Raw genomic sequence first — 115,343 nt, 5'->3', positions numbered from 1 at the left:
CTGCTTCTTTCATCGCGCCAGCCAAAATTTCCGAAGCAGACGCGCTACCTTTGTCAATTAACACGACGATCGGGTACGGCTTTTTCACGGTCAAATCGGAATAAAAACGCTGCTTATCGCCATCGCGCTCTTCAATTTGCACGTACGGTTTATCTTTCGGAATGAATTGTTTTAAAATTTCTTCCACGCTTTGCAAATAGCCACCCGGATTGCCGCGCACGTCAATAATTAAGCCATCGATATGATCTTCCTCCAGTTTCGCCAATTTCTTTTTAAAATCTTGCGCTGTGTTCTCGGAAAATGACGTCACTTCCAAATAGCCGACTTTTTTCCCGTTATACGTTTTTACGGAATCATACACCGTTTCAATCGGAATTTCATCGCGGACGACTTTTACTTTAATCACGTCTTTGACGCCGGGGCGAAGAATATCCAATTGCACCGTCGTCCCTTTTTTTCCGCGAATTTTCAACACAGCTTCATATAAATCAAGCCCCTCGAGACTTTCGCCATTTACCCGCAAAATTTGATCATTTGGCTTTAATCCCGCTTTTTCCGCCGGCGAGTTTTTAATCGGTGCGACAATCGTCACTTTTCCGTCAATCATACTGACTTCGGCACCGATTCCTTCAAATGAAGAATCGAGCGACTCGTTAAATTGTTCGGTCGTTTCTTCGTCCATATAAACAGAATACGGATCGTTCAGCGTGCTGATCATTCCTTGGATCGCGCCTTGAATTAATTTGTCGTCATCGACTTTTTCTACATAGCGGTTTTTAATCAGTTCGTAAGCTTGTTCAACTTTTTTCAGTTCTTTCTCATCGTTGTTCGTTAACGTTTTATCCGGCGCAACAAACGCTACATCATGATTGTCATCAGGCGCCGCAAGCTGCATGCCTGCATACGTGCCACCGGCGCCAACTAACATCGATAAAGCCATAAGCATTGCTGTTGTTTTTTTATTCACAATTTCTCCTCCTCACCCTATACCATACAGGAAAGGCACCACACAACGTGTCGTGCGATGCCTTCTATTTTCATCATATGACCAGCTTGTACACTGTATGATCGCATTCTGTCTCTCTGCATTACTAGTTTACACATTTCCCGATGTTTTCTCAACCCAAATAGGTCTTGAAAAAAATGAAGGTGTCCCAAAAATGATGGGACACCATTCTGTGTCACTGTATATTACGCACCGAACAATATAGGTATTCTGTTTGTGGCCAAACAACATTTTGAGTCAGTCTCCGCGTTCATTACGGTAAATCAATTAGCATAAAACGCGCGCCATTTTCTGATGCGATATGAAGCGTCGGCGTTTCCGTAATCCGCGCCGAATCGCGCTTGCGCAGCGCCGTTTCCCCGTTTAATGTAACATCGCCTTCAATCACAAAGAAAAAGATTCTTCGTCCTTCTTGCTGCGAAAATGTGAGTCCGCGCCCCGCTTCTAAATCGGAAAGATAAATCGTCAAGTCTTGATGGATATGGGCAATTTCCGAAGAAGAAGGATTTTTCGTCACAACCGGAAGCAACGCGTTTTTCATTTTCTCCACATTAAACGTCGTCCGCTCATATGATGGGGTTAACCCGCGGACTTCAGGAAAAAACCATAGCTGCAAAAAATTCACTTCTTCGGTTGGCGATGGGTTCGTTTCCGAATGCACGATCCCTGTCCCTGCCGACATCCGCTGCACGCCGCCAAACGTTGTCGTCGCGGTATGCCCCGCGCTGTCCTCATGTTTTAAATATCCTTTTAGCACAATCGAAACAATTTCCATTTCTTGATGAGGGTGGGCGCCAAATCCTCTCAGCGGAGCGACAAAATCATCGTTTAATACACGCATCGGACCAAAATGGATATTATTAGGATCATAATAGTCGCCAAAAGAAAAGCTATGGTATGTCTTTAACCATCCATAATCCGCATGATAGCGGGATTGCGCGGGATATACTTGAATCATATACACACTCTCTCCTTATTTTATTTATCGATAAGTTTATTCAAAAATAATCGCATCGAGCGCATACTGCCCCGGACCGATGAGCGCCACCCCAATGGCAACCACGATAATTGCCAGATTGTACTCATATCCGTTTTGCGTCGCCCAATATCCGTTTGGCCCATGCACTTTTGCGATTGCCACGATCATCGGCACAACCATTAATAAAGCAGCAAGCGGAGTCAATAAACCAATGGCGAATAAAATACCGCCGACTAGTTCGCTTGCCCCTGCCGCAAACGCCATCGCCTTTCCTGGTTTTAACCCGATCGACTCCATCCAGCCGGCCGTTCCCTTAAGTCCGTGCCCGCCAAACCAGCCGAACAACTTTTGGGCTCCATGCCCCGCGAATGTAAGTCCAAAAACTAAACGGATTAATAACAATCCGATGCTTGCCATCACCAAAACACTCCTTTCGATATTATCTTTGTTTCATAAATCTTGAATTCAAGATAAATAATAAAACAGCCATTTGGGCCTGTCAACAAAAATGATTGCCTTCCGCTCAAAAATGGCTTTGTTTTTCAGCGGTCCAAGTTCACCGAACTGAAAGCGAAATTTTATCATGGCCATGCGCTTTGCGATACGTCCAACCGTTATTCCCTTCGAAAATAGACACCTTGATATAGATAAAAAACCGAGCAGTGGGACACTGCTCGGCTTAACGTTTAAAAATTAATATAATCAAGCGGATTTACCGCATTGGATTTCGCCGGGTTCCATTGGCCGCGATGCAGTTCGAAGTGAAGATGAGGCCCTGTGGAACGGCCAGTATTGCCCATATAACCGATGACTTGCCCTTTGCGAACAGCTTGTCCCTCGCCGACGAGACGAGCTTCAAGATGCGCGTATACGGTCGTGTATACTTGCCCATTAATCACATGAGTAATGAAAATGACGTTTCCATAGCTGCTAGACAAATACGACCGGAACACATATCCGTCAGCCGCCGCAACAACAGGAACAACGGCACCGCGTTTGCCAATATCGATTCCTGGATGGAACTCGCCGCCGCCAAAGCTGCGATAGCCAAATCCAGACGTAATCGGACCGTTCGCCGGTCTCATAAACGCACCGCTTGTAACAGGCGGAACGTTCGACGCGCCTCGAGAACTAGATGAACCACCGCTATAAGTGTCATTACTTCCGCTTCCGGATGAGGATGAAGATGAATATGTATGGTCAGCAACCACTCTACGTTTTGCTGCTTCTTCCGCCCGTTTTTTCTCCATCAGCTGTTGAAGCTGATATTTCACAGCTGCTTCCTGCTTTCTCAACAGTTCTTGTTCTTCCGCGAGCGCCATTTTCATTTCATGATGTTCTTGCTCTTTTTGTTTCAAATTCGCCATTAATTGATTCTTTTGGTTGATTTGCTCATTTAATTTTTGCTTAAGCTGCTCTAGTTCTTTCAAATCAGCTTGAAGGCTATTTAGTTTATCGGTAAGTTCCTTTTCTTTTTTCTCTTTCAGCGCTTTATCGGCCTGTTGTTCGCGAATGATTTGTTTGTCCGCCTCAAAAATGGTTGTCACTGCGCTGATGCGGTCAATGAAATCGCTGAAGCTTTGCGACCCAAGCAATACTTCAAGATAGCTGATCACTCCGCCGCTTTCCTGCAGCGAGCGAACGCGTTCTTTTAAAATCTCGTTCCGCTTTTCGATACGCTCTTGTATTTCAGCGATTTCTCGCTTCAACGTTTCCACATCTTGTTTTGTTTTTTGAATGTCCGCCGACAAGCTGCGGATTTTTCCGCTCGTCTCTTCCACCGCTAAATCGAGCTTGTCAATTTCCGAAGAGAGCGTTTTTTGCTGTGTCTGCAATTTTTGAATTTGTTGATCAGCATTGTTTATTTTATTTTGAACCGCAGACTGTTTGGAACGAATGGCGTTAATCGCATCCCGTTTTTCTTGAATTTCCCGGTCGCTTACCGCGTTTGCAAAATGTGGAAAAATTCCGATGCTCAACGCCGTCGCCGCAGCAAGCGCCATCACTTTCCTTCTTTTCATAAATCCATTCTCCTCTCCCTTTTATTTTCTATTTTCTATTAAACTTTCAAAAATCTGCGGACAGACATCATGCTTCCCCAAACGCCAATGCACGCCCCAAAAATAAGTAAAATCAAGCTGATTTGCCACATAAACGGATAAAACGGCAGAAGCTCGATAAACGGAACCGTAATTTTCGGCTCTAAAAATTTGTAAATGTTATAATAAACGACCAAGATCGAAACAATTGGAAAAATCGCGCCAATGACACCAAGCCACAATCCTTCCAAAAAGAACGGCCAACGAATAAACCCGTTCGTCGCTCCTACTAATCTCATAATCTCAATTTCGCGCCGCCGCGCAAAAATCGTAATTTTAATCGTATTCGAGATTAAAAACATTGCAGTGAACAACAGGCCGATAATCAGCACAATCCCGATGTTTCGCGCCACTTTCAACGTGCTGAACAATTTTTCGACTTGACCTTGGCCGTAATTCACTTTGTGCACAAATTGGAACTTTTCAATCCGTTTGGCCACTTTGATCGTGTCTGTCGGTTTTTCCGTCTTGACAACATAAACATCGCTTAGCGGATTATCTTGTTCAAACAAACGGAACGAAGAACCTTCTTCTCCGAAACTTTTAATTAAGTTTTTCAATTCTTGTTCTTTCGAAGAATAGCGTATGTCCTTCACTTCAGGAATCGCTTCAATCTGCGCGCGAAGCGCTTGTTTATCTTGATCGTTCGCCGCCACGTCAATATGGACGCGAATTTCAACATCGTTTTCAATCTTTTTCGCAAAATGGTTCATATTAAACATGACGACTAAAAAAACGCCGACTAATAGCAACGTAACGGTCACCGCACTGATGGAAGCGAACGTCATCCATCCGTTTCTGCCAAGACTTTTCGCGCTTTCCCGCATGTGGCGTTTTAGAGTGTTAAGCCTCATAGCCGTATTCTCCCTTCGCCTCATCACGGACGATTTTCCCGTTTTCCATTGCGATGACGCGGCGTCTAATCGTATTGACAATTTCGCGATTATGTGTCGCCATCACAATTGTTGTACCGCGATTATTAATTTTTTCAAATAATTCCATAATTCCCCATGATGTTTCCGGGTCTAAATTTCCTGTCGGTTCATCAGCAATGACAATTTTCGGAGAGTTCACAATCGAGCGAGCGATCGAAACACGCTGCTGCTCCCCCCCGGAAAGCTCATCTGGATATGAGCGCACTTTATGCTTTAGACCGACTAATTCGAGCACTTCCATCACTTTGTTGCGAATCACTTTCGGCGATTCTTCAATTACTTCCAAAGCAAACGCTACATTTTCATATACCGTTAGCTTAGGAAGCAATTTGAAGTCTTGAAAGACGACCCCGATATGCCGGCGCAATAATGGAACTTTGCTGTCTCTTAATTTTGCAAGATTTACGCCGTTGACCATAATGGTGCCACTTGTCGGTTTTTCTTCACGGTATATCATTTTCACAAGCGTCGATTTTCCCGCGCCGCTTGGTCCAACGACATACACAAATTCCCCTTGCTTAATGCGGACGTTCACCCCGTTCAGCGCTACTACGCCGTTCGGATACGTCTTGTATACATCTTGCATCTCAATCATGCTTGATCACCTAATCTCGTTTTCTTTGATGTTACCACTCGAGCTGTTTCGCCTTATTTCGAATCGATCATACAAAATTCCGCAAAGTTTATTATAGCATTATCTTTTAAACTTTAATTTTACATTTATATTTCAAAAACATTACACAAAAAAATCCGGCCCTTGTAAGGTGCCGGATCGGCAATCACTATTATTTTTTGGACGCAAGCCATTCCGCCACTTTGTTGGCGTCTTCTCCTTTGATAACGCCAGCCGGCATGCTGCCGCGTCCGTTTTCAATAATTTTTTTAATTTCATCTTTCGAGTATTTGCTTCCAACTTTTTGCAAGTTTGGACCTGCACCGCCTGATAAATCTTTCCCGTGACACGAAGAACAGTTTTGTTGGAAAATCTCTTCTGCCGCCGATGCCGTCGCGCCGCCACCGTTATCGTTGTTGTTATTGGACGCGTCATTTCCACCGCCACAGGCAGCGAGCAAAAGCGAAGCGCCAATAAACAGACTGGCAAGTTTCCACTTCATAAAACAAACTCCTCCTAGTCCAATAATTGCGTTCATTGTTTATTATAACCGATTTTACAAAAATTACGTGCGCTTAAATCCTTCCCCGAGCACTTCGGCGGCGTTCATCACAATGACAAACGCTGATGGATCAATGGTTTTGACCAATTGTTTCAATTTTGTGAATTCCGCTTGCTGCACCACACACATCAACACCGGGCGTTCATGGTCGGTATAGCCGCCATATCCCGACAGCCTTGTGACGCCGCGGTCAATTTCATGCAAAATCGCGCGGCGCACTTTTTCTTCCTCATTGGTAATGATCATCGCCATTTTCGAGCTGCCGAGCCCGACTTGCACTAAATCGATCGTTTTGCTTGTCACATAAAGGCCGATGAGCGCATATAGCGCTTGTTCAATGTCAAAGACGAACGCGGCGGCCGATACGATGAGCCCATCGATCAACACCACGCACATGCCGAGGGATAATCCGGTGTATTTATGAATGATTTGCGCCGCCAAATCGGTTCCGCCTGTCGACGCTTTGCCGCGAAACACAATGCCGAGGCCAAGCCCGACGCCAATGCCGCCAAACAGCGAACCGAGCAGCGGGTCACGGGTGGCTGGTTCGACATCTTTCGTAAAATAGACAACAAGCGGCAAAAACAATGTGCCGACAAGCGTCTTCATCCCAAACTGCCTGCCGAGCAAAACAACTCCCGCAACGAACAAAGGAATATTGAGTGCCCATTGCACATAGGCAGGCTGCCAGCCGAACACCGCATGGGCGATCGTGCTGATTCCGCTGACGCCCCCGGAAGCAACGCGGTTTGGCAATAAAAAAAGATTAAACGCCACGGCAACAATCGCCGAACCAATCAATATGTACAAATATTCTATGACAAGCTCCATTTTCGGATGCAATGGTTGACTTTTTCTTCTCATTCATCCGCCCTCCCATGAGAGTATAGCACGCCCATTTCCGTAAGTAAATGGCAGCCAATTAAAGCAGCAGCGCGGTAAAGCCAGCTTGCGCAACAAAAACACGTCGCCCGTTAAAAACAAGGAATCGCCCCCACCAGCAAGTCAGTTCACACAAAAAAAGATTAAGTCCGGGACTTTGCGCAAAACGAAACGCCACAAATCGTCTGTATTTCCATAGATTGAAGTACGAAGTGCGCTAGACTGAAAGTGAAATTTTTATATAAGAATTAGGATTTGCAAAAAAGAAGGGCGCCCCAAAAGTGATGGGACACCCTTCTGTGCTGCTTGTATATACGAATCGAACATGTGAGGAAACCCACATATTCCGTTTGTGGTCAATTTTAAGTCAATCTCTTTTTTATTTTAGTTTGGAACGCAAGTACGCGTCGATAAATATGTCGATTTCGCCATCCATCACGGCTTGCACGTTTCCAACCTCGACGTTCGTGCGGTGGTCTTTGACAAGCGAGTAAGGATGGAAAACATACGAACGGATTTGGTTCCCCCAGCCGATTTCTTTTTGCTCGCCGCGAATTTCAGCAAGCTCGGCCTGCTGTTCTTCCAATTTCTTTTGATAAAGCTTTGCCTTTAACATGTTCATCGCTTTTTCGCGGTTTTTAATTTGCGAACGCTCCGATTGGCACGTCACCACAATGCCAGTCGGAATATGGGTGATGCGCACGGCGGAGTCCGTCGTGTTGACGTGCTGCCCTCCGGCGCCGCTGGAACGGTACGTATCAATTCTAATCTCTTCCGGGCGGATTTCAATTTCAATGTCATCGTTCATCTCTGGAATCACTTCACAAGAGACGAACGACGTATGACGGCGGCCAGACGCATCGAACGGAGAAATCCGGACAAGACGGTGCACGCCTTTTTCCGATTTTAAATAGCCGTACGCGTTATGCCCTTTAATGAGAAGCGTGACGCTTTTAATCCCCGCTTCTTCACCAGGCAAATAGTCCAGCGTCTCCACTTTAAACCCTTTTTTCTCCGCCCAGCGCGTATACATCCGCAAAAGCATTGAACCCCAGTCTTGCGACTCGGTGCCGCCCGCGCCAGGATGAAGCTCTAAAATCGCGTTGTTTTTATCGTACGGCTCATTTAAAAGAAGCTGAAGCTCAAATTCGCTAAAATCTTTCGCTAGTTTTTTCGCTTCTGTCACCAGCTCTTTTTGCAAGTCTTCATCCGGTTCCTCTCTCACCAATTCGTACGTCACTTCCAAGTTTTCGTACCGCTCCTCGAGCGATTGAAATTCGCTGACTAAGTCTTTTAACTCATTCGCCTCGGTAATGACGGTTTGCGCCGCTTTTTGATCATCCCAAAAGTCCGGCGCCGCCATTTGTTCTTCTAGCTCGCGAATGCGCGCCTGCTTCGCTTCGAGGTCAAAGAGACCCCCTTATTTCCGCTAATCGCTTAGCCATTTTTTCGAGTTCCTGCTTTATTTCGATTAAGTCGATCATAATGCCTCACCTCGTTACTCATTGTACTGGATTTTCAAAGGGAGAATCAATGAGGGCTGCGGCCTTTTCGCGCAAACAAAGCGAGGGGAAATCCCCCGCTTCGCCGCAACCGTTATGCATTTTTGCCGCAACAATGTTTATATTTCTTGCCGCTTCCGCAAATGCAAGGATCATTGCGGCCGATGCGCACCGCTTTCCGGTACGGTTTCCGCTTCGTTTCCCCTTCTCCTTCTTTCGGATGAACCGCTTCGCCTTTCGCCACTTCCTGGCGTTCGAGATTGCTATGAATTTCCGCTTTCATAATATATTTCGCCACTTCTTCTTCAATGGAAGCGATCATGTTTTCAAACATCGCGTACCCTTCCATTTGGTATTCGCGAAGCGGATCGATTTGTCCGTACGCGCGCAAATGAATGCCTTGGCGCAGCTGCTCCATCGCGTCGATATGGTCCATCCATTTCATATCGACGGCGCGCAGAACGATGACGCGTTCAAATTCGCGCATTTGTTCCGGTGGAATTTGCCGTTCTTTTTCGTCATAGCGCGCTTTCACTTTTTCCCAAATAAGCTCAATCATTTCTTCCGGCTCTTTGCCGCGCAAATCGTTAACGGTCACATCGCCTTCCGGCAACAAATTCGCGTTCAGGTAATCGACAATTCCTTTTAAATTCCATTCTTCCGGAAGCTCTTCTTTCGGCGTATAAGTGTTGACGACGCGCTCAATGACCGATTGCATCATTTTTTCAATAATATCGCGAAGGTTCTCCGCGTCGAGCACTTCATAGCGCTGGCGGTAAATGATTTCGCGCTGCTCACGCAACACGTCGTCGTATTGAAGCAGCTGCTTGCGGGCATCGAAGTTGTTGCCTTCGACCCGTTTTTGCGCCGACTCGACCGCTTTGGTGACCATTTTACTTTGGATCGGCTGCGAATCATCCATGCCCAGCCGGTCCATCATCGACATTAAACTTTCCGAACCGAACCGGCGCATCAGTTCATCTTCCAACGACAAGTAAAATTGCGAGACGCCCGGGTCGCCCTGACGACCTGCACGGCCGCGCAGCTGGTTATCAATGCGGCGGCTTTCATGGCGCTCCGTGCCGATGACCGCCAAGCCGCCAAGCTCTTTCACACCTTCGCCAAGCTTAATGTCCGTGCCGCGTCCGGCCATGTTTGTCGCGATCGTCACGGCGCCTTTTTGGCCGGCTTGGGCAATGATTTCCGCTTCTTTCGCATGGTTTTTCGCATTTAATACATTATGCGGAATGCCACGTTTTTTCAACATGTTCGAAAGCAGTTCCGACGTTTCAATCGACACCGTCCCGACAAGCACTGGCTGCCCTTTCGCATGGCGCTGTGCAATATCTTCCACTACGGCGCGGAATTTTCCTTCCATCGTCCGGAAAATCAAATCCGGGCGGTCTTCGCGGATGACCGGTTTGTTTGTTGGAATGACGACGACTTGCATATTATAGATGTTGCGGAATTCTTCTTCTTCCGTTTTCGCCGTTCCCGTCATCCCCGCCAATTTTTCATACATGCGGAAGTAGTTTTGGAACGTAATTGTCGCGAGCGTCATCGATTCGTTTTGAATTTCCAGTCCTTCTTTCGCCTCGATCGCCTGATGCAGCCCGTCGCTGTAGCGGCGTCCTCTCATCAAGCGGCCGGTGAACGGGTCGACGATGACGACTTTTCCGTCTTCCACGACGTAATCAACATCGCGGTGCATCGCCACATGCGCTTTAAGCGCCAGATTAATATGATGGTTCAGCGTTACATGCTTTAAGTCGAACAGGTTGTCGATTCCAAACGCTTTTTCCGCTTTCGTAATCCCTTCTTCGGTCAGCTGCACGCTTTTCGTTTTCTCATCGTACGTATAATCGACATCTTTTTTCAACGTGCGCACAAACGCGTTCGCCTGGATATACAACTTCGTCGATTTTTGCGCGGTGCCCGAAATGATGAGCGGCGTCCGCGCTTCGTCAATCAAAATCGAGTCCACTTCGTCAATGATCGCGTAATGGAGCGGACGCTGCACGATATGCTCCTTATAAAGCACCATGTTATCGCGCAAATAGTCAAAGCCGAACTCGTTGTTCGTTCCGTACGTAATATCGGCATTATACGCCGCCTGCTTTTCTTCGCGCGACATGCCGCTTAAATTCAAGCCGACGCTTAGTCCTAAAAACTCGTACAACTTGCCCATTTCCGTCGCGTCGCGGGTCGCCAAATATTCGTTGACCGTCACGACGTGCACGCCTCTTCCAGTTAAGGCGTTTAAATAAACAGGCATCGTCGCCGTTAACGTTTTTCCTTCCCCTGTTTTCATTTCGGCGATATTTCCTTCATGAAGGACGACGCCGCCCATAATTTGCACTTTATACGGATATAATCCAAGGACACGCTTTGCCCCTTCGCGCACGACGGCAAACGCTTCAACCAACAAATCATCAAGCGATTCGCCTTGTTGGTAACGCGTCTTAAATTCCTCGGTCTTTTGGCGCAACTCGTCATCAGAAAGCTTTGCCATCTCCGGGCCAAGCGCATCGACTTGGTCAGCGATCTTTTCTAAACGGCTAAGCTGGCGTTTGTTTGGGTCAAACACTTTTTTCAATACTCCAAGCATAGAAAACGCTCCTTATTCAATAGAATCACTAATTTACATAATATCACGTACATAGATGGGTGACAACTAAGACGCGGAGAGGCACAAAGGGGAAACGCTGGAAAGAAAGGCCTTTATAGCTGGAGTAGCTTTATTCCTGGGATTGAATTTGTTCAATAGCCCCTTCTACATGTAAAAGACGCTTGTTGAGCGCATATATTTCAAATCCTTTTTCTTCTACTTTCTTATCTATATTTTTCAACAGGGCATGTACATCGTCAGCGACTTGATTTTCCAGACGCAGTAAAGCTTCTTTCACCTCGCATAATCCCCGTTCCACCCGTTCAAGCCGCCCTTTCACATTCACCATATCATTTTCAAGACGATCAAGGCGGCCGTTTACCTCTTCCATTCCTTGCTCTAAACGTTCTAACCGTGCTTCCATTGTTGCGAAACGTTTTTCCATTTGAGCGAAGCGCTCATCAACCCGAGCAAAGCGTTTATTCATTTCAGCAAAATGTTCATCAACTTGAGCGAAACGCTTGTCGATCTGTTCAAAACGTTTGTCAATTTGCTCAAAACGACCACGGACTTCTGATTGAAATCGTCCAACATTCGTTTCGATCTTGTCCAACTTTACTAAAATCTGCCGCAAAAGCTCCTCCATCATTTTTCCGCTCCTTCTTTAACATTATAACATCCCCCGCCGGCGCTGGCAGGGGATGGATGTCAGTTTGCTTCAATTAAACCGTATTTTCCGTCTTTGCGGCGATACACGATGTTCGTGCGGTTCGTTTCCGCGTTCGTAAAGATGAAGAAATTATGGCCAAGCAAGTTCATTTGCAAAATCGCCTCTTCGCTGTCCATCGGTTTCAAGCTGAAATGTTTCGTGCGGACAATCTCAAATTCTTCTTCCTCATTTTCCTCTACCGGAGCGCTAGTTTGCACCGCAAGCACTTGCTTTGCTCCTTTATCACGATCGCGCAATTTGCGATTGACTCTCGTTTTATGTTTGCGAATTTGTCTTTCCAATTTATCTGCTACTAAATCAATGGCCGCGTACATGTCATCGTGGCGTTCTTCCGCGCGCAACAGCAACTGCGGCATTGGGATCGTCACTTCGATTTTCCCTTGCTTATCGTTGTATACTTTTAAATTGACGTGAACGTGAACATTTTCCGTGTTTTCAAAATATCTTTCTAATTTTCCGATTTTTTTCTCGACATAATCACGCAATGCTGGAGTTACTTCAATATTTTCCCCGCGAACGTTATAGATCATCGCTGACCACTCCTTTATCAAGGCTATATGTGCTATATTCTACAATATCAAACAAAATCCTCCTTGAATCGGCAAATGGTTTTTGAAAATTTTGTGATAAAAGAAAAGAGGGTGTTTGCAATGCACACCCTCTTTTGCCTTTAAAGACTATAATGTGAAAGAGACGTCTCTAATAAGGCAGTCCACTACTTTCTCTTATCGTAAAAACGACCGTCATATGTTGCAACATGAGCGAAAGTGTTCGTATAACATTGACGTAAACGTTTTTTTTCGTTCCATTTTTTCAAATCCATTTTTATATCTTCATATAAACGGCGCAAATCTTTTTGAATGTCTTGTTCCATTTCCACAATTTTTCGAGCTTTAGGATGTTGGTTTAAGTTTTCGCGTGATTCCTCTTTTAATCTGGTGATAATTTTTTCCCTTTCAGCCAACAATTGCTCCACTTTCTCCACTTGCTTGTCACGTTCATCCGCTGGATGCTGAAGAACTTTCAGCAAGCTTTCCGAACAGGAAACAAGCTGCTCGATCAAATCCATTAAACCTGATCTCCTTTAAATTGCTTTTGGCGGTTTAAACGAATGACCTCTTCCCATGTATCGCGAAACTCTGCTACAAATCCCTCTACTTCTTCAACGATGGAAATGTCGTTTTTTATGTTGGCTTCGATCAACCGCCGGTTCATATATTCATACATGGCCATCATTTGCTTGGCGATTTCGTATTTTTGGTTCAATGTCGCCATAAGTTCTTGAATAATTCTTTGCGCTTTTTGCAAATTCGTATTCCGCTCTTGTATGTTATCTTCACGCATCGCCTGTTTGGCTTTGTTTAAAAACTTCAGGCAACCGTTATAAAGCATTAATGTCAATTCGCCCGGCGAAGCGGTGCTCACGCTATTTTTTTTATAAACTTGATGAAATTGCTGAGTAGTCATGTGTTAGCATCTCCCCATCTAGTAGTTAATGACTTAGCCCGACATTCCTCCACCAAATTGCCCCATTAGGAACATTGACTGCTGGTTCGCTCTTTGGATTGCTTGCTCCATCGCCGTAAATTGCCGCCAATAACGGGATTCAATATCTTGAAGGCGCCGTTGAAAATCTGAAATTTGATTCTCAACATCCTTTAGCTGCAGACCGATGGAATATTGATTTTCCGTGTACGTCGGTTTACCTGCTTTTTTCTCAATATTGGTTATCATCCCTTTTATTGTATCACGAAGGCGCTGCACAATGCCGCGCGTGTCAGAAGTCACTTGACCAGTGGTAGAATCCTTGGTGATTGCACCGCTTTGCGTCAATGTTTTCACTACTTTATCAGGATCGCTTTCAAGCGCTTGTCGCAACTTGCCATAATCGATCACAAGCTTGCCGCCGCTAGAAATTTCACTTGTTGTGGTAATCCCCAATTCAGAAAGAGTATCAATGACATTCTCGCCGATCCCATCTACTCTACTATACAAGTCACGTCGCATTTGCGATAATCCATTCGAAATAATTGAATCCCCATGAAGCAATCCGCTCTTCGCTTTTTCTTCCCATAGCTCGATCTGCTTTTCCGTCATTTCCTTTTTTTGTTCATCAGTAAGCGGCGGGTAATCGCGATAACGCTTTTCGCGGATTTTATCATTTAATGCCCCGATTAGTTCATTGTATTTGTTGACGAATTCTTCAATTTTCGCAATCATGCCGTCAACATCAGTGGAGGAAGTGACCGTCACAGGAGTGGAAGTTACAGCTTTCAACGTGTATTCTATTCCGTTAATTGTAAATGTATTGGACTGTCTTTCCATTTCTAATCCATTTAACGTAAATTTTGCGTTTTGTCCCCCGTCAGCTAGAACTGTCACACCCGGATTACCGTTTGCATCGTTTCCTGTGGCAAAACCAAATATTGTATTAAAAATATCAACGCCAGTCGCAGATTTTACATAAACTTCCGCAGCGCTGCTATTAGCCGACGAACCCGTTCCACGCGTAGAAATGCCAAGCTTTCGCGTCCCGTCATCAAAAATCGCATTAATGTTCAAGCCTGACTGGTTGAGCTTTTGCACGACATCAGCAATCGTATCAGTTGGTTTAAACGTAATCGCTTCTTCTTTATATGTCCCATCAGCTTGAAGAGCGGCAATCGTAATCGTCGTATCTTGTGTAAACGTTGGATCCAAGCTTCCAAGCGTCGAAGTCGATGTGCCCCCTACAGTGCTTGATACACCAGTAGCAGCCGTTGCCAATTGAGAAACCGTTATCGTATTCGTTGAATCATATGATGAACTCAGCGCTTTCACGCTCACCGCCGCTTCGTTTGATGAAGTCGCCGTTTTTTTATAAAAGTTACTGGATAACACAAAATTATCAAATAAATATTGATCGAAATCAGCTAATTTTTGGTTAATTTCGCGATAGGCATCGCGCTGCCATTCAAAAATTTGCTTTTTCTGATATAATTTATCAAGCGGAATGCGTTCCGCCTTCATTAAATCATTCACAAGCTGATCGATATCCATTCCGCTCGCTAAACCGCCGATTCGCATCGGTGCCATATTACTCGCCCCTTTCTAAATTTTTTCATCAACGATCATGCCGAGAAATTTTTGCATCGTGTAAAAAGCGTCTAACAATTTCTTAGGAGGAATTTCCCGTATCACTTCGTTTGTGTCGGAATCGATGACTTGCACGTAATATTGATTCAACCCTTCATGCAGTATAAATTTAAGGGAACGGTTGTGAATCTCTAAAAACTCGTTTAATTTGTTAGTGACTTCTTCCACCTTGTTTTTCGACACTTGTACCTCTTCATTGCGCTCGCTCTGTTGCTCCATAATTTTTTGCATCAAAGCTGTACCTTCTTTGGAGGTCTGGGGAACATAAGTTTCCTGCAACGGCAATGAATTTTCAACTTTCATTATCATCTTCCTCCTGCATCACTTCTCTACTTTTTATATCGGCTTTATTTAGAATCTTTAAAGTTTCACGAAAAAAAGTCGATATATAAAATGAGCAGGACAAAAGAGAAGAGCGAGGTGAGTGTATGAGAATACAAAACCAGTCCATGATTGCTTTTTCTACCTATCGCTATCAGCGAAATGTCACTAGTCTGACCAAAACACTGGAGAAACTCTCTTCAGGTTTAAGAATTTATCGGGCGAGCGACGATGCTGCAGGATTAAGCATTTCGGAAACATTGCGAGCGCAAATACGAGGATTGGCGCAATCACAAAGAAATATGCAAGACGGCCTTTCCGTTTTAAAAGCGGCCGAAGAAGGATTAATGAACGTCAATCACCTCCTGCAGCGGATTCGGGAATTAGCCGTACAAAGCGCCAATGATACGCTAGATGCAAATGACCGCGCCGCCAGCCAAAAAGAATTGGATCAGCTGCTGCAAGCAATTGATGACACAGCGGAAAAACTGGAATTTAATACACAGAAAATTCTCGGCAAAAACAGGCCGTTAATATTGCAAGTCGGAGCAAATCCCGGCCAAACGATTGCCGTTGACATGGTTGATACAAGCACAACAAGCCTTGGGCTAAATGGAGCGACGCTATTAACGCGGACAGATGCCGAACAGCTTATCGCAAAAGTGGATAACGCGCTTAAAAAAGTAACAAGCGACTTAACAAACGTCGGCGCTGATTACGAGGCAATTGAACATCATTTAAATAATACCATGTTAAAAGAAGCGAACTTAACCGCATCCGAATCTATGTTGAGAGACGCAAACATCGCCCGCGAAATGATGAACTACATAAGCGGAAAAATTCGACAACAGGGAGATTACCTGCTTATTTCGCACATAAACCGCAATGTGGAGGAGACGTTAAAATTATTGACGTGATAAAAATATAAAGGCACTTAATCATAATAGTGCCTTTTCTTTATAAGAAGATATAAAAGTGAGGATATGAGAAATGGAAATTTTCCTAGAAAGAGCAAAAGACGGCCTTTTAACATGTAAAGTACAAAAAGAGAATAACCGAAGCTATTACTTATATTCTAAATATAAGCCTTTACGTTCGTTAGAAACGCTTCCCGAAATAAAAAAAGACAAAGACTATTTGATTTTAGGAATTGGATTGGGATATGAAATTGCCTATGTATCTGAGAATATATGGGGTAAAGTGGTTGTCATTGATTATAATCGTCAATTTTATAATTTGATAAAGGAAAATAATGAACTAAAACCTAACATTAGTAACGGAAATATTGAATTTCTTTTTGGGGATGAATATATGAATTATTTAAGCTTACGAAATGATAACTTTGAAATTATTTACAATCCACAAATTCTAGAATTACACCCTGCTTTTTTCGCAAAAGTTTTAATGTATTTACATTCAAAGAAGAAATCTTGTAAAAATAAAACAGTTGTGTTAATGGAACATAATGCGTTAATAGAAGACTGCTTAGACGCTTTTAAAAAAGAGTCTTTTCAATGTATAAAATTAGACTGGACAACTAAAGAAAAATTACTTTTAAAAATTTCTAACATTCACCCTGCCTTTATTTTTACAATCAATTATAGCGAAATAATCGCAGAAATTAGTGAAACATTGCAAATACCTTATATTTCATGGACAGTCGATACTCCTTCCTATCCTTTATACTCATTAAAAATAGACACTCCTCTATCCGCACACTTTATCTATGACGAAGCAATTGTTCATACACTTCAAAAACGAGGAGTAACGAATGTTTATTATTTACCTGTAGCTGGAAATCCAGAACGAATGATGGCCACTATTCGTAAAAATAACAATTTACAAATGCAATATGATGTTAGTTTTACAGGCAATTTAACCATTAGTGAGTACACACAAAAAATAGAACCCTATCTATCAGTAGAAACAAAGGAAATAATTAACAAACTATTAGAAGAGCAAGAGCAAAATAAAACTGAATTTATTATTCGATCAAAAGTGAACAATGAACTTGTCTACCGAATTCAAGAAGAGAGTCGTTACAATATAATTGGAAATGAACTTCTCACTCCAGAAGAGAAATTAGCTTTTCTTCTAGGTCGAGAACATTCTCAAAGAGAAAGAATTCGTGTCGTTCAACAATTAGAGAAACAACGCTTTTCTTTCGCCGTATTTGGAAACGATTCTTGGTCAATGTTCACAAAAAACTATCAAGGATATGCCGACTATTATAAAGTGTATCCATTAGTTTTACACCACTCGAAAATAAATATCAATTTAACAAGAACATTTGTTGAAACAGGGCTTCCATTAAGAGTATTTGATGTATTATCATCTAAAGGATTTTTGTTAACAAATGATAAACGAGACATCCACCGTCTATTTAAAGATGGTCGAGATCTTGTCGTTTTTCGTGATAGTCAAGATTTAGTGGAACAGATTGAGTATTACCTGAACCATGAAGAACAAAGATTACAAATAATAGAAAACGGACATGAAACATTACATAAATATCATACTTATAACCACCGAGTAAAAAAAATAATAGATTTACTTAGAACCAAAAATTGGATATAATTACTATTCTTTACTATTATAATTATCTCGCCTGAATTATTACGAACATTTTCGGTTAAAACAACAGGTCAAGTCCAAATTATTGTGTAACCTGAGGGCGACGCTAACTATGCAAACAAATCGTTCACCAGCCCTTGCCCTACAAGGGCTACAAGGGTTGGTGAACGATTAGGCATACTTTACGCATGTATCTAGGAATTAGGCTGAATGTCTAAGATGCTTAAAGGAGACCCCTACAGCCTCAAAGATTTCGCTGTTTGACCGTGAGCTCTGTGTACTGACACAAATCTTCATATATCTCCATATTTCGAAGAAAAATGACCTAAAGTCAATCGTCGCAGTTCAGCTCACACCTTTCGCCACGATTCTCCGTACGAAATGCTACGATTCGAACCAGCAGGAGAGCCAACCAGCTGACAATACATTCGAATGAATACGACCTCCTAAGTAATGATATAATAGGTCGCAATTTGATCGTCCGGAAGGCATCTTCGACATCGACCATTTGTTTATATTCAAGCGCCAACTTCTTCGGCTGATAATATATCGTCAGACGGTCCGGATAAGATATTTTCCATCATACTTCTCGGCATCGCTAATCGCTTGTTTATCGTTACGAAGCGTTCTATCTTTGAATTGTCGCAAATATTTTCATAAGAAGGTGAAAGCACGCAAACGGCATGTCGCCTTATGACGGGCTTCATTCGGCAGCTGACGAATTCCTTCTAATTCCGCCTGCACCGTCTCCATAGTTTTTTTCGCTCTTGTCGTTGACACTTGGCTTCTTTTAAGTTGTACACCGGCACATAGTGCTGACACTGTGTTTGGCAATTAAAAAAATCATATATACTTCAAACTGTCGAACTCGAGATAAAAATCGGTAGCGTTTTTCAACGCTACCGATTAATCATGTAGAGCTTCGATATAAAGTATATTTTTGATTTAACTAATCCATTAGAGCATTCACCAGTTTAGGCTCCACATGGCCTAATTTTCCATCTAAATAATGATCAACAATATCATTATTAAAAGTCCGGTAAATTAATCTTAAATGTTGTGGCGTCCAATCAGTTGCAACGAATAATTTACCGTTGGATTTTTGTGGTACATAGTTAGGTACCTTGCCATTTTTAAGCCTTTTTAATATCTCAACAAGGTCTTCTACTTTTTAACCGCTTTACATGCTACATCGTGAATTCCATCTCCATATTCAAGTTTAGGAACTGAATGGTGAACAATATCTCCTCCATCAAGTTTAGACGTTAAACGATGAATTGTCATTCCCGCCCAGTTTGGTCTTAACATGTAAAACGGCCAAAATAACGTTATATTTCCGCGATACCAAGGAGAAAGTCCACCATGTATATTCCATGCATAATCAGGCAGCATATCAATTACATGGTCATCAATTTTATTCACACCATACGTCAATACAACATCTGGTTGTTGTTCTTGTAACTATTGAATCATCCTTTCTCCATTCAACTCAGATCTGTTAATGACTAGTGTCGGAATCTCACCGAAAACTTTTTTATGCTTACCAAAAAAGGCATACTCTGCTTCTTCTCGATCACGAAAATGACGCATAAAATTTTCGCGATCAATCGGTTCTAATCCTTCTGGAGGAGTAGGTATAAAAGCTTCTCTCTATTCGATAAGGTGTCCATGTAACAAGCCATTTCTAGTAATGTATTAGCAACATAATAATGTCGAGGATGAGAGCCTGATAAAAGTACTACTTTCATACAAATAAACTCTTTTTTCATAATATGGACTTTCTAGTAATCCTTTTTCTTAAAATCATGCAAACGATAACCTGAGATTTCTGCAATATCCAATAAAGAATGTTCACCATCTGAATAATTGAATAAAGTTAATATTAAATTTTTAAATTTAATTGTTTTCGTTGATCCCTTTTAAAATTGTTCGAAGCATCTCTATTTAAAGGTGTATTCATATCAGGATAAAGTCCATGTTTGTCCAATTTTACTTCCCCAAATGGATTTACATTAATATAATAACCATTCCATTTTTGAATTTTTAAAATTTCTTCAATTTCGTTAATGCTGTCTACTATTTTTTCGATTGTCATACTTCTTTCGCGTCCAAAGAATTATGGTAACCATCGTATTGTCCATAAACCATTCTAGTAAATTGACCAATTGGCAAATTAAATCTGGGAGAACAATATTGTCTTTCGTCCGAGCCGTTAATTGGTGTAAAAGGTCATACAACAATCTCCATTTCTCCTGTTGACATTAAGTAGTCTACAATTTTACTAATTGGAGCATTTTTGTTTCTAGATCTTTATCTTTTAAAACTTAAAGGATAATTTTTTCCGCCAAGACATGTTAAAACAAAGCCCAAATAAACATTTTTACGTAAATGTTCTCCAAAGCAATGTAAATATGCAATGGAACCTATTGTTTCTGGTACAAATACAAAGCGATAAGTAAAATTCCTTTCTTTCCATTTTTTTAATCGATTGTACAAGAAAGTAGCTACTAATGGTCCATTTAATTCATTATTCGCCATCGATGGATGACAAATATATGTACTAATTAAAATTTCTTTATCCGATTTTCTAGGCAAAATGGTATGTGCATAATTCAACTCTCCATCTTTAAGTTCACTATCTATAAATACATGATAGATTCCTTGCTTTAAACTTTTGAATTGATTGTAAGACATACAAAATCCCCATCGCTCTTTTATAGTAAGTGTCACATATGGAATTGCTTCTGATAAATGAGGAATAGTGTGAATAAATGGTTTTAATTCTTCTAAGGACATTTTTTATTAACAGGAATACTATAATTCAAAACATGAAGGTTATGATTTTTCATATTTACAATCTCATTACCCTCTTCATCTTTAATCCACGCTTCCCTAATAACCCATTCCTTAGGTATTTCCCAATTAAATACTTTTGTACCAGTTTTAACAGAAAACATTTCTAATGGAATATATTTTTTAAAATACTAATTGTCTTTCTAACACCTTCACCAGTTATACTTCTAGTAATTGGAAATAGCTCATCAAATAACCGATCAATAATTCATATTCCTTATTCATTTCATTCTTCCTTTCACTATGAGCTAGTTAATTACTCATACTATGTTTCTTTTTACTGCTTTAATTACATCATTCACATCTTCATCTGTCATTTTTGGAAAAATCGGCAATGTTAATGCTTGTTCATACCACCGTTCCGCTTTTGGGCAAATTCCTTTTCTATATCCTAACTTTTGATAATAAGGATGCCAATAAACAGGAATGTAATGCACATGAACACCAATGTTTTCGGCGCGAAGGCTCTCAAAAATTTCTCTGCGGCTGCGCTTTAGCTTATCCAATTTTAATTGAAGCATATATAGATGCCAGCCGGATTGAGTTCCTTCAAGCTGCATTGGCAAAATAACAGAATCCATTGTTTTAAACGCTTCACTATACATGCTGGCAATTTCGCGGCGTCTTTCAATAAAACGATCCAATTTGTCCATTTGTGAAATGCCTAACGCCGCTTGAAGGTCAGTCATTCGATAGTTATACCCTAAATCTACCATTTCATAATACCAAGGGCCTTCATCCCGCGACAAATTATGTTTTATAATGCCATGCGAGCGAAACCGTTTTAGTTTTTCATAATACTCCTCTGAATCGGTTACGATGACTCCACCTTCTGCTGTTGTAACCGGCTTGACAGGATGGAAGCTAAACATCGTCATATGCGCTAGCGTGCCGACTTTGCGCCCTTTATACTCAGCCCCGAGAGAATGCGCCCCATCTTCAATGACAACCAAGCCATGCTCGCTGGCGATCTCCATTATTGCATCCATGTCAGCTGGTTGCCCGGTAAAATCAACCGGGATAATCGCTTTTGTATTTGGAGTAATATGCTTGCGTATTTCTTTAGGATCAATGTTGTACGTCCGTTCATCAATATCCGCAAATACAGGCTTTCCCCCGCAATAAAGAACAGCGTTGGAAGTAGCCGCGAATGTAATCGGCGTCGTTATCACTTCGTCTCCTTCACCGATACCCGCGGCAAAACAAGCGCCATGAAGAGCCGCCGTTCCATTGGAAAACGCAACGGCATACTTCGCTCCAACATAATCAGCGACTTTCCGTTCAAACTCTTGAATTTTTGGCCCTTGGGTTAAAAAGGGCGACTTTAGCACAGCTACGACTGCTTCGATATCTTCATCCGTAATCCATTGTTGTCCATAGGAAAGGAAAGATTCCCTTTTTTTCATTGTTCCACCTTCATTTATAACAATATGTCCCAACTTAATGGTGTTCCTTTTTTTACATCTTTTTTCACCGTTTTTCCAAGAACCAAATCATAATATTTTGGCGGCAATCCATATCCGGGACGAATAATTTTAATACTCTCTTTTGTAAATTTTTCTCCTGCTTCCATATCCTTTACAACATATATCGATCTTCTAAATTTCAACGATGCTTTTTCTTTCTCAGTTGGTCCATATTTTACTTCTCCTAATGCCTGCCATGCCCTTTCTGTTTCAATTACTAATGCTCTCATTTCATCAGGCTCCATTGAGAATGCAGAGTCTACCCCACCATCTGCTCTTGATAACGTGAAATGTTTTTCAATGACTGTTGCTCCTAATGCAACGCTGGCAACAGCCACACCTATTCCCATTGTATGATCTGATAATCCAACCTGACAGTCAAATAATTCTCTCATATGCGGAATGGTTAGTATATTTGTATTTTCAGGAGAGGCAGGATAGGTGCTTGTACATTTTAAAAGAACTAGATCCTTACAGCCTGCTTCTCTCGCTGCTCTTACTGTTTCATCTAATTCAGCTACAGTCGCCATTCCAGTTGAAATAATCATCGGCTTACCTGTAGAAGCTACTTTCTTAATGAGTGGAATATCGTTATTTTCAAAAGATGCAATCTTGTACATCGGTGCATCTAATTCCTCTAAAAAATCTACTGCGGTTTCATCAAATGGGGTACTAAACGGAATTATTCCTAACTCACGACATCTATCAAAAATCGGCTTATGCCATTCCCATGGAGTATAAGCTTGTTGATAAAGCTGGTATAAAGTGTTTCCATTCCACAAGCTATCCGGATCTTCAATTTTAAACTCTGGATTTTCAATATTCAATGTCATTGTATCCGCCGTATATGTTTGTATTTTTAATGCATCTACCCCTGCTTCTGCGGCCGCTTCAACAATTTCCAAAGCTCGCTCTAGAGATTGATTATGGTTACCAGACATTTCTGCAATAACAAAAGGTTTATGATTTGGTCCAATCTTTCTTCCTTCAACAATAATTTCGTTCATACTCTCATTCCTTCTATCATATATCGTATTTTACTTTTTTGTTCTTTCCATTGTTTATTAAATAATGCCATTAAGATTACATCTACATATTGATTATTTTTAAGGACATGTTCTTTCAATACACCTTCTGTTCTAAACCCCAACCGCTGATGATAACGAATACTCCTTTCATTGGAGTCTATTATCTCGGCACATAATTTACGGATGTTTAACTCGTCAAATATAAAATTTAGGGCTAAATATCCCATTAAAGTTCCTGAACCTTTTGGCGCGCTTTGATCACCAATATAAAATCCCCAAGAACATTTGCCATTTTCAAAATCTATATTAGTAAAATTCACAACCCCAACCGGAACATTTTCTAAGTAAAAAATCTTTACAATGGTTCGTTTGTCTCTTTTAACTCTGTCAAACCATTTCCTATGTTCTTCTAGCGAAATGACCCGATCATGAAACATTACCGCCCGAATATGTTCTTGATTCCGCCAGTTTAATACCATTTCTAAATGTGAGGAATTCATATCTTCTAGTCTTGCACGTTCTAATAAGTTCATTTTAGTTCCTCCATAATTGCCTTAACAACTGGATAAGTATTTACAATTTTGTGATTGACAAGTTTAGAAGCACGTTCAGATAGTAATTGAACTTTTTTAGGATGCTCGATTAAATCCTTTACAGCTTCAAATATTTGATTAGATGTGACTTCATGACTAAATCCAAGATTAACGCTCGCACCAAACTTGCTAACAGCATCGGTTAACTCTATTTGGTTATCTGCTACAATAATTGTAATGGATGGGAGCCCCAAATAACATCTTTCCCATGTTGTCGTCCCACCAGCTCCAATTGCTAAATCTGCTTCATTCATTAATTCTGCCATATTTGACACTTGGCAATGAAAAAAGAAGTTAGGATATCGATCACAATATTCTCGAATTTGATCTTTTCTTGTATTAGATGAACCTACAACAACATTTATTTTTATATTATTGTCCAATAATGCTAACGCATCTAATGCTTTGACTGTTTCGTTCGTAGGGTCCGTTCCGCCAAAAAAAACAAGGATGTTATGAATTTCATTACGAATTCGTTTCTGACGAGAAGCCTCGATAAATTCTTCCCTTAATAACACATAATTGGGTCCTAATAGTTGCTTACATTCAGGAGGAACTAAATTTTTATACCTATCTTGATAATTTAAATATAAGTTTTGATCAAGGAGAAAATCACAAACATGCTTCCGATTTGCCAAATCATCAATCACCATTAGTTTCTTTGTAAAGGGCTTAAGACTCGCTTCCCATTTTTTATCTAAACCATAGTGATCAACAATTAAAAAATCTACTGAATGAATGTGTGTTTCGAATAGATATTGAGTTTCACGAACATCTTGTTGCCAATTTTCTTTATACCATTTGAAAATAGCGTTATTGTCCGCCTCACTAATCATAGCTTTAGATAGAATATAAACAGTAAATTCATTATCTTTAATAAAATTGATTAAATCTCCCTCAAGTTCCCTACATATAAAAGAAACATTAGCATTCATCTGTTTTAGTTGTTTTGCTAATGTCAGACATCTCATCACGTGGCCTGTTCCAATAGTTACTGATGAGTCAACCCTAAATACAACATTCATTCCAAACACAACCTATAGCTTTTTTTGTTCAATATGAGCGTTTATCTGCACCCACTCAGGCTTGTCTCGTAAAATCAGAATGACGTCTTCTAAAGTAAACAATGGATTTATTGGATACAATGTTTCTACTATGTTTTTAATTAATAGAAAATCTTCCTCTGTATCTACTGTCCAACGATGCTTACTTTCATCCTTTTCATTTAGAACACTACATAATTTAAACTCGTTAGGGTGATGATAAATATAAGCTGTTACATGTTCCCGATATGTTAACTCTTTGGCTTCTTTATGAGCTCTTTTTAACGCTTCATAAGACATCACTTCTGTATCCAATCCCCGTGGATATGTACGCGTTAATGTATTCGAAACATAATCGTATCGACCCTTGTTTTCTAAATAATGTTCAACAACTTTATCAATAACATTTGGGTCAATAATCGGACAGTCAGATGTTAAACGAACAATTACATCTACATTAAACTCTGTCGCAGCTTCATAATAACGAGATAATACATCCTCTTCAGAACCACGATAGTAAGGAATGGAAAGTTGCTGACAAAGTTGAACGATTCGGTCATCACTTTTTTTCGTAGTTGTTGCAATAATAATTTCATCGATTGTTTTTGCCCTTTTTACTCTTTCAATTTGATATTCAAGTAACGTTTTATCGAGGACCTTTTTTAATATTTTACCTGGTAATCTTGTTGAACCCATCCGCGCTTGAATAATTGCAGCAACTTTCACTCTTCCACCTTCTTACTTCCTATAATAATCTATCGTTCTCTTCACTGCTTTTATCACATCATTAACATCTTCTTCACTCATTGCATGGAATATAATCTCATTTCTTTATAGAGTTTTAAGTATGTATTTGGATAAAGGCTTTTTTGCAACCAAGTTGTTGATAATAAGGTTGTAAGTAAACTGAGGAGAGAACATTGACACCAATATTTTGCTGTTATAATGCTTCTCTTGATGCTGTTAATATTATCTAATGCCAGCTTGACTCTCCATCTTCAGTTGGAAAACGGAATTATAATTTTATCCATATCTTTAAACACTTTATTTTATACATTGCAACATATTTCGACATAGTTCCACAAACTTATCAGTCTTCTTCAGCTGGTTGTACCTAAAACAGCTTGAATATCGATCTACGATAGTTGTTAACCAAGAAACTGCAATTCATAATACCAAGAGCTGTGATATTAATTCAATTTTTCTTTATCGCTTGTAATCCTATGAGTTCTGAATTGTAATAATTTTTCATAACACTCTTTATTGTTCGTTGTAATAATGCCACCTTCCCCCAATTTAATATGTTTTACCGAATGAAAAGCTAAACATGGTCATATTTAATTGAGTCGATCTTCTACCTTTATGTGTCTATATGTAGCTCCTAACACATGAACAGCATCTTCTATTATAACAATTACATTTTTACAAATTTATAAAATGCAATCTAAATAACAGGTTGACCTGTAAAACCAACTGAAATAACTGCTTTCGTTTTATTTAGTTTTTCTTAAGTTTATTCGAGTCAATATTATACGTTTTCTCATCAATATCAGTAAAAACAGAAGTTCCATTTTGATAAAGCACATAATTCGCACTCGCTCAAATGTCATCGGTGTTGTAATCGCTTCGTCGCCTTCACTAATGCCCACTGTAAAACAAGAATTATGGAGAGCTGCCGCATCATTTGAAAAAGCGACTGCATATCTAGCACCGACATATTGTCCGACATCTTTTTCGAATTCTGGGGCGTATGGACTATTCGTTAAATAATCACTCTTTTTAACTTATTTAATCATCTGCTAAAAAAGTAGAAGAAATATTCTATATTTCTTCTACTAATGCTCGCAACTGTTCGACTGTTAACCATTCCGTATTCGTATCACTTGTATATTTAAATCCTTCCGGCAAACTTCTTCCATATTTCACATATTCTTGTGGACACCACGGAAACTCAGGGGTAATGACATAATAATTATCAAATTCAACTGTATGTCTCGCATCATCTTCGGTAATCATCGTTTCATGAAGCTTTTCGCCCGGGCGGATGCCGATGATTTCAATTTCTGCATCTGGCGCGATCGCTTTTGCAAGATCCACCACTTTCATGCTAGGGATTTTCGGAACGAAAATTTCCCCGCCTTTCATTCTTGCAAGGGAATCAATGACAAACTGAACACCCTGGTCAAGCGTAATCCAGAAACGAGTCATCCGTTCGTCTGTGATTGGCAGCTTCTTCCCTTCAGCGGCCATTTTTTTAAAAAATGGAACAACGCTTCCACGGCTCCCAACCACATTTCCATAGCGCACTACGGCAAACCGAGTTTCTTTTCCTCCGACATAAGAGTTGGCCGCTACAAATAGTTTATCGGACGCTAGTTTTGTAGCACCGTATAAATTAATTGGCGCAGCCGCTTTGTCCGTACTTAATGCAATAACTCGTTTTACTCCACGGTCAATCGCTGCCTCAATCACGTTTTGCGCGCCGTAAATGTTGGTTTTTACCGCTTCAAATGGGTTGTATTCACATGCGGGCACTTGTTTCATTGCCGCTGCATGGACAACATAGTCAACGCCATCAAACGCGCGATATAGACGGTCTTTGTCCCGTACGTCACCAATAAAAAAGCGGATTCTTGGGTCCGTATATTCCTGTGCCATTTCATATTGTTTTAATTCATCGCGGCTAAATACAATAACCTTTTTTACATCATATTCTAGTATTTTTTTTACAAACTTTTTCCCAAATGATCCAGTTCCCCCTGTAACAAGGACTGTTTGATTCCGCAAAAACTCCATAGCATAAACTCCTTTGAAGTAAAGTTATAAGTTTTTAATACTGATTTATTATTCGGTTTATTTTTTCGCTAAAATTACATTCCGTGAGATGTTCCGATTCTGAAATAATTTCAGAAATATGGGCGAAAGGCACACCTTGAATAACAGCGCCTTTCTCAGCTGTATTTTTAAAAATAACATGTTTCGTTTCGGCAACCTTTCGTTCAAACCATCTTCTATAAATAGATAGAATTGTTGTTGTTTTTACCATTGTGCCATCATTCGCAAGAACAGACAGCAAGTTTTCATTCGATACTACTTCTACTCCTGATGTCGAATGTAAAGCATGGCTTCTGTTTTTGCTATAAGCCAAATCTTGGCCTAACAACACAATTTCAGAGAATCCCATTTTAATTAATATATCAAGCGCTGTTGTCGCGACAGATCCTCCGGTATCAACTAAAGGAAAATTTTTCTTACCAGCGTAACTTTCAGCTTGAGGATACCCTTTTTGGAACGCGATAATTCTTAACCCTTTATGATTCGCCACAGCGGAATGACAAGCTGTTGACAAATAAATTAAAGACTGGGCAAACCCCATTCCATCTAACTGTTTATAAACGAATTCTTGCGGGTCTGTGATAATAACAGCATCCGGAACGATGCTGTTTTCTTTAAGAACCCGAAGGGCAGAACCAACAGATAAAATAAAATATTTGTTCTTCAGCCTTTTTAAAGAATAAACCGTGTCATCTAATGAAGGGCCTGCTGACACTAATACCGCTTTTTGGCCGTTAAATTTCGCAAACAGTTTTCCTACATCCGCATCCATATATTTTAAATTCTCCGCAAAATTCTTTTCCATTAAGGATGAAAAACGTTGAAAGGACATTTCTTGTATTTTTATATCTTCTAAAAAACGTTTTAATGGATGGCTTTGCGGCATTGCTTTTAACCATGCGTTCGGTATAATCCATCTAGTTTGCTGCTTAGCCAACTCATTCAATGTACGAATCATTGCTTGTCCTTGTTCAAAGCACAAAATTTCAACATTCGGATTAAGGAAAATATTGGATAAATCTATATTTTCAGCTGCTTTTCGAATAACAGACAAATAAGGTTCCATAACGACAATTTGTTTATCCGGTTCTTTTTGCAGCAATTCTTGTACATGATAACCGAGCCCAAAGCCAAATAAGCAATAAACATGTGCGTCTCTGTCTATTTGCGAATCAATAAAACGCTCGGCATCTTTCAAAGGATCGTAACGACTATACAAGTAATGCCCATTTAATTTCATTGTTGGCGGCCCTTTTTTTGATGGATGAATATCAACGTCAATGGATTCATTTACAGGATGAAGTAACCTTTCTCGTAACTGTTTATTTTTTATTAAGGCAAGATTACGGTTTAAAACGCTCAATTTTTATCTTCCTTCATTTGATAAAATCTTTCTTTCGCTGCCTCTTCAAAAAAAGGCTTTATTTCATATTCAAACATGTCGGCGACAATAACATAATCTTGTCGTTCTAAACCATCGTTGATTTCCAGCAAAAATCCGTTAATTTGACTCGGATCAATGTTAATATGATACTTATGCTCCCGCATTAATACAATTACTTTCGTCAGCCAAGCAACGCCTTCGCTAAATTGTGCAATTAGCTGCATTGCTTCCCCAACTTTATCTTCACGCAAATAATCAGCAATCGTTTGCGTTCCCACCGCTACTCGTTCAATATATTGGTAGAAACTATCTTGTGTTTCGTAAATGAGATTCGTCATCTTTCTCCCTCTTATCCATCGAAATAATTTTATTTTTAATTTTTTCTTTTAACTGCATGAAATAAGACTTTGAATCGATTGCAGCTTCTTGCAAACGCGAATATAAATCCATGGAACGAGCGTATACTCGTTGATACGTTTCTTGTTCCGTTTCATTCTCTTTTTCCAGGTAGTTATTAAATGTATCTAAAACAATAGGTTGGGCAATTAATGACATCATTCCTTCATCAAAAATCGGCTTTAACTGTTCATCAATTTTATCTAACTTTTTTAAAATTTTTGCATCAAACGCTGTATCAGAAACATTTCTTTTCAGCAACAGCACTGCTTCCTCAGCAAGGCGCTTTACTTTATCATGCAATCTTATTTCATTTTCAATTCGAACTAAAAACTCTTTCCATTCCTGAATATCTCTGTGCGGATATGAATCGATATCGAACATTGGTACATTTTTATTCGTATCTACATATCTGTCGCAAAACTCTTGGAAAGAAAGTTGTTGATAGCCCTCCAGCTTAACTCCACCTTCTGTACAATTGTAAATTCTTTCAGGCTGTGAAAAAGTTTGAAGTAGTCTTTCAAAATTATGCTTCATTGTAAAAAACGTGTAATCTGTCAATACTTGACCACCATAATACCCCTCTGTATAGAACAGCCCTCTTTGTTTAATATATGTTTCATCAATTTTTCTGAAATTTTTATTATGTTCCGCATGTGTTTTGTTATCGGTATAGGCCAAATCTTGACCGATTAATGCAACAGGCCCCTTTGAAATCATATAAGCTATATTTAATGCGAAATTGGCGACAGAAGCGCCCCCTAATATACCATCTATTTCTTTATTTAATAATTTTTGTGCATATATTTTTAAATCATCATCTATGTTAGATATAAATACAAACGATCTTCGATTGAATCTTTCTCTAATTTTCTCATGGTTAGATAATGAATAGATTATTCTTGCTTGTTTTAGCTCTATTGTTTCAAAATGCCTATAGTTGTTGATTCCTCCGTCAATTGTAACAATAAAGTCAGGTTCAATATCATATTTAAGAAGCGAGTTAATCGTCGATCCGGAAGATATCAGCAAAATGTGCTTTCTCACTTTTTTCAACAAAGGTATTTGCTTTGTTAACGACGGACCGCCGGAAGCAACGACAACTGGCACATTATAAATATGCTCCAAACATTTTAAAGGCACATCATCATATGCATAAAATAAATTTAATGTAAAGTTCTTTTGCCATTCTTTTGAAAAATATTTAATTGTATTTATATTTACTTGCTGCATATAAATATGATCTTTGACTATTCTTAATATACTATGATAATAGCTGGAACAAACTTTATCATAATTAGGAGAGCAAACAACAGAAACCCTTTTACCAAATGTATTTCCAAAAGGTTCATAAATTTTTTCAAAAAGCTCTTGATCTTCTCCTTTAATAATGATGCATCGCTCTAATTCACTTTCTTCTTCCAGCTGTTTATCGGCTAAAAATTCGATAGGCTCGACAATAATTAAAAATTCCTCGTCAGTCATCTTTTCACTTAAAGCTTTCGCAATATATCCTGAACCCACACCAAATAAAATATGAAGATGGTTCTTTTTATAATGGCGTTCGGCAAATTTTTCAGCCTCTCGAATCGGATCATACTTGCTGTGTAGGTAATAATTGTTTACTTTATAAATACGATGTCCGCTTTTCGAAGTTTCCTCGACGATTTCGTACTCTTTCAGATCATTGTTCATCATTAGCACCTCAATTATATTATCGGCTGCTGCTATATTTTCTTAATACCTTATCTTATTTATACTCGATGTTTAATTATCTAATGAGAGTATGTTATAATTAAATAAGAACAAATGTTCTATATAAAGGAGGCCGTATGAATCATACAGACCTTCTCCTATGTAATTACGATCATAAACTTCTTGAAATGTTAACCGGGAAGTTATTAGGCGACGGTAATATCATCATTCAAAAAAATCGAAAACCGCGGTTTCGTTTCGGACATTCCATCAAAGATCGGGATTGGTGTGTGCATTGCTACCAAAAGCTTGCTTGCTTTTTGCCGCTTAATCCTCCTAAGTACCGAAGAGTTATTGATAGCCGAATAAAGAGAGGTTTTTCTGAGCTATATTATGTTCAATCCAAAACTGCCCCTATTTATGTCCATCTCAAAGAGATTTGGTACAACAATACGGTAAAAGTTATACCAAAAGAATTTGTCGAAAAACTAATGACACCGTTATCTCTTGCTTGGTGGTACCAAGATGACGGCCATCTAAAAATGAAAGGAAATATCCCACAGAAAATTATTCTTTCAACAGAATCATTTTCACAAGAGGAAATTCTGTTTTTACACAACCTGCTGCTTAATAAATTTCACTTGAATTTTTCGACCGATAACAACAAACGGCTTGTCCTATATAATCGACGTTCCATTTTAGCTTTTCTTAGTCTTGTGAGGCCTTATTTGTCGAAAGGCATGAAGAGAAAAGACATTTATCTGGAGAATTTAAAGAAGGAAGATTTACCTCTTAAGAAACGTACTACTGTTTATTTGCTTGAGCGAATAGTTTTTAATAAACCAACTGCAGAAATTAGAAAAATATGTAACAGCTTGCCCGAAGTCTTAAGCATTATCGAACCGAAATTACACCATTTTTTAAACATGGTCGAAAAGAAACGGGATCTTCCCCGCAAACCATATCAAATTGAATTAAAAAGAGAAGAGCTATTTCATTTAACAATTTTTCAACAAAAAACCGGATATACAATGGGAGAAATTATTGAACTCTGTTATGAATACTTAAATGGCCGACTCCAATAAATTATTACAATTCAGTTCAGCTTACAATAGCAGCAAAAGAGACCTTGGATATCCCCAAGGTCTCTTTTGATTGACTAAGATTATCGGAGTAATTGAAGCACTCCCTGCGGCTGTTGATTAGCTTGAGCCAGCATAGCTTGCGCCGCTTGCATTAAGATATTATTTTTAGTGAATTCCATCATTTCTTTCGCCATCGTGCGAACATTTGCTTTCGCAAATGACTAGACTATATCTTCACCCGCTAGCTTACCGCTAGTGAGGGGCCGGGCACTTCGGGGAATTCAGAACGATGGAAATTCTGCTCCCCTACGGACTTCATCACCATAGCGCATGCGCCTTAGGTGGTATGTCCTAGTCGTTGAACCTTCTCCACCCTTTCGGGACAGGAGCTTGGCTGCTGGTTGCCCAATCCTTTGACTTTTCAAGCCATCACGTCTGCCGTTTCCAGCTCCGTTGTGGCGTCAAAGGCTCTAAGGGGTTTCCAGCAATTCACCCGGTAATACTCCTAGCCGTTTCCAGCTAGGACGACTCTGCCTATCGCTGCTTACGCAGCTAAGGCATAATCAACGTCGCGAATACGTGATTCAGCAGCAGTTAAGTTTTCTGCAGTTGCGCCAAGGTTGTTGATGGTGTGTTCTAGGCGGTTTTGAACAGCACCAAGTTTAGAACGTTCTGTAGACACTTTTTCAATCGCATCGTTAATTTTAGTAATCGCATTATTTGCGCTTGCTGCATTTGTTACTGCTAAAGCAGCTATCCCAAGTGCGCTTGCGTTCATAGTCGCAATTGTTAATGTAATGGATTGACCACTGTTCGCTCCGATTTGGAATACTTTACTAGAGAAAGTGCCATCTAAAAGTTTTTGCGTGTTGAATTCAGTGTTTGCCGCAATGCGGTTAATTTCAGACACAAGCGCATTAATTTCGTCTTGGATTGCTTGACGGTCAGCTGTCACGTTCGTATCGTTCGCTGCTTGTACGGCAAGTTCGCGCATACGTTGAAGGATCGCATGAGTTTCGTTTAATGCACCTTCAGCTGTTTGGATTAAAGAGATGCCGTCTTGCGCGTTTTTCGCTGCCATTTCAAGACCACGGATTTGGCCGCGCATTTTTTCAGAGATGGCAAGGCCTGCTGCATCGTCGCCAGCGCGGTTGATGCGGTACCCTGAAGAAAGTTTTTCAAGGTTTTTCGCAGCTTGAGTGTTGTTAAATGATAATTGGCGGTACGTGTTTAACGCAGAGATGTTGTGTTGGATTCTCATTTTCAATTCCTCCTTGAATAGTTTTTTCTACATCCTTGTAGATTTTTCACAGGGACGGCCGATTGCCCTTCCCTGCCTTACACCTTTAATATCGGAAGCATTCACGGAATGTTTAACGGTTTTTTTAATTTTTTTTATTATTTTTTAGTTGTTGCAACAAGTTCGTAGAAACGTCTGCCGCTTGTTTGTTTTCTTCTTGGATGGCTGTATATATTTCTTTTCTGTAGACGTCGATATGTTTCGGCGCAATGATGCCGAGTTTTATTTGTTCTCCTTCGATGGCAAGCACTTTAATTTCAATCGAATCGCCAATCATGATCGATTCATTTTTCTTGCGGGTGAGAACAAGCATTATTCTTCCTCCTTCCCGCGCACCTCGGACAACGGAAAACGGATCGGATAGTCGCTGTCATGAAGAATAAGTTGTTTGCCTATTTTTTCTTTCACGTTAATAACGATTGGTGCTTTTAAGTTAATGGTGGAATCAGCAAACGGCTCTTTTAACGTCATAATCGTATATGTCAAGCAATCATCAGGAGAATTTAGTTTCAGCTTTTTAATATCTTCTTCTGCTAAATTGAACGCGTAATCAGGATAAAAAGAAAACGGATACGCAATGACAAAACCAACATGGCTATGACGAACAGACTGCAAAATCGCAAACGGCGATTGTTCTTCTAACGGCAAAATGACAAATTGCTTTTCTTCTTCAAATCCAGGTATCCCGGTTGGAAAATGGATAATTTGTTCTTCATTTATTTCAATTTCTCCTAAAAATTTTGATGTTATTTTCATAGCGAAAAGCTCCTTTCCCATTTTCACAAAAAAAGCGGTACACCGCAACGGCACCGCTTTTCTGTTAATATTTCACATCGATTTTGATAGATGGGTATTGGATCATATAACCGGACACATCTCCCGGTCTGTATTCATGAATCGGTTTATTCACTTTAACATCAATAATTGGTTTATTTGCATCAATTTTAATATCCAAATAACCTGGTTGGTAGCCAATATCTACACTATGAACAGAAGGGATAAATTTTATTCCAAGCTGTTTATAAGAATGGAAGCCTTTTTCAGCCGCAATCGCCGCAATTGCATTGCCTCCATTTTCAATTTTCATGAGCCGGTCTCCTTCTTGCGCGCGGCGGGCAATGCCTTCCAACAGCGCTTCACGGCCTTCCTCAGCAAATTTTCTTGTAGAATCAAACGGATCAAGCAACCCCATATCGCTCCATGCTTTTGACTGGTCAATCGTCAACCGGGCCGGTTTGGAGTCAATCGTAAGCGTTGCCGGTTTTTGTTCAATATGCAGATCTGCTTTCGGCTGCTCGATGTGCTGAATCGGCTTTTCAATATGTAAACCGAGAATCGCTCTTGTCGTGCGAATTTGTATTTGCGGGAAATTCATGTTGCTCACCTTTTCCCTTTGTTAACGGAGGAAATCAACCAATGTAGGCTGAATAATGCGCGCGCCGACGCTTAAAGCAGCGCGATGCACGCTCTCTTGTGAAATAAGGTCGGTAATCGTTTTTTCGTAATCGATATCTTCGTTGTTGGACATTAATTTTGTCGCAATCTCTTCTTGTGTGGACAAGCGGTTTTCCATCATCTCAACTCGGTTTTGCTTCGCACCAAGTTCCGAACGGGCCGATAACAAAGCGTCTTGTTGCGCTTCAACTTGGCTTAAATAACCATCAATCGTGCTCCCAGTGCTGTTCGGATCATTTAAAGCCGCCTTTAAATTATCCAACATCCCGATAATTCCGGTAAATAAAGTTTTCCCATCAATATTGACATCTAACTTAATACCATCAAACACTTCAATTTCGACATCGCCTTGATTGCCGTTTACCGCAAAACCTGTTTCTCCCGGATAGCCGATAAACAACGGATTTTTCGTATCCGCTCCGTTAAAAATATATTTACCACCGACTCTCGTGTTGGCAACATCGACAATGTGCTTTTGGATCTGGTCAATTTCATCAGCAATTTTTTTGCGGTCTTCTGGAGTAGCTGTATCAGTTGATGCTTGGACAACAAGTTCCTGTATGCGCTGCAAAGCGAGTCCAACTTTATCTAATGCGTCATCTGCGCTATCAATCCAGTTATGAACTTCTCCAATGTTGCGCTGATATTGTTTTACACGCGCTAAATCCTCCCGATAAGCTATTCCTTTCATCGCCACAACTGGATCATCGGAAGGGCGGGAAATTTTTTTCCCTGTCGCTAACTGTTCTTGATATTTTCCGAGCCGCTCATAACTATTCGATAAATTTCGCAGCATATTATTCGCCAGCATAAACTGTGTAACCCTCATGACCAATCACCTACCTTCCAACAATCCCCATATCGTTAATAATTTTATCGAGTATTTCATCGATTGCTGTAATCATGCGAGCAGCTGCGTTATAAGCATGCTGGAATTTAATCATATTCGTCATTTCTTCATCCAGTGAAACAGAACTGACAGATTGACGGTTGTTGTCAACAGAAGTTGCGAGCGTCTCCGCATTAGTTTTCATTCTCTCAGCTTGTTGTCCATCGACGCCGATTTTCCCAATAAGCCCTTGATAAAATGTTTGCACCGTTCCGCCAGTAATAGGCACGCTAACCGTCGTTCCGCTACCACTTGGCAGAGTGGCTGAACCATTAGTAATTTGAACATCTTTAATCATGGATAAATAAAGAGCATTATTGCCGTTTCCAGATTCCCCACTCTTCGAAGATGCAGCAATCTTCCCAAGATCGCTCATGATTACATCAGAAACTTTAATCGAAGCCGCTGCACCTTTTCCTGTTGTATTATCACTTACATTCATTTCAAAAAAATCTACTCCATTCGAATTGTTAAGATCATATCCCTCTCGATGTTGTGCATTAAACATAGTAGCAAACGAATACGCCATTTTATCTAAATCGGCAAGCATATCAGGATAATAGCCTTTCACATTATCTGGGTCAGAGCCGTAGCCATAAGCTTCAATTAATGATTTAATTCTGCCGCTCGCTAAACTGTCAAACTTGTTGTAACTTATTGTTGTTATGTTTCCGAGAACATCTTCGATTCGAATCTCAGAAATATATCCATCTGGGTTCGTTGGGTCTCCCGAAATGGAAGGGGATACCGAAAGCTTCGAATAGCTGTCTTTCGTCACTATTTTTACTGTGGATCCATCTTGATTAACAAGTGAAATTTCATAAATTCCTTCTGCTATATCTAGAGCGTTCCCGCCAGAAGGAACTGTTTCCACCTTTACCTGAAAATATTTTGATAGTTCATCGACAAGGGCATCACGTTTATCATAAAGGTCATTTGGCAAATAACCGTTCGGTTCAACAGCTTTAATTTGCTCATTCAGTTCACTAATTTGCTTCAAAATCGAGTTCACTTCTAATAAACCTGTTTTAATTTCTTGCCCTAAATCGTCGCGAATTTGCGATAAAGAACTGTAAAGGTAATTAAAAGATTCTGCCACTGCTACCCCGCGTTGGCGCACAACAGCGCGCGCCCCTTCATTTTCCGGATTGGTGCTTAAATCTTGCAGCGCTTCCCAAAACTGCGTCATCGCCTGACTGAGACCAAATTCACTCGGCTCATTCATAATATCTTCCATTTTTGCGATCGCTTCTGAACGTGTGCTCCAATAACCTAATTTACTAGCTTCATTGCGATATTGATAGTCTAAGAAGCTATCGCGTATTCGTTGTATAGACCCCGCTTCGACCCCCGTCCCCATTTGTCCCGGAATTTGCGGACGGTTCATCGAAGCTGGCGGAAACGGCTCCGTTTCGACAAAATTGACGCGCTGGCGCGAATAACCGGGCGTATTCGCGTTGGCAATATTATGCGCGGTCACATACAATGCCGATTGCTGAGTAAATATGCCTCGTTTGGCTACTTCTAAGCCATGAAACGTCGATAGCATCGCATTTCCCCCCCAATACGTGAAAGTTGCTTGTTCGCTAAGCTTTGGAATCAAATAGTGAACTCCCGCCTTCATATGAAGACGGCGCCATATTCGGGTTTTGATAATTCACTTCTTTTGGCTGCGGCATGAGCATATCCAGCATAACATGGACAAATTGCAATGATTGCTTGGCCAGCTGCTCGTTTAATTGATTCACACTTTTTAATTCCAATATCACCGCTGATAAATCATCCCGCAGTTTCTCAAGCATTGCCCGTTCTGTTCCTTCTGTTTGCAAAATGCACGCTGTTAACGTCGGTTCATTCGCTTCGCCTATCATCGCGTTAACAACAAGAATGCGTTCCTGCTCAACACGATCAATGGCCGCAATATATTTTTGCTCCTCTTTCACAATTCCATTCAGCGCTTCCGTATCGCCTTTTTTTAGCACTTCCGTTTTTTTGTTTGCCAACTCCAACAAACCCTTATGCAGTTTCACATGCTTTTCCAGCAGCTCTATCAATTGTTTGGCAGACAATCCAATCTCTCCCTAAAAAGTACATAAAAATTAAACCAGTATTACGCGTAATACTGATTTCCTTTTAATTGTCAAAGTAAAATTGATATACACTTTTCGCGATTTCCTTTGCGTCAATTTTATATGTCCCGTTTTGCACTTGCTCCTTTAGCTTGCGCACTTTTTCCTGATGTTCGGCCGTCCATTGGGAAAGTTGCTGCAGCTCTTTCGCCGCCTCGGAAATTTCCACTTTATCTTGGCTAATTGCAGTTTTTTTCACTTGCGTCTCTTTATCAAACTGGTGTTTGTAAGGGTTAATGCCTGTCAAGCCGAATTTGTCAATTCTCATGAAAATCCCCCCTTTTACATGCCCTATGCCGTTACCGCAACTTCTATCTATATTATCGGCAAATGCAAAAGATTGTTTACAACAATTCAAAATTTATTTTCGGCGTTCTTTTTCGTATAATAAACGCTTCTTGCCTGACGTTTTCTTTCTTCTTCTCTTTGCAGCGCTTCTAGCTGTTCATTTAAGTCTTTTAAACAATTTTCGCACAGTTTTCCTTGGCGAATCAACGCGCCGCAGCGGGCGCAAGGGTACGTTAAATTCGGAAATTGCGCGAGTTTTAGGCGGCCGCTTTGAATAAATTTAATCAGCAGCGATTCCTTCACTCCCGTTGCGTCGACAATTTGCGCCATTGTCGCCATGCGGTTTTCTCTTTTTCGCAAAAAATCGTAAACGGTTTTGAAAGCCTCTTCTTCTTCTTTATAGCAGTTCTCGCAAATATCACGAAACGAATTTCTTACAAACAAACGTCCGCAGTTTGGGCAATTTGCTAAATTCATTGCTTATCCTCCCCATATTTCCTCTCTCCTTTTATTATATAAGACTAAGGAACGCTTACGTATAAATATTGATAATTAACCCTTGGATTTCCCCGATGGTGCTTAAAAGGCCGATTCCTTGTTTTTCTTTTTGCAATACAGCATTCGTTAAATCTATTAACTTTTTATCCACTTCTTTCACCATTTTGTACAAACGCGAACGTCCGCTCCAATTGAAACCATGTTGTTCTGACAATCGCAAGCCGTTTTTTACCGCATCATCCAGCAGCTTTTTCACAAGCTTTTTATATTTTCGCAAATCTTCCACCGAACGCGATTCCGCTAATTTTTTTCCTTGTTCTTCGATTTCTTTCGCAAGCTGATGAAACCGTTCAAGCGCGAGTTCTTCGTTTTGCTTTGCCACGACTTCCGCAAACGATACAGACGAGGAAGCAGCTGCCTCTTTTTTGCTTACGTTCATCATATTCGCTTTTGTGATTTTTTGAATTTCCACATGAATCTCCCCTATTGTTGTTCGATGCTTTTAATTAATTTCAAAATTTCCCCAATAACCGCATAAAGCTGTGAAGGAACGCGATTTTCCGGGTCGACTAAATGTTTGACAAGCGATGGATCGTCTTGCATGGGAACGTGTTGCTGCTGCGCCCGCTTGATCATTTCGTTTACAGTGTTGATTTTAGGTTCCGACAGCTGATCGGCTCCGTTTTGATAACTTGCCAGCGCGGCAAAATGTTGATAACCGTTTTTCATACCTTCCAATCATACCCTTTCCCGCTATTTCTTTCGTTCGTTTTCATTGTTTCCGCCACTGTCTTTTGTTCTTCTTTATTATTCATTTTCGCAAAAGTAATTCCTTTCACATTGTAGCCGATTTCCTCCAGATTTTCTTTAGTCGTTTCTGTTAATGCTTTTAATGCTTCGGTAAGTTTCGCGCTATCCGTTTTAATGGTCACCGTCAAATCTCTTTCCAATGCCTGTAGTAAAATCCCGATTTTCCCGTATTTTTCCGTGTCGAGCAAAAAGTACAGGCTGCAATTTTGCCAATCAAGCTTTCCCCCATCATTTCGGGAATTTAAATAAATATGGACCGTTTCAATTTGATCGTGCAATAACACCGGCACTTGGTAAAACATCGTTTGCATATGATTGCTGGCGTCAAATTTGCTTAACAGCTGCTGGCCTGTCATATTCGCCAAAGCGTGCTCGGCTTGCTGCACGATCATGCTAGGTTCTCCTTTGCTTAATTTCAACAACAACGCCTTTATATTTTGCGGTTCACTGACCGGCTGTTTAGACAGTAAGGCGTGGAACACATCTTTCTCATGGTAAAACCCTAATTGCCGGAATTGTTCGAACGTATTTCTTGCCGAAATTTCCTCACCGAGCGGAAACTTTAATGTCCTTGCCAGTTGCGGCAAAAGCTGCTGCGGCACCGCTTCTGGCTCATCTTCATTTAAATGAAAAGCGGAAACAAAATGCTTCACTTTTACATCCGCTGGCTGAAAGCGAAGCCCTCCAAGCAAATTCTTTACTTCATTCACAACTTTTAAAGCATCGCTCTGCTTTCCTTCAGTAAGCAGCTGCTTCGCCTCCGCCAATTTCGCGCTTGCCTGAAGCATTTGCTTCTCCGTTTTCATATCGGTAAAAAGCATAAACTCTCCTTGCAAAATAGCGCGGTCTAACGTATGAATCACGGCTTCGACGAATTGTTTTGCCTGCTGGCGCGCCGATGTTTGCCCGTTGTTCAACAAAAACGCTGCGTTTTCCAGCTTCTTATTCATTTCGATTTGCAGTTTTTTAAAATCAAGCGCTGCTTGTGAGAGTTTTTCCGTAATCGTCTTCACGATCATATTTTTGGCTGGAGCGGGGAACGCTTGCATCCATTCCTCATTCCAATATGGCCATTCTGTTTGTTGCCCTTCTGCCGTTTCTACAGATGCAGAAATGTGGTCCTTTTGAGGGGCTCTTTGCTCTTCCATTAAGTCTGTTTCGGCTTGAGAGCGGAAAACTTTCGTGCCATTGCCGCCGAAATCGCGGCTGTTCTCCTCCAAAATTTGCAAATTGTTCTCCGCTGAAGTTTGTAAACCGTTCCCCACCGAAGCTTGTAAACTGTTCTCCATTGAAGATTGTAAGCGCGGCAAAAGAGCGAGATGGTCTGCCAGCTGCGTTAATACTTCGCCGAATGATTCGCCATGCAGCGCTTCATGGATGGCCCACAGATGCGATTCGGTCACTTCCAGCTTTTTATTCGCAAGCGCCTGTACCGTTTCCAATTTTTCATTCAGCGTCCCTTTCGCTTTTTCAAAAAAGCGCCTTAATATCGATTTTTCTTCCTTAGACAGGCGAATTCCTTGCGCAAGCAAGATTTGTTCCGCTTTCTCTAATTCACCGGCAGGGAATAAAACGGCGGCCGCGTCATTTGTTTCCGCTGTTTTCGGTACCGCTTGCACTTGTAAAACATGATCTTTTATGCCGATAATTCGCACAACAACTTTATCTTCCTTCGGTATTTCTCCTTGAAAGCGAACAAGCACATCTTGCCCTTTCACCGTTACAATCGCTTCATCGTTGCTTAACTTTTCCTTAATCGTTGCGAAAAATGTTTCTCCCTCTTTCAAAGAAAACGGTACCAGCTCGCTCATGATTAAATCGTTGCGAACTTGCATTTATTTCACGCTCCCGCACTATCCTTACTATTTTTAATATCGGCATGTTTTCTTACAATATTAACCTCTTGCCAATGTAAACGAAGAAACAGAGGCAGCGCCAGCCTTAAGCAACACTTTCGCCGCATGCCTTAATGTTGCCCCTGTCGTATAAATGTCGTCGATTAACACAATATGTTTGCCCTGCAAAGGCGCTTTTTCCGACAGGCGAAAGACGTTTTCTGTCCGCAGCCGTTCAAGGCGCGATTTTTTTGACTGTTTTTCCAGATGACGGCGACAAAGCGATTCGTGAATAGGGAGAGCAAGCAGCTCGGCAAGCGCCTTTGCTTGGTTAAATCCGCGTTCGTACAGGCGCTCAGCGCTGAGAGGAATCGGGACGATCAGAAAGGTATTGTCAAAATGGCGGTAAAATTCGCGGCAAAACTCTTCCTGAAACGCTTTGACAATCGCGTAGTCGCCGCGAAATTTCCAAAGCGCGACCACTTCCTTCATAAATTCATTGTACATGTACACCGACCGATTTTTCGTTAACACATCTTTCCATTCATCGTCCTCTTGCCAACGAACGCAATCGGCGCATAACCTCCTTTGGCGATGCGATGGTTTAAGGCCAGCGAAAGGCCGGCCGCAAATATCGCAAATTTCTCCGTTAATTTTCATCAAAGCGTTGCGGCATTTCGCACAGAGGCAGTCCGCTTTTTTTAACGTCAGAAAATGTTGCCAACTCGCGATCGGATTGTACGGCGCGTGGCAAATCAAACAATTCATTGCGTCCTCAACAGCCCCCTTTCTGCCGCCTCCTTATTCATCCTTTCAATCTGCCGCTTCGCCGCAACCATGCCCCTTGTCTTTCCGTAATGGAAAAAACGGACATCGCCGTCCGGATATTGGGCGCTGCGGCCGACGCGGCCAGCAATTTGCACGAGCGCGCTTTCCGTGAAAATATCGTCTTCGGCACCGAGCACAGCGACATCGATGTTTGGAACGGTTACGCCGCGTTCTAAAATGGTCGTAGTGACAAGAAGCGGAATACGGCCGTCGCGAAACGCCTGCACTTTCTCCGCGCGCCCCGGATCTTCCGCGTGAACGCCTTCGATCCGCTCATCCCGTTGCTTCAAGATACGCACGGCTTGCCCGAGCACATCAATATGGGGGACGAATAAAAACGCTTGTTTTTCTGTTTCGATGCGGGATTGGACCCATGCTGCCACATTGCGGGGAAGGCGCCCGCGCCTTAACTGCCTGCGCCAGTTGCCGCACCATTCGAAGGACGGCACAGGGAGGGGAAATCCGTGATAGCGGGCGGGAATGGTGACAGTTTTCTGTTTGCCGCGCCTGATTTCCCGCTGCCATTCCGGATGAGGGGTTGCAGTCAAATAAATAAGGCTGGACTCTGCTTTGCGCGCTTTTGCGGCGGCATACTCGAGCATTGGCTCAACGGAGTACGGAAAGGCATCAACTTCATCAATCACCATCACGTCAAAAGCGCGGTAAAACCGTAAAAGTTGATGGGTGGTGGAAATAACAAGTGGGGCGAATTTGCCGCGGTCTTCACTGCCGCCGTACAAGGCGACCAATGGAACGCTCGGAAACACCTGCCGCAAGCGGGGAGCAAGCTCGCGCACGACATCGGTCCTTGGCGTGGCGATGCATACGCGCTTTCCCATCTCCAGCGCCCGCGCGATTCCTTGAAACAGCACCTCAGTTTTGCCTGCTCCGCACACCGCCCAGACAAGCAATTCGCTATTCTGCGCGATCGCGTCTTCGACCGCATCGGCGGCCCTCTGTTGTCCTTTGGATAACGTTCCGTTCCAAGCAAGTGGGGAAAGATAGCGGGGCTGCGGAAAAGAAAAGCGGGAGGCAACAAGTGGCGTGCATTCGCTGACGCGTCCCATCATAATGCATTTGCGGCAATACGTACAAACTGTATGGCAGCGGTCGCAAGGAAACGAGGAGAAAAAATGGGCTTCCTCGTTTCCGCATCTCATGCAGCGCCATCCATGTTTCGTTTTCACAATTCCTTTTTCATAGAAAAGATAACCGTGTTCATAATGCATTCGAATGATATCGAGAGGAAATGGAAGTTCTTCAAGAAGAAGCTGTCTTCCTTCCAAAAATGAAAGGAGTTCCGGGGAGTAATGAAACCCGGGGGTTGGCTGGATCGAAGACGTGAAATCGATATGAGCGATCGGTTTAGCATCTTTATCGTTTTTTGCCAACGCTTCGGGGATGAGCCTTCCTTTGTCCGCGATAAAACGCATACACTCCCTCCATTTCCTATTGTTCATCCCTATACCGTATAAACGAGAGGTTCTTTATGGTTCCAATTTAATCATTAGGCAAAATCCCGCTCTTGGTCCAGCGGAAAATAAAAGCGCCGTGTGCTGCTTTTTATGCAAAGTCTAAGGCTTCAGCCTCTTTATGACTTTATTGATGGCGCGTAAAATTTGCTGGACCAAAAGAAATTTTGTCTCTAAATCCAGCGAACTCGGAACGCCGGAAACCAAAAGCGCTGCATCCTTCGTTCTGTTCCCGTTTCTCTTGCACATCGAGTAACTTTGTTAGGGGGCAAGAGCGATGGCTTCCTTCCTTTTCCCATAAAATCCATGAAAACTTCGCATCATCACCAAAAATTACGGTTGATACCACGTTAGTCCTAACGCGCCTTCGCCAAGGTGGGTGGCGATGACGGGACCGAAATAGCTAATGGTAAATTCGACGTTCGGATAAAGGCTCGATAATTGCTGCTTCCATTGTTCCGCCTCATCTGGGCGGTTGGCGTGAATGATCGCCGCTTTTAACGGCACGCCTTTTGCCGCGTCTTCTGCCAATAGCTCTTCAATTCGCTTGATCGCTTTTTTACGCGTGCGAATTTTTTCAAACGGAACGATCACTTTATTTTCAAAGTGAAGCAGCGGCTTGATTTGCAGCAGACCGCCGATAAACGCCTGCGCACCTGTCAATCTTCCGCCGCGCTGCAGATGCGCCAAATCGTCCACCATAAAGTAGGCGCGCAACGTTTTTTTCATTTCATCGATCCGTGCGATGATTTCTTCCGGCGATTTTCCGTCAAGCGCCATTTTCGCTGCTTCGATCGCGTAAAAACCTTGCGCCATGCAGCTGATTTCCGAATCGTACGCGTATACTTTCAGCCCATCGACCATATTTCCTGCCGTCAGCGCGCCTTGGTATGTCCCGCTGATGCCGCTCGAGAGATGGATGCTGATGACCGCATCGTACCCTTCGTCGCGGAGCGATGTAAATAGTTCGACAAACTCGCCAACCGCTGGCTGGGATGTCGTCGGCAGTTCTTTATGCTGCTTTACTTTTTCATAAAATTGTTCCGCGCTAATGTCGATTTCCTCGCGATACGTTTCCCCGCCAAACGCGACGCTTAGCGGAATCATACGAATTCTCAACCTATCGCGCACATCTTTTGGAATGTATGCGGTGCTATCCGTTACAATTGCTGTTTTCATCGTTCATACCTTCCTCATCCATCCGTTTTTGTTACCTATTGTAGCGGAAAATGAAACAAATTTCATTATCATCAACTCGGTAAGCGCTTGACAATCTTCGACGAAAACTAGCGGACTTCGACCCAGCCGTTTTTGATGGCGACAATTACCGCTTGTGTACGATCATTCACGTTCAGTTTTTGCAAAATATTGCTTACATGGTTTTTCACCGTTTTTTCGCTAATATACAGCGCCTCGCCGATGCCACGGTTGCTTTTTCCGTCTGCTAATAGCTGCAACACTTCACATTCGCGGCGCGTTAACAGATGAAGCGGCCAGCGGGCTTCCCGCTTTCCTTCTTCCTCCTTCTCGCTTTTTCCAGTCGAAAGCCGGCGGTATTCGCGAATTAAATTATGCGTAATCTTCGGATGCAAGTACGAGCCGCCTTCCGCGACGATTTTCACCGCCTCAATTAACGTATCTGCATCCATTTCTTTTAATAAATAGCCGGTAGCGCCCATTTGCAATGCGCGCATCACATAGTTTTCGTCATCATGAATCGAAAGAACGACAATTTTGGTGTCAGGATACGTTTCAATCAGCTGTTTCGTTGCCTCCACTCCGTTGATGTTTGGCATGTTAATATCCATGATGACGATGTCAGGACGATATTGTTCCACAATTGCAAGCGCGTCGCTTCCATCCGACCCCTCGGCGACCACCTCAAACTCCTCTTCAAATTCTAAAATCCGCTTCATCCCTTCACGAAATAATTGATGATCGTCAATAATGGCAATGCGTGTTTTCATGATGCCTCTCCTCCTTTTTTTAGTGTTATTGTGCTTATATGTTCAATGGAATACGGATGAAAATCGTCGTGCCAGCCCCAATCTTCGACCGAATAGTTAACGTTCCTTCCAACAAGTCAACCCGCTCTTTCATGCCCATTAACCCAAAGGCATTTTCTTTTTTAACAGTTGTGTCAAACCCTTTCCCGTTATCTTTCACCACCACAAGCAGCTGGTTATTATTACCCATTTCCGTTTTCACTTCAATTTTCGTCGCTTCAGCATGTTTCAGGGCATTTTGTACCGCTTCTTGAACGAGGCGAAACACCGCAACTTCCAAACGGGGCGGAAGCCTCATTTCTTCCCCAATATGTACGAACGAGATATCGATTCCTTTATTATAGTCTTCGATCGTTTGCAAGTATTTTCTTAGCGTAGGAACTAAGCCTAAATCGTCAAGCGCCATTGGTCTTAAATCATAAATAATTCTTCGTACTTCGTAAAGAGCAGAACGAACCATTTTTTTAAAATCGCGGATTTCCAAAATAGCCGCTTCAATCCCACGATCTTTTAACACTTTTTCCATTAAATCGGAACGAATAATGACGTGCGCAAGCATTTGTGCCGGACCGTCGTGAATTTCCCGCGACAGCCGTTTCCGTTCTTCTTCCTGTGCTTCAATAATTTTCAACCCAAATTCTTGCTTTTGTCTCGCTCCTTCAATAAATTCACCGACTTGGCGGAAATCGCTAGTTAGATAATTAAGAACAACCGTAACTTGCCCAACTAAATGATCGGCACGTTCGATCGTTTCTTTCAGCCCGATTAAACGCCGCTCCAGCTCATCCCGACGCAACCGCAACTGTTTTTCCCTCTCGCGGACCATCGCCAGCGCCATATGCAATTCATGCGCTTTTTCATACGCTTCGCGGATTTCATCTTCTGAATGCAGCGCGAAATTTCGGCTCACTTCTGAAAGGCGCTGGCGGGACATCCGGGTTTGTACTTCGAGCTTGTCTGCCTCCTCGATCGTCTTTTCGATCGCCGACTTCACGTCTGCCAATTCCTTAAGCATCCATTCGTATTCTTGGCGCGATTGTTCGCCAATTCGAAAAATTTCGTCTTTGCTATGTTGAACGGTGTCGATCATTTTTTCGACAATTTTATCCAATTCTTTTACGTCCAAGCTTTTATTTGTCGACATACAACATCCTCCATAAACGAGTTGCTGCGATGTTTTCCCATTTTGCGCACAAGTGCCAAAAAAATTTATTTGAAGGAAAAAAGTTGTCGATTTATAATAAAAAAAGCATCTACTAACAATCTAGCTCTTGCCTACTAAAATAGTATAACATGTTTTTTTGTAAAAACCTTGTCAATTTTTTATCTAGACTCGTTTTCGTTGCAGCGGGGTGATTTTTGTTTTGTTGCAAAAATACTATACAGTAAAAGGATACGGCGAAAATGAAATCGTCATTGAAAAATCTCGCTTTATTTGCTATATCAACAGAGCAACTACGGAAGAAGAAGCAGTTCAATTTATCCAACAAATAAAAAAAAAGCATTGGGACGCGACTCATAACTGTTCTGCCTACATTATCGGCGAACACGATCAAATCCAAAAAGCGAACGATGACGGTGAACCGAGCGGTACCGCCGGCATTCCGATGCTGGAGGTGCTGAAGAAAAAAGGGCTGAAAGATACCGTCGCTGTTGTCACCCGATATTTTGGCGGCATTAAACTTGGGGCGGGCGGCCTTGTGCGCGCATACGGAAAATCCGTGTCGGAAGGGCTGAAAGCAGCTGGCATCGTCGAACGCCGCCTTGCGCGCATCATGCATGTCACCATCGATTATACGTGGCTCGGAAAAGTGGAAAATGAATTGCGCTCTTCTGACTATACTATAAAAGACACCCATTACTCAGAAAACGTCGAACTTGAAATTTTTGTCGAGGAAGCAGAAAAGCAAACGTTCGTCGACTGGATAACTGAGCTGACAAACGGAAGGGCAAAAATCGCCGAAGGGGAAACGGAATATCTCGAAACGGACGTCTTATAATCCAAAACGATAAAAAGGAGTCATCATCATGGTAAATGAAAGAAAGATGATAAATGAGCGAAAGCGATACAAAAAGCGAAAAAAGAAAAAGCGCAGAAGACGCATTTTATTCGGGCTGTTTATTCTCAGCTTATTGCTGTTAGCCAGTTCTTTAGGATATGCTTCATTTTTAATGCATAAAGCCGAATCGGTGATGAACAAGTCGTATGAAATGCTCAGACACGATAATACAAAGTCTCTTGACCCAAAAAAGGATAATTTTGCTGTGCTGTTTATCGGCGTCGATGACAGCCGTTCACGCAATTTTAAAAAAGATACCAGGTCCGATGCGCTTATTCTTGCCACGTTTAACGCTAAAGACAAGTCGGTGAAAATGGTGAGCATTCCGCGCGACTCATATGTATATATCCCGTGCGAGGACAAATATGATAAAATTACGCACGCACATGCTTATGGAGGCGTCAAGTGCACCGTTGAATCAGTCGAAAATTTATTTGATATTCATATCAATTATTACGTTAAAATGAATTTCTACGCCTTCATGGATGTGGTCGATGCATTGGGCGGAATCGAAGTCGAAGTTCCTTATGACATTAAAGAAAAAGATTCAGAAGACCATCGCAATGCTATTGTACTGAAAAAAGGGCTTCATAAGTTAAACGGTGAAGAAGCGCTCGCCCTTGCGAGAACTCGAAAGAAAGATAACGACATCGAACGCGGAAAACGCCAGCAGGAAATTTTAAAAGCGATTTTGAAGAAAGCAAGCCAGGCGAGCTCCATCACAAAATACGACGATGTCATCGAAGCGGTCGGAAGCAACATGAAAACGAACTTCACGTTTGACCAGATAAAATCTCTCGTCTATTATGTCATAAGTAACAAAAATATCTCAATTGAATCGCTCCATCTCACCGGAACAGACCATAATGACGGAGTTTATTACTACATGTTAGACGAACAGTCTGTACAAGAAATAAGTGAAACGCTCCAAAATCATTTGCGATGATCATGCGGGCGCTGAGACGGCATCTCGTAGCACCGTTGAGAATTAAAAAACGACACCAGAAACCGATATATTATCCCCTTATAGTAGACAGAAAAAAGGATGGACTGTTTACTATGGAGGGGATATTTTTATGGGAAAAACAGAAAAACTGCAACAAAGAAATATTGGTATAAGGAATGGACTAAGCGCAAAATCATGGATCACTTTCACATCTCTTCGTCGATGTTACTAGATGGGTTACTCACTATAAAAATGTAGGGCCAGTATGTCCGGAAAAAGGGAATTGTTTAGATAATGCTTGTATGGAAAAGTTTTTTAGCCGTTTAAAGACAGAATGCATCTATATGGATCCATTGGAAACAGCTGAAGAAATGAAGCAAGCCGTTTTACAATATACAACAATGAACGGATACAAACGAAATAAAACAGCTGTAGCCCTAAAAAATATCTGGCTACAGCTGCTTAATAATAAGAGTCTGCTTAATATAGGGGTAAGCACAAACCCAAATGACCCTTTTTATTTTTTATTAATTTTGCTTTCCGCCGGCATAGCGAATGACCCGCACAATTTTTAAAATCGGGCGATAATTGCTGTCAACTAGGCCAATTTTTTCTGCCACTAATTCAAGAGCAAGCAAAACAACAGCCAGTATGATCATCGATACCCATACAGCAGCCTGCGATAAAATAATCGCTATGAGTCCAAACAAAGCGCTCATGCCATAAATAATAAGGACCGTTTGGCGATGACTATATCCAAGCCGAAGCAAACAATGATGCAAATGTGATTTGTCTGGCGCAGATAAAGGCTGCTTTTTGACTATTCGGCGAATGATTGCAAAAAAGGTGTCTGAAATCGGCACTCCTAAAATTAGCACAGGGATGACAAATGAGATGAATGTGACGTTTTTAAACCCCAACAATGCCAATACGGAAATCATATATCCCAAAAACAAAGCGCCTGTATCGCCCATAAAAATTTTCGCTGGATGGAAATTATATAATAAAAATCCCAACGTGCTTCCAAGCATAATTAACCCTACTGAGGAAACGAACCAGTCGCCCATAATGATCGCCATTCCAGAAATAGTAATTAAGGCAATCGCAGACACTCCCGCGGCTAGTCCGTCAAGCCCATCGATTAAGTTAATGGCATTGGTGATTCCCACAATCCAAATAATGGAGATCGGGATGCTCAATATCCCAAAGTGCAGCTCTCCTCCAAACGGAAGGTTGATGAAGGTGACTTGCACCCCGCCAATGACCACCACAATAAATGCGGCGATAAGCTGACCTAAAAACTTTATTTTTGCCGGAAGTTCATAAATGTCATCAAGAACACCGATAATAACAATAATCAAGCTTCCAAGCAAAATATACACCCAGTCTTCATTCCATGGACGCAAAATTGAATAACCGATCAAAAAGCTGATATATATCGCTAAACCGCCTAAACGCGGCATTACTTTCTGGTGCACCTTCCGATAGTTTGGCTTATCAGTCGCTCCAACAACAAACGCTAATTTTTTTACAATTGGAGTTAAAACAACCGAACAGGCAAAACATATAAGCAGCGTCATCCATAAATATAACATGGGAAAATTCCTCCCTTAAGTTCTAGGATAACCACTCATTCCACTTCCAACTCGAAACGGTTATTTCCATTTTTTTAAATTCATTTCCAAACGCTTGCAGCGCTTCAATCCCACAGCGTTGATTATAACATATTAACTCTATTACATAAATACAAAATTCACTTAAAATCTATTAATCTTCTCTTCATATCTATTCGAACATATGTATTTTTTCTGTACGTCAACTATCTGAACCGCGTCCTACTTATGGTGCAAAATTTCTTGGGCTCAATGGACCATCTGCGTTTTAGATAGATCACAAATAAACGGGTACCCTCCATCAAAAAAACGGCTGCCTATTTCATCATCGGCAGCCGTTGAAAAGACATTAAGCGGAATGATTTTAGCAAAAGAAAAGAAAAGAGAAAAAACGTGAGCCCGCCTATGGAAATATTCGCAATATGATTGTGAAAATCTACATATTTACGAATCATTGATGCGGCAATCGTTGCACAAATAGCATACAAGAAAAGCCGAAGCCACTGAGTTTCTTTTTTAGGTTGAAGGCGCAGCTGTACTACGCTTGCAACAATCAGCATCAGAAATTGAACAATAGCGCTAATCGTCGTTCCCCATGCCACAGCATCCGCCCCATATTTTCCAATGAACAGCTTAATAATCAAAATATTGACGCCAAACACGGAAATTATTCCGGTAGCTACTGGAACGAGCGATTTTTCCATCGCATAAAAAAATCGGGTAACAAACAGATTGGCAGCTTGGGCGAACATCCCGATGATAAAAATTTTCAGCATCATCGCCGTCATTTTTGTCGATTGCGCCGTAAATGAGCCATATTCAAAAATTAGCTTTACCATTTCTTCGGCGTAAAAATAAACAAAAATCGAAACAGGAATAATAATCATAAATAGCGATTTCAGCCCGCGGAAAAATATCGATGAAATGCCATCATAATCCTTCTCCGCTGTTTTTTTGGCAAGCATTGGGTAGATCACTGTCGTTACGCTAGTCATTAAAATCACTTGCGGTAGTTGGACAAATTTCAAAGCATAGTTTAAAGCCGCCACATAACCGGCCTCGAGCTGTGAGGCAAACATGCGCTGAATAAAAATATATAATTGCAGCGTCGCGCCGCCAAATAAGACAGGTATCGCAATTTTTAACATTCTAGCGATGTATTCCGGCTCCGTCGACACCAATTGAAACCGAAAACAGTGCAAGTTGTTTTTCCGCAGCTGAACAAACAAAATCATCAGCATCACCGCGGCACTTGCCACCGCTCCCCATCCATATGCATAAATGCCGCAAAAAGGATAAAGCAGCACGACCAGCAGCACAAACATCCCGTTATTCACCAATGTCGCAACAGCAGCGCCATAAAATTGATTTTGCGCGTTTAAAATGCCAGAAAACCACATCGAAAAAACAAGAAAGAGCGCAGACGGAGCCGTGATAACAAAAAGCTGCGACGTCATCATCAACTGCGAACCGGCGAGGCCTGAAAAAAAGAATGCGACAATTGGTTTTGAAAACAGCATTAATCCTGCCGTGAGCAATAATAAGAAAATCAACATATATGTAAATACAGTATTGTGAAAGCGCTGCTTCTCTGTATCGTTCGCCATTTTACTATAGATGCTAATGTAGGCGGTCGTAACCGCCCCGCCAAGTACTAGATACAGAAAGTTCGGAATGGTATAAGCCAAAACAACACTGTCTGCTAATGAGGACGTGCCAAAATGATATCCAATCATCACTTCACGCACAAAACCGAAAAACCGTGACAATATGTTAATAACAGTGACAACACCAATAATTTGAAACAGACGTTTTCTGTTCACATCCTCACCTGCTATACCGCCAATTTTCTCTTCGTTCAGAATTGGTATTCAAAATAATAACATACAGCACATGTTATTCCGTCTTCGCTCTACTTAAACATGATCGTAAAGCTGAAGAATCTGGTCAATGATTCTCTCCTGATCATTTTCTTGGGCACGCGCCTCTCCTTTTTGAATCAGCTGTTTCCGAAGAGTAGCATCATCAAGCATTTTTTTCATTCCCTCGAATAAGGAGTCTGGATTGCCAGGCTCCACAAGCACACCTGCCCCATCACCAAGCAAATAAGCTAATCCGCCAACACGGCTTCCGACAACAGGCGTATGGCAAGACATCGCCTCTAACGCCACCAATCCAAATCCTTCTAAATGTGAAGGCAAAACAAACATCTCTGCAGCGGCCATCCACACTGCTACATCCTTCTGATCCATCGCGTCCAATATATGTACATCGTTGATTTCCGCTTCCTTCACGCGATGAATGAGTTCATGATAAAAGGCGTTATCCTTTTTAGCGCCAATCATATAGAGCGATACAGAAGGGTATGCTTTTTTCAATTTCGAAAATGCCTCAACCAATTCGACTAGTCCTTTTTGGCGAATAATATTTCCAACAAATAAAATCGGAATCTCATGTTCGTCGATCCCGCAGCGTTTTCTCGCTTCATCTTTATCCAGCGGCTGAAATATGCGGCGGTTTACGCCCATATTAATCACAGAGATGTTTTCTTCAGGAACGCCGAATTCATTGCGAATCTGCTCGGCAAGTTTGTGCCCCACCGCAATGACATGGTCCGCCTCCCGCAAAATGGTCGTTGTCCATTGCCGAATCCTTCCGCTTTTGTTGGCCATTCGGTCAATGTCCCCGCCATGAGCAGTCACAATCAACTTCGCCTTCCACCATTTTTTATACCATAATCCCAACATTCCTGTAGGGAAAACGTAATGAGCGTGAACAACATCATAACCTCGGCCTTTTGTCACACAATGAATCAACGTCCGAAGAAACCACAAAATATATTTCGTTAGGACATTTACCTTGTCATTGCGCGGATTCGTTACAGCAATAACATCCACATGCAGCCCGCGGCCGCGAAGAGCTTCCACTTGATTTTTCACAAAAATGCCAAATGACTTTGCCGTTTCTGTTGGATACATGTTGCTTAACACTAATACCTTTTTACCGGACATGTTTCTCACCACTTAAGCGCAGCAATTCAATGCCTTCCCCTGCTTTTTCCCTCATTTGTTCAGCTATTTGCCTCGTTTCGCGCTGGATGTCCACCCATTTTTTCTCCATTTTCTCTACGATCTGCACAATCGAAGCTGGTTCCATTCCTAGCGCTTCGACAGAAACATAGCGATCTGTCTGGCTGATAAACGATAAAAAATGATAAACTTTCGGATGATAGCCAATACCAATGATTGGGGTTTTTGCGACAACCGCCAAAATCAATGAATGCAGCCGCGTTCCAATCACAAGATCATGGGAAGCACAAAGAGTGACAATATCATTTGGATGCAAATTTTCATCAATAATAGTGACACGATCGCTATGTTTCATTAATGAGGCAATATCCTTTGTAACTTGCACATCCTGGGGGTATTTCGTTGAAAAAAACGTAACAGCCACGTTCTTTTTCTCAATAAGTTGATCTAAATTTTTCGCCATTCCAGTAACGTAATTGGAGTACTTTTGTTCATTCGAAGTAGGCCAATATTTTCCATTATAATATGGCACAGCGGTAACGGCTACTTTTTGAACAAAATGCGATTCTCGTTTTTTATTCGGAGCGGCCAAATAAAGTGCTGGATCACCGATGACATGTATGTCCCTTTTCACCCCGAGCACCTGCAACAGCCGTTTCGATTGCTCATCTCGAACGGAAAGGCAGCAGGCTTTTTGGGATAATTGTTTAATGAAAAAGGCTCCTAGCTTCGTTTCAATCGGCCCCACTCCCACTCCGTAAACAATCACTTTGCATCCTGCGTAGTGTCCTAATAATCCAAGAGTAGCGTATAATGGACCGTCCCATTTATACAAATCCATGAGAATCCCGCCGCCACCCACAATGATGACGTCGAGATTTCTCATAATCAAATAATTTTCTTTTAATGTTTTCATGATAGAAAACAGGAGAGGGCCTTTGCGGTGAAAAATAGGGACTGCTTGAACCCCGTATCGTTGTTCTGTGTCCTTGGGATTGTTGCTAAAAACGATAATATCTTCGTTAGGGATGGACAACTCTTCTATCAACTGTTTTAAAATTCCTGTTAAAATTGCCTCATCTCCATTGTTATTGTGACCATAGTTTCCAATAATACCTATCTTCATAAAAAACACCTTTTTAAAAATGATTGTCGAAAAATGTTGTGCGTCTCAACTTTATTCATTATACTATTGTTTCCTTGTCCATAAAAGCACTTTTGACCATTACATTATAGCAATTTTTCGATGCAATGAAAAATGAAGGGATGCCCGATTCATTGGGCACCCTTCATCCTGTCATTGGCTGTAGTATTGGACAATGCCATTATAGATCGATTGCGCAAAAATATTTTGATAGTTATCGGAAGTTAATTTTTGGTAATCGCTGCTGTTTGTGATAAAACCGAGTTCTACCAGAACACTTGGAACGGTGTTATTGCGGATGACGTAAAAATCATAGTCTTTTACGCCGCGATCCTTCATGCCAGCGTTATTTACGATTTGCTGCTGAATGGCTTTTGCCAACAAATAGCTTTCATAGCCATTCGGATTTTTCGATGTATCATAATAAGTTTCCGTACCGCTCGCAGATGAGCTTGCCGAGTTGACATGGATGCTGACAAACAGTTCCGCATAATTATTTTTTGCAATCTGTACCCGCTCCTCGAGCGTTTTATACACATCGCTCTCTCTTGTCATAATGACTTTAGCTCCAGCGCTTGCGAGCTTCTGTTTCACTTTTTGCGCAACAGACAAAACGATATTCTTTTCGTACGTTTTTCCATTCATCGTTCCTGGATCTGTTCCACCATGACCGGCGTCAATCACAATAATGCGCCCTTGTACCGGATTGCCGTTCACATTTTTTAATTTCAAATAGGACTTATGTACATATCCCGTTTTGCCATTGTACGAAATTTTCGCCCAATATCCATTAATGTCTAAAACGTTAACCACCGTTCCATAAGAAAGCTGGCCAATCACCGAAGCGCTAGTGCTTCCAGCCGAACGGACATTTAACGTGTCCGCAGTCACTTTCCCTGTAGCAATCACAGAACTATTGACCGGGAGACGGAAATCTTTGTTCAATGCGCGAGCGACAAATGCGGAAAATTGCGCTCTTGATGTATATGATTCTGGCATAAACCGATTTTCGCTTCCGTTAGAAATTCCATGATAATACAGTTTTACGATGTACGGATAAGCCCAGTAACTTGGACTAATATCGCGGAAAATCTGCTGGTTTCCCATATTGCTAGGTTCTGACAACTTAAAAGCAAGAGCGATAATTTTGCTCATTTGCGACCGTTTCAAAGGAGCGTTTGGCTGAAACGTCCCATCTGGATATCCTTGAAAAATTCCTTTTTCCACCGCTCTTTCAATCCATCCTGCCGCCCAATGAGAAGGAGGGACATCTTTAAAACGAGCACGGGTTACAGGCTTTTCGCTTTCCCCTAACGCTTTTATAATCATTTTCGCTGCCTGTGCTCTCGTTACATTGTCGTTTGGGTGAAACCGCAATACGCCGTTTTCATTATACCCTTGAATAATCGCGCGCCCGTATAAAAATTCAATTTCCTTTTTTGCCCAATGGTCAGCCGGCACATCGGCAAAGACCGTTTTTGCGGTGGAGGAGGCTGAAAAGGAAGTGCTCGAGGCTTCCGCGTTAAACGGCGACGACTGGTGAAAATCTTGGATTTTCTGCAAATCGCCTTGGGAAGAAGCGGCAGATGAATTGGTTTCCGCATAGGCTGCCGAAGAGTAGCAAAACAGCATCAACAAACAAAATAACAACAATCGCAACGGCTGCAACAACATCTCTCCTTTCATCGCCAAAATTCTGGAATAATATGTACCCCCTTTTCTCTATCATTTAATTCTATGAAACTATGTCTAAAATCGCAACCCCAAATCCGACAAACTTTTCCAAATAAACGACATAAAGCCCACCACGTCAAGCGTGATGAGCTTTACTTTTTGTTCAGCATATATTGATATGTTCTTGCAAGCATCGCCGCAAATTGAGCGCGAGTAAGAAACTCATTTGGGCGAAAATACGGCTGCTTCGTGACAATTCCTTTATCTGCCAGCTGCTGCACCGCATAATAAGCAAAATTCCCCTCCATGTCTTTAAATGCATAAGGAGTGCCGGAAAATGAGTTTTCGCTTAATTTTAATGCTCTTGCCAGCATCACCGCCATTTGCGCCCTCGTCACAAACCGTTCCGGATAAAAATGTCCATCATCATATCCTTTCACAACACGCTGGCCATATGCAGCGTAAATCGGCACCGCCCCTGCCAATGTCAACGGCGTATCGAGGAAAGGGGATCGGATTTGCTGCGGTCGCCATTGAAACAACCGATTCATCATCATCACGGCGTGCCGCCGCGTTAACAAAGCGTTAGGACGAAATGTATGATCGGTAAAACCGTTAATCCATTTTTCACGGTACGCCGTTTGAATTTCTTCATATGCCCAAAATGATGGCGGGACATCAGAAAAGGAAGCGGACGCAGATGACGTCGAATTCACCCAGCGCTCATCAAAAGCAGCTACCTCTCCAGCATGATCCGCGCCAACAACCGTCAGCTTTTTCTCATTCCTAGCCGACGGCACATTAGGCAATGCAAAGGAAAGCAAACGATCTTCCACGTTTCTTTTTTCTACTAACTGATCGTCGATAAATACATACACATCCTTGCCAATCAATCCTTTCGAGATGCCGAGAAGCTGCTGTTCCGAAAACGAAATCGGCTGGCCGCTTTTGATCGTCAACCAGTCAACCGCTTCGCTGTACGGAAGATGAATGGCTTTCGCTGCTTGCACCACGCCATATCCCGAATGAATATCATATCCTTTTTCTTGTATATCCTCCGCTGACTCAAATAGCCGCTTGCGAATTTGTATGTCATCCAAGCGCGGGTCCGTTGCCTTTAATAACGCCGCCACGCTCGACACAAAAGGCGTGGCCATGGAAGTTCCGCTTAACGTCCGGTATTCGTTATTAATATAGGTACTGAGAATATTTTCACCAGGTGCGCTAATATCCAGCTTCCATCCGTAGTCTGAATAAGGGACAATTTGATTGTTTTCGTCTACCGCCGCAACAGCAATCACTCCTGGGTATGACGCAGGATAAACATCCTGTAGTGAACTCCCCCAATTGCCTGCAGCCGCTACGACAACAACATGATGTTGAATCGCATTTTGAACCGCTTGTTCCAAAACAAGCGTCTTTCCTTTCCCAGCCAAGCTTAAATTAATGACATCCGCCCCCATCGATACAGCGTCATTGACAGCTTTGGCAATCTCAAAATCACCTCCCGTCCCTTCACGATCAAGCACCTTGAAAGGAACAACGTCGACAGGAGCAAAACCCGCTGTTCCAACAATTCCCTCATGATTATTCGCACAAGCAGCGATAATTCCCGTCACATGCGTACCATGTCCATGGTCGTCCAACGCCAGCCTTCCCGGATGAACATAATCTTTCCCTAAACTATGAAGAACGTTTCCGCAAAAGTCTTTATGCAGCGCCGCCCCTGTATCAATGACAGCAACAAGCACATGATTCACCGCTGTCATATTAGTGATAACCGGCAGCTTTTCCCATCGATTCGCTTGAATATCGATTTGTAGCGCCTTATACGTTTTGGTTTTCGGTAACAACACATCTAGCGTGGATAAATTGCCGCTATTTTGCGCGAGCACATTTCCGTTCTCATCCATCACTTTAAGCGTCCACAGGCCCTCAACATGATCAACCGTGACCGATAAACGGGACAGTTTCATTTCTTCCTCTGACAAAATCGAAAAGCTTAGCGTATGTAATGGCTGTCCTTCATATGCCATCGCACCTTGGGAAGTTGCGATTTGTTTTCCTAGCAAAATATTGCGTTCGTGAAACTCAGGTGCCACGGACAATATATCAATTTTATTGATCCCCCATTGTTGAGAAAAAAAAGGATCATTAAAAATAATAGAAGAAGCAAGCGATTTTTGATAATTTGGTTCCACCTTTGAGACGATGGAAAGCTTTTGAATTTCGTCGATTTCCTCCTTAGTAAACAGAGCTTTTACTACCCATTGCTTCTCTTTCTCTTGATCTTTTACTCTATCTCCGTATTTTTCCATAAATAGCGAATAACCTTTTTCACTCTGGAAATAAACCAACCATTCAGATAACGACTGGCCGTGCACGTCTTTTTCAAAAAAGAATATAAAGCCAATTAATAAGCAAAGCATAAATAACAAAGGATTCCGCATAGCTTCACCTCTTCCTCCTTTCCCACATTAGTATAACAAACAACCAAAAAAAGAGCCGCCTTTTTTCACAAGGCGGCCAGGCTAGAATATATCGCTCTTCCCTCTAAATATATAAATGAAAGACTCGGTTGGCTGCTGTTTCATTTTAGCAGACATTTTCGGTACCTAGATACAAGTAAATTTTACAATTTCTTTTTTGTTTAAATCGGTCAATGATTGCGCTAAAATGATAGAAGTGTGTGATGCGATATATACAAAGTTTCATTTTGGAAAACCCATTTTGATAAAGCAATGACCGGTTCTCAAGGTCCAGCAAAATTAAAGATTTCATGAAGACAGATATTTAAGGATCGCTTCAAAATATTTCCGAATGAAAACCGGGGATACGGTAGAAAAAATGACGAATAAATGATATGCTTGTCCCTGTCCTGTGCTTCTTGCGATGTGAAAAACGGGTAGATATTTTACGGTAAAGGAGTGAACAGCATGAAGATTGCCGTGCTTATCCCTTGTTACAATGAAGAAAAAACGATTGGCAAAGTCGTTAGCGATTTTAAACGCGAATTGCCGGAAGCGGAAATTTATGTGTATGACAATAATTCGAAGGATAAAACGTCATTAATCGCCGCTGAACATGGCGCCATTGTCCGCAAAGAATTTCGCCAAGGCAAAGGAAACGTCGTTCGGTCCATGTTTCGCGAAATCGACGCTGACATTTATGTCATGGTCGATGGGGATGATACGTACCCTGCCGAATTTGTTCATCAGCTAATTGAGCCAATTAAAAGAGGAGAAGCCAACATGGTGATTGGCGACCGGTTATCCAACGGGACATATTTTCAAGAAAACAAACGCCCGTTTCATAACTTTGGAAACAATCTCGTAAAAAACTTAATCAATTTTTTATATAAAAGCGACATTAAAGATATTATGACGGGCTACCGCGCCTTTGACAAATTATTTGTAAAATCAATGCCCGTTATGAGTCCAGGATTTGAAATCGAAACAGAAATGAGCATCCACGCGCTTGATAAAAAATTTCTTATTAAAGAAGTGGCGATTGATTACCGGGACCGTCCCGAAGGAAGCGAATCGAAGCTTAACACGTTTTCCGACGGATGGAAAGTGTTAAAAATGATTTTTACCTTATTTAAAGATTATAAGCCGTTCTTGTTCTTTTCATTATGGGCGCTGCTATTTTTCATTCTTGGGCTCGCCGTCGGCATCCCCGTCGTAGTTGAATTTATTCAAACGAAGTTTATTACCCGCGTTCCTTCCGCCATTTTAGCGGTAGGATTAATGATTTTCTCGTTGCTGTCATTTGCTTGCGGACTTATTTTAGACACAGTTGCCGCTGCGCATCGAAAGCAGTATGAACTTGAACTTAACAGAATATATGAACAATTGAGAAAGAGAGAAAGCAATGACGTCTCTTAATCACTACGCAGCCAGCTTTATAGCTTGGCTGCGAGCGGTATTCGATGATTTCTATGCCCGCATATATTCACTTCCATCGAAAGAAAGGGATGCCCAATGAACGCGTTTATTCAATCCATCAAGAAAAACAAAATTGGTATCATTCTCATTTTGCTGGCATCTATGGGCACAGCAAGCGGTCAGATGTTTTGGAAATTATCAGGAGGACAGTGGAACCGCAACTTAATTCTAGGGTTTCTATTTTACGGCATTGGCGCCGTTCTCATGACTGTCGCCTTCCGCTTCGGGAGCCTGTCCGTGCTCCACCCTCTTTTAAGCATGGGGTATGTGTTCGCGCTTCTTCTTGGCGTTACTTTTCTCGATGAACACATTACTGCGATGCGGGCAATGGCAGTCGTATTGATCGTCGCCGGCGCAGTCCTAATCGGGGGTGGGGACGATTAAATCATTATTACTGCTTATCTTCATGACGTTTCTCGGCGCATTGGGAGGGTATTATTTAAAAAAAGCAGCAAGCCAGCGCATCGGACTTCACGTTCCGTTCCTTGCATTTTTTGCGGCCGGCGTACTGCTTTATGGCGTCAGCGCGATATTAAATATTATCGTATTACAGCAGCTTCCATATACAGTTGTATTTCCTCTGACATCGATCACATATGTTTGGACGTTTCTATTGTCATCCATTTTGTTGAAGGAAACGATCACGAGAAAAAAAATCGCCGGAGTGCTGTTCATCATTATCGGCTCTATTTTCCTTGTGCTGTAATTTTGGTGATCGTCCTAAACGTGAAAAGTTTTTTAAGTTCATCCCTATTCAACGCATTGGGACATGGGAACATTCCCTTACCGCTCCGGCAGTTTTTTATGACATCCTTAAAAAAACGCAATCAGATCCTCCATTTCGCAAAGCAAACTCAATGGTTGTTTTCACAAATCCCAACCTCTCGCCGACATCGCCCCTTTTTCCATAAAGCTGTAAGCGTTACCGGCTGCTTTTCATTCCATTTTTGAACGCACCGGTGAGTTGAATTTCTCCCCCGGCTCCAGCTTCTTGCTTCTCTAGTAAGAAAAAATTTCCGGTGTCCATACATGCCGCCCCATCATCGCCAAATTCGAAGGAATGATGGCTTTTCATACCTTTTTCATCATGCTCTCCTTACATCCATTCGCCATTTCGTTGCATTTTCACAAAATTTATGAAACCAACGTTTTCTATTTTGATATAATCCGATATTAAATCCCAAACATCTCTCTATCTATTTTTTAGTGTCATCGAACTATGTCAACTTGTTGGGAAAAATGATATAATTTGTATTGACTATTTTTTAAGGAGGTGTTTAAAGCGCGAATGGGAATACAGACAAGAAAATTCGCAGCTTTGCTATCGATTTTAATTTTGCTAGTTTCCTATGCCATTTCTCCGGCATATGCCGCCAGCACGTCAGAAAATGCTAGCGAAACAGCAAACACGTACGTTCAAGTATCAAGCGAATCGGCGCCAGTCAAACAAGCGGAAACGAATCAGCTAGTCGGAGAATTAACGAAAGAAACCATTTTGAAAGTTATAAAACTGGAAAACAACCACGTTTACATTCAGTGGGGAACCGAACTTGCTTATCTTGATGATGCAGATGTGCAAAATGCTGTTCTTTCCGAACCGCCAACAAGCTACACATATGAAGACAAAACGCAACCTTCATACGCGCTAGCGAAAGAAAAAGCACCCATTTACGCGCAAAACGGTAAACTAATCGGATATTTAATGCCGGAACAACAATATCCGATCTTTCAGGAACTTGATGATGCATTTGAAATCATTATTGGAAACCAACTTGGATACATAAAAAAATCCCCGTTTGTTTCTGTAATAGGCGCAAACAATAAAGCAGCGGTCGATACCGAAGAAACAAAAACCACAAACGCCGCTCCGGCAAACGTCTCAGAAACAAGCCAGGCAGAAGTGAAAACAAAACAGCCAGAAACAAATACCACAACGATTACTAAAAGCGAAGACGCTAATCAAACAGCGGCGCGGGCTTCCATTGCATCAACTGTATCAACAGCGGAAACGACATCCTCCCAATTTACGGCGAGCACGAAATATTTTCGCGTTACTGACGAGCAAGTAAGCATCTATGACAATAGCACAGGAAAACTCGTGCAAGTCGGCACACTAGAAAAAGGACAAGAGTTTCCAAGAATAAAAGATTACGGGAATTGGCATCAAATTCAATTTGGCACAAAATATGGTTACGTTTGGAAAGGGGCAACAGTTCCTTCGAACGGAAACAGCCCGATGAAAACAGGCAGCAACGCGGGAGGAAGCATGGTATTTACCGCTACGATCGATTTGCCTGTATATGACAATTCAACTGGTTCGCTTATTCACATCGCTACGATTAAAAAAGGACAAACTTATCCCGTTATTCGCAAGTTCGGAGAAAATTGGTACGAAGTTTTAATCTCTGGAAGAATCGGTTACGTCTATAAGGGCGGTGTACAAATCACCCCTAAAGAATTCAAACCTACTGACCGTTACTTCCGCGTCACCGTCGATCAACTAGCTGTCTATGACAATAGCACAGGAAAACTCGTACAAGTCGGCACACTGGAGAAAGGACAAGAATTTCCAAGAATAAAAGATTACGGAAACTGGCATCAAATTAAGTTCGGAAAAGGAGTCGCGTATGTTTGGAAAGGTTCAACAGAGCCTTCCAGCGGTTCTTCCATCCGAAACGCCAATTCGGCTGCGCCAACGGGCATAACTTTTACAACGTTGGTTGATGTTTCAGTATACGATAATTCATCTGGAGCGCTAGTTCCATTCGCTTCCATTAAAAAAGGAGTCAGCTATCCGGTCGTAAAAGAATTGGGGAATTGGTATGGTGTCGACGTATCGGGACGGATTGGTTATGTCCATAAAAGTGCCGTAAAGATTCCATTCAAAAGCACAGACCGGTATTTTGAAGTGCTTGAAGACCGTCTTCCTGTCTATGACAACAGCACAGGAAAATTAATTGTCGTAGCTTACTTGGAAAAAGGGCAAATATTCCCTCGCCTGCGCGACTACGGAAACTGGCATGAAATCAAATATGGAAAAGGGGTCGCATATGTTTGGAAAGCATCGACAAGACCTCCATTTTCCGTTCAACTAAAAAATGAAAATAAAGGACTCCAGCCAATAGACAAATACTTTCTGGCAAAATCCGATACGCCTGTTTACGAAGATCCAAATAACACAAAAACACAGTTCGCAATCATCAAACAAGGGGAAAGCTATCCAATCATCCGCGAGGAAAATAATTCCGTCGTCATCGACATCGGCGGACGAATCGGTTATGTGTGGAAAGAAGCCATCCAAATTGGTCCGATTATTCGTTACACAACCTATAATTTAACACTAGATGATATGCTAAACATTCAAATGCAAAAAAATCCACAAACCGACTTATACCGAAACAGTCCGTCTTACGTACATTCCAATTATGTAAAAGTTGATAAACCGGGGACGTTTCCAACAGTCGGAACGGTCACAGCCACTACGTTAAACGTCCGGGAAGGACCAAGCACATCCTACTGGATCGTAGGGACGTTAAAAGCCGGGGACGTCGTGCAAGTGATCAGAAAAGTGGGAGACTGGTATGAAATTAAGTTTGGACCTTGGAAAAACGCAAAACCGGAAGATGTCAAAGCCTATCTCGATCCTAGCCGATTCAGCCGCGACAGCAAAGAATATTTTCAGTTTCTTGTCCTATCAGAAAGCGCTGGTGTACCATTAAACGAGTTAAATGACAAAATTTTGGCAGGCAAAGGTATCCTCGCTGGAAAAGGACAAGCATTTATCGAAGCAGGGCAAAAATATCACATTAATGAAATTTACCTTATTTCACACGCTCTCCTTGAAACAGGAAACGGCACTTCCCAATTAGCAAATGGCGTGTTAGTGAGCGAGGTCGATGGGAAGCCAGTCACGCCAAAAGTGGTATATAACATGTACGGATTGAATGCTTATGACAGCTGCCCAGTCCGTTGCGGAGCCGAGTACGCTTATAAGAAAGGCTGGTTCACTCCGGAAGCAGCGATTATCGGCGGGGCTGAGGACATCGCCAACCGATATATTAACAATCCAACGTATAAGCAGGATACGCTATACAAAATGAGATGGAATCCAGCCAACCCAGGTGTACATCAATACGCAACCGACATTGGCTGGGCGGTTAAACAAGTGTCCAATATTAGTTCACTGTATGCTTTGTTAGACCGATACACGCTTATTTTTGATGTGCCGGTTTATAAATGAAATAAAACACTCCAAAGCAATTCGCTTTGGAGTGTTTTGTTTTTTTCCTTTTGCAGCAACCAATTGTTTTGTTAAAAAGCGTGAATAGTTGCAATACTGTATGTCAACCGCCAGCAAACCGGAAATACTTTATAATGATAATATGGGAATATATTACTCCATAAGAAACAATTACTTATCGACAGATTTTGTCGAATTTTGTAGAATAAAACCGCGGTAAGATTTTTGTGTTTGGTAAGCCAGTCGCTCTCCAAGCGTCTGGCTTCTTTTTTATTTATTTCCCTGCAAAAAAACGCTTATATCTTTTAAAAGGTAATTTAGATATTAACGCTTCATTTTTTTCCGGTTTTTGTGCGGGCAACCTTCAAGCCTGTGTTTGCCGCTTCTGGCAAAAACGAGAAACGCGGCAAACAATAAAAACAGTCTTTGCTCAAAATTCGTTTCTCTTCTTTTTTCCGGCTTCTTCCCACTTCTTTATTATTATGTTATGCTTGTCTATAGAATTTTTTCCTCCATTGCACGTATTTATATGATATTGCATCGACAACGCTTTTTACTGAAAAGTTGACAGATGATCGCGCTTTTCATCAATTACAATATGTCGTGCTTCTGAAAAAGGAGAGTGCAATGCCATGTTGAAAAATTGGATTTCCAGCGCCATCGCGGCATTGGCGAGCGCCATATGTACTATATGTACTATTTTATTTTTTTCTCCCATTCATTGGAGCATCCTAGCAGAAGGGGGAGTCCTATTTTTCCTTCTATTTGCCGCTTACTATATGGTGCTTCAAAACAAAGCGCGCCTTGTTGCGTCTCTTTCCCGAGCCAAACGATGGGTAGCGGGGCTGTTTATGCTATTGTTTCCACTTTTCGCTGTCATCAGCATGAAAGGGGAACAAACGCATTTGCAGCACTCCTCGCTGTTTATAAAGTTCCTAATTTATATCGGAACTTATGTTAGTATATTTATGCTTGCTTTATTTATTGCTTCATTGATTCTGTCCGTAACCCCTAGCCGTCCTAATCCGAACAAAAAATGGGGGTACATCTTTGTCTATGCTTTCCCTTCGCTTATCGTTTGGACGTTTTATTTAATCGCCTTTTTCCCCGGCGCGATGACAGCGGATTCGATATTTCAGTGGGAACAAGCCCATACTGGAAAATTCAATGACTGGCATCCGGTCATGTACACGCTTTTTATCATGCTGGTAACATCCATATGGGACTCCCCGGCCGCGATCGGAATCGCGCAAATCATCATTATTTCGCTTGTTATTGGCTATTGCCTATTCGAATTAGAAAAAGCAGGGGCGCCGAAATGGGCAGTTTGGACTGTTTCCATTTTATTTGCCGTCAGCCCGATCAACGGCATTTATTCCATCACAGTCTGGAAAGATATTTTATACAGCACGTTTATTTTGCTGTTTACCACGCTAATATGCAAGCTTATTATGACAAATGGAAACTGGCTGAAGCGATTTCCATCTTTGATCTTTTTTACAGTCACAGCATTAGGAGTTGTTTTCTTCCGCCATAACGGATTCGTTGTCTGTTTAGCATCGTTGATAATATTGTTCGCGGTGTTTCGCCATCTATGGAAACAGTGGCTCCTTGTCCTTTCACTGGTGGTAGCCATTCATTATGCCGTAACAGGTCCTTTATTTACCTATTTGAAAGTGACGCCGTCTGATCCGAACGAAGCATTAAGCATTCCAACCCAGCAAATCGCCCGCGTTATCACGTATAATGGAAAAATGACCGAACAACAAGCCGAATATATCAATAAAATTATGCCATTAGACTTATGGAAAAAATTATACAATCCTTACGTGACCGATCCGATTAAATTTTCCGGCTACTATAATAAGCAAGCGATTTTCCCAGATCATCTTTCCACTTACTTGCGGACATGGTGGGAAATTTGCCGGCAAAATCCTAGACTCGTTATCGAGGCGATGGCCAAGCAAACTTCACTCGTCTGGCAAATGAACGAACCGAAGGACGGATACACGTCCATGTTCGTTACCAACGTTTTTTACGGAAACAAATTTGGCTTAAAAAACGAAATAATTTCTCAGCCAATAACCAAAATAGTAGGTGCATACTTAAAATTGTCAGAAACGGCAGGCAAACCGTTTATTTGGCGTCCGGCAGTATATATGTTCTTCATCATATTATTCACATTTATCGCCTTTTTGCGGAACGATCGAAAAGCTTGGCTTCTTCCGATTGCCGTGCTCCTCAACGCTGGGACAGTATTTATCGCCTTGCCGGCGCAAGATTTCCGTTACTTATATTCCAATTCACTCGTATTCTTTATCGCGTTTTTATTTGCATTTATTTCGTACCGCAACGATGTAAATAAGCTTTCACAGAAATGATAAAATCCAAAAATATGTCTCAGCTGTTTTATTCCTTAAAATCGCTAACGCGAGGATCATGGCGAAGATCTTTTCATATACTTGGCAACACCTCAAACAGGATAAAAAACACGCGAATCGTAGTAACAAAAAAGGAGAGTTCCGACTAAACGGCACTCTCCTTTTCTACTATACTTCCAATCCGCCTTCTGACAAACTTCGGCTACCAGCAGTACGCCAGCCTGCAGCTAGAAAAAGCTGAGCTTCTTTGCGCAAATAAAGAAGGAACCACTCGGGGAATGACAGATTCTGCACCTTTGTATTACAATATGTTTATGCCTATATTGATACATAATGGGGGACTTGTTTATGATGTATAAAAGCAATCCGCTAAAGGAAATTGTTCGTCCGAAAGCCGCGTTTGCCCAGCTCAAAGAGGCGGAACGGGTGAAAAACGTGACGATCGTCGTTCTGATTCTACTATTTTCCAGCGTTGTTCTGTCATTGCTGCGGGCTTATTTCGGCATCGGCACGGAAGAGCTGACAAAGCATCTCGACCGATACACAAGCGAGCAATTTGCTTTCTCGCAGCTTTTGTTCGCGCTCGGGCACGCTCTGGGCGGTCTATTCGTTCCGATATTATTTTTGTTCATCTCTTCTGTCATCTATTATTTGCTTTTGGAGATTGATTTCGCAAAGCTATTAACGATTCAGCTGCCGGCTTTGCTCATCTTCTTACTCGAAGATATTGTTCTTTTTCCGTTGCAGCTATTTTTCGGAGTAAAGGACCTCTTTTCCCCATTTTCCCTTAGTGTGTGGGGACCTTACATAACGAAACACACCATTATATGGTCGCTGCTGCGAACCGTTTCCGTCTTTTCGATCTGGGCGATATCACTGCAAATCATCGCTCTTCGCTCTTTGACGGAAAAACCGGTTCAACGTGTCGCGATGATCGTCATCACCGTCTACCTCTTTTTCGCTTTACTAATCACGGCGTGCACAGAATTTCCATTCAGCGGATCGTAATGAAAGGCAGGAATAGCGATGAAACGATGGAAGCGATATATATTCCTTGTCATAGTACTATTTATATGCGCGAACTTTTATATGTTGTTCAATGAACATAGTAAAATTCCAAAATCGGTTTATGTAAATGAACGGATAAAACCGGAGAAAACGACGATCAAAGAAACCGTCCGCACCGACGGCTTCACCGCGCCGGCAGAGCGAAAATTCGTTTACTACGATCCTCAGCTCGGCGCCATCGATGAAATTCTTGTCACAAAAGGACAAGAAGTGCAAGCCGGCACACCGCTGATACGCTACGCAGATGCAGACGTCGATCGGGAGATTCAGCGAATTGCCCTGAAAAAAGAACAATTAAACGCGCAAATCGAACAGCTTGCCAAAGATATCGATCATTATACAACGCTGTCTTCTTCGGCCGAAGAAGACAGTATGAAAATGCAGTGGGAAGAAAAAGCGAGAGAAGCGGAGCGGGAAAAAACGCTGCTCGAATGGCAAATGAAAGAATGCGAGGAACAACAAAATGAATTAACAGAGAAAAAAGACGAACTTGTCGTGAAAAGCAAAACGGCAGGTATCGTCGAAGAAATCAGCTATAACAAGTCCAAACCGTTGATCACCATCGCTTCTCCTTCCGCCATCGTTCGCGGAAAAGCGAAAGAAGGAACAATCGAAAAACTCGCCGTCGGGCAGGCGGCGGTTGTCCGCGTTCCGAGCGGAAAAGAATCCTTTGCCGGCACAATTGCCGACATCGGCAAATTTCCGCTCAAAGAAGCAAGTTTCCAAGCAAAAAGCGAATATCCGTTTACTGTGCAGCTGAACGAACAGCCAAAACAACTTCCTTTCGGATATCATGTAAACGTCACGGTAGTGACAAAAGAAAAGAACGGGGCGATCACCGTTCCTGCTAAAGCGGTGCGGCGGGAAAAAACGAAATCGTTCGTCTATGTCATTCATAACGGAAAACTCGAAAAACGGAACGTGACGCTAGGAATCGCGCGTGGAGGAAAACAAGAAATCGAACAAGGCCTCCACGAAAACGAATATATCGTATCCCATCCGACAAAACAGATGAAACGCGGAATGGACGTCATCGTTCCGCTGGAGATGGAAAAGCCAAAAAAAGAAACGGTCAAGCAATTATCGAAATGGGACATCGTCAAACACTTTCTCGATGGGTTTTTCCGTTCGTTCCATGGCTGAACATCTCCCCAGAAAAAATCGGCCTTTTCCGCGTGTGCGGAAAAAAGGCCGATTTTTCGTTTCTGCCGCCAAGGCGCAAGAGAGAGGCGCGCTTTTATGGTATTGCTGGCAGCGACTTCGCCGATATAAAAAATTCCAGCAACTCAATTGTCCATATCCCGGGCACGCCAAGCAAATTCGCAACGCAACGAGGTAGCGATTATTTTATACGAAAATCTCTTCTCCTAAAATTTCTGGAAGTTGAAGAATTTCGAAAACGTTCATGACATCTTGTTGAACGTTCGATATCGTAACCTTTATCCCTTTTTCTTTTAGGCTTTGGACCATATTCATTAATAAGCCCATTCCCGTTGAATCCACAAACTGGACACCTTCAAAGTCGATATTGACCATTTGGTATTTTTCCATATTTGGAATCAGTTCTTCTTCGATTACCTCTGTTCCGTCTATATCTAGATCTCCGACTAATTTTACATCTAAATATTCGTCGTTTTCATGCAAAGAATATTTAATCATACCAACCTCTCCTTCTTTTACTCGAACACAATCCGATCATCCTTATCTATGCGCGCGACCACGTGATGTCTAGTTTCTTTTAATGTATGTTTGGCGTTTCCGATTTTAAGGACTGTCCCTTCCATCGCCTTATTAATTCTAATTTTTTGGTCATGCGGAACAGCAATTACCGTGGATATTCCCCGTTCCGATCCTGTTTCGTTAATTTCAACTCCCAATCTTCCGTACACTTCTCCGCCACGTACTACGCCATTGATTCTTAATGCACCGCCTGCATGAATCTTAGTATTAATGCATCCCTTGCCAGTGACAAACACATCGCCGCTGCAATAAATTCGGCTATTGAGGGCACTCGGAATCGAGATATAAGAATCCGGTTGGACGGGAGACGTACTGACTTCATGAAGTTCTTTCATTTTTTGCGATAATTGCATAATCCATTCTAGAGAGATGACTTCATTTGTTAAAGATAAGAAAAGTTTTGTCAAAGAAACCGCTATTTCTTTCCATACGTCATCATCTAAATAATTCTCTCCTTTTCTTACAACCTCCACGTATTTTTTGACTAACGGAGGAAAGCCTTGAAACTTTTTCTCCAGCAATATTCGAATTAACGGCTGCAGACCTCCTCTGGAAAAGTCGCTCGATTTAAAAGCAGGAGATTGGACGAGCTGCCGGATGACGCCGATCATTTTTTCCATGTTTTGCTGTATGATTCCAAGCAAATGCCCCAATTCCGCCACTAACATATTATGTTTTCCCGCTGAAATTTCCGAACTGATAATATTACTATAAGTAATAATCGCCCCAGAAGCAACAAGAGAAGCCATATTGACGGTCTTATGAACAATGATGTCTCCTTTTGCTTCGACAACCATGTTTTTTTCCACTTCGCCGAATATCTCGACATCTCCTATAAAATGGATATTGCCGGACGATAAATCGACATTCCCGGTATGAGTAAGTTTTGGCATAATGGAAACCTTTACAAGACGTCCTCTTTGTTCTACTTGCGGGCGTCCGGATTCCGTCGCGACGATCTTGTCGCCGACCGTTATGATTCCTTTTCCTGTCCGAAGAACTACAGGATAAGTTTGTTTGGGTGGAATAGATTCATTTGTTACCGTTACTCCCGGTTGGCCAGGCACAGGCGGATGAATGGTCGCGATCACTTGACCTCTGTCAACAGCTGGAATTGTCCGGATTTCCCGATAATCGACTTTTCCATCCTCATTGACTACCGGACCGTTGCGGGATTGTAAATCGACGTTCAGTTCAACCCAACCATTTTTGCCCTCTTTGGCGCTTACGCCAGTCGCAATTTCGTAAGTGCCCGGTTCTTTCGCTTCAAGGGCTTTCACAATTTGTTCTTGATGAATAAATCTATGTTTTACTTGGAGTGATTCTAACTTTTGCATCACGTCAGAATAGCTTAGCGTGTTATAAGCTTCTTTATATTCTTCGACAACCAGTTCAATGTGTTGACTTGGTTCGATATCCGGTAATTTGCGGATAGTTTTATAACCAGGTTCAATATATAAAAAAACTTTTAATTTTTTCTCGTCCATCCAAATTTTCCATTTTGTATCTTTTTTTTCGTTTTCCACTTTTATTTCGTATACATCATTTTCGGTGACAATTGTCGTTTTTTCTTTCACCAGTTCATTATTTCGGTATAATTTTACTCCCTCGCCAATCGTCACTGTTGGAAAATGTGTTGGGGACGCTTTGCAAAACAACGCTCCATCTTTTACCCATGCTTTGCCGACTAGAGCGTCCGATTCCTTTGTGTCCATATGATTGGCGTTTGCGTGTTCCCGCTCCGATAATTCAAAATCAGATTGTTCGGCGGCTTCTTCGATATTCATTTCAGAAACCGTTTGCTCTATGGAATCATTTTTGTCAGGTGCTTGCAGCGCATCAGCCGATTCCAGCTTCGTAAGCTTTACAATCGCTGGCTTCGAGCCGATGCCCAAAAAACCTTTCGTTCCGGTCTGGATGATTTCAATGTTAACATTTTCTTTTTCCGTTCCTAATAACGCTAAACCTAGTTCAATTGCCTCTTTAATATCTTTCCCCTTTGAAACGACACTGTGCATGGCTCACCCCTCCCTTTCACTGATTACAGGGGAATTTAAGCTGCTAATATCAGGTTTTTGTTTGCTCACTTTTAAAATGACCATCGTTATATCATCTTTTTGCGGAACGCCCTGCGTAAATTGGCGGATCGAGTCCATCACGCTTTTTTCAATTTCGCTGACGCTTTTTTCGTGGTTTTCCAATAATGTTTGTATCAGCCGTTCTAATTTATATTGTTCTCCATCTTTATTTTGCGCTTCCACAATCCCGTCTGTATAAAAGAATACAATATCTTGCTCATTTAGCTGTATCGAAATCTCTTTATACACTTGGTTAGGAAGCCCGCCTATCATAATTCCGTTTACTTTTGGAAGCTCTTCTACCATTTTATCTCTACCATTAATATAAAGAGGAAGATGATGTCCCGCATTCGCGTATGTAAAAATGCCTGTTTTCGGATCGTAATCCGCACAAATCAGCGTCACAAACGATTTTAATGTTCTCAAATCTTCGTACAGCGCCTGGTTCATAGCCGTTAAGGTCTCCGCCGGACCGTTCGTGCTTTCAGCCGCGCTCCGAAAAGCGCCGCGAGTTAAAATCATAAGCATCGCCGCGGGTATTCCTTTTCCCATGACATCCCCAACCACAATTCGTATCTTTCCATTCACTAAAGGGTAAAAATCGTAATAATCCCCCCCAATTAATCTTGCGGGAAGGGAGGAACCGGTTACTTCTCCTCCCTCGAACGTAGGAGTTTTTCCGTTTAACAGCTGCGTTTGTATGTTCCGAGCCAAGTTAATTTCCCGTTGCAAAGTTTTATCCATGATCTGTTGGTTATCTGCGGTTGTTTCTCGATGAGTAAAAGTTAGGCGGTACTTATGCATCAGCCAACCTCTCCTTGCATAGCTTCTAAAATTTGATACAAACCAACTGTTTCAAAAACATTATCGGTTAATTCGTCCATACCTTGAAGCTTAAGTTTGAAATTTTTTTCTTGCGATAAATAAATCGCGTTCATAATCGAACCAATCCCCGTTGAATCAATAAATTCCAGACCAGAAAAATCAAAAACTAGTGTTTCGATATGATCAATCTCTTCTAAATAAGGATCAATGGCATGTGCCGTTGAAATATCTAAAACTCCTTTAACTTTAAGAACCAACGTTTTTCCTTGTACTTCTTTTTCCACTGTCAGCGACATAGGCATCTCCTCTCATGAAAGTTTAAATTTGGCCATATAATCAAGCAACAGGTTGGATATTTCCGATAATTCTCTTGCCTGTTCGTGCAATGATTGAAGCAAGTCCGATAAAGCGATCGTCATCTCTGTGGTCGCCGCTGTCTGCTCATTCGCCATTTTCCTCATTACTTCTACTCTTTCGATGACGTTCCCGATATTTTCATCTTGCTTATATGGTTGCAAAGCGGCGATCATTTCATCGAAAAACTCGGTGATTTCATACAATTGTTCCCTTGATTTCATGGTCGCTTCCGTTGACAGCTCGTACATTTTTTCAACCGATTGGGAAGCCACCGCTTCTAGCAGCACCGATAACCGTTGAGTATGGGCCGCCTGTTCTTGTATATCTGTTACAAGTTGATTTAATTTATCTACCATTCGATTTGTGCTTTCCGATAATTTTTCCAATTCGCTTCCGTCATTGACTTCGCTTTTGGCAGTGAGATTGCCTTCTTCCAATAATTTGATTTGTCTTTGAATTTTTCGTATATTTTCATAGATGTGATGAAAGAAGCGAGCGGTTAATAAGAACAGGATCAACAAGGAAACTAATCCAGAAACAATTAAAATAATGGAATGGCGATAAAGCGGGGCGCTCATTTTTCCATAGTCTAACGCCAAATAAATGACTCGATCGTCACCTAACGGAAGAAACATTTTATATACTTTTTTGCCATCAATCTTGTCGATATAAGATACCTTTTTCATATCACGCTTCGTTAAAAAATCCCGGTCTTTGCCAGTTTGCAAACGGAAACTCCCCGCCTCGATTTTCTTTAACGGCGGATACAGCTGTTTTTCCAGCGACGGATTAGCAAAAACTTTAGGATGTAAAACGGCAATTTCTAGTAAAACATCGTTTTCTTTCATTAGTTTGTTGATCGTTTTATTTGGTCCCACCACTTCTGTGTAGTGGTAAACTTCATTTGCCTCTATATAAGGATTAATAATGTAATCTGTATTAGGGGCATGATAATATGCATATTTAAAAAATGCAGGTTCTGTTTTATGCGAACCAGACTGAGCAATAGGCAAAACTAATACGTTTTTATCGGAAAATGTTGCTCCTGGAATGAAAGGCTTTCCTCCGCTTAAAAGCATTTTTCCAACTTCGTAATAGCCGAATTTCTTGAAACTAAAACCGATTTCTTCCTTTTCTGTTGCAACGACTCCTACAATATCATCTTTTGACTTCGCCTCTTGAAATATGGTAATCCCCGCTAAACCTAGATCATCGCGGATTTTTAATAACTCTTCTTGGGTAATTTGCTCGGCAGGCCTCCCCTGCAATAAGGTGGCGATATGTTTCGCATAAGATATTAGTTTTAAATCAATTTGATGTTCAATAGATTGCGTAGCTAATTCTGTTTGTTCAACGGTTCTTAATACATCTCTCGCCAATACTTCCGCTTCTTGATTGGTCTGGCGTATAATTTGCTCTTTCATCAAATAAATTTGAATGGCTCCGGAACATAAAGCGATAATGAATAAAGCGGAAACGATCCTAATAAGAAATTGCCTGCGCAATGTGATATTTTTAACTTTCATCATATACCAATCCTTCCTCAAAATCATACTTTCCGGAAAACCACAGCAAAGATAATTGGCGAATTTCATCAAGCCTGTTATTACAAACATGCCCCTCATCTGGGAATTCAATTAGTTTTTTCTCTACAGGCAATGTTTTGAATAAATCATACATTTTATCATTTGGAACCATCATATCTTTATTTCCGTGAAACATAAGAACAGGCGATCGATAGTTTATCTCGTTAAATTTTGGAATCGCTCTTTCTTCTTTTTCATCTACAACGCATGAGCAATTCATGCGCCCCATAAAATAGGCCGGCAAATTCATTTTTTCTAATTCCAATGCAGGACTTACGGCAACTGCCTTTGCTACTTTTGGATGGGAACTTCCATATAAAGCCCAAGAAGCACCAAGACTAGTCCCAAATAAATAGATAGGCAATTCGGAAAAAGATTCACTTATGTCATCAATCAATTGATTGATGAATTTTTCCCATCTTATTCGTGTGCCAATTACCCCGTTTAAAGTAAACGTTTCCCCTTGCCCTGGTCCGTCAAAACTTACTGTGGCAAACCCTGCTTCAATAAAATCCATTTCATATTTGAACAATTCTTCTTTTGATGAATCTATCGGGTTAATAATCAAAATACATCCTTTGGCGTTAGAAGGAATCCGTATTCTTCCCGAAGCCGCAAAGTCATCAATGGAAATTGTTCGATATAATGTTTTTACTTCCGATAAAGAGTCTGCTTTGGCGGTAAATTGCAAACATTTTTTATACCAGTATTGTTTTTCCTCTGAACGCTGTGGATTGATCCAGTAGTTGAGATTGTAATATAAGGCTGTTTGTCGGTACGCATATTCCGCTTCTTTATATTTCTCCTTCATTTCCAGTTCTTTCGCTTTTTTCTCTTTCTCTTTCGCTAACCGTTCCCAAGATTGAAACCAAAGTTCCAGCGTTTTTAAATCAGGGCGGACTTTCTCCAAATCCTCTTTCTCAAGCCCATGGGCCAACCATCTTTCCCAAAACGCGTCGATAAGGCTAGCCGTTCTTAACGTTCTGCTAATCGTCTTGGAGACGGAATCATGCATTGGTGTTTCCAATTTTTTATCCCCTTTCTATAATGAAAAAATATTAAAAAAGTCTGCCTCCCCAGCAGCAAAATCACGTTAAACTTTATCCGGCATTGCCCAACTCATCCCTATTTTCTTTATGGATATCAAAACTTAGAATTAAGGTGGAACCTTTTGGAGAGGTAAACAATAGCACGCGTTTCGCCATTTTCATCATCAGCGTGAAGCCTTGTCCCAAAGATTTTTTTGTGGAATATCCGGCTAAAAGCGTTTTTTTCGGCAAATCTTTTAAAGCAAATCCGGGCCCCTTATCCTCGATCACAAATCGTATTTCATTGTTCTTTTCATCTTTGAGAATCGTCATTTTTCCTTCTTCTGCGTGTTTAATGACATTCGTAATAGCCTCCGATAACACTAATAGCCAGCTCATTATCGTGGATTGGCTCAATCCTTCTGATTCCAGCTTCTCTTTAGCCAGATTGCGGCAAATTGGTATATCGGAACGATCTTTTACCCTTCCTTCGCATAACACGATTCCTTCTTTATATTTGCTTACTTCTTCTTCGGTAATAAGCAAAAACTTTCCCTGTGTCGCAGCAAACATCACATCTCGGTAAACTTCCCATTGCTCTCCGCAATGGGAAGCAACAAGCGGTCGTTCTTCGGCCGCATCAGGTGAGGAAAACAGATCGTTCTTGTACATATCATAGGCCTTTAACATGGCGTTTTGTATATCCGGTCTAACGTCTAAATTTTTAATTTGGTGAGGTATATCTAGTTTTTGTTCACCCCACTTTAACATTAGTTCACTCAAATAAAGAATAAATTCGCCTTTGTTTTCTCTATCCGGATTTGTAAAAAATGGTTTTGATAGTGAAAGATAAAATAAAAAATCCCCTTCATCTTTACTTAAGCCGAGATACTGGCTTAATTTCTTCCCGAGAAAACCTCTTTTCGTCATAAAGTTAAGTTCTGAATAAGATAAGTCGGCCGGGAGAGATGGGGCAAAAAAATTAGGTCTTTTATCAGCATCTTTAAAAATTTTATCGATTAGCCTCCTCAATGGAAGAACCCCCTACAAGATTCCTAGAGGGGGCATGATGGTAATCTCATCGACAAACGCCCCCGGTGGTTGAGTAATTAAGTAAAGCAAGTGTTTGGCTACTGTCTCTGTCGGAATCATATTGGATACATCCGGTTTAGGCTCAATCGTTTCCCAAAAGCTGCTATTTACTGCGCCGGGGAGAACGGCCGTGACTTGCACTCCCTTTTGGCGAAGCTCTGCTTGCAGCACTTTCGTTAACCCCAATACCCCGAACTTTGACGCCGAATAGCCGCCGCATCCCGGCAACGCGGTAGTGCCGGCGATGGACACTAAATTGATGATTTGTCCTTTTCCTCTCTCAGCCATATGTTTGCCGAAATATTTGCATGTCAGATAAGTTCCTCGCAAATTCACCAAAATCATTTGGTCAAAGTGATCTGTAGAAGAATCGATAATTGGCTCGAACATTCCGACACCCGCGCTGTTAATCAATACATCAACAGTGCCAAACTGTTGAACGGCCCGTTCATAAAAGTTTTTTACAGATTGTTCGTCCGTTACGTCTAAATGCAGCGACAAAACGTTTTCTGAAAGCTGATCGTTATTGCTGCGACTGCCTAAGACTAGGTTTGCCCCTAAATTTTGAAGCAATAATGCCGTTTCTTTTCCAATCCCCTTGCTTGAGCCTGTAATGGCTATCGTTTTTCCCGCTAGTTGCAAATGTTTTTCCATGCTTCTACTCCTTTTCCGGACCGTAATATTCAAAGTAATTTTTTTCCGTCTCGTATAGCCCTATTTTGTAAAGATTCGGGAGTTTTGGAGATAACAAATCCCAAATAACAATCGCAACATTTTCCGACGTTGGGTTTAAATGTTTAAATTCTTCCGTGTCGAGATTTAAATGTTTATGATCAAATTTTTGTATCACTTCTTGGTGAACAATTCTATCCACGTCTGCGATATTTGCGATCATTCCTGTAACAGGGTCAGGATTTCCGCTGACTGTGACTTCCAAATAATAGTTATGGCCGTGGCCGTAAGGGTTGTTGCACTTTCCAAATATCGAAAGATTTTCTTCATCGCTTAGTTGTTCACTATGTAAACGATGGGCAGCGGAAAAATGGTATTTTCTTGTTAGCCGAACCATCGAATTTTCCTCCTTCTCTGAATATAAGAAATCATTTTCGTGCAAACGGATTTTATGGAGTTTGCAGTTAGCGAATTTTCCATCCAGCGATTCCCATAAATACGTCACAATATTTTCCGTTGTAGGAATCTTTTCTTTAAAATAAGGATTTTCTTTATTTAAAAACTTGCCGTCTAATTCTTTCTCGACAAACGATTGAACGACTTTATCGACATCGGTAATATTGACGACAATTCCTGATTTTTTGTCTATTTTTCCTTTCACCATGACTTCTAACGTATAATTATGCCCATGCCCGCTCGGGTTGCTGCATGGCCCAAACACTTTTTTGTTTTCTTCTTCACTCCATTGATCAATGCGATAAAAGTGCGCGGCCGAAAAATGCGTTTTTCGTGCGAGATATAACATAAAAAGTTCCTCCCTTTAATCTCTTAACAGAGCGCGTTCAAATTCTTGCACCAACGCATCATTTTCTTTAAAAACACCTTTTTTCACTGTAGTCACTGTGGAGCTGCCAGGTTTTTTCACACCTCTTGCGCACATACAAAGATGTTGACCTTCCACGCTGACAATAACTCCTTCCGGTTTAAGAACATTCATGATCGCATCGGCAATTTGTTGCGTCATTCTTTCTTGCACTTGCGGCCTTTTCGATACAAGTTCTACTAAACGGGCAAATTTGCTCAAACCAACAACTCGCCCATTTGGAATATAGCCAATATGCGCTTTCCCAAAGAAAGGAATCAAATGGTGTTCGCAAAATGTGTAATAATTAATATCCTTGACGATGACAAGACCTTCATACTCTTCTTCAAAAGTAGTGGTTAAAGCCGTTTCGGGATTTACTCCAACCCCGGCAAATACTTCTTCATACATTTTGGCCACACGTTTCGGTGTATCTAAAAGCCCTTCTCGTTTCGGGTCTTCGCCTATCAGCTCCAAAATCGCGCGAATATGTTCCTCCAATAATCCTTTTTTCAATTCAACAGCCATCTGTAATCCCTCCAAAAAATTCATCTTATAGAAATTAAAGAAAAATAATATTGGTAAAAAAAGCAAAAAAGCTTAAAAGTTTGTTTAATATACCATCTTTTTCAACATTAGACAATCATTAATGGTGTTATTAGGTCTTTTTTCATATCGCATTTTAATCAATTTGTCCTTATTAACCGCCTCTCTTTCTATTTCTTATATCGACAAACTATAGGATTTTTTTATTATAAATACAAAATTTATAGGATTTTTTTATTATAAACACACCATTTTTTTAAATAAAAAGACATAGGTTAATATATCTAGACTGATCTGGAAAAAATTAATAGAAAATAATATATAAAATTTTTGTATAAAGTTTTTTATTATGTAAAAAAAAGTAAAGGCGCCTTTGAATTGAATGCACCAAACAACATCGAAAACGGAGAGACATGTCTATATCTCAAATGGAATGGCATTTTGCTAAGGAGGGAATCAACAAGGGTTCCACTGTTTTTATGTAGTGTGACCGAATAAGGTGAAAACCATCAGAGATGCTGTGCAAAATCTGAATAATTCGCAAAGACCTGAGCGCTATTTCCGATTTTGCACGAAATAATTGGCAATAGGTCCGAAATAATGTGCTAATTTACACGGAGATATTGTAGTGCCCCCAAAACGGTTGAAGAGTATCAGCCGTTTCCAAGAAAAACGGAACGGCCTTTCCCCGATTGAGTATCGGGAAAAGGCCGCATTTATTGCCTGTTTGGCAAAGTTATGTGCATATTTCGCACTATGCGGTATTCTCCTTTCCTATTTATCCAATCAGTCTTCCGGCAAGCTTTGGCGGATAGCAGTACGCCAGTTTAATTCATATAGCCAACAAATGTTAAGAAACGGTTCAAAATAGCGGCGATATGAGAACGATTCGCAGGTTCGCGCGGAGCAAATTCACCTGTCTTGCGACCTTGCATAATACCAGCCTGCAGCAATAACTCCACATCATCCCGGGCCCAAATGCCGATCGCATGAAAGTCTTTATAGTTTTTGACTGATTTTCCTGCATCCAGCTTCTGTTTGTCATATCCAACATATTGCATCGCACGGGATATCATCGCAGCTGCCTGTTCGCGGGTAACCGATTCATAAGGTGCAAAACGCCCGTCTCCTTTTCCGTTAATGATTCCCGCTTCGACTGCAGCCATCAATTCTTCCGCAAACCATTCGTCTCCCTTCACATCGGTGAATCGTCCATCATATTTTTTGGATGCTGCCAAGCCAAGACTGCGAGCCAGCAAAACGGCTAAATGAATCCGCTTCGTATCCTCTAAAGGTCCATACGTACCATCTTTGCGGCCGCGAATAATCAATTTAGACGCCAGTTTTTCTACATCTTCTTTGTTCCAAAGCCCTTTAATATCGGAGAACGTTTGATAATGCTCTATGACGGCATATTTGCTGTTTGTCATACTTCTAAAAACAGCTTCATTTCCATTAAAGTAACTAGGCAAAGCGGTAAAGGTGCCATCTTCATTCAATCTTATGACGGTCGCCCGATTCACATTTACTTTGTTTTCAAATTTAATCGAACGTTTAATTGGCCGCGTAAATCGATCCAGTTCAATCTCTTTGTTGTCAGCGGAAGCAAGCACAGCAAAATCAACAATATTCGATACAGCAGTTAATCGGTGTTTTTTCAACACGCCTTCTTTATCAGAAATGGTATTGATCCGAATCGCAATCTGCATCCGATCTGCAGATGCGTTCAGCTGTTTAGCCAAATTGGAAAGATTCAGCTCTTTGATAGGCAAGCTGTATGTGCCGTTTCCTGTCTCGACCTGAATGGCAGATTGCTGATTTTTCTTATTTAAAAGTTCAATAATATCGGATGAGAATTTCACTTCTGTAACTTCTTTGCTTTTTTCTGGACGTAACATAATGGTTAATATATTAAATGCTGCTTCTTTAGAAATGAAATCTTCTATTGCTGTCTTCGCAATTGTTGCAGTGATTTTTTTCGTTCCATCTTGCATAACTTCTTCTGTTATGGACATTAAATTCTCTGGCAAAATCACTTCTCCAGCCACAGGCGGTCTTTGACCGTCCGGATTCTTACCATCGGTTGGAGGCGGATTATTTCCATTGTGATTTCCGTTTCCCGGATAGGTCGCCCCTTTCGCTGTTGTAAAAGTCCAAATAGAAGAACGAGTCTTTCCTTTAAAATCATCCTCAACCATTACATACCATCCGTACTCTCTTCCTGCCGCTAGATTTTTCCATTCCGTCTCAGCCGTTTCATTGTCTTTTACTTTCGCTACTTCGCCAATTTTTTGATTTGTAAATACATTGACTTCAAATTTGTCCGTTGCCACCATTTTTTCTTGAGGCGCCAAGTTCATATCGATGACAAATTCATCTTTTCCAGGGTATGCCGTACTGTCATAAAAATTGTATTTATTCAAATACGGAGAATATGTTTTTACATAAATTTTGTTTTCGACAGGATTCACGTGAAGCAGCCGCATAAATCCTTGCCCGCCTTCTGGCCCGCCTTGGTAGTCAGCAAGTATTTGATATACTTTGCGATCTGGCTTGCCATCTTTGTTATCGTCAATTTCGTCGATCAATGTCTCGCTATCATGATAATGCCCGCAAAGCACTGCAATGACATTTTTGTTTGGAACAACCACTTTTTCATAAATTTTATCGCCAATCGGACTGCGGTTTCCTGATACAAGCAAATATTCATGGAAGTTTAAAATCGCCATTCGGTCAGGATATTTCGCAAGCACTTCATTGATCCAAGCAATATCTTCATCATTCACTCCCCAGCCCATATAAATCATGATGAAATCATTTCCATTTACACTGACAAGATCGTAATGACCGCGGTTATTTTTATAAGATTCTCCATAATAATCTTTTCCTTTAAAACGACCTTCCCCAAAATATTTGCTGTAGTGGCTATAGTCGCCTGTTTTATGACCGACATCATGATTGCCAGCCAACACGCCGTATGGAACGTTATGCTTGTCAAGAACGCTCATCGCGTCATTCGCGTTGTTCCATTGCATCTCGTCTTCCGCTTCATCGACTAAGTCGCCCGTATGGAAAACATATTGAATGTTTAATTCCTGTTGTTTTTCCACAATCCATTCTGTCATTCGCTTAAAAATATGCGGATAGCTTTCCGAATAATATTGCGTATCAGACATCCAAACAAACGTGTAATCAAATTGGGTAGTTGACGCGATTTCATCCTGCACCATCACTTGCACCGTTTGGTCTTTCACGTAATCTGTACCTTTTACAGTTCCTTGCAGCGTAAAATTTTCATCGTTTTCAGCTACTTTCCAATGCAGCGCTTCCCATTTGTTAAAAGCGTAATTCCAAACATACATTGTTACTTTTCGGCCTAAGAGAGACTTTCCTTCCCATGTGAATTGAATTTCATCATTTGCACCGATTTCTTTATCTAATTTCACTTGGAAACGTTGATACGGAAATTGACTGATTGATTTCGTGACGATATATTGGGAATCTGCTTTTTCTAATTTTTTGAGTTCCTCGCCTGTGATGGCCGTTTCCCCTTTTGGAGCCATCTCTTTCGGCGGTTCGCGATCAATATGATTTTGATAAATCGATAACTCTTTTTCCCCTGGCTGGTATTGGTACCCTTTAAAAAAGGAAACGTGCAAATCATCTTTCGTAGGATCAGAAACTTTTACCTTTAATTTTGGCGATGTCGATACATTTTTTTCTTGATGTTTCGGCGAAATGACTTCAGGGCTGAAAGGATGCTCTTCTACAGTCAAAAATGTGACCGTTTTTGATGCAGCGTTTCCAACATGGTCAACCGCTTTCAACATTAACGTATGTTTCCCTTGCGATAATTCAGCGGATGATGTCGCAAATGGCAAAGCAATCGGCTTTCCATCTAAAGTTGCTTCCACTTTGCTTACTCCCGCGATTTCATCCTGCGTCTCTGCATCAATCGTAAATTCTCCTTTATATTCTTTTCCTTCTTCCACCGAAGGAGTAATCATTGGAGCGCGATTGTCGACTTTCACATTGGCCGTTACTGTGTTTTGCCCATCAGTGGCTTGGATGATGTGCGTTCCTTCCACTTGTTTCGTTGTATCCCACACATACGCTTTGGCATTGTACTTTTCATCTGGAACCGTAAACGTGAAATCCACTGTTTTCTGTGATGACGCCCCATCCCCTACCGAAATTTCTTTTTGCGGATCTGCATAGTCGGGATCGTAAAGAACTGTGCCGTCTTTCAATACTAATCTGGCATTTTTTATGTAAAAATCATCGCGGTTTTCTTCCGATTCTGGATCAAATGGGGATACTTTCGTGCCTGAACGAACAGAAATCGCCATTCCTTTCCCTTTCTCAAAGTACTTTGGATCAATCGGGACTGTTAACGTCACATATTGATTGACCGTATCATCAAAGATAAGTAATATGTCATCTCCGATCGTGATTCCATTTTTGAAATAAAGATTTGTTTTCTTTACCTCGACCGCAAAATAGGCTTGATCTTCCAGCGCCGGCTTCGTTTCGGCGGTGACATCTTGCGAATCAATTCGGATCGTTGTGTTTGATATATCATTGGAACTAGCTTTAATGATGGCGGTTTGATTCAAAATCGTTTCATTTGTTACGTTTAGCCTCACTCCCTGCGGTTTCTCTTCATGAATAATAGATATTTGTTGTTTTTTCGTTGTAACGTCATTCGTTCCGTCTGAAACGACTAAATAATATTCAATAAATGACTTCCCAATGAGTTCCGGTGAATAAATCGTATAATGATATAAATCATCATTAAAATTTTGGAGCAAGTCAACCGATTTATATTCTGCCGCTTGATTGTCTTTATAAAAAAGACGGACTGTTTTGACTTGTTGATTATCTTTCGCGTCAAACAATAGCTGGACATTTTCATATTCCGATACTTGCTTTTGCGTTGTTAAATCTTCGAATGCCGGATTTTCATTGTCTTCTGGAATGGCAACAGGCTGGCCAGGCACTTGTACCGATGCCACTTGTCCCGGTGTTGCGCGTTCCTTGGCGCTGCTGTATTTTTTCATATTGCGAGAGCCGTCTCTTGGAAACGTGTAGAAAATTCCTTTATCCGGTGCCGTATCCTTTACATTTAGTTCGTCATTATAATACGCAGCGGCAACATCATGGCCTGTATTTGTCGCGATCGCAATGCCGTTATGGTTCGTGTTGGACATGCCATTGGAGTAAACTTTCACAATGCTTTCGTTTTCTACCAATTGAGTTCCGTAATGTGCATTAAAATCTGCCACCGTTTTATCTTTGTTCCCCTTATTGATAATCCAAAATACCATTGTTTTTCCTGCCGGCAAAATGATATCCTCTTTTTCCGGCCCCCATACTAAATCCGCTTCAGGACCATCCGTCGGATATCGATAGTGAATCTTATAATCTTTTAAGTTAATATCTTTGGAAGAATTGTTGTAAATCTCGATAAATTCGTAGCCGTCCACTCCGTTGACATTCGTTGAGTCTGGAACAAGCTCTGTAATTAATAATGGCGGCAATTTTTGCGCATCAAACGATCCGCTGTCGATGGTAATTTTTTGTTCTTCGGTTTCCGCTTTTTGTGTTCCGTCAAATGCTTCGATTTTATAAAATATTTCATTGGTATAAATGCTTTCTTTTCGGATGACCGCTGTATACGTATTTGTTTCCGCGTTGCTTAGTTCCATCGGAATGGTCTTATATTCGCCATTTTCTTGAAAACGGTAGGATAAGACGACACTAACTACTTTTTCGTTATCCGTCACCCTCGCTTCCATCTTAATATCTTCCTGCCATTTTCCTTTCGTTACTGGCGTATGCATAATAACAGGCGGCTGCGTATCGTGACTTACTTGAACAGGTTCAGCAGGCACTTGCCCTTCTATCATTTTCCCTGGATTTGCCGGGTTGCTTAAGCCGATATTTAGGAGCTGCTGTTGACCATTTACTGCCTTATACTGAATGCCCTTGTTTTCTACAACATTTTCTTTTCCATAACGTGCGGATGAAATTTCGTTATTGAATTTATCCGCAATAATAATGGTTCTTTCTGCTGTGTTGGCCATGCCAGCTGAGTGAATCGTGGTCATTCTGTCTTCGCTGACTTCGGATTTATAATTGTTGTTGAAATCGGCAATGGTTTTATCTTCATTGGAGCCGTTTTTAATCCATGCAACAAATGAAGTTTGAGCTGGAATCGTTTTATTGTCGTCAAATTTCCAAACGACATCTGCTTTCTGATCAGATGCGGGATAGCGGTAAATAATTTGGTAGTCTTGCAGGGAGATAGGCTGATTGCTGTTATTGTAAATCTCGATAAACTCGTATCCATCGCTGCCTCCTGCGTTCGTGGAATCAGGAACGATCTCCGCAATAAGCAATCTTGGATTTTTCTGCGGGTCATCGTTTCTTTCCGCTTGTACTGTTACTTGCACAGGTTCTTCCTTGTTAGCTGGGTAGTAGGTTGTTTGCTCTCCGTCTTTTGCTTCTATGTAATAAGACAGCTTCGTTCCCACATACTCAGCAGCGGAAATGGTGCCTGAATATTCATCATTATTTTCTTTTGTCAAAGGTTTGGCTTTCCACTCCAAATCAGGTGAAGTTTGATAAAAAAGCGTAACAGTCGTGCTTTCGCTGCCATTTTCCACTTTCGCACGGATCGCTAAATCTTGCTGGTTGCTGATGTTCGCAACAGGAGTATGCATAAGCTGTAAGCTCGTCGTATTGCTTGCTGTACTTGTTGCAGATTGCGCTTGCTGGAATGGCGTTTCTTTGGGCTCCTTCGGCGGGGATTCTGCGGATGGTGCCGCCATAACGGATAGAGAAAAAGGGAAGAAAACGCTAAAAAAAGCAAAGCAAATGATTATCATCCTAATAAAAGTAAAGCGAAACAAACGCATTTCGATTTACCTCCCATTTCAATATGATATTTTTGCAATTATTTTTCTTTTTTGACAATTTATTATACAGGTATAAATTTAAAAAGGTATTGACAGTATGTTAAATTTAGGTAAATAGTGGAATGCAACCAATTGGATCTATACAAAAAGAAAATATCCTGCATCCATAACCGCAGCGATCGCATTACATGCTTCTTTATCTAAATTTTTTAAAGCCCGGATGGCCGATTGGAAGTGTTCAAACCTAATGCTTCGTAATCATAATTGCAGTTTGGACGCGCTTCACCGGCTGATTAGGATGGAATGATCCGTCAGGAAACCCCTTTAATAATCCCCTTGCTGCTTAAAAATTCAATTTCCTATTTTTCCCAAAAATCGTTTGGGACGTCTTTAAATTTTGATTTTGCTTCTGTCGTTGCCGCAGGAAGAAACATAAATCGGCTACGGAAAAACCGTTATCGGAAACAGAATAATTTTCTCCACCGCACCCGCTATCACCGTAAATTTTCGTTTTGATCGATGTAATAATGTTTTTACTCCTTCACCATCGATTCCCATCGAATAAATTTTATTTGTTTGGCGAATGTCATCTTATCGGCCCTCACTCCCGCATGCTGTAAAAGCATCGCCAGAGACGCGACTTCACAGCCGCGCGGCAGTTCCGGCTTTTTCTGAATATGCGGCACATTTAAGATCGTTTTCGCATCCGTCTGATCTGCACGTCGCAAAAACACTGGCATAAAGTGCCGGAGGAAATGGCTGTCCGTAAAACATCTCATTTCACCTTTTTCTAAAACATAATCATTTCCAGCATAAAAATGAGTAACTTAAAGCCAGCCTATCTACATCTTTATGGAATACATACCTTAATTTACTAACGAACAATTTTACCAAAAATTCTTTTCAAAGTAATTTCCCGCCTTTATAATTGGGATATATTATCTACCAAACAACTTATAGGAGGACATATCATGAAACGTATACTTCTTCAAGTTGCTTTATCATTGCTGGTTGCAATGTTAGCGTTGCCTACAATGAATGCTTCCGCCGCAACCCGGTTTTCAGATGTAAATTCAAATTACTGGGCGTATAACGAGATTAACTATTTAGCAGGCAAACAAATTATCAAAGGCCAAAACGGTAAATTTCTTCCAGAGAATCCGATTAAACGCATGCAAGCAGCCGAAATACTCGTAAAAGCGTTAGGGTTAAGCACCAAAAACCGTCCTAATCCAAATTTCAAAGATATTAAACCAGGAGACTACGGTTATGAATACGCGGCGACTTTAGCGGATGAAGGAATTATGACGGGCAGTAACGGCTATTTTAAGCCATGGGACACGTTAACAAGAGGGCAAATGGCAAAAATTCTTTCAGAAGCTTATGACCTAACATATGCATTTGGCTCTGATTTTGATGATATTGATGAAGATAGTTGGCTGTATGATTACGTCTCTTGTCTTGTAGATAATCATATTACTACTGGATACAATGACAATACATATCGTCCAAATGATAAATTAAAAAGATCACAATTTGCTGCTTTTATGGCGAGAGTATTGGATGATTCATTTAAACCTGCCGTATTATTTAAAACAGTCGGCTATGATTGGGATGAGGACGGCGGTCTCACTCTATTAGTGGAAGCAAGAAACAACTTCTCTTATCCAGTAGAAGCAACGGATGCATTGATTGCCGTTACAGACAATGGTGAATGGATTGCTCTCGATTGGTTTGAATTTGCTCCGAATGAACTACGTTTAACTGCTAAAGAATCTAAACGAATTCAGCTATACTTCCAGCCAGATTATGTGCTTACTGAGCCGATCGATTTAACAGATATTATGCTATTCTCAAAAACTGAAGTAATAAAAAAGTAACTTAATAAAAAAGAGTTTCGCCTTTGATATTATCCCCTTATAGTAGACAGACAGAAAAAAGAAAGGGATGTACTGTCTACTATGGAGGGGATATTTTTATGGGAAAAATCAGAAAAACTCACAGTAAAGAATATAAATTAGACATGGTGAAGAAATATTTGTATGAGGGATGGACGAAGCGTGAAATCATGGATCAATTTTACATCTCTTCTTCCATGTTACATAGATGGGTTACTCACTATAAAAATGAAAGAATTCAAGGATTAGAAGAGAAACGGGGCAAGACAAAAGGTTTACATAAAGGCAGACCAAGAAAAAATCCTTTCACACCTGAAACAAGAACTGGAACATTTACGTGCGGAGAATGAGTATTTAAAAAAGTCATTAGCGCTAAGAAAGGAGGAGAGGAAGTAAGGACGATGGAAGAGCTATCTAAAAAATATCCCATTCGTCTACTTCTGTAAGGTATCCAGCGTTTCAAGAAGTGGATTCTACAAGTGGAGAAAGAGAAAATTCATGAAAACGAAAAAATAAATAGAGAATGGGCAGATCAAAGAAAAGATTCAAGAGTGTTACCAAACTGTCCATGGAATTTACGGCTATCCTCGAATCACCGCTTGGCTCAGGAAAAAATACAACCTAACCATCAACCACAAAAGGGTATATCAGTTAATGAAAGAACTAGGGATTCAAGCAAGAATTCGAAGAAAGCGAAAGTATTTTGGAAAGAAAGAGGCATACGTGGTATCTGATAACCATTTGAATCGAGAATTCAAGCCAATAGACCGAATGAAAAGCAGGTGACGGATATTACGTATCTTCAAAGCAATGGCATACGATTATATCTGTCTGTCATTAAAGATTTATATAACAATGAGATTGCCGCTTATCCAATCAGTCATCGAAATGATGTTAAGCTTATCATCGACACGGTGAAACTAGCTATCAAACGAAAAAAAGATGTGTCTGGAATCCTTATAGTGACCAAGGATTTTAGTACACATCCAGACAATATCACACACTACTTAAACAATACAATCAGGGTATGTCTAGAAAAGGGAATTGTTTAGATAATGATTGTATGGAAAATTTTATCAACCATTTAAAGACAGAGTGTATCTATATGCATCAATTGGAAACAGCTGAAGAAATGAAGCAAGCCGTTTTGCAATACATAGAATTCTACAACAATGAACGGATACAAACGAAAAGAAACAGCTGTAGCCCTAGAGAATATCTGGCTACAGCTGTTTCATATTGAAAAAAACAGGCCGTTACTTTTTTCTCTTAGCTATTTAACAACGAATTTCATTTTTACGGCTTTTTTCAGACTGAGTCCTTTAACATCTTTAATTTCTTTACCGATGTAAAGCATATAAGCTTGCCCGGATTTATATGGCTGAAGCGGTATGACTTTTACCGCTTTCTTCGCAGCCACATATTGAATGGTAGTTTCCACCACATTTCCGTCTGCATCGAGTACGATAAAATCCATCTCGGAAAGCGTTTGTTCGTTTAAGCTTTTGTTGAACTTGACCATCCATTCTTTCGTTGCTGGAACGCCCGTTACCGTCTCTTTTTCTTCGGCTGTCTCGTCTTTTTCGATTTGTTCTTTTATTTTCTTCCCTATATTATCCATAGCGCTCAATAGTTGTTGAATCTCCATTCTTAATGCTTCAATGCGATCATATCTCTCTTGAAGTAAAGCTTGGTCGTTGATTTTGGATGAAAGGGCATTTAAACGGTTTTCGACAGCGTTTAACCGATTTTCTAATGCACGGAGTTTCCCCACATAGCTAGGGTTTTCTTGCACATCTTCGTCAATTTCCTCTACTTCCTGCTCGATTTCTTCATCTGTCGGGCCTTCCTCTTCCTCTACTTCTTCCTTTGCTTTCGTAGAATCTTCCGTCATTTCTGCCCCTGTTCCTGCATCTGTCGATACCGTTCCGTTCATACCATCTGTCTCACCCGTCTGATTTTGGAACGCCGCACTTGCCCCCTCTTCACTTGTTCCAGGTGATTCCGTTGTTTCACCAGCTGCAGGCGCTCCATCTGGTTTTGTTCCGTTCTCCACTGTGTTGCCTTCCGTCGGTTCAGTGGACGGCTCCTCCCCTGTCGTCGGCTCCGTTGCCGGCTCTCCTAATTCTTCTTTCCAATCGGCCAGCTTGCTTTTATAAGATTCAAGTTTTTCCTCGATTTTATCGAGTTGCTTGTCAATGGATTTCAACTGTTGAATATGGCCTTTTTTTTCTTTTTGTTTTTCCTCATTCTTATTCTCGTCTTGCTTCTTCTCCTCGTGGTTCTTCGAAGGTTCATTGTGGCCTTTTGGCGCTGCAAACGCAGGTGCCGATAAAATCGAACCTACCGCTAAAATAGCCGCCATCATCATTGATAACTTTTTATACATGCCTTTCTCTCCTCCTTCTATGGGCTGACGTAGCCGCGCCTCCATGCTTTGCGGCATTACTTACGCTGTCTCGGCTGCATCTTAAAAATCTTGTAAAAAGTAGAAGTGAAAATCGGATGATATTCCCGATTTCCTGACCGTTTCGGCAAGGACACAAAGAGACCACGCATACTCTCCCATTTTCTCGGGCTACAGCTTTCTTGTTTTTCATCATTACGAAATATCTTCAATAATCAAGTCGCCATATTCAGAGTCCGAATTCGCGACACTTTGTTCAGCGCGGAATAGAAATGCCGCTAATTGCCCCCGTGTGACGGCGCGGTATGGCGAAAACGTTGTCGGTGTAGTCCCCTTCGTAATCCCTTTTTCTACCAAAACACCAACATAACTGGAAAACCAATCGGACGATTTCACATCAGTGAACTGAGTCGGCACTTTCCCTTGTTGAAATCCAAACCCAAGCGCTACCATTTTCGCCATTTGTGCACGGTTTAACGTTTCAAACGGCTTAAACTTGCCGCCATCCCCTTTTATAATACCGGCTTCCACAAGAGCAGCAACCGGACCGTAATACCAATCCTGCTTTTTCACATCCGAAAACCCGGGATCTTTTACATTCTTCGTATCCAGACCTAGCACAAGAGCCAACATTTTGGCAGCTTGGGCGCGGGTAACAGGCTGATATGGCTTAAACTTGTCGCCATACCCAGTCAAAATTCCACGGGATGCAAGGCTGTGCACAGCTTCATAAAAATAATCTCCTTTTTTCACATCCGTGAAATTTGTTTGAACCGCTTTGGCCGGATAAGATCCGCCCGCCGCAATGGCAACAACTGCAATGGCCGCCAAAATGCGTCGGCGGCATTTTGAAAAGAAGCTCATTTGGCTCCCCCGCTTTCATAAAATTTAATTGATTTCGCGCATCCTACCCATAATATCGGATTATTTTTCTGTAAGTTTAAATATTTTTTTATGTTCTCGGGGCAACCACGTTGCAGAAGCTCCAAGAAATATTGACCTTTCGTTTTTTAATAGCAACTTGGAACAACAATTCCACTATTTCTTTTACCCGATACAGGTTGATGTATTTCGAGATGAAAGGGCCATCTTTCAGCAATTAAACCATTCAGCTAAAAAATTGCTCAATGAACGAAATCTCTCCTTCCCTTAATAACGCTCTTATAAGAAAAACATTCTACGAAAAAGTTATTTTTTCTGCTTCTTATATTTACAAATATCAAGAAAAAGAAAATCATGATAAAAACAACGCCAACCTTTAAGAGTATATCTACAAACCCTTCCATGTTGTTCACCTCTAGTCGATCATTGGGTTTCATTGTTCCCTCTGCTCGAAGGCTATCACAATCTTTTACCGGTATGTTATACGGCTTTGGAAATGCTATAACCTGAAAGTTCGCTGTTTCGGAGGTGCCGGGGAGCTCTAAAGGGAAACATATCTATGATCTTTCTTAACGTTTACATATATTGCTTCCTTGCCATTAATGAATGGGTGTTGTCCCCAATTTAAAAAAGATGCGACTGCGTAACCTAGCAAGCCTTCATTTGTAATATTGTATCTTTTTCATTTGCAGCAAACAATGTAATTCATTCATGTTTTTACTTAGAAAGATGGTGTCATCCGGCCCTTCCATAAACGTTTTTGCCGGGGATGGATAGTCCATCATAGGTTTATCCCGGGATTTAAATTTCCGATTGGGATGCGTCTGCATAAATATTTCTTGCCGAACAAGACGTCTAACAATGTCCATGGGCGCTCCGGCGTTAGCTAAAAGCGGAAGCGGTACGGGGGAATATTCTAAGCTTTCTCATTCGGGACATGCCAGCAGAGCGAACACCCCTGTTAGTTTTGAACCATTTTCGCAAAGTCCTTCAGCGTATATTCCGGGTATACACCTAACCGTTTTATCTCCAGTAAAGGATCTCCTATGTGCACTTTCCCCTCTTTTGTCGTCACCGCCAGTTTAAAATCCAGTTCGTTTAATATTCGAATAATACTAGAGTTATATTGACCGAATGGATAGGCAAAATACCGGGCGCCTAATATGTCTTTACTCCGTTTAATGTCTTCTTTTACCACATTAGGACATCGCTCTTCCTTCCGCTTAAATGATGCAAACGATGGGTATGGGATTCAAAAGTAAATACATCGCTCATGGCGGCCATTTCAGATCGGCTCAAAAACTGCAAGCCATCCGGATTGAACTTTTGCGGTTCTTTCGCTATTCTACTCGTTATAACAAAATTGACCGCTTTGAAGCCAAGCTTTTTTAATTTTGGATAAGCATATATAAAGCTTGTTTTCAACCCATCATCAAAGGTAATGACGACCGCTTTGGCGGGAATATTCGCCTTTCCCCGTACATACTGTTCTAAACGCTGCAACGTAATCGTTTCATATCCGTTTTCTTTTAACCAATCCATTTGCTCATTAAATTGGCTATCTGAAATGATCGTTGATACATTGCCTTTGTTTTTATTTTCGGATTTTTTCAAAATATGGTGGTACATTAACACAGGAACTCCATGATCCCAGCTGGCTTTTGAATGATGGATGTATCCAATCCGGCCGCCAACATCAATTTGATACCAATTCTTTAGTTTACGGATGATTGGATAACGCATATTCCCTTTAATCGTAACAAACGGAACCGACTTTCCCGTACTATTGTCATAGATTCGCTGATTCTCCATTAATAAAATCGTGTCGTTTGAATTCTTGAAATGGCTTGTATTCTCTCCCCTAATCGCTTTCGCCTTAAACGATTCGACATTGCCTTTATAAACATAGGCGTAACTATTGCCGAATTTAATTCGCCACCAGTTTTTTCCTTGATCTTTATAAACTTTTAACATATCCCCTTTTTCCATATAACCGACTTCTACCAATGAACCGGTGCTGTTATCAAACAGTGGAACGTGATTTTTAGTGGCTTTAATATATGTATTAAGCTTGTCAGCTTTAACGAGATGATTGGAAAAACTAAAAAACGAAATGAACAATAAAAAAACAAACAAAACTGGCTTCATATATTACCATTTCCTCTCTTTCTATATTTTGCATTTATTATAACTTATAGAAGATTATGGAGACTATATAATTTTAGAGATTAAGAGTTGCGATAAGTTTTCGACAAATTCCGGGCGATGCCATAGGCAAATATACAAACAGATTCCATGCGACCCGAACGACTTTTTGGCTCTCTGTCTTCATTTTACTCTTTCAAAAAGCAACGCCCGTAGAGGTTTTCTCTCTGCAGCCCTTTTTTACATATTTTAATAATTTTCTAGCGATAACTGGCGCCGATCGTAAAGTGACATGATTTTGGAAAAATGCTATACTAACCATTTGAGAGACATTCCATTTTTATGATGGAATGTGTCAAAGGAGGGGAGATAGTGGATATTCTTGTCATTATCCCCGCTTATAATGAAGAAGCGGCTATAAAAGATACAGTGACAAATTTAATTAAAACATGCCCATATGACTACATCGTGATTAATGACGGCTCTACCGACCGGACATTGGATATTTTAAAAGAAAATAAATTCCATTATTTAGACTTGCCGGTTAATTTAGGAATCGGCGGCGCAATGCAGACAGGTTATCGCTACGCCCTCCAAAAAGGATATCAATATGCGATTCAATTAGATGCGGATGGACAGCATAACCCAAAAGATCTTGAAAATCTTGTTTCCGAAATTAAAAATTCCAGTTACGATATGGTGATCGGTTCTCGATTCGTGCAAAAAACGGATTATAAAGGAAGCTTTTTCCGAAGAATGGGGATTCTATATTTTTACTACCTGCTATATATGATAGCCGGAATCAAAATCACCGATCCAACCTCGGGATACCGAATCGTCAACCGCAAAGTGATGAGGGAATTCGCTAACTATTATCCTGTCGATTATCCTGAAGTGGAAGTGCTGGCGAAACTAGCAAAAAAAGGATACAAAATTAAAGAGATCAAAGTAGACATGAATGCGAGACAAGGCGGAAAATCGTCGATTACTCCATTAAAATCATTATATTATATGACAAAAGTCACTTTTATTTCCGTGATCCGCTCTATTTTTTAATAAGGAGGAAAAGAGTTCATGGGAAAAGTCCAGATAATTACGATCGCATTCGCGTCTCTTTTCCTCATTCAAGTCGTTTATTATTCCAGCCGCAATAAATTGAGGGACAAGCAAGCATTTCTTTGGTTTTTAATGGCTTTTATCAGCATATTCATTGCGGTCTGCCTCGATTGGTTCAATAAAATCGCCGCACTTCTCGGCGTGGCCTATATGCCTGCCCTCATATTTACAATTGCTTTTTTAGTCGTCTTGAATATTCTTATTTACCAGTCAGTCACGTTATCCGATCATCAAGAAAAAATAAAAACGCTCGTACAAGAAATCGCTTATCTGAAACATGAATTGGAAGAATACCAGCGTAAGGGAGAGAAAGATGAATCTCGTTAATTTTTTATTGATTTTGTCCAACACATGTATTCTTGTTATAGGCCAGTTTTTATGGAAATACGGCATGATGAAAATGTCTTTTTCATTGGATCCCCTTTCTATCATAAAATTATTGTTTTCTCCGTTTATTTTTTCCGGCCTCGTTATGTACGGCGCGGCCACCATTTTATGGCTTTTTATTTTATCCCGCGTCCCATTAAGCGTTGCCTATCCGGTGCAAAGCATCGCGTATGTGCTCGCTGTATTTGGCGCCTATTTTGTCTTTCATGAGCCGCTTTCGCCGGCCAAAATCATTGGGGTCATTCTCATTATATTGGGGGTCTCTCTCATCGGAATATCGCCTAATACTCAATAATATTGGAGGGAATATTGTTGCTGCCAGATAAAAAGAGGAAAATCATCGTTGCCATCATGCTATTAACAGCGCTTGCTTTTCGCCTTTTTGTTTTATGGAAATACGGATTATCCCTTACTTTGCATAGCGATGACACAGGATACATAAGAAGCGGCAAAATTTTGGTGGAAAAAGGCATGCTCGTCTACCATTACAACCACATAAACGAACCTACCGTCCATATCATGCCCGGGCTGCCGATGTTGCTGGCTGCCATTTTCTTTATTTTTGGCACCGGCGACGTGGGATTGTATGCCGCAAAAGCCGTAATGATTTTATTCGGCGTTGCCAGCGTCTACCTTATTTATGCCATTGGCAAAGATATTAACCAAGAGGGGGCCGGCATCATCGCTGGATTTTTTACTGCGCTATTTGTTCCGCTCGTAGAAATGGATAATTTAATTTTAACCGAACCGCCTTTTTTATTTGGGCTTCTTCTTTTCATCCATTTTGCGATCCAGCTTGGGCGAAAGCATAGCATGTCCGCTTTTTATGGGCTGATGTTTGCCTACTTGTTCTGCCTGTTGTTTCGCGCTACCGTCGCCCTTATTCCGTTCGCGCTTCTTGGCTACTTTTTGCTCATTAAATATCCGCTTCGGCTCGCATGGAAGCAATTAGGGATAGCCGTCCTGCTAGTAATCATCGTACTTGGGCCATGGTGGGTGCGCAACTATATTCACTATAAGGAATTTATCCCATTAACCGGCAGTTCTGGAGACCCGCTTCTGTTGGGCACGTATCAAGGAGATGGATACCGGTATGGCGAGCCTTATCAAGAAGTAATCAAAAAAATCGATGAACAATACCCGAATATCACCATTCGCAAAAAACAAGAACTGGAAAAAGAAATCGCTATCGAACGGATCAAAAGATGGTATGAGGCAAATCCGAAACAATTTATCGAAAGCTACACCATAAAAAAAGCAAAAATACAATGGGAAACGCCTTTTTACTCGGTTGAAATATTGGGCGTAAAGAAGCCCTTCATAATTTCCTTGCACCAACGGATCGTATCGCTGGCATTCGCATCGATGACGCTCACTTTGCTTTTGTTCAGGCGCAACCGCAAAGAACTGTTGTTTTTTACGTTCATCATCGCGTATTTTACCGTTTTAAACAACGTGTTTTTTGCCTACTCGAGATATAACCTTCCGCTTATGCCGCTTGTATTCTTATATATCGGCCTGCTTGTTTCCGCCGTTTGGCACATGCTTTTCCGCAAAAAAGCAGCCTCCTCTTGAACACGAAGGGGAGGCTTTGTTATTCCCAAACGCCATATGTAATGCAACAATCGATCACGATGGCTGTTGATGGCGCGGGATCTATAACTTGTTGATGAAAAAGGCAAACGAGTCAGAATGTTAATCGATGAAAGGAAAAAGCAGCACATATTGGAATGGATAATGGTGAAATATATGTTCCGAATTACAATGAAAAACGTTCAAAGTCTAAAATAGTGACAGTGAACGTGGCAGCCTAGGAAACCTGTCATTCCATTGCCACCATCCAATGTTTCGCCAATAGTTGCTTCCACCAAAAACATTGCCGCTTATTAGTAAAAAGCAATGACCTTCATCCCATGAAAAGATGCAGGTCGTTACTTTTTATTCAACAACGAATTTCATTTTTCGGCTTTTTCAGATTGAATCCTTTAGCATCTTAACTTTTTACCAATATAAGTTCTCCTAGATTGATATTTAATTGATTTTTCCAACATGGCAGTCGGATGTTTTTTCACGCTAGGACAGACAACGACAAACTTCTCGCGGTCGGCTTCCACAAGAAATGGCTTCAGCAGCTTGTACGCGTCTTCCGGAGATTTGATTTGCCGCTCCCTGTACAGCACGCTAGACTCCCGAACGAGCTTCAGGCTGACAATGTTGACGCGCTTCGCTGGCTGCTTGGCAGGCACCTCTCTTTCCAGCAACTCTAGCTGTTGGTGGCTATTGGTTTGACACTTGCTCATCCTTTCCCTCCTAAAACAAAAATAGTCTCAATTCCTTCCGTGGAATTGAGGCTTTATGACTGTAGGTTCAAAATCATAATATATAATATTTGAAATCTTGAAATCAAGCTCAGTACAGATTTGGGCAAAAAGAAAAGCCCCGCAGAGATTATCTCCGCAGAGCTTTTCGACATACATCGGGTAGTGACAAGCACCTGCCCCATGTCAGTGTTGGCTTATTATTTGCTTAATACTGCGTTTTTAACTGCGTTTCCAGCAAGGTCTGTAATATTAGTGTCGTTGAACTCAACAGTAATTGTATCAGTTAATTTAAATGCAGAAGTTGAAGCAGCTTTAATAGTAAGAACCTTCTTAGTAGCATCTAATGCAAATGGAGTAGTACCATCTAATTGGATTTCTGTACCATTTACTTTAACTTTAACTCCATTTACAGTACCAGCAGGAAGCTGTATAGCTTCAGAGAAGTCCACTGTTAAGTTCTGACCGTCTACTAAAGTTACTTTTGTTGCAGTTGGAGCAACGTTTTCTTTTACACCTGAAACTACAACAGAAGTCTTACCCTCTTTAAGTGTGTTGCCATCAACATCTTTTAAGTTAGCTACTTCTAAAACTCTATCTCCATTTGCAGTTATATAACCTTCTGGCAGTGTAATTAAAACATTCTTCTTATCATTTAAGAATGTAAGAGTTGCATTATTTGGTAGAGTTACTCCACCCAATTTGTAGTTTGCAGCAACTAATGCTGAAGGTCCCATGTTATTGTTAAATGTGACAAGAATTTGACCTGGAGTTGCTTGTTGGGTTGCTGATAAAAGTTCTACAATTGCACTTGTAGATGTATCAGGTGCAACTGATACAGTAAACGTAGTTGCAGTAGTAGTAGCATTAGCTGCAGTGTCAGCTACTTTACCAGGAGCGATAGTTACAGTATAAGTACCTGCTTTTAACTTACCGCCTGAAACAAATTGAGAACCTGTTAAAGGAATTACGATATAGTTTTCTTCGTCTCCGTCAATTACACCGTTTCCATTAGCATCGTAATTGTCAGCTACAGTACCGATAGTAGTAGGGCTAGCAGCAGGTGTTAAAACTCCTTCAGTATCAACAAATTTAATAGATAAGTCAGTAGCAGTTAAAGATACATTTGCCACATCTTCATCATATTTTACAATTAGCTTGTCATCTTTAGTCATTGCAGATACAAATTTAGGCGCTGTTTTATCTTTTTGTAATGTTACTGAAGTAGTGTAAGCATCGCCTGTATTACCTGCTTTATCTTGGAATCCTTCAACTTTAATAGTTGTATTTAAGAAATCTCCAGTAAGTTCTCCGTCAAGGTCAAGAACAAATTTTGTTTTGTCAGTAGAATCTTGTTCTGTAGCTGTTAAGTATTTTACTGAACCATTACCTAAAGTGATTTTTGCATATTCAGCAGCAGTACTATCACCATCTGCATCTACTAACTTTAAGTTTTCAGAGAATTTAAAAGTAGCTTTTGTTCCGTTTACAGAAACTGCAACCGTTGGCTTAACATTGTCAGTTGGCACATTTAAAGTATAAGTTAGTGTATTTGGTGTTGAGAAGTTACCAGCTACGTCCTTAGCACCTACAACTGCTAAAGTATAAGATTTTCCTGCCTCTAGATTCTTAATTCTAAGTTCTTTTTCTCCAACAGTAAAATCATAATCAGTACCAGGAGTTAATTGGACACCGTTTAATGATACAGTTCCTTCAGATTTTAAAGCTTCAGAGAAAGTTACGATAGCATCAGAAGCATCATAGCTTACTCCAGTAATTGTAGGTCCTTCTTTATCGCTTACAGTAACTAGGCCTTTATATTCATTTACATATACTGATGCGTTGTCCTTAAGCGCAACTTTATCTTTCATCAATTCTACTGCATATGTCCCATCAAAATATTCGGAACCACCCTTTACAGTTACTGTAAGTACTTTTCCATCTGCACTTAATGAACCTAGTAAGTTATTAGCTGAAACATTAGCAGCTGAACTAGTAGGAGTGATTTTTAAAGCATTACTATCAATTACATTTGTTGAAGCGTCATAAAGACTAGAAGCATTAACTGCTTTGTTAAATTTAATTTGTAATGTAGTACCGTTAATCGCACTTACACTTTCAACTTTCGGAGCTTTAGCTGCTTCTTGCGCATCCAACGCGCGTTTTACAAATGAAGAGAATGCTGCGCGAGTAACAGTATCTGTTGGTCTGTAATTGTTGTCTGCAGTTTTTGTTATTCCGTTTGCTTCTAATGTTTGAATGTAGTCACGGAATGACGGATCTGCTTTATCCAAATCGCCAAGTTGGGATTTGAAGTCTGCTGGGCGTGTTAAATCAAACGCTTCTACAAGCACTTTCGCCATTTGTTGGCGAGTAATCGGTTGGCCAGGATTTAATTTGCCGTCAGTACCAGTCATAACGCCAGCAGCTTTCACGATTGCCGCTGCTTCGACAAGCTCTTGGTCTTTTGCGTCAACTGGCACATCGTCGAACGCTTTTTTGTCTTCTGGCACTTGGAAACCTTGGTCTTTTAAAATGCGGGCGAAAATTTTCGCTACTTGGCCGCGAGTGATGCTTTCGTATGGTTTGAACGTGCCATCTGTAAATCCTTTAATGTAGCCTAATTCCACTAAAGCGCTGATGTTCTCTGCGTGCGGATCGCTCGGATTCACATCGCTGAACGACGCAGCGCTGGCTACTACCGGACCTACCGCTGTCGCAACTAATGCAGCAGATACGGAACCAGCCAAAAATTTGCGGTAAGACTTTGGTTGGTAAGCCATCTGTATTATTTCCTCCCCTTTTTATGGTGATAACTGATGAATTTATAAGAAACTAAATTTAAGAGATTCGCTGTATGTACACTTTCCCCATAACCCTCTTAAATTTAGCTACTAAACAATTACTAGTATAGTTTTTTATAGGCAGCTTGTCAATGTATTCCTGCAGATTTATTTCTATGAAACAGACGCAAAATTCTCTTTCTAGCTAATATTCTACTAAAAATAACATATCATGCAAGAGTTTTTTGAAAATCGTGTTTGTTTTAACAAAATTACTATATGCGATATTAATAGGCGGTATGACTAAAAATTTGTTACAAAATTGTAATGTTTCCGAGAAGAAACTGTAACGTCCCCAAAAAATGATTATGATAAACTAGCAATAGTGACAAAATTCGTACAATTTCGCCGGAGTAAAGGAGATGGGAAAATGCGGAGGCAATTGGCTCTGGCTCTGTTGCTCGGCGGGAGCGTTTTCGTAGTGGGCGCTCGCGCCGAGCAAGCAGAAGCGAGCGTGAACTACGACCAAATCGTTCCGGCAGCAAAGCAGTATATCGGAGTCCCGTACCAATGGGGCGGCACGACAGCAAAAGGATTCGACTGCTCGGGATTTATCCGGCATGTCTACCAGTCGATCGGCATTGATATGCCAAGGACGACGGCCGATATGTATCGGATGGGGAAACGTGTCGACAAAAGCGATTTGCGCGTCGGTGACCTCGTCTTTTTCAACACAAGCGGAAAAGGAGCTTCCCATGCGGGAATATACATAGGAAACAATCAATTTATTCATTCTTCTTCTTCAAAAGGCGTGACCATTTCCTCGCTTAATGATCCGTATTACTGGAGCAAAAAATATATCGGGGCAAAACGAGTGTTAGCATACCGCTTGGCGCCGGGGCGATTTCAAGATGTCGCTTCTTCCCACTGGGCGTTCGATGAAGTTCGTGCCCTGTCGGAACAAGAGCTCGTTATCGGCTATGAAGACAGCTACTTTAAACCAAATGAACCGATTACGCGCGCGGAAGTCGCCGCGTATTTGGCAGAGTATTTGGATTTGAATCTGTCCGACCGCTCGAGAACGTTTAATGATGTGCCAAATGACTACTGGGCGCTTGGAGCGATTCGGGCGGTACAAAAAAAAGGAATCATGAACGGAAGCAATGGAAAGTTTCATCCGGAAGATACGTTGACGCGCGCGCAGCTGGCAGCGGTGCTGACGAGGGCATTTCGCTTACAGCCGCCAGCTGCGGCGAAATCATTTACCGATGTGCCGCCAAGCTTTTGGGCGTATCGCGACATTCAAGCATTGGCGGCGTCTGGAATCGCCACGGGGCGCACGGATGGCTCGTTTGGCCCGAATGAGCCTGTCACACGCGCGCAATTCGCCGCATTTTTGTACCGCGCTATGCGCCAGTAGCGCAAAAAGCCGCAAGGGATGTCTCCTTGCGGCTATTTCTTTTCAAGCGTTCGTTTTAAAAATAAAGAAAACTGCCCTCTTGTAATCATTTCGTTTGGACGGAACGGATCGGCGATGGTAATGCCATTATAGGCGAGCGTCTGGATTTCGTTGTACGCCCAAAACGATGGCGGGACATCCCGGAACGAACGCAACACCTCCGGCCGTTTGTATATATCGGAGCAAGCGCGGACAAGTACCACCGCCATCTGTGCTCTTGTCATATACTCATTCGGACGGAGCTTTCCCCCTTTTCCAAGCAGCCCATGGGCTTCCGCAATTTCCATTTCTTTGTATCCAACATCTCCTTCTTTCATATCCGTTGCCTTCATTTTATATCCTTCTGGCAATGTCAAGCCGAACGCGCGGACAAGCATGCTGGCGGCGTGGCGGCGCAACAGCTTTTCACTTGGGCGAAACGTGCCGTCCGAATAGCCCGTGATGATTCCGCGGTCGTACAATAGTTTCACGGCTTGCTTCGTCTCTTCATCTTCTACGTCCGGAAACAGCGGGCGGGAGCTGACGCTTGCGGCAATGTTGCGGTAATTGACCGCCAGTGTTTCCGAGCCGCGGTTAAATCCCTTTGACATTGGCAGAACAGCGCGGAATAATACACGGTCGTTCAAATCTTTTTGAAAAAGCCATGAAACATCATCAGGAAGCGCAGATGGATGGTACCAGCTTTCCGATACGCCCGCGGATCGCGTGCCAACGTAAACGGAAGCGTACCGTCCGTCGCCGTCTTGCGCATTAATATATGCCGGCGCTTTCGGGCTGTATAAATAAAGCCGCAAATGATAGTATGACGCATTTATGGAATCCGGCATATAGCCTGTTAAGCGAAGCGGCAGCGGGGATTGGACGGCATAGTTGTTTCCAAGCCGCTGCTTCCAATATTCTTGCAGGCTGGAAAGCTCAAACGGCGTCGGAATGTGGACATTCATTTGCATATGTCCTTTTACCGCAAGCGGCGAGCCAAACAGCTGCACATAGTCTTCCGCCAATATTTCCGGCAATGACCATTCGTAGGCGCCGCTTCCGTCAGCGTGTACGGACGGATAGCGAAACAGTTCGCGCGCCGCAGCATATTTGGAGCGAAGCCAATCAGCCGGCTTCAGCTGCTCTTTGTTGATTAAATAATAATAGGTAAAATGATGTCCGTATTCATGAGCAAGCGTTGTCGCCATTTGCGCAACGGTCGTAAAATCGTTTCCGCCATATAAGTGGATAACCCGGTTAGGCAATAGCGACAGCGTCTTTCCGATTTGGTATTCGGCAAAGTATTGCCCGAGCACATTTTCTCCGGCCGGATAATCAGGAAAAATCATGATTTTCCCAAGAAGAGAAAGCTCTGGGCCATGTTTGTTCGCCAAAAGCTCCGCCTCAAGCGCTTTTAATTGCGCTGTCGTGCGCCATTTCGGGCTGTAACTTTCAATGGTCACCCCGCTTGTACCTTTATAGCGAGCAATAAGCGGATAAAAGTCTTCGTAGCTGCTTTGCACTTGGGCTTTATTGGTGAGGTCAATGACATGGGCATCAACGGCTTTTCCGCCAAAGATGAACGCCATGACAAAGAAAAGAAGGAAAGAATATTTGCGCATATGCCTCGTCTCCTTTGTGATTTGCTATTTTCATAGTAACATAGATTCGAAAACAGGATGGAATGAAAACCGAAGTAGAAAAAAGATGCTCCAAATGCGTTTGGAAGCATCTTTTTTCTTCATTATTATTTGACTAGTGAAATGGAAAGCGTATATGGTTGTGCGCTTGGGCGGGCAAAACTATCTTCCACGGCAATGTAATATTTTCCTTTTTTCAAAGTAACGGTAGCGATTTCGCTGTCGCCCTCGCCGTAATAGTCGAATGTTTGCACAAGCTCGCCTTTTCCATTATAAATAGTGATGACGCCGTCCATCGTAATGCCGCCGGCAAGCTGGACGGTAAATTTGCCGTCTTTTGCCGCGGTAAACGCGTAATAATCTTTATCGCCGTAATCGACGGACGCGTTCAAATAGCCGGTTGCTTTGTACGTATTTCCCGACTGTTTCAAACTGAGCGGTTTAGATGGCACGTTGTTTTTCACAACGGATCCCGCATCTTCATCTTTTTTCGGCAGCGTTTCAATGCCGAAGCGGTACGATTGAAGCGTTAATCCATCGTACATAAAGTTGCTTACTATAAAGAAATAGCCTGTGTTTTTCTTCGCTTTAAACGAACCGTTCACATCGTACATCGGATTGAATCCGGTCGGTGCAAATTCAACCATTTTCCCTGCTTCTTCATCGTCAATGGACATGTTTCCGTCCGTATCTTCCACCACTTCTACAAACGGAATTAACGTGCCTTGCAAGTCGGTTGGCAAGCTTGCTTTGTTTGCCAATTTATCCGGGCGCGCAAAGAATGTGAATATGTCATCGTTGGCGCGGTGCTTGTAATAGTATATGTCCACATCATTGGTCAACGCGAAATTGCCTGTCACCGTCTTGTTCGGCTGAACAACCGTCGCGAGAATTGGCTCATTATTGTTTTCATTCGCGTCTTTCGGCGCGTTCATTAATTTTCCCGATGTAAATGTATATGGATCAGCAGACGGTTGGTAGCTGCCATTGGCAACCAATAAATAATATTGTTTTCCTTTTTCTAACGCTAGCGTGAATATGTTTGTCTTTTGGCCTGTAAAGTAGTCATAGCCGTTATATTCGCTAACGGGATATAAGTCGTCTTGTTTCGGGTCGTATTCATACACTATCGCTTCTGGCATCATATCATCAGGCAGATCAAATGTAAAGCGGTAAAACGCTGTGTCAGCGACAGAAGACAGCTTGTAAACATCGCGGTCTTCCCCAAATTGAATATACGCTGACTGCTTATCGCCAAGGTTATAAGGAAGCGCCTTTTCTTTTATTTGCTGTACTTCTTCTTTGTCGAAAGAATACAGTGAATCGTCATCTTCTATTATAATATCCTGCTTTTCTTTCGCTTTTTTGTTTAGCTGCGTTCCTTCAGGCGGAAGCATCTCTTCCGATGGTGGCACCGGCTCTTCCGTATCATCCATCATCGGATATCCATCTTCATCCGGCGGCATGGTGACCGGCTCAACCGTTAAGCGGTACGGAATGGCCGACGCTGGCGTGCCTTCTATCGCGCTGGAAACTGTTGAGTACGAACTGTAGTTCCAAGAATCCAACGGCGGTTCGCTTGCTACTTCAATGACATATTCCATTTCCGGCTGTGCTTCCAACGTGACTGTCTCGCCTTTTCCGCTGCCGTTATTATTGGCCGTCGCAATCGGATACGGGCCATCGTCATCGGCAGATGGATGATAAAAATCTTCCGCGAAGTAAACGTTGATTGTCGAATCAATGCCCGGAACCGGCGAAAGGTTTAATTTCACTGTCGTCGGTTTTTCCACTTTAAAAGTGAAGTAATCGTAATCCGCTTCTCCCTCTTTTTCCGGAACAAAAGTAAACGGCGCAAATTCTGACTGGTCGCTGTCAAATGGAAGCTGTTCAATGGCAATTGGATTGTCTTCGGTGGAATTGTCCGCCGCCAACGTTGTCAGTTTTTGCAGCGTTAATGTGTACTTCGATTTTCCTTGCGTGCTATAGCTGCCGTTCGCATCAGTGACGCCGATGACAAGCGTGCCGTCTTCTTTTGCTGTAAACAATTTTCCTTCTATTTCTCCAGCGCGCGTGTCATTGACATTGATCGGCTTTTCGGATTGTTTTTTGCCTTTAGGGTAGAAGCGCAATATCAGCTTGTAATCGTAATCTTTCGCCCCTTCCAGCACGGCTTGGACGCTTTCCCCAGCTTTTATGTCCACCTTCATCCAGTCGATTTGTTCCGGCGCTGTGAAGCTTCCTGTTTTCGTTGCCGCCTCTTCCGTTAACTGCAGCGGAGCGGCTTTGGCGAGAATCGTTTCATCAGTCCATGTTTCTTTTTTCGGCAATTTCTTTATGTCAAAGTTTAACGCGGCAACCGGATTGACAAGGCCGTTCGCGTATTTTAAATCATAGCCCTTTTCACCAAGATCGGTCGCCGTTTTTTCTAAAATGGCTTCCACTTCGTATGGCTTTAAGTTCGGATATTTTGATAAAATGAGCGATGCCACGCCCGCAACAACCGGAGCAGCCATCGATGTTCCGCTTAATTCCGCAAAGGACGCTCCTTTTGTCGGATCATAAACGGTGCTGTAGACATCGACACCCGGCGCGACAATATCCACGGATGGACCGTAGTTGGAAAAGTTCGCTAAATGGTTTTCGCTGTCAGTAGCTCCGACACTAATGACACCTTCATACGATGCCGGAATGGAATACATATCGGTTGATTCGTTGCCCGCTGCCGCAACGACCGTTATGCCGGCGTCAATCGCTTTTTTCACGGCATCTTCCAAAATCGGGGAGCTGAAATAGCCGCCCAGGCTCATATTAATGACTTTTGCACCTTTTTCAATGGCGTATAAAATCCCTTGCGCAATAACATAGTCGCTCGCTCCCAAGCTGCCGTTAAAGACGTCAATCGGCAAAATTTTCACATTTGGATTGATGCCATGTGCGCCAATGCCGTTGTTGGCGGTCGCCCCGATAATCCCGGCAACATGCGTTCCGTGAATATCTTTGACTCCCGGGCTTGCCGGATTGGCTGCGTTATACGATGGAAGCAGCTGTGCTTTTAAGTCAGGATGCTTCATATCCAGACCGGTATCAATGACCGCCACCGTTACGCTATGTTTGCCGGCAAGCTGCAACGCTTTGTCGATCTGCAATAACGAAAGCGGGTACATTTTATTGTTTTTCGGATCATTCGTGCCAAGCTTTTTATATGTAAAACTAGGCGTGACGCTCTTAACGGCTTTCAGCTTAGCATAGGCGCGCATGACTTCTTGCATCGTTTTTCCTTTTTGCACTGTTACGACATCATAGCCTAACTGCGGAAACGATTTTTTCACCGTTGCGCCGAGGCTGCGGTGGACGCTGGCAGGAATTTTCTCTTTGTACTTTACGATCAGCATATCTTCGCTGATTTGGCCTTGCGCCTCTTTCAGCTGTTTATAAGCGAGACGGGCCTTTGCGGCATGTTGCTGGTCATGCTGCTTCTTCCACTGCTCCAATGGCGGCATTGTGGACGCTTGGGCAAAACTAGGCAGGACAAGCATAGAAGCAAGCCCAAGTGAAACGGCGGTTTTTTTCCAGTTTTTCATTGACCTTCCTCCTATTTTTAAATCATTCAATCTATTATGACGAGTAAAAATAAAAAAAGTTTCATAGTTTGATAAATTTTTCCTTCCTTTGACTCCACTGCTCGATATAATCAGCCAAATACTCATAAGCTTTTCTTTCTCTTGATATGCTTAGGCTTCTCTCATCTTCCTTTCGATTTGTCGGAGCCAGGAAAGGCGATTCGCACTTGGCACAGACAAGCGGACCGTTGAAAAAGATGATGAATTTCGGCGATTTTTAAGAACGTTTTCCAATATAGTGAAACGCAAAACAAACAATGATATACTAGATTAAGTGATGATTCGACATTTGTGGAGGAGACTAGCAGAATGTTGTCTTATGTAAAAAAGCTATTCCATAACGATGAGAGACGGTTGAAGCGCTACTACAAAATCGTTGATCATATTAACGCACTGGAGCCAAAGTTTGCGAAACTGTCCGATCAAGAGTTGCGGGAAAAAACAGCTTATTTTAAAAATGAACTTGCCAACGGAAAAACGATATTCGATATTCAAGCTGAAGCGTTTGCAGTGGTGCGCGAAGCATCGAAACGGGTGCTCGGCATGCGCCATTTCGACGTCCAGCTAATCGGCGGGCTTGTGCTGGCGGAAGGAAACGTTGCCGAAATGGCGACAGGAGAAGGAAAAACGCTCGTCGCGTCATTGCCGAGCTATTTGCGCGCTTTGGAAGGAAAAGGAGTGCATGTCATTACCGTCAACGAATATTTAGCCAGACGGGACCGCGAATTGATTGGACAAATTCATGAATTTTTAGGGCTGACGGTCGGGCTGAACCTTCCGATGATGGAAACGGAAGAGAAAAAAGCGGCATATCAAGCGGACATCACGTACGGAATCGGCAGCGAATTCGGCTTTGATTATTTGCGCGACAACATGGTTTACGACGTATCCCAGCGCGTACAGCGGCCGTTTCACTACGCGATTATTGACGAGATCGACAGCGTCCTCATTGACGAAGCAAAAACCCCGCTCATTATCGCCGGCAAAACAGGAGTCAGCTCCGAACTCAGCTATTTATGCGCCCGCATCGTCAAAACATTTCAACGCGATGTCGACTACTATTATGATGAAGAAACAAAGGCAACGAACTTGACGGAAGAAGGAATCGCCAAGATCGAGCGCGGCTTTGGCATCGACAACTTGTACGATTTAGAGCATCAAACTTTATATCATTATATCATTCAAGCATTGCGCGCCCATGTGTTATTTCAGCGCGACGTCGATTATATCGTCAGGGACGGAAAAATTGTATTAATCGATATGTTCACCGGAAGACCGATGGAAGGGCGGAGCTTAAGCAACGGCCTCCATCAGGCGATTGAGGCAAAAGAAGGGCTCGAACTAACCGAAGAAAACAAAACGCAAGCATCGATTACGATTCAAAACTACTTCCGGCTTTACCCGATTTTATCGGGCATGACAGGAACCGCCAAAACGGAAGAAAAGGAATTTCAAACTCTCTACGGCATGGATGTCGTGCAAGTTCCAACGAACAAGCCGGTCATCCGCATCGATGAGCCGGACCGCGTCTTTTTAACGATCGATCAGAAATACAAGGCGGTCGCGAAAGAAGTAAAACGTGTGCATGAGACAGGACAGCCGGTTTTAATCGGAACAACGTCCATTTTGCAGTCAGAAAAAGTCGCCAAATATTTAGAAGCGGAAAATCTGCCGTTTCGCCTATTAAACGCGAAAACCATCGAACAAGAAGCGCAGCTCATCTCGTTGGCCGGACAAAAAGGGCAAATCACCATCGCGACAAACATGGCCGGCCGCGGGACGGACATCATGCTTGGCGAAGGGGTGGCCGAACTTGGCGGGCTGTTTGTGCTCGGTACGGAGCGCCACGAATCGCGGCGCATTGACAATCAGCTAAAAGGGCGGGCCGGCCGCCAAGGTGATCCGGGACGTTCCCAGTTTTTTATTTCCTTGGAAGATGACATGTTCCGCCGTTTTGCCAAAGAAGAAACGGAAAAATGGATCAAAAAAGCAAAAACGGACGAAAACGGAGAAATTTTAAATAAAGATATTCATGAGTTTGTCGATCGCGTTCAGCGCATTTGCGAAGGCAACAACTTCTCGATTCGCGAATACAACTTAAAGCTTGACGACGTGTTGAACGACCAGCGGACAGCGGTTTACCAATTGCGCAACCGCATTCTCGAAAACGATCGTCTGATTCCGCTGATGGTCGATATGCTCCGTGAATACGTTCCATATGAAATTGAGCAACATTGCCCAGTGGGGATGCTTCCAGAAGAATGGAATTTAGAAAAGCTTTCCGAACGGCTTCATGAAATCATTCCATTTCCTGCTGTTCAGCTTCCGGAAACAATCAACGATATAGAAGATGTAAAAAACAGCGTCCAGCACTCGTTGGAACAATATATCCATTATTTAGAGGCAATGAATGACGCCGAACAAGGGCTGCCGGAAATCAGGCCTTCCTTGCTTTCGATTGTCGATCACCATTGGCTGAACCATCTTGATGCGATGGAACGTTTAAAAGAAGGCATCGGTTTGCGCTACTACAGCCAAGAAGACCCGATTCGCCAATACCAGCGCGAAGGATTCGAGCTTTTCGTATATATGTACCGTCAAATCGAAGCAGATATTTGCCGCCGTCTCGCGCAGGCGGTCACTCCAAAAATCGCCGCCAGCTAAAGTGTTGGAAAAATGTCCTAATATATGGAGGGAATCACATGTTGCCATTTTTTAAAAAACAAAAACAGCAAAAAGACGAACGTGACAGCGTCGTGGAAGCAAGCGAACTGTTAGGAAGCAGCGATACAGATTCGGGCGAAGAAGAAGTCAAAACAGAGCTGTCGTTCCATCCATCGTGGAACGTAAGCGTCGAAGAGCGCTACTATTATCAATTTTTGCATAATCAGCAGCGGCCGCTGAAAAAAAACCAAATTTCTTTATCCGGCATTGATTTAAAACAAGTGCCGCAAGGATATGTCGTTACGGCTTTCGTCCGAAACAGCTTGTCCCGCCCGGTTGCATTCAGCCCAACTCCGCTTTTGTTGCTCGGTCCAAACAATGAAGTGCTCGCCCGTAAAGTGTTCGATTTGTCGGAACTTGGAGAAGTCCCTCCGCGCAGCAGCCGCCCGTGGAAATTTTTATTTGAACAGGAAACACTCAGAACTTCCGAGATACCGCTTGTTGATTGGAAGCTCGCCTTTGAATTGCCAAAACAAAAGCGCCACTCCCTTGATTTAGAAGAAAGCTGGGAGAAAAGTTTGGCAGCGGAGGACAGACAAAAATTGCAAGCGCTCGTCCAATCGCTGCAGCCGCCTAAACCGGGAGAAGTCAATTTTATGGGGCTGCAAGCGCGGCAGACAGAACAAGGCGATCTTCATGTCACGTTGCTCATTCGCAATGGAAGCGACAAAAACATTCATATCCAACAGTTAGCGTTGCAAGTGCATGATGCAAGCGGAGATGTCGTCGCCAGCGGCGCGTTTGCCCTTGATAACTTTGAAGTGAAAGCAAATACAAGCAAGCCGTGGACGTTTATTTTCCCAAAATCGCTAGTCACGAAGGAAAATCCTGACCTTCGTTCATGGAAAGTATCGCTGCCGTCTTCTTCTCCACAATCGTAAAGAAAATGAGGCTGGCCTAAAAGGTTGTTTCAACCATAAACAGAATACCATATATAGGTTTTCTCTTATTGTTCGTGCGTATATATGATTGGCACAAAAGGGTGTCCCATCACTTTTGGGACACCCTCATTTTTTATGAAAAAAACCGCCTATCTAAAGATAGACGGTTTCCCAGTGGCTACCAACCGAGGTCTTTTCTTTATATTGCTACAGAAGGAAATAATATCTGTCGTACAAGTATATTTTACCATTGACATCTTTATATAACAACGACTTTTTTAGCCGTTTGCCCTCGTTCTTTCAATTGCGCTGGAGGCAATAGCATAGCCAATCATCAACAAAAACAATAAATCTAGCAAACCAGTATGGATGGAAATCATAAAAATCGTCGTGATAAACGCGTACGCAATCGTTTGAAACGAAGCGAATCCCGATTGCTTCATCTGATTATACAACATCGACAAAATCACGCCGTACAGGGCAAAGCCAATGATAATCGCCCAATAGCCTGCCTCGACATAAAATTGTCCAAGCAATGTCGGCGTGGTGGTTCTTCCCGGGCGCGTCACATATTTCCCTTTATCTACGGTAAGCGAATTTACCATTTCCGTAATCAACATGCGCGGCGATAGCTGCTCGCCCGGCAAAATCGTCGAAAATATCCCTTCATGAAGCTTTCCATACAAATATCCATGTTTATCGGTATATTCCATTAATTTGCTTAGCACAATCCGGCCTGTTACGCTTACTTCCGTTAAACCGCGAACCCATTTCGGTGTTTCATTAATTTTGCGGAGGAGCGCCGCATCTCTATCTACTTGCTCTTCACTTAACTCCACATTCGGCCCTTCATGGCTGTTAAATTCTTTCGTCTGGTCCTCTGTAATGACGCGGAAAAACCCGAATAACGAAAGCGACAAACCAATGACGAATAAAAACGCCAGCAGCCATGACAGCTTAATGCGCCGAATCGTATAATGGAAAACAATCAAACATGTAAAGCACATAATGACAATCGGTGTCCGATATCCCATTAACACTAAAAGCAGCAAAACGACGACCAACACTGAAAAATACGTGCGCATCTGCTTCTTTGTGAGCGGATGTTCGCGAACAGCACGGTCACAAATAAGAAACAGAACAGAAAACCATAAAAACGAACTTAAAAAATTCAACTTCGGATCTAAGTGCCTGCGCACCGATTCATCCGCAATCCCAATTTGTCCTGTCGCAAGCATAATAACGTAACTAGCCAATCCGATAATGCCAAGAGCATACAAAAAATATTTCGTTTTTCCTTTTAAAAAGGCCAGCCCCATAGAAGGAAACATCCAATTTTTCTTTTGGACAATATAAACAGCTGCCAAATAGGAAAGAAGCCCGGCTAAAATGGCCCATAAAATATTCCGATCAGCTTCAAAATATTCTATTTTTCCAAAATCAAACAAACTGACAAAAAAGTAAAGAATTAAAATAAAAGGAAAGAAAAAATATGGTGAAAATGAATCAATCTCGTTATTCCACTTTCGCAGCATCCCTAGTCGTTTCATAGCTTTTCAGTTTCCTTCTAAGAAACTTCTTTCCTCCTCTTTTTCGTTAAAATTTCTTTAACGGATTGTACCTTAAACACCCATAATGCTACAAAGTATACCGCCGCCCCCGATATAATCATGACCGTTAAGTACGGTATGATGGCGAGCCGATCGGCATGCAATTCGTATTTCATAAAAAGCAACACAGCTACCATTGCGAGCGTACTAATGGTAATTTTTCCGTATTCCTTTCCAACCACCGAAAGGCGAAATCCACCTGTGATTTTATAGAGCGTCGTAAACGTAATCAGCGAATACACCAAGCCGACAAAAGACGCGGATAAAGCCAAACCCGCCGCTCCTATTGTGCTGGAAAAAATCGCATTAAAAATAATGTTAGCAATAATCGAAACAATTCCGGCTCTCAGCATATAATGCCCTTTTTCCAGCGTATAAAATCCTTTCGCAATGACAGCTTGAATGCTGTAAAAAAGAACGGAACCGATATACAAAAATGAGTATTCGCTTGTTTGGGCGGTCGCACTCGCCGTAAACGCCCCCCGCTCGTATACAATCTGAACGCACTCTTTCATCAGCACAAGCATTCCGGCAACCGTCGGCGCCAAAAATAAAAACATGTACGTAAGTCCCTTTTCGATGCCGACTCTAAACAGAGCCATGTCGTTTTTCGTTCTTGCCTCTGCCAACAACGGAAACACAATTGTAGCGATGGTTACTCCAAAAATCGCCTGCGGAATACTTACGAGGCGAAATGCATAGTTTAGAGTAGATACAGCACCTTCGCCAAGCCTTGCGGCAAACAATGTGTTCACAAACAAGTTTACTTGGCCGACGGCGATCGTTAGCCCGATTGGCAAAAATACGCGGTAAAACGAGAGAACTTCTTTTCGATCCACCGGCTGCTTCCAGTCAATAAACTGGCGCGGCCCTAAATAAAACAGCTTGATTAAGAAAGAAAAGATAGTTCCGACAAAATAGCCAAACGGCACGGAATAAATCCCCATTGGGCGATGAAGAAACAGCGCGCCGCCAATCGTGCACAGCACAACAATCGTCTGGGAAAATGTCGAAAACGAAAACATCTTTTGGGCGTCAAAATATCCTTCGTAAACCGCATTGACGCCGACAATAGCCACAGACAGAAAGTAAATGACCGCCGTCCATATAGCAATTTGCGTTCCATGACTATTAAAATCTGGATATAGTTTTGGAATGACAAGCGGAGAAAGAAGCGCCCCGGCGACCGCGATGACAAACGAAATCCAAAATGTTCCCTTTACGATGTTCGTTAAATGAGAAAAGCCTTTTCCTAGCTTGGCGTACTTATAATAGCTAGGCAAAAAGGCATCTTTCATCCCCGTCAACATAAACAAAATAAGCGCATTGGGGATGGTCATCGCCGCGATATAAGCATCGGTGACATAAGAGTTACCGAACAAATTGGCGATGATTATATCGCGAAACATGCTCGAGAATTTCAAGAAAAAGGTGGATAGCAAAAACAGGATGCTCGCAATGCGTAATTTTGACATACTATCCCTTCTATTCTCTAATCACTTTAATCAGAAATTTCGGAAGCGCAAGCTGCCGCTTCCAGCGCCATGGCTCTTTCAGCAAGCGGTATAGCCATTCTAACCCTAGCTTTTGAACAAGAAGGGGAGCTCTTTTTATCCTTCCAGAAATCACATCAAAAGACCCGCCAACTCCTTGATATACTTTTGGGGACAGCGAATGCATATGGTTAGCGATCCAGTATTCTTGGGCAGGACTTCCTAACGCAACAAATAAAATGTCCGCCCCCGATTGATTGATAGCCTCTTGGACAACTTGTTCATCTTTCTCATATCCGTGCATGGTTCCGACAATTTGAATTCCCGGAAACATTTTTTCCAATCTCCGCTTTGCCTCATCGGCTATCCCGGGCTTTGCACCATAAAGGAAAATTTTTTTCCCGCGTGCAGCCGCTTCTTTGCATAAGCGGAGCATCATATCGATTCCCGTTACTCGCGACCGAATGCGGCCTCCTTTTAAGATGGAAGCCAAAATCACCCCTATCCCATCCGGAATAGGATATGTCGCCTGATTCAGCAATTCCCGCAATCGGTCATCCTGCTGGGCTTTCATGATTTTTTCGGGATTAATCGCAACGATAAACGATTTACGGTTATGATCAATGTCTTCCATTAACTTTGTCACAAGCTGTTCGTACGTGTATGTACAAACATGGACACCTAAAAACGTTTCTTTCATCCTATCACACCTAATCTGCAGCTATCATCTAGATTGTTTTTTTCCATCCCCAAGCACCAATACGTGAAATCCATGCTTCTTCCATTCGCTCCGGTCGATGCAGTTTTTTGTATCCAAAATAATTTTCGTTCGTACAAGAGGAGCGATTTTTTCTGGATGCAGCGTTTTAAATTCATTATGATCGGTTAAAATGACGATAATATCGGCGTGGGCAACAGCCTCTTCAATTTGTTGCGTCTGGCACGCCAATTTATTTTCCTTGATATGTGGATCGTAAGCAGTATAATCAAGCCCAAGCTTTTCTAAATGATGAATGACTTCCAGTGACGGACTTTCCCGCATATCGTCAACGTTTCCTTTGAACGCTAGGCCAAATACGGCAACGCGGCCATGATGAATATTTTCATTTTCAAGAATTTGTTTAATTTTTAGCGCTGTATATTCCGGCATGCTGTCGTTTGTATGGCGCGCAAGGCTTACTATTTTCGCTAATTCTGGTTGTAATTCCACCAAAAACCAAGGATCTACTGCAATGCAATGGCCTCCAACCCCTGGTCCAGGCAAATGGATGTTTACGCGCGGATGGAAATTAGCAAGACGAATCGCTTCCCATACATTGACGCCGATTTTCTCGCTTATTTTTGCCAATTCATTGGCAAATGCGATATTGACATCGCGATACGTATTTTCGATTACTTTCACCATTTCTGCGGTTGTCGCGTCGGTGATGTGAATCGTTCCTTTGACAAACGTTTTATATAATTCCGCCGTCAAGCGTCCGGATTCCTCGTTAATTCCGCCGACAATGCGGTCATTGTTGACCAATTCTTCAAAAATTCTTCCTGGAATCACACGCTCTGGAGAATGAGACACAAATAATTCCGTCCCAATCTCTAAATTAGCTTCCCGTAAAATAGGAAGCATGACGTCTTCCACCGTGCGCGGGGGCACCGTTGACTCGAGCACAACTAAATTTCCTTTTCGAACATAAGGGACAATCGATTTTGTCGCAGCGCGCACATAATCTAAATTTGCTGTTTTATCCTTGTTAATTGGAGACGGGACGGCAATAATAAATACATCCGCTTCCTCCGGTTTAGTGGAAACGGTAAATTTTCCGCTATCAATCGCCTTGTTAAGTCGCTCCTGTAATCCTGGTTCTTCGATGTGCAACTGTTTTTGCTGAATCATCTTCACTGTTTTTTCGTTAATATCGACGCCATGTACTTGGATGCCGTGATTAGCAAACATTACTGACGTCGGTAATCCAATATATCCTAATCCAATGACGCAAATTTTTTTACTCATATGAAAGATGTCTCTCCTTTTTTACGCAAAGTACCTTTTTTGCACCCGAATTTTATTATAGCAAAAAATGCATACATATCATATAGTTTGTATTTATTGTAACGGAATTTCAATATATAATGAAACAAAATTCGAATGTACACTTTTTCCATAATATTTAAATTCCGCCAAAGGACCGACGTCCCTGTTCGAGAAACGAGGCTTTCCTCTCCTATCTCTGCATAACCGCAAACCGCTAGCGAAAATAAAAAACATGCCAAAATACCTTGATATGGCATGTCATTCATTTTCTGTTTTGTCCATATTCCCAAGACGCTCGAGACGTTCAATCTGATAATCTGCTTCCGC

General features: G+C 41.7%; 102 protein-coding genes and 7 pseudogenes (2 of these 109 running past the window's edge). 25 read left to right on the top strand and 84 right to left on the bottom strand.

Translation table 11 applies throughout. The features are described 5' to 3' along the window. The 16 genes from MWM02_RS02030 to flaG form a co-directional block, all read right to left on the bottom strand. Positions 1–967, bottom strand: the 5' portion of a protein-coding gene (locus tag MWM02_RS02030; RefSeq protein ID WP_064552156.1) for a S41 family peptidase. Its footprint begins 476 nt before the window's first position; 967 of the gene's 1,443 nt are visible here — the first part of the coding sequence; the start codon lies at positions 965–967; its stop codon lies off the left edge, out of view. Between the two features lie 292 nt (positions 968–1,259). Further along, entirely contained in the window at positions 1,260–1,964 is a 705-nt protein-coding gene (locus tag MWM02_RS02025; protein WP_064552157.1) for a pirin family protein, read from the bottom strand. A 36-nt stretch (positions 1,965–2,000) separates the two neighbouring features. Beyond that, positions 2,001–2,402 (bottom strand): DoxX family protein, encoded by a 402-nt coding sequence (locus tag MWM02_RS02020; RefSeq protein ID WP_064552158.1) that lies wholly within the window; start codon positions 2,400–2,402, stop codon positions 2,001–2,003. Between the two features lie 269 nt (positions 2,403–2,671). Further along, on the bottom strand, positions 2,672–4,006 hold the full coding sequence (locus MWM02_RS02015; RefSeq protein WP_244402845.1) for a murein hydrolase activator EnvC family protein: 1,335 nt from the start codon (positions 4,004–4,006) through the stop codon (positions 2,672–2,674). A 38-nt stretch (positions 4,007–4,044) separates the two neighbouring features. After that, the gene (gene ftsX, locus MWM02_RS02010; protein WP_064552160.1) at positions 4,045–4,938 is read right to left on the bottom strand and encodes a permease-like cell division protein FtsX; all 894 of its coding nucleotides are present in this window, start codon (positions 4,936–4,938) and stop codon (positions 4,045–4,047) included. Next, entirely contained in the window at positions 4,928–5,614 is a 687-nt protein-coding gene (gene ftsE / locus MWM02_RS02005; RefSeq protein ID WP_064552161.1) for a cell division ATP-binding protein FtsE, read from the bottom strand. Before ftsE ends, ftsX begins: the two co-directional genes overlap by 11 nt. A 190-nt stretch (positions 5,615–5,804) precedes the next feature. Beyond that, positions 5,805–6,134, bottom strand: a complete 330-nt coding sequence (gene cccB / locus MWM02_RS02000; protein WP_064552162.1) for a cytochrome c551 — start codon at positions 6,132–6,134, stop codon at positions 5,805–5,807. A gap of 63 nt (positions 6,135–6,197) precedes the next feature. After that, the gene (locus tag MWM02_RS01995; RefSeq protein WP_244402844.1) at positions 6,198–7,058 is read right to left on the bottom strand and encodes a YitT family protein; all 861 of its coding nucleotides are present in this window, start codon (positions 7,056–7,058) and stop codon (positions 6,198–6,200) included. Positions 7,059–7,455: 397 nt separating this feature from the next. Continuing rightward, a protein-coding gene (gene prfB / locus MWM02_RS01990) for a peptide chain release factor 2 (RefSeq protein WP_099458904.1) occupies positions 7,456–8,557 on the bottom strand; the annotation gives its coding sequence in 2 pieces (ribosomal slippage) (positions 7,456–8,484 and positions 8,486–8,557; 1,101 coding nt in all). A 115-nt stretch (positions 8,558–8,672) separates the two neighbouring features. After that, positions 8,673–11,186, bottom strand: coding sequence for a preprotein translocase subunit SecA (gene secA, locus MWM02_RS01985; RefSeq protein ID WP_244402843.1), 2,514 nt, complete (start codon positions 11,184–11,186; stop codon positions 8,673–8,675). Positions 11,187–11,316: 130 nt separating this feature from the next. Continuing rightward, positions 11,317–11,835, bottom strand: coding sequence for a hypothetical protein (locus MWM02_RS01980; RefSeq protein ID WP_244402842.1), 519 nt, complete (start codon positions 11,833–11,835; stop codon positions 11,317–11,319). Positions 11,836–11,894: 59 nt separating this feature from the next. Beyond that, entirely contained in the window at positions 11,895–12,446 is a 552-nt protein-coding gene (gene hpf, locus MWM02_RS01975; RefSeq protein WP_244402841.1) for a ribosome hibernation-promoting factor, HPF/YfiA family, read from the bottom strand. Between the two features lie 185 nt (positions 12,447–12,631). Next, positions 12,632–12,985: a flagellar protein FliT gene (gene fliT, locus MWM02_RS01970; RefSeq protein ID WP_244402840.1), complete on the bottom strand. Its 354-nt coding sequence runs from the start codon at positions 12,983–12,985 to the stop codon at positions 12,632–12,634. Then, positions 12,985–13,383 (bottom strand): flagellar export chaperone FliS, encoded by a 399-nt coding sequence (gene fliS / locus MWM02_RS01965; protein ID WP_244402839.1) that lies wholly within the window; start codon positions 13,381–13,383, stop codon positions 12,985–12,987. The genes fliT and fliS overlap by 1 nt, the downstream gene beginning before the upstream one ends. 33 nt (positions 13,384–13,416) lie before the next feature. After that, positions 13,417–14,991: a flagellar hook-associated protein 2 gene (locus MWM02_RS01960; protein WP_244402838.1), complete on the bottom strand. Its 1,575-nt coding sequence runs from the start codon at positions 14,989–14,991 to the stop codon at positions 13,417–13,419. Between the two features lie 15 nt (positions 14,992–15,006). Continuing rightward, a complete protein-coding gene (flaG, locus tag MWM02_RS01955) occupies positions 15,007–15,357 on the bottom strand; it encodes a flagellar protein FlaG (protein WP_244403585.1) in 351 nt (116 codons plus the stop codon). A 122-nt stretch (positions 15,358–15,479) separates the two neighbouring features. On the opposite strand from flaG, the gene MWM02_RS01950 reads away from it, so the two are divergent. Both MWM02_RS01950 and MWM02_RS01945 read left to right on the top strand, forming a co-directional pair. Beyond that, a complete protein-coding gene (locus MWM02_RS01950) occupies positions 15,480–16,289 on the top strand; it encodes a flagellin N-terminal helical domain-containing protein (RefSeq protein WP_244402837.1) in 810 nt (269 codons plus the stop codon). A gap of 73 nt (positions 16,290–16,362) precedes the next feature. Then, the gene (locus MWM02_RS01945) at positions 16,363–17,949 is read left to right on the top strand and encodes a CgeB family protein (protein ID WP_244402836.1); all 1,587 of its coding nucleotides are present in this window, start codon (positions 16,363–16,365) and stop codon (positions 17,947–17,949) included. A 198-nt stretch (positions 17,950–18,147) separates the two neighbouring features. Here the strand turns inward: MWM02_RS01945 and MWM02_RS19575 are convergent. From MWM02_RS19575 to MWM02_RS01885, 17 genes and pseudogenes are all read right to left on the bottom strand, one after another. Next, a pseudogene (locus MWM02_RS19575) lies at positions 18,148–18,764 on the bottom strand (transposase); the annotation flags it as partial. Positions 18,765–19,110: 346 nt separating this feature from the next. Then, on the bottom strand, positions 19,111–19,380 hold the full coding sequence (locus MWM02_RS01940) for a formyltransferase family protein (protein ID WP_198401589.1): 270 nt from the start codon (positions 19,378–19,380) through the stop codon (positions 19,111–19,113). A gap of 347 nt (positions 19,381–19,727) precedes the next feature. Continuing rightward, complete coding sequence (locus tag MWM02_RS19570) at positions 19,728–19,829, bottom strand: winged helix-turn-helix domain-containing protein (protein ID WP_481861763.1); 102 nt, start codon at positions 19,827–19,829, stop codon at positions 19,728–19,730. Continuing rightward, positions 19,829–20,041 (bottom strand): hypothetical protein, encoded by a 213-nt coding sequence (locus MWM02_RS01935; RefSeq protein WP_064552172.1) that lies wholly within the window; start codon positions 20,039–20,041, stop codon positions 19,829–19,831. Before MWM02_RS01935 ends, MWM02_RS19570 begins: the two co-directional genes overlap by 1 nt. Next, positions 20,038–20,795, bottom strand: a pseudogene (locus MWM02_RS01930) (DUF4910 domain-containing protein). Before MWM02_RS01930 ends, MWM02_RS01935 begins: the two are co-directional and overlap by 4 nt. A gap of 110 nt (positions 20,796–20,905) precedes the next feature. Beyond that, a complete protein-coding gene (locus MWM02_RS19565) occupies positions 20,906–20,962 on the bottom strand; it encodes a hypothetical protein (protein ID WP_481861762.1) in 57 nt (18 codons plus the stop codon). A gap of 97 nt (positions 20,963–21,059) precedes the next feature. Then, positions 21,060–22,205 carry a UDP-4-amino-4,6-dideoxy-N-acetyl-beta-L-altrosamine transaminase gene (pseC, locus tag MWM02_RS01925; protein ID WP_244402835.1) on the bottom strand — a complete coding sequence of 382 codons (1,146 nt, stop codon included), beginning with the start codon at positions 22,203–22,205 and terminating at the stop codon, positions 21,060–21,062. Positions 22,206–22,219: 14 nt separating this feature from the next. Then, positions 22,220–23,272: a pseudaminic acid synthase gene (gene pseI, locus MWM02_RS01920; RefSeq protein ID WP_244402834.1), complete on the bottom strand. Its 1,053-nt coding sequence runs from the start codon at positions 23,270–23,272 to the stop codon at positions 22,220–22,222. Further along, positions 23,269–23,826: a UDP-4-amino-4,6-dideoxy-N-acetyl-beta-L-altrosamine N-acetyltransferase gene (gene pseH, locus MWM02_RS01915; protein WP_064552176.1), complete on the bottom strand. Its 558-nt coding sequence runs from the start codon at positions 23,824–23,826 to the stop codon at positions 23,269–23,271. Before pseH ends, pseI begins: the two co-directional genes overlap by 4 nt. After that, entirely contained in the window at positions 23,823–24,911 is a 1,089-nt protein-coding gene (pseG, locus tag MWM02_RS01910; protein WP_185214598.1) for a UDP-2,4-diacetamido-2,4,6-trideoxy-beta-L-altropyranose hydrolase, read from the bottom strand. The genes pseH and pseG overlap by 4 nt, the downstream gene beginning before the upstream one ends. Positions 24,912–24,923: 12 nt before the next feature. Then, a complete protein-coding gene (locus MWM02_RS01905; RefSeq protein ID WP_244402833.1) occupies positions 24,924–25,655 on the bottom strand; it encodes a cytidylyltransferase domain-containing protein in 732 nt (243 codons plus the stop codon). Positions 25,656–26,119: 464 nt separating this feature from the next. Continuing rightward, positions 26,120–26,224 carry a DegT/DnrJ/EryC1/StrS family aminotransferase gene (locus tag MWM02_RS19560; protein WP_157778178.1) on the bottom strand — a complete coding sequence of 35 codons (105 nt, stop codon included), beginning with the start codon at positions 26,222–26,224 and terminating at the stop codon, positions 26,120–26,122. A gap of 198 nt (positions 26,225–26,422) precedes the next feature. Then, positions 26,423–26,650, bottom strand: a pseudogene (locus MWM02_RS19555) (DegT/DnrJ/EryC1/StrS family aminotransferase); the annotation flags it as partial. 100 nt (positions 26,651–26,750) lie between these two features. Continuing rightward, a complete protein-coding gene (gene pseB / locus MWM02_RS01900; protein ID WP_064552179.1) occupies positions 26,751–27,725 on the bottom strand; it encodes a UDP-N-acetylglucosamine 4,6-dehydratase (inverting) in 975 nt (324 codons plus the stop codon). Between the two features lie 34 nt (positions 27,726–27,759). Next, positions 27,760–29,127, bottom strand: coding sequence for a motility associated factor glycosyltransferase family protein (locus tag MWM02_RS01895; RefSeq protein ID WP_244402832.1), 1,368 nt, complete (start codon positions 29,125–29,127; stop codon positions 27,760–27,762). Next, positions 29,124–29,486 (bottom strand): hypothetical protein, encoded by a 363-nt coding sequence (locus tag MWM02_RS01890; protein ID WP_064552181.1) that lies wholly within the window; start codon positions 29,484–29,486, stop codon positions 29,124–29,126. The genes MWM02_RS01895 and MWM02_RS01890 overlap by 4 nt, the downstream gene beginning before the upstream one ends. Then, positions 29,455–31,239, bottom strand: coding sequence for a motility associated factor glycosyltransferase family protein (locus tag MWM02_RS01885; RefSeq protein ID WP_064552182.1), 1,785 nt, complete (start codon positions 31,237–31,239; stop codon positions 29,455–29,457). Before MWM02_RS01885 ends, MWM02_RS01890 begins: the two co-directional genes overlap by 32 nt. A 137-nt stretch (positions 31,240–31,376) precedes the next feature. On the opposite strand from MWM02_RS01885, the gene MWM02_RS01880 reads away from it, so the two are divergent. Continuing rightward, positions 31,377–32,324 carry a hypothetical protein gene (locus MWM02_RS01880; protein WP_064552183.1) on the top strand — a complete coding sequence of 316 codons (948 nt, stop codon included), beginning with the start codon at positions 31,377–31,379 and terminating at the stop codon, positions 32,322–32,324. An 80-nt stretch (positions 32,325–32,404) separates the two neighbouring features. On the opposite strand, the pseudogene MWM02_RS01875 reads toward MWM02_RS01880, so the two are convergent. The 18 genes and pseudogenes from MWM02_RS01875 to MWM02_RS01790 all read right to left on the bottom strand — a co-directional run. Next, a pseudogene (locus MWM02_RS01875) lies at positions 32,405–32,491 on the bottom strand (flagellin); the annotation flags it as partial. A gap of 377 nt (positions 32,492–32,868) precedes the next feature. After that, positions 32,869–33,585, bottom strand: coding sequence for a flagellin N-terminal helical domain-containing protein (locus MWM02_RS01870; protein ID WP_064552184.1), 717 nt, complete (start codon positions 33,583–33,585; stop codon positions 32,869–32,871). Positions 33,586–33,709: 124 nt separating this feature from the next. Continuing rightward, complete coding sequence (gene csrA / locus MWM02_RS01865; RefSeq protein WP_003247966.1) at positions 33,710–33,937, bottom strand: carbon storage regulator CsrA; 228 nt, start codon at positions 33,935–33,937, stop codon at positions 33,710–33,712. Continuing rightward, a complete protein-coding gene (gene fliW, locus MWM02_RS01860) occupies positions 33,937–34,380 on the bottom strand; it encodes a flagellar assembly protein FliW (protein ID WP_244402831.1) in 444 nt (147 codons plus the stop codon). The genes csrA and fliW overlap by 1 nt, the downstream gene beginning before the upstream one ends. Before the next feature lie 64 nt (positions 34,381–34,444). Beyond that, the gene (locus MWM02_RS01855) at positions 34,445–34,999 is read right to left on the bottom strand and encodes a DUF6470 family protein (RefSeq protein WP_064552187.1); all 555 of its coding nucleotides are present in this window, start codon (positions 34,997–34,999) and stop codon (positions 34,445–34,447) included. A 21-nt stretch (positions 35,000–35,020) separates the two neighbouring features. Beyond that, complete coding sequence (flgL, locus tag MWM02_RS01850) at positions 35,021–35,908, bottom strand: flagellar hook-associated protein FlgL (protein ID WP_064552188.1); 888 nt, start codon at positions 35,906–35,908, stop codon at positions 35,021–35,023. Between the two features lie 10 nt (positions 35,909–35,918). Beyond that, the gene (gene flgK / locus MWM02_RS01845; protein ID WP_064552349.1) at positions 35,919–37,517 is read right to left on the bottom strand and encodes a flagellar hook-associated protein FlgK; all 1,599 of its coding nucleotides are present in this window, start codon (positions 37,515–37,517) and stop codon (positions 35,919–35,921) included. Positions 37,518–37,554: 37 nt separating this feature from the next. Next, a complete protein-coding gene (locus MWM02_RS01840; RefSeq protein ID WP_064552189.1) occupies positions 37,555–38,037 on the bottom strand; it encodes a flagellar protein FlgN in 483 nt (160 codons plus the stop codon). Positions 38,038–38,101: 64 nt separating this feature from the next. Then, positions 38,102–38,365, bottom strand: a complete 264-nt coding sequence (gene flgM / locus MWM02_RS01835) for a flagellar biosynthesis anti-sigma factor FlgM (protein ID WP_064552190.1) — start codon at positions 38,363–38,365, stop codon at positions 38,102–38,104. Between the two features lie 86 nt (positions 38,366–38,451). Next, positions 38,452–38,862, bottom strand: coding sequence for a TIGR03826 family flagellar region protein (locus MWM02_RS01830; RefSeq protein WP_064552191.1), 411 nt, complete (start codon positions 38,860–38,862; stop codon positions 38,452–38,454). Positions 38,863–38,917: 55 nt separating this feature from the next. Next, positions 38,918–39,355, bottom strand: coding sequence for a YaaR family protein (locus MWM02_RS01825; protein ID WP_064552192.1), 438 nt, complete (start codon positions 39,353–39,355; stop codon positions 38,918–38,920). An 11-nt stretch (positions 39,356–39,366) separates the two neighbouring features. Then, a complete protein-coding gene (locus tag MWM02_RS01820) occupies positions 39,367–39,612 on the bottom strand; it encodes a flagellar biosynthesis protein FlhB (RefSeq protein ID WP_244402830.1) in 246 nt (81 codons plus the stop codon). After that, the gene (locus tag MWM02_RS01815; RefSeq protein ID WP_244402829.1) at positions 39,609–41,528 is read right to left on the bottom strand and encodes a hypothetical protein; all 1,920 of its coding nucleotides are present in this window, start codon (positions 41,526–41,528) and stop codon (positions 39,609–39,611) included. Before MWM02_RS01815 ends, MWM02_RS01820 begins: the two co-directional genes overlap by 4 nt. 60 nt (positions 41,529–41,588) lie before the next feature. Then, on the bottom strand, positions 41,589–42,296 hold the full coding sequence (locus MWM02_RS01810; protein WP_244402828.1) for a ComF family protein: 708 nt from the start codon (positions 42,294–42,296) through the stop codon (positions 41,589–41,591). Then, positions 42,293–43,789 (bottom strand): ATP-dependent helicase ComFA, encoded by a 1,497-nt coding sequence (locus tag MWM02_RS01805; protein ID WP_275973745.1) that lies wholly within the window; start codon positions 43,787–43,789, stop codon positions 42,293–42,295. Before MWM02_RS01805 ends, MWM02_RS01810 begins: the two co-directional genes overlap by 4 nt. Positions 43,790–44,161: 372 nt before the next feature. Beyond that, complete coding sequence (locus MWM02_RS01800) at positions 44,162–45,007, bottom strand: DegV family protein (RefSeq protein ID WP_064552197.1); 846 nt, start codon at positions 45,005–45,007, stop codon at positions 44,162–44,164. 107 nt (positions 45,008–45,114) lie between these two features. Next, a complete protein-coding gene (locus MWM02_RS01795) occupies positions 45,115–45,795 on the bottom strand; it encodes a response regulator (RefSeq protein WP_064552198.1) in 681 nt (226 codons plus the stop codon). Positions 45,796–45,829: 34 nt separating this feature from the next. Then, complete coding sequence (locus MWM02_RS01790; protein ID WP_244402827.1) at positions 45,830–46,978, bottom strand: sensor histidine kinase; 1,149 nt, start codon at positions 46,976–46,978, stop codon at positions 45,830–45,832. Between the two features lie 220 nt (positions 46,979–47,198). Here MWM02_RS01790 and MWM02_RS01785 point away from each other — a divergent pair, with 220 nt between their 5' ends. The 3 genes from MWM02_RS01785 to MWM02_RS19550 all read left to right on the top strand — a co-directional run bounded on the left by MWM02_RS01785 (position 47,199) and on the right by MWM02_RS19550 (position 49,415). Continuing rightward, positions 47,199–47,834 carry a YigZ family protein gene (locus MWM02_RS01785; protein WP_064552200.1) on the top strand — a complete coding sequence of 212 codons (636 nt, stop codon included), beginning with the start codon at positions 47,199–47,201 and terminating at the stop codon, positions 47,832–47,834. Between the two features lie 28 nt (positions 47,835–47,862). Further along, positions 47,863–48,840: an LCP family protein gene (locus MWM02_RS01780; protein ID WP_064552201.1), complete on the top strand. Its 978-nt coding sequence runs from the start codon at positions 47,863–47,865 to the stop codon at positions 48,838–48,840. Positions 48,841–49,142: 302 nt separating this feature from the next. Further along, complete coding sequence (locus tag MWM02_RS19550) at positions 49,143–49,415, top strand: IS3 family transposase (RefSeq protein WP_064552202.1); 273 nt, start codon at positions 49,143–49,145, stop codon at positions 49,413–49,415. Here MWM02_RS19550 and MWM02_RS01775 read toward each other — a convergent pair. The 6 genes from MWM02_RS01775 to MWM02_RS01750 form a co-directional block, all read right to left on the bottom strand. Further along, positions 49,368–50,435 (bottom strand): glycosyltransferase family 4 protein, encoded by a 1,068-nt coding sequence (locus MWM02_RS01775; RefSeq protein WP_244402826.1) that lies wholly within the window; start codon positions 50,433–50,435, stop codon positions 49,368–49,370. The genes MWM02_RS19550 and MWM02_RS01775 overlap by 48 nt on opposite strands. Positions 50,436–50,770: 335 nt before the next feature. After that, the gene (gene murJ, locus MWM02_RS01770; RefSeq protein WP_064552204.1) at positions 50,771–52,276 is read right to left on the bottom strand and encodes a murein biosynthesis integral membrane protein MurJ; all 1,506 of its coding nucleotides are present in this window, start codon (positions 52,274–52,276) and stop codon (positions 50,771–50,773) included. Between the two features lie 93 nt (positions 52,277–52,369). Further along, positions 52,370–53,464 (bottom strand): glycosyltransferase, encoded by a 1,095-nt coding sequence (locus MWM02_RS01765; RefSeq protein WP_244402825.1) that lies wholly within the window; start codon positions 53,462–53,464, stop codon positions 52,370–52,372. Continuing rightward, a complete protein-coding gene (locus tag MWM02_RS01760) occupies positions 53,454–54,608 on the bottom strand; it encodes a polysaccharide pyruvyl transferase family protein (RefSeq protein WP_244402824.1) in 1,155 nt (384 codons plus the stop codon). Before MWM02_RS01760 ends, MWM02_RS01765 begins: the two co-directional genes overlap by 11 nt. Positions 54,609–54,779: 171 nt before the next feature. Next, positions 54,780–56,300 (bottom strand): N-acetylmuramoyl-L-alanine amidase, encoded by a 1,521-nt coding sequence (locus tag MWM02_RS01755; RefSeq protein WP_244402823.1) that lies wholly within the window; start codon positions 56,298–56,300, stop codon positions 54,780–54,782. 152 nt (positions 56,301–56,452) lie between these two features. After that, the gene (locus MWM02_RS01750; protein ID WP_244402822.1) at positions 56,453–58,750 is read right to left on the bottom strand and encodes a S8 family peptidase; all 2,298 of its coding nucleotides are present in this window, start codon (positions 58,748–58,750) and stop codon (positions 56,453–56,455) included. A gap of 486 nt (positions 58,751–59,236) precedes the next feature. Here MWM02_RS01750 and MWM02_RS01745 point away from each other — a divergent pair, with 486 nt between their 5' ends. From MWM02_RS01745 to MWM02_RS01735, 3 genes are all read left to right on the top strand, one after another. Beyond that, positions 59,237–60,187: a DPM/DPG synthase family glycosyltransferase gene (locus tag MWM02_RS01745; RefSeq protein ID WP_064552207.1), complete on the top strand. Its 951-nt coding sequence runs from the start codon at positions 59,237–59,239 to the stop codon at positions 60,185–60,187. Between the two features lie 96 nt (positions 60,188–60,283). Further along, complete coding sequence (locus MWM02_RS01740) at positions 60,284–60,631, top strand: EamA family transporter (protein WP_064552208.1); 348 nt, start codon at positions 60,284–60,286, stop codon at positions 60,629–60,631. Further along, positions 60,618–60,953: an EamA family transporter gene (locus MWM02_RS01735; RefSeq protein WP_232509590.1), complete on the top strand. Its 336-nt coding sequence runs from the start codon at positions 60,618–60,620 to the stop codon at positions 60,951–60,953. Before MWM02_RS01740 ends, MWM02_RS01735 begins: the two co-directional genes overlap by 14 nt. A 96-nt stretch (positions 60,954–61,049) precedes the next feature. Here the strand turns inward: MWM02_RS01735 and MWM02_RS01730 are convergent. Beyond that, positions 61,050–61,306, bottom strand: a pseudogene (locus tag MWM02_RS01730) (hypothetical protein); the annotation flags it as partial. A gap of 229 nt (positions 61,307–61,535) precedes the next feature. Between MWM02_RS01730 and MWM02_RS01725 the strand changes: the two are divergent. The 4 genes from MWM02_RS01725 (at position 61,536) to MWM02_RS01710 (ending at position 69,079) form a co-directional block, all read left to right on the top strand. After that, entirely contained in the window at positions 61,536–64,487 is a 2,952-nt protein-coding gene (locus tag MWM02_RS01725; protein WP_244402821.1) for an SH3 domain-containing protein, read from the top strand. 632 nt (positions 64,488–65,119) lie between these two features. After that, positions 65,120–66,868: a DUF6020 family protein gene (locus MWM02_RS01720; RefSeq protein ID WP_244402820.1), complete on the top strand. Its 1,749-nt coding sequence runs from the start codon at positions 65,120–65,122 to the stop codon at positions 66,866–66,868. Positions 66,869–67,216: 348 nt separating this feature from the next. Continuing rightward, complete coding sequence (locus MWM02_RS01715; RefSeq protein WP_244402819.1) at positions 67,217–67,876, top strand: hypothetical protein; 660 nt, start codon at positions 67,217–67,219, stop codon at positions 67,874–67,876. A gap of 18 nt (positions 67,877–67,894) precedes the next feature. Then, entirely contained in the window at positions 67,895–69,079 is a 1,185-nt protein-coding gene (locus MWM02_RS01710) for an efflux RND transporter periplasmic adaptor subunit (RefSeq protein WP_244402818.1), read from the top strand. Between the two features lie 204 nt (positions 69,080–69,283). Here MWM02_RS01710 and MWM02_RS01705 read toward each other — a convergent pair whose 3' ends face one another. From MWM02_RS01705 to MWM02_RS01645, 13 genes and pseudogenes are all read right to left on the bottom strand, one after another. Next, complete coding sequence (locus tag MWM02_RS01705) at positions 69,284–69,595, bottom strand: STAS domain-containing protein (protein WP_244402817.1); 312 nt, start codon at positions 69,593–69,595, stop codon at positions 69,284–69,286. Positions 69,596–69,612: 17 nt separating this feature from the next. Then, the gene (locus MWM02_RS01700; protein ID WP_244402816.1) at positions 69,613–71,694 is read right to left on the bottom strand and encodes a flagellar assembly protein A; all 2,082 of its coding nucleotides are present in this window, start codon (positions 71,692–71,694) and stop codon (positions 69,613–69,615) included. 3 nt (positions 71,695–71,697) lie between these two features. Continuing rightward, positions 71,698–72,558: a PP2C family protein-serine/threonine phosphatase gene (locus tag MWM02_RS01695; RefSeq protein ID WP_244402815.1), complete on the bottom strand. Its 861-nt coding sequence runs from the start codon at positions 72,556–72,558 to the stop codon at positions 71,698–71,700. Further along, positions 72,558–72,875 (bottom strand): STAS domain-containing protein, encoded by a 318-nt coding sequence (locus MWM02_RS01690; RefSeq protein ID WP_064552218.1) that lies wholly within the window; start codon positions 72,873–72,875, stop codon positions 72,558–72,560. The genes MWM02_RS01695 and MWM02_RS01690 overlap by 1 nt, the downstream gene beginning before the upstream one ends. A 12-nt stretch (positions 72,876–72,887) precedes the next feature. Beyond that, on the bottom strand, positions 72,888–74,465 hold the full coding sequence (locus tag MWM02_RS01685; protein WP_244402814.1) for a methyl-accepting chemotaxis protein: 1,578 nt from the start codon (positions 74,463–74,465) through the stop codon (positions 72,888–72,890). Then, positions 74,452–75,549, bottom strand: a complete 1,098-nt coding sequence (locus MWM02_RS01680) for an alpha/beta hydrolase (protein WP_232509592.1) — start codon at positions 75,547–75,549, stop codon at positions 74,452–74,454. Before MWM02_RS01680 ends, MWM02_RS01685 begins: the two co-directional genes overlap by 14 nt. Positions 75,550–75,622: 73 nt before the next feature. Beyond that, a complete protein-coding gene (locus MWM02_RS01675; RefSeq protein ID WP_244402813.1) occupies positions 75,623–76,582 on the bottom strand; it encodes an ATP-binding protein in 960 nt (319 codons plus the stop codon). Between the two features lie 12 nt (positions 76,583–76,594). Then, the gene (locus MWM02_RS01670; protein WP_064552220.1) at positions 76,595–77,296 is read right to left on the bottom strand and encodes an SDR family oxidoreductase; all 702 of its coding nucleotides are present in this window, start codon (positions 77,294–77,296) and stop codon (positions 76,595–76,597) included. A gap of 4 nt (positions 77,297–77,300) precedes the next feature. Beyond that, the gene (locus MWM02_RS01665) at positions 77,301–78,119 is read right to left on the bottom strand and encodes a 6-carboxytetrahydropterin synthase (protein WP_244402812.1); all 819 of its coding nucleotides are present in this window, start codon (positions 78,117–78,119) and stop codon (positions 77,301–77,303) included. A gap of 15 nt (positions 78,120–78,134) precedes the next feature. Continuing rightward, the gene (gene folE, locus MWM02_RS01660; RefSeq protein ID WP_244402811.1) at positions 78,135–78,704 is read right to left on the bottom strand and encodes a GTP cyclohydrolase I FolE; all 570 of its coding nucleotides are present in this window, start codon (positions 78,702–78,704) and stop codon (positions 78,135–78,137) included. Positions 78,705–79,549: 845 nt separating this feature from the next. Further along, entirely contained in the window at positions 79,550–85,642 is a 6,093-nt protein-coding gene (locus MWM02_RS01655) for an S-layer homology domain-containing protein (RefSeq protein ID WP_244402810.1), read from the bottom strand. Positions 85,643–85,886: 244 nt separating this feature from the next. Next, a pseudogene (locus MWM02_RS01650) lies at positions 85,887–85,952 on the bottom strand (hypothetical protein); the annotation flags it as partial. A gap of 256 nt (positions 85,953–86,208) precedes the next feature. Further along, positions 86,209–86,337 (bottom strand): annotated as a pseudogene (locus MWM02_RS01645) (C39 family peptidase); the annotation flags it as partial. A gap of 276 nt (positions 86,338–86,613) precedes the next feature. Between MWM02_RS01645 and MWM02_RS01640 the strand changes: the two are divergent. The 5 genes from MWM02_RS01640 to MWM02_RS19540 all read left to right on the top strand — a co-directional run bounded on the left by MWM02_RS01640 (position 86,614) and on the right by MWM02_RS19540 (position 88,783). Further along, positions 86,614–87,522 carry an S-layer homology domain-containing protein gene (locus tag MWM02_RS01640; protein ID WP_064552224.1) on the top strand — a complete coding sequence of 303 codons (909 nt, stop codon included), beginning with the start codon at positions 86,614–86,616 and terminating at the stop codon, positions 87,520–87,522. Positions 87,523–87,620: 98 nt separating this feature from the next. Then, complete coding sequence (locus tag MWM02_RS01635) at positions 87,621–87,890, top strand: helix-turn-helix domain-containing protein (RefSeq protein WP_064552225.1); 270 nt, start codon at positions 87,621–87,623, stop codon at positions 87,888–87,890. A gap of 166 nt (positions 87,891–88,056) precedes the next feature. Next, a complete protein-coding gene (locus tag MWM02_RS01630; RefSeq protein WP_481861760.1) occupies positions 88,057–88,326 on the top strand; it encodes an IS3 family transposase in 270 nt (89 codons plus the stop codon). After that, on the top strand, positions 88,293–88,592 hold the full coding sequence (locus MWM02_RS19545; protein WP_481861759.1) for a DDE-type integrase/transposase/recombinase: 300 nt from the start codon (positions 88,293–88,295) through the stop codon (positions 88,590–88,592). Before MWM02_RS01630 ends, MWM02_RS19545 begins: the two co-directional genes overlap by 34 nt. Next, positions 88,568–88,783: an IS3 family transposase gene (locus tag MWM02_RS19540; RefSeq protein ID WP_481861695.1), complete on the top strand. Its 216-nt coding sequence runs from the start codon at positions 88,568–88,570 to the stop codon at positions 88,781–88,783. The genes MWM02_RS19545 and MWM02_RS19540 overlap by 25 nt, the downstream gene beginning before the upstream one ends. 30 nt (positions 88,784–88,813) lie before the next feature. Here MWM02_RS19540 and MWM02_RS01625 read toward each other — a convergent pair whose 3' ends face one another. From MWM02_RS01625 to MWM02_RS01610, 4 genes are all read right to left on the bottom strand, one after another. Further along, positions 88,814–89,929 (bottom strand): Ig-like domain-containing domain, encoded by a 1,116-nt coding sequence (locus MWM02_RS01625; protein WP_244402808.1) that lies wholly within the window; start codon positions 89,927–89,929, stop codon positions 88,814–88,816. A 213-nt stretch (positions 89,930–90,142) separates the two neighbouring features. After that, complete coding sequence (locus tag MWM02_RS01620) at positions 90,143–90,811, bottom strand: S-layer homology domain-containing protein (RefSeq protein WP_064552228.1); 669 nt, start codon at positions 90,809–90,811, stop codon at positions 90,143–90,145. Between the two features lie 979 nt (positions 90,812–91,790). Beyond that, complete coding sequence (locus MWM02_RS01615) at positions 91,791–92,027, bottom strand: polysaccharide deacetylase family protein (protein WP_232509593.1); 237 nt, start codon at positions 92,025–92,027, stop codon at positions 91,791–91,793. Then, complete coding sequence (locus MWM02_RS01610; protein ID WP_244402807.1) at positions 92,021–92,977, bottom strand: polysaccharide deacetylase family protein; 957 nt, start codon at positions 92,975–92,977, stop codon at positions 92,021–92,023. Before MWM02_RS01610 ends, MWM02_RS01615 begins: the two co-directional genes overlap by 7 nt. A 342-nt stretch (positions 92,978–93,319) precedes the next feature. Here MWM02_RS01610 and MWM02_RS01605 point away from each other — a divergent pair, with 342 nt between their 5' ends. From MWM02_RS01605 to MWM02_RS01590, 4 genes are read left to right on the top strand one after another with little or no spacing between them, the layout of a single operon-like run. Beyond that, positions 93,320–94,030 carry a glycosyltransferase family 2 protein gene (locus tag MWM02_RS01605; RefSeq protein WP_198401593.1) on the top strand — a complete coding sequence of 237 codons (711 nt, stop codon included), beginning with the start codon at positions 93,320–93,322 and terminating at the stop codon, positions 94,028–94,030. Positions 94,031–94,048: 18 nt separating this feature from the next. After that, positions 94,049–94,417: a DUF2304 domain-containing protein gene (locus MWM02_RS01600; protein WP_064552232.1), complete on the top strand. Its 369-nt coding sequence runs from the start codon at positions 94,049–94,051 to the stop codon at positions 94,415–94,417. Then, a complete protein-coding gene (locus MWM02_RS01595) occupies positions 94,404–94,772 on the top strand; it encodes an EamA family transporter (RefSeq protein WP_064552233.1) in 369 nt (122 codons plus the stop codon). Before MWM02_RS01600 ends, MWM02_RS01595 begins: the two co-directional genes overlap by 14 nt. Before the next feature lie 17 nt (positions 94,773–94,789). Further along, positions 94,790–96,052 carry an ArnT family glycosyltransferase gene (locus tag MWM02_RS01590; RefSeq protein ID WP_244402806.1) on the top strand — a complete coding sequence of 421 codons (1,263 nt, stop codon included), beginning with the start codon at positions 94,790–94,792 and terminating at the stop codon, positions 96,050–96,052. Between the two features lie 410 nt (positions 96,053–96,462). Here MWM02_RS01590 and MWM02_RS01585 read toward each other — a convergent pair whose 3' ends face one another. Beyond that, the gene (locus MWM02_RS01585; protein WP_244402805.1) at positions 96,463–96,777 is read right to left on the bottom strand and encodes an MPN domain-containing protein; all 315 of its coding nucleotides are present in this window, start codon (positions 96,775–96,777) and stop codon (positions 96,463–96,465) included. Between the two features lie 218 nt (positions 96,778–96,995). Next, complete coding sequence (locus tag MWM02_RS01580; protein ID WP_244402804.1) at positions 96,996–99,578, bottom strand: S-layer homology domain-containing protein; 2,583 nt, start codon at positions 99,576–99,578, stop codon at positions 96,996–96,998. A 430-nt stretch (positions 99,579–100,008) separates the two neighbouring features. Here MWM02_RS01580 and MWM02_RS01575 point away from each other — a divergent pair, with 430 nt between their 5' ends. Then, the gene (locus MWM02_RS01575) at positions 100,009–100,998 is read left to right on the top strand and encodes a C40 family peptidase (protein ID WP_244402803.1); all 990 of its coding nucleotides are present in this window, start codon (positions 100,009–100,011) and stop codon (positions 100,996–100,998) included. Between the two features lie 32 nt (positions 100,999–101,030). On the opposite strand, the gene MWM02_RS01570 is transcribed toward MWM02_RS01575, so the two are convergent. Together MWM02_RS01570 and MWM02_RS01565 are read right to left on the bottom strand one after the other, a co-directional pair. Continuing rightward, complete coding sequence (locus tag MWM02_RS01570) at positions 101,031–102,638, bottom strand: S-layer homology domain-containing protein (protein WP_244402802.1); 1,608 nt, start codon at positions 102,636–102,638, stop codon at positions 101,031–101,033. A 125-nt stretch (positions 102,639–102,763) separates the two neighbouring features. Continuing rightward, on the bottom strand, positions 102,764–106,240 hold the full coding sequence (locus tag MWM02_RS01565; protein WP_244402801.1) for a S8 family serine peptidase: 3,477 nt from the start codon (positions 106,238–106,240) through the stop codon (positions 102,764–102,766). 348 nt (positions 106,241–106,588) lie between these two features. Here MWM02_RS01565 and secA2 point away from each other — a divergent pair, with 348 nt between their 5' ends. Continuing rightward, a complete protein-coding gene (gene secA2, locus MWM02_RS01560; RefSeq protein ID WP_244402800.1) occupies positions 106,589–108,943 on the top strand; it encodes an accessory Sec system translocase SecA2 in 2,355 nt (784 codons plus the stop codon). Between the two features lie 38 nt (positions 108,944–108,981). Further along, positions 108,982–109,884: an accessory Sec system S-layer assembly protein gene (locus tag MWM02_RS01555; RefSeq protein WP_244402799.1), complete on the top strand. Its 903-nt coding sequence runs from the start codon at positions 108,982–108,984 to the stop codon at positions 109,882–109,884. A gap of 278 nt (positions 109,885–110,162) precedes the next feature. On the opposite strand, the gene MWM02_RS01550 is transcribed toward MWM02_RS01555, so the two are convergent. The 5 genes from MWM02_RS01550 to MWM02_RS01530 all read right to left on the bottom strand — a co-directional run. After that, positions 110,163–111,434, bottom strand: a complete 1,272-nt coding sequence (locus MWM02_RS01550; protein ID WP_244402798.1) for an oligosaccharide repeat unit polymerase family protein — start codon at positions 111,432–111,434, stop codon at positions 110,163–110,165. A 17-nt stretch (positions 111,435–111,451) separates the two neighbouring features. Continuing rightward, positions 111,452–112,969, bottom strand: a complete 1,518-nt coding sequence (murJ, locus tag MWM02_RS01545; RefSeq protein ID WP_064552242.1) for a murein biosynthesis integral membrane protein MurJ — start codon at positions 112,967–112,969, stop codon at positions 111,452–111,454. A gap of 10 nt (positions 112,970–112,979) precedes the next feature. After that, positions 112,980–113,687 (bottom strand): WecB/TagA/CpsF family glycosyltransferase, encoded by a 708-nt coding sequence (locus tag MWM02_RS01540; protein WP_244402797.1) that lies wholly within the window; start codon positions 113,685–113,687, stop codon positions 112,980–112,982. Positions 113,688–113,711: 24 nt separating this feature from the next. Further along, positions 113,712–114,995: a nucleotide sugar dehydrogenase gene (locus MWM02_RS01535; RefSeq protein WP_064552244.1), complete on the bottom strand. Its 1,284-nt coding sequence runs from the start codon at positions 114,993–114,995 to the stop codon at positions 113,712–113,714. A 279-nt stretch (positions 114,996–115,274) separates the two neighbouring features. Beyond that, positions 115,275–115,343, bottom strand: partial view of a hypothetical protein gene (locus MWM02_RS01530; RefSeq protein ID WP_064552246.1) — the 3' portion only. It continues 339 nt past the right edge of the window; 69 of the gene's 408 nt are visible here — the last part of the coding sequence; the start codon falls outside the window, past its right edge; the stop codon is at positions 115,275–115,277.

It is taken from the genome of Parageobacillus sp. KH3-4, from assembly GCF_022846435.1.
In the GTDB taxonomy this organism is placed as follows: Bacteria; Bacillota; Bacilli; order Bacillales; family Anoxybacillaceae; genus Parageobacillus; species Parageobacillus thermoglucosidasius_A.
Note: the sequence above shows the minus strand (reverse complement) of the source record. Positions and strands in the feature narration are given on the sequence as shown.

Coding starts and splice junctions, on each gene's coding strand:
- flgK (WP_064552349.1), bottom strand. CDS start 37,517: ATGCTATCGACGTTTCATGGCTTAGAAGTAGCCAAACGAGGCATATTT.
- MWM02_RS01805 (WP_275973745.1), bottom strand. CDS start 43,789: ATGCGTTTTATCGCGGACAAAGGAAGGCTCATCCCCGAAGCGTTGGCA.
- MWM02_RS01585 (WP_244402805.1), bottom strand. CDS start 96,777: ATGAGCAAGTGTCAAACCAATAGCCACCAACAGCTAGAGTTGCTGGAA.
- pseB (WP_064552179.1), bottom strand. CDS start 27,725: ATGGAGTTTTTGCGGAATCAAACAGTCCTTGTTACAGGGGGAACTGGA.
- MWM02_RS01820 (WP_244402830.1), bottom strand. CDS start 39,612: ATGAAAAACGGTTATCAACATTTTGCCGCGCTGGCAAGTTATCAAAAC.
- MWM02_RS01790 (WP_244402827.1), bottom strand. CDS start 46,978: ATGTCGACAAATAAAAGCTTGGACGTAAAAGAATTGGATAAAATTGTC.
- fliS (WP_244402839.1), bottom strand. CDS start 13,383: ATGACTACTCAGCAATTTCATCAAGTTTATAAAAAAAATAGCGTGAGC.
- MWM02_RS01760 (WP_244402824.1), bottom strand. CDS start 54,608: ATGAAGATAGGTATTATTGGAAACTATGGTCACAATAACAATGGAGAT.
- fliT (WP_244402840.1), bottom strand. CDS start 12,985: ATGGATTTGATCGAGCAGCTTGTTTCCTGTTCGGAAAGCTTGCTGAAA.
- MWM02_RS01580 (WP_244402804.1), bottom strand. CDS start 99,578: ATGGCTTACCAACCAAAGTCTTACCGCAAATTTTTGGCTGGTTCCGTA.
- csrA (WP_003247966.1), bottom strand. CDS start 33,937: ATGCTTGTTCTCACCCGCAAGAAAAATGAATCGATCATGATTGGCGAT.
- MWM02_RS01635 (WP_064552225.1), top strand. CDS start 87,621: ATGGGAAAAATCAGAAAAACTCACAGTAAAGAATATAAATTAGACATG.
- MWM02_RS01695 (WP_244402815.1), bottom strand. CDS start 72,558: ATGCATAAGTACCGCCTAACTTTTACTCATCGAGAAACAACCGCAGAT.
- MWM02_RS01950 (WP_244402837.1), top strand. CDS start 15,480: ATGAGAATACAAAACCAGTCCATGATTGCTTTTTCTACCTATCGCTAT.
- MWM02_RS01880 (WP_064552183.1), top strand. CDS start 31,377: ATGAATCATACAGACCTTCTCCTATGTAATTACGATCATAAACTTCTT.
- ftsX (WP_064552160.1), bottom strand. CDS start 4,938: ATGAGGCTTAACACTCTAAAACGCCACATGCGGGAAAGCGCGAAAAGT.
- MWM02_RS01800 (WP_064552197.1), bottom strand. CDS start 45,007: ATGAAAACAGCAATTGTAACGGATAGCACCGCATACATTCCAAAAGAT.
- MWM02_RS01995 (WP_244402844.1), bottom strand. CDS start 7,058: ATGAGAAGAAAAAGTCAACCATTGCATCCGAAAATGGAGCTTGTCATA.
- MWM02_RS01715 (WP_244402819.1), top strand. CDS start 67,217: ATGATGTATAAAAGCAATCCGCTAAAGGAAATTGTTCGTCCGAAAGCC.
- MWM02_RS01720 (WP_244402820.1), top strand. CDS start 65,120: ATGTTGAAAAATTGGATTTCCAGCGCCATCGCGGCATTGGCGAGCGCC.
- MWM02_RS01565 (WP_244402801.1), bottom strand. CDS start 106,240: ATGAAAAACTGGAAAAAAACCGCCGTTTCACTTGGGCTTGCTTCTATG.
- MWM02_RS01980 (WP_244402842.1), bottom strand. CDS start 11,835: ATGATGGAGGAGCTTTTGCGGCAGATTTTAGTAAAGTTGGACAAGATC.
- MWM02_RS01780 (WP_064552201.1), top strand. CDS start 47,863: ATGGTAAATGAAAGAAAGATGATAAATGAGCGAAAGCGATACAAAAAG.
- pseC (WP_244402835.1), bottom strand. CDS start 22,205: ATGAAAAAAAGGGAATCTTTCCTTTCCTATGGACAACAATGGATTACG.
- pseH (WP_064552176.1), bottom strand. CDS start 23,826: ATGAACTTATTAGAACGTGCAAGACTAGAAGATATGAATTCCTCACAT.
- MWM02_RS01620 (WP_064552228.1), bottom strand. CDS start 90,811: ATGAGCTTCTTTTCAAAATGCCGCCGACGCATTTTGGCGGCCATTGCA.
- MWM02_RS02025 (WP_064552157.1), bottom strand. CDS start 1,964: ATGATTCAAGTATATCCCGCGCAATCCCGCTATCATGCGGATTATGGA.
- MWM02_RS19540 (WP_481861695.1), top strand. CDS start 88,568: ATGTCTAGAAAAGGGAATTGTTTAGATAATGATTGTATGGAAAATTTT.
- MWM02_RS01885 (WP_064552182.1), bottom strand. CDS start 31,239: ATGAACAATGATCTGAAAGAGTACGAAATCGTCGAGGAAACTTCGAAA.
- murJ (WP_064552242.1), bottom strand. CDS start 112,969: ATGTCAAAATTACGCATTGCGAGCATCCTGTTTTTGCTATCCACCTTT.
- MWM02_RS01690 (WP_064552218.1), bottom strand. CDS start 72,875: ATGTCGCTGACAGTGGAAAAAGAAGTACAAGGAAAAACGTTGGTTCTT.
- secA (WP_244402843.1), bottom strand. CDS start 11,186: ATGCTTGGAGTATTGAAAAAAGTGTTTGACCCAAACAAACGCCAGCTT.
- MWM02_RS01535 (WP_064552244.1), bottom strand. CDS start 114,995: ATGAGTAAAAAAATTTGCGTCATTGGATTAGGATATATTGGATTACCG.
- secA2 (WP_244402800.1), top strand. CDS start 106,589: ATGTTGTCTTATGTAAAAAAGCTATTCCATAACGATGAGAGACGGTTG.
- hpf (WP_244402841.1), bottom strand. CDS start 12,446: ATGATCTATAACGTTCGCGGGGAAAATATTGAAGTAACTCCAGCATTG.
- MWM02_RS01540 (WP_244402797.1), bottom strand. CDS start 113,687: ATGAAAGAAACGTTTTTAGGTGTCCATGTTTGTACATACACGTACGAA.
- MWM02_RS01685 (WP_244402814.1), bottom strand. CDS start 74,465: ATGATGAAAGTTAAAAATATCACATTGCGCAGGCAATTTCTTATTAGG.
- MWM02_RS01570 (WP_244402802.1), bottom strand. CDS start 102,638: ATGCGCAAATATTCTTTCCTTCTTTTCTTTGTCATGGCGTTCATCTTT.
- MWM02_RS01935 (WP_064552172.1), bottom strand. CDS start 20,041: ATGACAATCGAAAAAATAGTAGACAGCATTAACGAAATTGAAGAAATT.
- MWM02_RS19550 (WP_064552202.1), top strand. CDS start 49,143: ATGGAAAAGTTTTTTAGCCGTTTAAAGACAGAATGCATCTATATGGAT.
- pseI (WP_244402834.1), bottom strand. CDS start 23,272: ATGAACGAAATTATTGTTGAAGGAAGAAAGATTGGACCAAATCATAAA.
- MWM02_RS01610 (WP_244402807.1), bottom strand. CDS start 92,977: ATGAAGCCAGTTTTGTTTGTTTTTTTATTGTTCATTTCGTTTTTTAGT.
- MWM02_RS01795 (WP_064552198.1), bottom strand. CDS start 45,795: ATGAAAACACGCATTGCCATTATTGACGATCATCAATTATTTCGTGAA.
- MWM02_RS01605 (WP_198401593.1), top strand. CDS start 93,320: ATGGAATGTGTCAAAGGAGGGGAGATAGTGGATATTCTTGTCATTATC.
- MWM02_RS01550 (WP_244402798.1), bottom strand. CDS start 111,434: ATGAAACGACTAGGGATGCTGCGAAAGTGGAATAACGAGATTGATTCA.
- flgL (WP_064552188.1), bottom strand. CDS start 35,908: ATGAGGGTTACACAGTTTATGCTGGCGAATAATATGCTGCGAAATTTA.
- MWM02_RS01575 (WP_244402803.1), top strand. CDS start 100,009: ATGCGGAGGCAATTGGCTCTGGCTCTGTTGCTCGGCGGGAGCGTTTTC.
- MWM02_RS01855 (WP_064552187.1), bottom strand. CDS start 34,999: ATGAATTTCCCGCAAATACAAATTCGCACGACAAGAGCGATTCTCGGT.
- MWM02_RS01960 (WP_244402838.1), bottom strand. CDS start 14,991: ATGGCACCGATGCGAATCGGCGGTTTAGCGAGCGGAATGGATATCGAT.
- MWM02_RS01815 (WP_244402829.1), bottom strand. CDS start 41,528: ATGCAAGTTCGCAACGATTTAATCATGAGCGAGCTGGTACCGTTTTCT.
- MWM02_RS02015 (WP_244402845.1), bottom strand. CDS start 4,006: ATGAAAAGAAGGAAAGTGATGGCGCTTGCTGCGGCGACGGCGTTGAGC.
- MWM02_RS01595 (WP_064552233.1), top strand. CDS start 94,404: ATGAATCTCGTTAATTTTTTATTGATTTTGTCCAACACATGTATTCTT.
- MWM02_RS01705 (WP_244402817.1), bottom strand. CDS start 69,595: ATGATTAAATATTCTTTGCATGAAAACGACGAATATTTAGATGTAAAA.
- folE (WP_244402811.1), bottom strand. CDS start 78,704: ATGGCTGTTGAATTGAAAAAAGGATTATTGGAGGAACATATTCGCGCG.
- MWM02_RS01775 (WP_244402826.1), bottom strand. CDS start 50,435: ATGTTATATTTATGGATGACGCTGCTTATATGTTTTGCCTGTTCGGTT.
- MWM02_RS01710 (WP_244402818.1), top strand. CDS start 67,895: ATGAAACGATGGAAGCGATATATATTCCTTGTCATAGTACTATTTATA.
- fliW (WP_244402831.1), bottom strand. CDS start 34,380: ATGAAAATAACATCAAAATTTTTAGGAGAAATTGAAATAAATGAAGAA.
- MWM02_RS01555 (WP_244402799.1), top strand. CDS start 108,982: ATGTTGCCATTTTTTAAAAAACAAAAACAGCAAAAAGACGAACGTGAC.
- MWM02_RS01700 (WP_244402816.1), bottom strand. CDS start 71,694: ATGCACAGTGTCGTTTCAAAGGGGAAAGATATTAAAGAGGCAATTGAA.
- MWM02_RS01945 (WP_244402836.1), top strand. CDS start 16,363: ATGGAAATTTTCCTAGAAAGAGCAAAAGACGGCCTTTTAACATGTAAA.
- MWM02_RS01665 (WP_244402812.1), bottom strand. CDS start 78,119: ATGTTATATCTCGCACGAAAAACGCATTTTTCGGCCGCGCACTTTTAT.
- flgM (WP_064552190.1), bottom strand. CDS start 38,365: ATGAGAATTGACAAATTCGGCTTGACAGGCATTAACCCTTACAAACAC.
- MWM02_RS01725 (WP_244402821.1), top strand. CDS start 61,536: ATGGGAATACAGACAAGAAAATTCGCAGCTTTGCTATCGATTTTAATT.
- ftsE (WP_064552161.1), bottom strand. CDS start 5,614: ATGATTGAGATGCAAGATGTATACAAGACGTATCCGAACGGCGTAGTA.
- MWM02_RS01740 (WP_064552208.1), top strand. CDS start 60,284: ATGAACGCGTTTATTCAATCCATCAAGAAAAACAAAATTGGTATCATT.
- MWM02_RS01655 (WP_244402810.1), bottom strand. CDS start 85,642: ATGCGTTTGTTTCGCTTTACTTTTATTAGGATGATAATCATTTGCTTT.
- MWM02_RS01745 (WP_064552207.1), top strand. CDS start 59,237: ATGAAGATTGCCGTGCTTATCCCTTGTTACAATGAAGAAAAAACGATT.
- cccB (WP_064552162.1), bottom strand. CDS start 6,134: ATGAAGTGGAAACTTGCCAGTCTGTTTATTGGCGCTTCGCTTTTGCTC.
- MWM02_RS01765 (WP_244402825.1), bottom strand. CDS start 53,464: ATGTCCGGTAAAAAGGTATTAGTGTTAAGCAACATGTATCCAACAGAA.
- MWM02_RS01750 (WP_244402822.1), bottom strand. CDS start 58,750: ATGCGGAATCCTTTGTTATTTATGCTTTGCTTATTAATTGGCTTTATA.
- MWM02_RS01670 (WP_064552220.1), bottom strand. CDS start 77,296: ATGGAAAAACATTTGCAACTAGCGGGAAAAACGATAGCCATTACAGGC.
- MWM02_RS01830 (WP_064552191.1), bottom strand. CDS start 38,862: ATGAATTTAGCAAATTGCCCAAACTGCGGACGTTTGTTTGTAAGAAAT.
- MWM02_RS01870 (WP_064552184.1), bottom strand. CDS start 33,585: ATGAGAATCCAACACAACATCTCTGCGTTAAACACGTACCGCCAATTA.
- MWM02_RS01600 (WP_064552232.1), top strand. CDS start 94,049: ATGGGAAAAGTCCAGATAATTACGATCGCATTCGCGTCTCTTTTCCTC.
- MWM02_RS01810 (WP_244402828.1), bottom strand. CDS start 42,296: ATGAATTGTTTGATTTGCCACGCGCCGTACAATCCGATCGCGAGTTGG.
- MWM02_RS01640 (WP_064552224.1), top strand. CDS start 86,614: ATGAAACGTATACTTCTTCAAGTTGCTTTATCATTGCTGGTTGCAATG.
- MWM02_RS01625 (WP_244402808.1), bottom strand. CDS start 89,929: ATGTATAAAAAGTTATCAATGATGATGGCGGCTATTTTAGCGGTAGGT.
- MWM02_RS01755 (WP_244402823.1), bottom strand. CDS start 56,300: ATGTTGTTGCAGCCGTTGCGATTGTTGTTATTTTGTTTGTTGATGCTG.
- MWM02_RS01890 (WP_064552181.1), bottom strand. CDS start 29,486: ATGACGAATCTCATTTACGAAACACAAGATAGTTTCTACCAATATATT.
- MWM02_RS02020 (WP_064552158.1), bottom strand. CDS start 2,402: ATGGCAAGCATCGGATTGTTATTAATCCGTTTAGTTTTTGGACTTACA.
- pseG (WP_185214598.1), bottom strand. CDS start 24,911: ATGAATGTTGTATTTAGGGTTGACTCATCAGTAACTATTGGAACAGGC.